The sequence below is a fragment of the Streptomyces durmitorensis genome (assembly GCF_023498005.1).
Classification (GTDB): Bacteria; Actinomycetota; Actinomycetes; order Streptomycetales; family Streptomycetaceae; genus Streptomyces; species Streptomyces durmitorensis.
This window is the reverse complement of the sequence record NZ_CP097290.1, coordinates 57672-147211: the sequence shown is the minus strand read 5'-3', so window position 1 is coordinate 147211 and position 89540 is coordinate 57672. Positions and strand designations below refer to the sequence as shown.

49 protein-coding genes and 1 pseudogene (1 of these 50 only partly in view) are annotated in these 89540 nt (G+C 71.0%); 32 read left to right on the top strand and 18 right to left on the bottom strand.

The genetic code is table 11. The annotated features are described in order from the left end of the window. Nucleotides 1-513 precede the first annotated feature (513 nt). From M4V62_RS43520 to M4V62_RS43685, 3 genes are all read right to left on the bottom strand, one after another. Nucleotides 514-1257, bottom strand: coding sequence for an AAA family ATPase (locus M4V62_RS43520; protein WP_249593305.1), 744 nt, complete (start codon nt 1255-1257; stop codon nt 514-516). Then, nucleotides 1254-2831 (bottom strand): Mu transposase C-terminal domain-containing protein, encoded by a 1578-nt coding sequence (locus M4V62_RS43515; RefSeq protein ID WP_249593314.1) that lies wholly within the window; start codon nt 2829-2831, stop codon nt 1254-1256. The genes M4V62_RS43520 and M4V62_RS43515 overlap by 4 nt, the downstream gene beginning before the upstream one ends. A 161-nt stretch (nt 2832-2992) precedes the next feature. Beyond that, nucleotides 2993-4255, bottom strand: a complete 1263-nt coding sequence (locus tag M4V62_RS43685; RefSeq protein ID WP_283779187.1) for an AAA family ATPase — start codon at nt 4253-4255, stop codon at nt 2993-2995. Between the two features lie 413 nt (nt 4256-4668). Here M4V62_RS43685 and M4V62_RS43500 point away from each other — a divergent pair, with 413 nt between their 5' ends. The 10 genes from M4V62_RS43500 (at nt 4669) to M4V62_RS43455 (ending at nt 14991) form a co-directional block, all read left to right on the top strand. Then, nucleotides 4669-5502 carry an AfsA-related hotdog domain-containing protein gene (locus M4V62_RS43500; protein WP_249593304.1) on the top strand — a complete coding sequence of 278 codons (834 nt, stop codon included), beginning with the start codon at nt 4669-4671 and terminating at the stop codon, nt 5500-5502. Then, complete coding sequence (locus tag M4V62_RS43495; RefSeq protein ID WP_249593303.1) at nt 5499-6128, top strand: methyltransferase family protein; 630 nt, start codon at nt 5499-5501, stop codon at nt 6126-6128. Before M4V62_RS43500 ends, M4V62_RS43495 begins: the two co-directional genes overlap by 4 nt. Nucleotides 6129-6130: 2 nt before the next feature. Next, nucleotides 6131-6736 carry a nitroreductase family protein gene (locus M4V62_RS43490; RefSeq protein WP_249593302.1) on the top strand — a complete coding sequence of 202 codons (606 nt, stop codon included), beginning with the start codon at nt 6131-6133 and terminating at the stop codon, nt 6734-6736. Beyond that, nucleotides 6733-9423: a PEP/pyruvate-binding domain-containing protein gene (locus M4V62_RS43485; protein WP_249593301.1), complete on the top strand. Its 2691-nt coding sequence runs from the start codon at nt 6733-6735 to the stop codon at nt 9421-9423. The genes M4V62_RS43490 and M4V62_RS43485 overlap by 4 nt, the downstream gene beginning before the upstream one ends. Before the next feature lie 11 nt (nt 9424-9434). Beyond that, on the top strand, nt 9435-10616 hold the full coding sequence (locus tag M4V62_RS43480) for a cytochrome P450 (RefSeq protein WP_249593300.1): 1182 nt from the start codon (nt 9435-9437) through the stop codon (nt 10614-10616). After that, entirely contained in the window at nt 10613-11056 is a 444-nt protein-coding gene (locus M4V62_RS43475; protein WP_249593299.1) for a nuclear transport factor 2 family protein, read from the top strand. Before M4V62_RS43480 ends, M4V62_RS43475 begins: the two co-directional genes overlap by 4 nt. Continuing rightward, complete coding sequence (locus M4V62_RS43470; protein WP_249593298.1) at nt 11056-12213, top strand: nucleotidyltransferase domain-containing protein; 1158 nt, start codon at nt 11056-11058, stop codon at nt 12211-12213. The genes M4V62_RS43475 and M4V62_RS43470 overlap by 1 nt, the downstream gene beginning before the upstream one ends. Further along, nucleotides 12210-12842 (top strand): dTMP kinase, encoded by a 633-nt coding sequence (locus M4V62_RS43465; RefSeq protein ID WP_249593297.1) that lies wholly within the window; start codon nt 12210-12212, stop codon nt 12840-12842. Before M4V62_RS43470 ends, M4V62_RS43465 begins: the two co-directional genes overlap by 4 nt. Then, nucleotides 12839-13909, top strand: coding sequence for a ketoacyl-ACP synthase III family protein (locus M4V62_RS43460; RefSeq protein WP_249593296.1), 1071 nt, complete (start codon nt 12839-12841; stop codon nt 13907-13909). Before M4V62_RS43465 ends, M4V62_RS43460 begins: the two co-directional genes overlap by 4 nt. A 110-nt stretch (nt 13910-14019) precedes the next feature. After that, nucleotides 14020-14991, top strand: coding sequence for a 3-oxoacyl-ACP synthase III family protein (locus M4V62_RS43455; protein WP_249593312.1), 972 nt, complete (start codon nt 14020-14022; stop codon nt 14989-14991). 79 nt (nt 14992-15070) lie between these two features. Here the strand turns inward: M4V62_RS43455 and M4V62_RS43450 are convergent, their stop codons facing one another. Further along, a complete protein-coding gene (locus M4V62_RS43450; protein ID WP_344646472.1) occupies nt 15071-16909 on the bottom strand; it encodes a helix-turn-helix domain-containing protein in 1839 nt (612 codons plus the stop codon). 217 nt (nt 16910-17126) lie between these two features. Between M4V62_RS43450 and M4V62_RS43445 the strand changes: the two genes are divergently transcribed. Next, nucleotides 17127-17354 carry a hypothetical protein gene (locus M4V62_RS43445; RefSeq protein WP_249593294.1) on the top strand — a complete coding sequence of 76 codons (228 nt, stop codon included), beginning with the start codon at nt 17127-17129 and terminating at the stop codon, nt 17352-17354. 808 nt (nt 17355-18162) lie between these two features. On the opposite strand, the gene M4V62_RS43440 is transcribed toward M4V62_RS43445, so the two are convergent. The 3 genes from M4V62_RS43440 to M4V62_RS43430 form a co-directional block, all read right to left on the bottom strand. Continuing rightward, complete coding sequence (locus M4V62_RS43440; RefSeq protein ID WP_249593293.1) at nt 18163-18393, bottom strand: hypothetical protein; 231 nt, start codon at nt 18391-18393, stop codon at nt 18163-18165. Between the two features lie 92 nt (nt 18394-18485). Continuing rightward, a complete protein-coding gene (locus M4V62_RS43435) occupies nt 18486-19367 on the bottom strand; it encodes a ParB/RepB/Spo0J family partition protein (protein WP_249593292.1) in 882 nt (293 codons plus the stop codon). Further along, nucleotides 19364-20518, bottom strand: a complete 1155-nt coding sequence (locus M4V62_RS43430; RefSeq protein WP_249593291.1) for a ParA family protein — start codon at nt 20516-20518, stop codon at nt 19364-19366. Before M4V62_RS43430 ends, M4V62_RS43435 begins: the two co-directional genes overlap by 4 nt. Before the next feature lie 655 nt (nt 20519-21173). On the opposite strand from M4V62_RS43430, the gene M4V62_RS43425 reads away from it, so the two are divergent. Next, entirely contained in the window at nt 21174-21563 is a 390-nt protein-coding gene (locus tag M4V62_RS43425) for a DUF6009 family protein (RefSeq protein WP_249593290.1), read from the top strand. A gap of 111 nt (nt 21564-21674) precedes the next feature. On the opposite strand, the gene M4V62_RS43420 is transcribed toward M4V62_RS43425, so the two are convergent. Together M4V62_RS43420 and M4V62_RS43415 are read right to left on the bottom strand one after the other, a co-directional pair. Then, complete coding sequence (locus M4V62_RS43420; RefSeq protein ID WP_249593289.1) at nt 21675-21923, bottom strand: hypothetical protein; 249 nt, start codon at nt 21921-21923, stop codon at nt 21675-21677. A gap of 236 nt (nt 21924-22159) precedes the next feature. Next, the gene (locus M4V62_RS43415) at nt 22160-22774 is read right to left on the bottom strand and encodes a hypothetical protein (protein WP_249593288.1); all 615 of its coding nucleotides are present in this window, start codon (nt 22772-22774) and stop codon (nt 22160-22162) included. 255 nt (nt 22775-23029) lie between these two features. Between M4V62_RS43415 and tap the strand changes: the two genes are divergently transcribed. The 6 genes from tap to M4V62_RS43385 all read left to right on the top strand — a co-directional run bounded on the left by tap (nt 23030) and on the right by M4V62_RS43385 (nt 29956). Beyond that, on the top strand, nt 23030-25237 hold the full coding sequence (tap, locus tag M4V62_RS43410) for a telomere-associated protein Tap (RefSeq protein ID WP_249593287.1): 2208 nt from the start codon (nt 23030-23032) through the stop codon (nt 25235-25237). A 6-nt stretch (nt 25238-25243) separates the two neighbouring features. Continuing rightward, nucleotides 25244-25801, top strand: coding sequence for a telomere-protecting terminal protein Tpg (gene tpg, locus M4V62_RS43405; protein WP_249593286.1), 558 nt, complete (start codon nt 25244-25246; stop codon nt 25799-25801). A gap of 554 nt (nt 25802-26355) precedes the next feature. After that, nucleotides 26356-27408 carry a bifunctional DNA primase/polymerase gene (locus tag M4V62_RS43400; protein WP_425575192.1) on the top strand — a complete coding sequence of 351 codons (1053 nt, stop codon included), beginning with the start codon at nt 26356-26358 and terminating at the stop codon, nt 27406-27408. Beyond that, the gene (locus tag M4V62_RS43395; RefSeq protein ID WP_425575191.1) at nt 27405-28934 is read left to right on the top strand and encodes a DNA primase family protein; all 1530 of its coding nucleotides are present in this window, start codon (nt 27405-27407) and stop codon (nt 28932-28934) included. Before M4V62_RS43400 ends, M4V62_RS43395 begins: the two co-directional genes overlap by 4 nt. Then, the gene (locus M4V62_RS43390; RefSeq protein WP_249593285.1) at nt 28931-29335 is read left to right on the top strand and encodes a DUF6009 family protein; all 405 of its coding nucleotides are present in this window, start codon (nt 28931-28933) and stop codon (nt 29333-29335) included. The genes M4V62_RS43395 and M4V62_RS43390 overlap by 4 nt, the downstream gene beginning before the upstream one ends. A 36-nt stretch (nt 29336-29371) precedes the next feature. After that, nucleotides 29372-29956 (top strand): dihydrofolate reductase family protein, encoded by a 585-nt coding sequence (locus tag M4V62_RS43385; RefSeq protein WP_249593284.1) that lies wholly within the window; start codon nt 29372-29374, stop codon nt 29954-29956. A gap of 73 nt (nt 29957-30029) precedes the next feature. Here M4V62_RS43385 and M4V62_RS43680 read toward each other — a convergent pair whose 3' ends face one another. Next, complete coding sequence (locus M4V62_RS43680; RefSeq protein ID WP_283779186.1) at nt 30030-31922, bottom strand: acyl-CoA dehydrogenase family protein; 1893 nt, start codon at nt 31920-31922, stop codon at nt 30030-30032. A 335-nt stretch (nt 31923-32257) separates the two neighbouring features. Between M4V62_RS43680 and M4V62_RS43375 the strand changes: the two genes are divergently transcribed. From M4V62_RS43375 to M4V62_RS43310, 14 genes are all read left to right on the top strand, one after another. Beyond that, a complete protein-coding gene (locus M4V62_RS43375) occupies nt 32258-32959 on the top strand; it encodes a ScbR family autoregulator-binding transcription factor (protein WP_249593283.1) in 702 nt (233 codons plus the stop codon). A 91-nt stretch (nt 32960-33050) separates the two neighbouring features. After that, nucleotides 33051-34298 (top strand): cytochrome P450 family protein, encoded by a 1248-nt coding sequence (locus M4V62_RS43370; RefSeq protein ID WP_249593282.1) that lies wholly within the window; start codon nt 33051-33053, stop codon nt 34296-34298. Between the two features lie 140 nt (nt 34299-34438). Further along, nucleotides 34439-35212 carry a thioesterase II family protein gene (locus M4V62_RS43365; protein WP_249593281.1) on the top strand — a complete coding sequence of 258 codons (774 nt, stop codon included), beginning with the start codon at nt 34439-34441 and terminating at the stop codon, nt 35210-35212. Nucleotides 35213-35374: 162 nt separating this feature from the next. Next, nucleotides 35375-37192, top strand: coding sequence for an acyl-CoA dehydrogenase (locus tag M4V62_RS43360; protein WP_249593280.1), 1818 nt, complete (start codon nt 35375-35377; stop codon nt 37190-37192). Further along, complete coding sequence (locus M4V62_RS43355) at nt 37189-38136, top strand: 4'-phosphopantetheinyl transferase family protein (protein ID WP_249593279.1); 948 nt, start codon at nt 37189-37191, stop codon at nt 38134-38136. Before M4V62_RS43360 ends, M4V62_RS43355 begins: the two co-directional genes overlap by 4 nt. Next, complete coding sequence (gene metK / locus M4V62_RS43350; protein WP_249593278.1) at nt 38075-39304, top strand: methionine adenosyltransferase; 1230 nt, start codon at nt 38075-38077, stop codon at nt 39302-39304. The genes M4V62_RS43355 and metK overlap by 62 nt, the downstream gene beginning before the upstream one ends. After that, the gene (locus M4V62_RS43345; protein ID WP_249593277.1) at nt 39301-40131 is read left to right on the top strand and encodes a thioesterase II family protein; all 831 of its coding nucleotides are present in this window, start codon (nt 39301-39303) and stop codon (nt 40129-40131) included. Before metK ends, M4V62_RS43345 begins: the two co-directional genes overlap by 4 nt. A gap of 44 nt (nt 40132-40175) precedes the next feature. Beyond that, nucleotides 40176-42671 carry an FkbM family methyltransferase gene (locus M4V62_RS43340; protein ID WP_249593276.1) on the top strand — a complete coding sequence of 832 codons (2496 nt, stop codon included), beginning with the start codon at nt 40176-40178 and terminating at the stop codon, nt 42669-42671. 16 nt (nt 42672-42687) lie between these two features. Next, nucleotides 42688-43539, top strand: a complete 852-nt coding sequence (locus tag M4V62_RS43335) for a 3-hydroxyacyl-CoA dehydrogenase family protein (RefSeq protein ID WP_249593275.1) — start codon at nt 42688-42690, stop codon at nt 43537-43539. 55 nt (nt 43540-43594) lie between these two features. Then, nucleotides 43595-43849, top strand: a complete 255-nt coding sequence (locus tag M4V62_RS43330; protein ID WP_344646370.1) for an acyl carrier protein — start codon at nt 43595-43597, stop codon at nt 43847-43849. Between the two features lie 22 nt (nt 43850-43871). Further along, on the top strand, nt 43872-45056 hold the full coding sequence (locus M4V62_RS43325) for an acyl-CoA dehydrogenase family protein (RefSeq protein ID WP_249593274.1): 1185 nt from the start codon (nt 43872-43874) through the stop codon (nt 45054-45056). Beyond that, a complete protein-coding gene (locus tag M4V62_RS43320) occupies nt 45053-46078 on the top strand; it encodes an HAD-IIIC family phosphatase (RefSeq protein WP_249593273.1) in 1026 nt (341 codons plus the stop codon). Before M4V62_RS43325 ends, M4V62_RS43320 begins: the two co-directional genes overlap by 4 nt. A 112-nt stretch (nt 46079-46190) precedes the next feature. Further along, nucleotides 46191-46817 (top strand): OvmZ protein, encoded by a 627-nt coding sequence (locus M4V62_RS43315; RefSeq protein ID WP_249593272.1) that lies wholly within the window; start codon nt 46191-46193, stop codon nt 46815-46817. Between the two features lie 50 nt (nt 46818-46867). Beyond that, complete coding sequence (locus tag M4V62_RS43310; protein WP_249593271.1) at nt 46868-47056, top strand: MerR family transcriptional regulator; 189 nt, start codon at nt 46868-46870, stop codon at nt 47054-47056. Nucleotides 47057-47115: 59 nt separating this feature from the next. Here M4V62_RS43310 and M4V62_RS43305 read toward each other — a convergent pair whose 3' ends face one another. The 8 genes and pseudogenes from M4V62_RS43305 to M4V62_RS43265 all read right to left on the bottom strand — a co-directional run. Beyond that, entirely contained in the window at nt 47116-48336 is a 1221-nt protein-coding gene (locus tag M4V62_RS43305; protein ID WP_249593270.1) for a cytochrome P450, read from the bottom strand. Between the two features lie 116 nt (nt 48337-48452). Then, nucleotides 48453-48650: a ferredoxin gene (locus tag M4V62_RS43300; RefSeq protein ID WP_249593269.1), complete on the bottom strand. Its 198-nt coding sequence runs from the start codon at nt 48648-48650 to the stop codon at nt 48453-48455. Between the two features lie 95 nt (nt 48651-48745). Then, entirely contained in the window at nt 48746-50128 is a 1383-nt protein-coding gene (locus tag M4V62_RS43295) for an NAD(P)/FAD-dependent oxidoreductase (RefSeq protein ID WP_249593268.1), read from the bottom strand. 33 nt (nt 50129-50161) lie between these two features. After that, on the bottom strand, nt 50162-62047 hold the full coding sequence (locus tag M4V62_RS43285; RefSeq protein WP_283779185.1) for a type I polyketide synthase: 11886 nt from the start codon (nt 62045-62047) through the stop codon (nt 50162-50164). Continuing rightward, nucleotides 62044-72942, bottom strand: coding sequence for a type I polyketide synthase (locus M4V62_RS43280; RefSeq protein WP_249593267.1), 10899 nt, complete (start codon nt 72940-72942; stop codon nt 62044-62046). The genes M4V62_RS43285 and M4V62_RS43280 overlap by 4 nt, the downstream gene beginning before the upstream one ends. Nucleotides 72943-73021: 79 nt before the next feature. Further along, a complete protein-coding gene (locus M4V62_RS43275; RefSeq protein ID WP_430626894.1) occupies nt 73022-78703 on the bottom strand; it encodes a type I polyketide synthase in 5682 nt (1893 codons plus the stop codon). Between the two features lie 19 nt (nt 78704-78722). After that, nucleotides 78723-84857 carry a type I polyketide synthase gene (locus M4V62_RS43270; RefSeq protein WP_249593265.1) on the bottom strand — a complete coding sequence of 2045 codons (6135 nt, stop codon included), beginning with the start codon at nt 84855-84857 and terminating at the stop codon, nt 78723-78725. Nucleotides 84858-85108: 251 nt separating this feature from the next. Then, nucleotides 85109-89540 (bottom strand): annotated as a pseudogene (locus M4V62_RS43265) (amino acid adenylation domain-containing protein); its annotated part runs 10349 nt beyond the window's last position; the annotation flags it as partial.

Sequence of the window (89540 nt, the reverse complement as noted above, 5' to 3'; positions counted from 1 at the left end):
AGTTACGTATTGCTAAGGTTAAAACGAGTCTCTTGGGACCCATAGACAGCACCTCCCGCGGAGCGGGTACCACAGCGCTGCGCGCTGTGCAAGCGAACACCCTCGCTGCGCGAGGGTGTTGCGCTCCGCTCCGCGGGAGCGCTGGCGGGACGCTGCGCGTCCCGCTCAACCAGATTGCTGCGCAATCTAGTTGACGCTCCGTCCGCTGCGCTCCTGGAGCATGCGGGGCTGCGCCTCGCGGTGGCTTCCGCTGCGCTACAGCCACCCCTGACGCTCTGCGTCAGCAGGCGTGCCACGCTTCGCGCGGCCCACCCAACGGGCCTGACGGCCCGGCAGCAAGGTGCACTGTCGTGGCATCCTGCCGGGGGTAGGTCGATTGCTTCAAAATAGATTGCAGATCGAGTCTGGAGAAAATGGATCACCCCGATCCACCTCCCGGAGAAACAGCGCCAACTGTCGAGGATCAGTGAAGCTGCGCAGTCAGCCCCGCCAACTGCCCAATCTGCTGAAGGCCTAGCGGAGCACTTCCTGGTCGGGGTAGTCGCGGCCTGTCCGTTCGAGTGCGGTCAGGGTGTGGGCGGTGAGGCGGGCCCAGTTCCGGAAGTTGCCGTGTGCTGCGTGGCGGTCAGCGAACGCGATGTTCGCGGGATCAGCCCTGGCCCAGACGGGGTGGTAGAGCGGGATGACCTGCTGAACTTCCTTCAGGCTGAGCTTGGTGACGTGCTGCCAGATGAAGATGCGGGAGGAGAGCATCGGTTCCTTCCGCAGCACCGTGTGCGCTCCCTCGCCACCAGCGAAGATGATCGCGACCTGCGAGTACGGGTGATCCCAGACGTACCGCAAATACTCGAACGTCTCTCGATTGAGCCACTGAGCCTCATCCACGACCAGCGTACGAGGCTGGGCTGCCAGCGAGTCCAGAAGCAGCCGATCGAACTCGGAAGGGTGACGCGGAGGATCGCCCGGCAGTCCGAGCGCAGCGAAGAGCTCGTGGCGTACGGCACGGGCCGTGGGGCGGGCTCGGAAGCTGATCCGGCAGATCTCCTCGCCACGGGTTCGCTCAACCTCACGCAGGCAGACGTTCACGGCGAGGGTCTTGCCCACGCCGGCCGGACCGTGAAGGCACATCATCGCGCTGGCGTCGATCGTGTCCGCGATGTTCTCCCGGGCCGTCAGGAGCGCCCGGGTGGTAACAACCGCGGCGTCCGAGAGCTGGGTGTAGTGGTCCGTTTCCCGTGGCGGCAGTTGGCTCGTCATCGTTTCTCTTCCCGGGCGGCGGGGCGCAGGGAGACTGGGGTGTTCCAGTCGTCGGGGGGCGGGGCGGGCGGGATGAGGTCCGGCAGGGCCAAGGCGGCCATGTCGCTGTCGGCGGCCGTCGTGAGTTCCTGGTCAGCTTCGGCCGCGGTGACGGCGCCTAGGCGCTGCGCGGGCGTGGGAGCGGCGGCCGCGGCGAAGCGCTGTCGGCGCAAGGCCTCGGCCTTCTTGGCGTCCTCGCGTAGGCGGCGGGCCCGCACCGTGCGGGTGCGGCGCAGCTCGTCGAGCTGTTCGGGGGTCGCGGCGTCGGCGAGGTGTGCGGTGCCCAGGTGGCGGCCGGTGTGGTCGCAGATCTCGATCTCGTGGTCGTGGTGGGGCATGTGCCGGATCCGGACGCTGCGCCCTGCCTGGCCGGCCATCCACGCGCCGAGGTAGTCCCGGCCGCGCCAGCGGACCCCGTGGCTGGTCAGCTTCCGCACCCGGCCGTCGTCCTCCAGCATCAGCCCCCACAACGCGGCCTCGGGGATGTCCGAAAGCGGCGTGGGATCGGCCTGCCAGGCCTCGAGGGGAGTTCGGCCTGCCAGGTCTGCGGGGCGGTGCTCGGAGTTCCACCACCGTGCCCACTCCAGGACCTCTGCGGTGAACTCGGTGAAGGTGAGCGGCACCGGCTCGTCAGGGTCGGGCTTCTTCTTGGCGCGCCGGGGCTTGGGGGTGAGGGTGTAGCCGGGCAGAACAGCGAAGAGCATGAGGTCCGCACACCGGTTGAGGTTCTCCACCGTGCCCTTCAAATGAGGGCTGTAGGCAGGCAGATCCTCGAACTTGGTATCCAGGTCGGTGAACGCGCCCAGGACCGTCTTGGACAGGAAGTCCCGGCCTCGGTCGACCCGCACGTGCTCGGGGACACCACCCGCAGGCCCATACGGACCGGTGCGCAGCACGGCAGCGCGCAGAGCCGCCAGAATCGAGGCCCGGGACGGATGACCGGGCGTGACCGCGGTACCCGTGATGGCCTTCGTCGCGACGTCGATGAACCACGTCACCCACGGGCGCACCAACTCTCCGTCCGCATCGACCACAAGCGGCGCCTGGACGTGGTCGGCCTCCCAGGTGCGATTCCGCCACAGCCGCGGCCGACGCCCGAACACATCATGAGCCCGAGCCGCCTCCGGACCCCGGGCCAGACCCGCGCGTTCACCCGCGGTCAGGTCACGGCGCACCGCACGCAGGAACGTCGACAACGACGGCACAGGATCGAACAAGGGCACCGCATCCATCGGCGCCCCGCCCGGCACCCCGGTCACTCGCTCACCGGCTGCGGCACGGGCGCGGGCCCCCAGCTGCCGGTGGACCGCGGACGCGTTCCCCCGCCAGTACGCCAGCAGCACCCGAACCTCCGACGTCACCTCGAACCGGTCCACCGTTCTCGCCCCCGGACGAGCCGCCATACGGGGCTCGGCGTCGGCCTGCGCAAGCCACCGCCACACCGTCCGCTCCGACACCCCCAGGCACTCCCCCGCAAGGCGCACATGCCCCCGCGACAGCCGCCCCTGGCCCCGCAGCCGCAGCAGCTTCTGCACAGCAGGCCCGCGCAGCGCGGCGAGCGCCGGGCCCTGCAGCTCGGGCGCCTCTAACTGCACGTCCGGCAATGCCGTGTCTCCCACCCCAGAACTGATCATGGAACCGGCTCCCTGCCGACTGGTCTTGGTATCTCTCTTTTCCGATCCCTTGCCGCCAGCCGTTACGGGTAGGGGCCCAGCCGGGCGCAGGCCTGCTCGATCAACGCACGGTCCACCCGTAGGTCCCGGCTCCGCCTGGCCAGGGCGTATACGTGAGAGGTGATCTTCGCCCAGGTCCGGAAGTTGCCCCGCGCCACCGTCGCGTCCGCCCATCCCACGTCCGCCGGATCGAGGCCCTCCCACACGTCATGGAACATCGCCAGCATCTCCGCGAGCCGCTCCTGGTCCAGGCCGGGGACCTGGTGCCAGGTCAGCACCCGAGACCGCAGTGCCGGCGCCCTGGCGATCACCCGCTCCGCACCCGCCCCGCACAGAAGCAGCGCCGCCGCTGTACCCGGCTCGTCCCACAGCAGGCGCAAATAGTCCAACAGTGGCGGAGAAAAGCGCTGCGCATCATCGAGGAACATCACCCCCGGCCGGCGCAGTGCCTCCCCCAGCGCGCGGTCCGCCGGCTGCGCACGGTGAGCCAGAGAACCCGCTGACAACCCCAGCGCCTCCAGCAGCGAGGAGCGCATCTGAGGCAGACCCGGCTTCACTCCCACCACTGCCCGCCACACCGGCACCCGATCAGGCAGCAGATACAGCGCCTGCTGCACCGCCACCGTCTTCCCCACCCCCGGCTCCCCGAACACACACCCAATCCCCCGCGCCGCCACCGTGTGCCCCACAGCCTCCACCACCGCAGCCACCCCGGCCGTCGACACCACACGCGCACCCGGCACGAACAGCCGCACCCCGCCCCGCGACGGCACGACGCCTTCCTCATCCGGCTCAACTGCGGCAAGTGCCCCCGGCTCAGCGTCGACCACCGCCAGGCCCTCACCCGGCCTCTGCAACTTCAGGTCGGCCAAGACCCTGTCATAACGACCGGCCTCGACCCGGCCTCGCCCTACCGAAGCGACCTCAAGGACCCGACCCTCCCGCACGTCCCGCTTCACCGAACGCTGCACCGTCGCCAGCGACGGCACAGGAAAATCCGTCTCCTCGCCGCCCTCGGTCATCTGCCGGTACACCGCCGAAACGTTCCCACCCTCCGCAGCCAGCAATGTCCACCACACATCCGGCAACGAGAACGACGACTTCGGTATCCGCTCCAGCCGGCCCGCACGCGCCGCGGCAAGCCAATGCCACACCGTCCGCGGCGACACCCCCGCCGCCTCAGCCGCCACCCGCACATGCAGCGACGACACCGATCCCGACACCTCAGCAACCCCCAACAGACGGCGCACCACCACACCCCGCGCCAGCCGCAACTCCTCACCCATACACGCCAGCACACCCCCACCCCGGCCGACCACACACAGGAATGGGCAACCCCATGACAGCCAACCACCACCCTGCTATGCAGCCCATGACAGCAGCCTGGTCACCCCATGACAGCCAAAATCAGAACTGCCATTACATGAGAGCAGGGACGAACCCCCAGACCCAGATGACACCCAACCAGCGCCACCAACACAGCCATTCACACTGACCTTCGCTGCCTTCCCCGGCAGCACCGCGGCCCTCACGCAGCTCCGGCGAACTCGCCCGCCCCGCACGATCGAGGCACCACCACGACTGCACTGTTGCCGGAGGCCGGGCGGCCATGATCTTCGCACCCGTCAACGGCAGCCACCCATCAATCACATGCGGTCCTCCCCTACTGCTACTGCCCTACTTTTGGAGGGACTCCACCATGACTGCACTGTTGAGCGAGACGGCGAGGCGGCGCACTGAACTCGTAGTCGACTCGTCAGACACCTTCTTCTTCGACCACACACTTGACCACATTCCGGGGATGCTGCTCTTCAGCGCCCTGCTTGATGCGGCGTGGCAGTCCGAGCACGACAGCGCCGAGGCTGCCGGAGTCTCGCCGCCCGGCCTCTCAGGACGACTTCGCGCAGACGTCCGGTTCACCAAGCTTTGTGAGCTCAACCAGCCCACGGCCCTCACGGTCTCGTCCGAGGGGGACGTCTGGCAGGCCAGCGCTGTGCAGAGCGAGCACACGGTCTGCACAGCCGACTTCGGCTTCGTCCACGCCAACCCCCAGGTCTACCCGCTCGGCCAGGTCGTCGGTACCGAACCGGCGGTCGCTGATCTCGTCCACCGGCACCGTGACGCGAACATCCTGGTGGGCCGCACCTACCGGGGTGCGGATGGTCTGTGTCAGGCCCTCCTGCTGGCCGCACCGCCTGGCCACCCGCTGCGCTCGATCGACCCCGATTACCGCACGCCTGTCGAGATCGTAGAGGCCGTACGGCAGTTCGTGATCGCGATCGAGCACACGGAATACGGCATCGCGATCGACACGCAGATGCTGTGGCTGTCGGTGGACATGGACATCCCGCTGCGCATCCCGCGCAGCATCCCGGTCACCCTCCGCTACACCCACCGGGATGGCGAGCGACGGCGAGCGACGAGCGGGATCACGCTGATCGAAGCGGTCACCGGGGCCGAACTCGGCACCCTGACCTTCAGTTGGTGCAACCTTTCCCCCTCCCACTACGCCCGGATGCGAGGAAAGTCATGAGCACCAGGGTTCTGCTGCTGGCCGCCCCGCGTGCGCTGTTCGCGGTTGCCTTGATCCTTCTGCTGACCGGGATCATCCGGTTCGCGGGCCGCGACCCCGTCGCGGTCACGCTGTTCGTGGCGTACCTCGCCTGGCTGGTTTTCGAAACGCGCGTGACGTTCCGGCACGACGGAGGTGTGCCGGCCGAATCGAGCACTCTGTTGCCGTATGCGCTCGCGCGGCTGGGTGTGCTCGGTGGCGCCGCCTTCGGTCCGATGCCCTGGCTCAGCCGGTCCGCGCTGCTCGTTGTCCCCGTCGCAGTGTTTGTCCTCGGCGTCGTCGGCCGGCAGGTCGCGATCAACACCCTGGGGCGGTTCTACTCGCACCACGTTGTGCGGCGGGACGGACACAGCGTGGTCAGCCACGGCCTCTACCGATTCGTGCGGCATCCCGCGTACACCGGGATGCTGTTGGCGAACCTGGGTTTCACCGCGTACTTCCTCAATCCGTTCACCGCCGCGGTCCTGGTCCTGCTGTTCGGCGCAGTCGTCCGGCGCATCCTCGTGGAGGAGCGAGTGCTGTGGACGATCCCGGAGTACCCGACCTACGCGGTGGGTCGGGCCCGGCTGCTGCCAAGAGTGTGGTGACGATGGATGCCGCAGAGGTACTGACCACCACCCGGACCGTGCGGCGACGCCTCGACCTGAACCGGCCGGTGGACATCGACGTCGTGCGCGACTGTGTTCGGGTGGCGCAGCAGGCTCCGAACGGAGGCGACCGGGAGGCGAGCGCATGGATCGTCATCACCGATCCGGTGCTGCGGGAGAAGGTCGGCGTTGTGTACCGGGCTGCCTTCACGGCCCGTCACCGCGACGCCGGCGACGGCCGGCTCGTCCGCAGCGCCCGGCATCTGGCGGAGAACATGGGGCGTGTACCGGTGCTCGTACTGCCCTGCGTGCGAGTGCCCGGCGGCCGTTTCCCCGCGGGTAGCCAGGCGAGCCTGTGGGGTTCGGTCCTGCCTGCGGCCTGGAGCTACATGCTCGCGGCGCGGGCGGCGGGACTGGCCGCCGCGTGGACGACCGTGCATCTGGATGCCGAGGACGAGGTCGCGGCAATCCTGGGCCTGCCTGCGGACGTTCGCCAAGGTGCGTTGATTCCCACCGCGCACCCGATCGGCGACGGGTTCCGACCGGCCCGCCGGCGCCCCCTCGGCGACGTGCTCCACCTCAACCAATGGACGGAGGCCCAGCCGTGACGATCAGTGCGCCACCTCCGGCGGCAGCCGAGCTCGACCTCGACCCGCTTCGGGTCGGACACAAATTCGCCCGCCTCGAAGAGCTGCGGCGTGCGGAGTTCCCCGTTCCAGGGCTCTTCTGCCTGCCTGTCACCGAGTTCGACCAGTCGCTGGAGGCGGTGGGCAGGGGCCTGTCCGCCGACCGCTCGGACCCGGCCGAGTGGTGCGCCGCCGCGGCGCGGTCGCTCGAATCGGCGGAGCCGACCGGTGCTCTGGCCGCACATGTGCTGGCCGAGTTCGACGAGCAGATCGGCGCTGGGAATCTTGCGGCTGTCCGGGCCTGCGTGGTCCCGAACGCCGACGGCGTGGGCGAGGACACGGCGGACGACCCGTTCGCGGGGATGAGCGAGAGCTTCCTGTACGTGCCGCGCGCCGAGGTGCTCTCCGCCGTGGCGCGCTGTTGGGCCTCGGCGTTCAAACCAGAGGCCGTTCAGTACCGGCTGCTCAAGGGCATCGACCCGACCAGGGCCCGGGTCGCCGTCGGGATCCAGCGGATGGCCCCGGGAACACGCTCCTTCGTCGCTTTCACCCGGGATCCGCGCGATGGCGATGAACGATGCGTCATTGCGGCGGCGTACGGCATTGGCGAGGGCGTCGTCCAGGAGAAGGCCGACATCGATCACTTCTTCGTCGACCGCGCGACCGGGCAGGTCCGCACCCGGGCGGTGAAGAAGCGGTGGATGATCGGCCCTCCGCCACAGCCGCTCCAGCCCGTGCCGGACCATCTGGCTGATGAGCCAGTGCTGACCGAACAACAGGCGCGCGAGGTCGCGGACCTGGCCCAGCAGGTCGAAAACCACTTCGGCACGCCGCAGGACATCGAGGGCACGTTCACCCCGGACGGCGCCCTGCACCTGGTACAGGCCCGGCCGATGGTGGTTGCGCCACCCGAGAGCGCGCGGCCTGTCTACTGGGGCAACCACAACATCACGGAGAGCTATCCGGGGATTTCGAGCGCTCTGACGTACTCCCAGGCTCGGGTCTTCTATCAGAAGGCTTTCACGGACCTCTACCGGCGTATGGGCGTGCCGGAGCGGAAGATACGGGCCGACGGCCACCGGCTGGCCAGGATGATCGGCTTCCTGGACGGGCGCGTGTACTACCGGCTGAACGACTGGCAGGTCCTGCACGGCCGGCTCCCCGCGTTCGATCTCGTGCGCACCGAGTGGGAACAGGCCATGGGGATCACCGGCGCCGCACGTGCTCACCGTCGCAGGCCGAAGTCGCGGATCGTGGCGAGCTTCCCGGTCTTCTTGTGGCACGCGGCCGGGCATCGGCGTGCGACAAGGCGGTTCTTCCGCTGGTGGGACCAGCTGATGGCCGAGGTCTACGCGACCGATCAGGCCACTGTGGAGGACCTGATCAACCGCTACCACCGCGTGTGGGAGGAGGCCGGCCGACACTGGGGCGTCACGCTTTCGAACGGCCTGTACATGGGCCTGGCCATCCGGGCGGGCAAGGCGTTGCTGCAGCGGTGGGCCGGTGCCGGCCCCGATCTGTTCGTCGGACTGCTGTGCGGCGGGCGGGAGAACCGGTCTCTGGCCTCGGCGCGTGCCGCCATCGCCCTCGCCGAGCAGGTGTCGGCGCTCCCGGAGTTGCGCGAACGCGTGCTGGCCCCGCACACAGAGGACGGTGATCGGCGGATCTGGGCCGACATCGCAGCGGGACGGCACGGCACGGAGCTGGCCGGAGCCGTCCAGGCGTACCTGGAGCGCTACGGCGACCGTGCGCTGCACGACCTCAAGCTTGATGAGACGACGCCCCGTCAGCAGCCGTCGATGCTCGTCGGAGTGCTGCGGCCGTTCGTCCGGCAGGGCACCACGGTCGCCGGCAACCGCGCGGCCGAGCACGAGCAGGCCGAGCAGGCCCGGCAGCAGCTTCGCCAGGCGTGCCGCAACCCGCTGCGACGAGCTGTTCTGCATGCTCTGCTGGGTGTCGCACGGTGGGGAATCCGGGTTCGTGAGGACGCCCGATTCTGCCGTACGCAGCTGTTCGGGATCACCCGGGACGTGATGTGGCGGCTGGGCGCGGAGCTGACTGCGGCTGGTGTGCTGGCCCATCCGCACGACGTCGTCGACCTCACGGTCGAGGAGGTCGTCGGTGCGTTCGACGGTACCGTGCCCGGGCCTCCGTTGGCGTCGCTGGCCGCGTTGCGCCGGACCGAGCGGGAGCGTCAGACGACGGTGTCCCCTCACCCGACGCTGATGTCCGTGCCGGGTGACGGGCCGCTGGCGACCGCGCTGCGCTCGGCCGTGCCGGTGGGCGACAGCGCTACCGAGGACGGCTCGGGGCCCCTGTGCGGACTCGGGTCCAGCGGCGGCCGTGTGCGCGGCCGCGCGCTGGTGGTGCGCGACCCGTCCGTAGCCCCCGACGACTGCCGGGACCGGATCCTGATCGCCCGTGAGACCGACCCGGGCTGGCTCCCTCTGATGATCGCGGCCTCGGGGCTGGTCGTCGAACGCGGCACCTTGCTGTCCCACACGGCCATCACCGGCCGACTGCTCGGCGTGCCCACCGTGGTTGCTGTGCCGAAGGCGACCACCCGCATCCCGGACGGGGCGTGGATCGAACTGGACGGCGGCGAGGGAACCGTCCGCCTCCTGACCGAACCGCCCGGCGCCGACACCCACGAATCCACCGTGATCTGAAGAGGACGACCATGAAACTCCCGTTCGATGCGCGACCAGGAGTCGCGCTCGACCCCGGCTATCTCACGTTGCTGCGTGAGACGCCGCTGATCCCGGTAGACCTGCCGGGCGACCGCAAGGCTCTGCTCGTGACCAGCCACGACGACGTACGCACCGTGCTGGCGGACGACCGGTTCAGCCGTGAGGCGTGGCACAACGGAACCCTGTTCGCCCGACGCAGCGAGGCGTTGGCGCTGGTGACCAGCGACGCCCCGACGCACACCCGCCGACGCAGGGCGGTGCAGAGCTGGTTCACCCACCGGCAGGCCGCTGCCGCGCGCCCCGGGATCGAGCGGTTGGCAGAGGACCTGATCGACGGCATGGAGAAGGACGGATCGACCGCCGACCTGGTGGCCCGGTTCAGTGTGCCGCTCGCCTACGGCGTGATCTGCGACATGCTCGCGGTCCCGGTGAGCGATGTGGAGCTCTTCCTGCCCTGGGTCAACGCGATGATGTCCGCCGGGCGGTGCACGAAGGAGGAGGTGGACGCCGCCCACACCCATATGTACGCGTACTTCGAGACGCAGCTTGCCGAGCGGCGCGAGGCCATGGCCGCCGGCACTCCCGGGGAGGACCTTCTCACGGCACTGCTTCAGTCCGGTGAGCTGTCCGACGTGGAGATCTCCACCTTCGGGCTGGGCCTGATGGTGGCCGGAGGGGAGACTACGACCAACTTCCTCTCCTGCTGCGTCCTGGAGATCCTCGCCAGGCCGGACCTGGTTGCCGCGCTGCGTGAGGACCCCTCCGGGATACCCGGCGCGGTGGACGAGTGCCTGCGCTGGGTGTGGTTCAACGGTACCGGCGGACAGCCGCACGTGGTCGTCGAAGAGGCTGACCTCGCAGGCACCCGGATGTGTCCCGGTCAGGTGGTGATCCCGCTGACCGACGCCGCCAACCGGGACCCCTCCGTCTTCGAGGACGCCGACGAGTTCCGGACGGATCGTGCGGCCAACCCGCACATGGGGTTCGGATATGGCCGGCACATGTGCTTGGGTGCCGCGCACGCCCGCGTCGAGGCGGAGGTCGCCGTCGCCGCGCTGCTGCGTCGGCTCCCGCACCTGTCGGTCGCCGTCGAGCCGGACCAGCTCGAATGGCGCGACAGGATGTTCATCCGCGGGGTCTGGTCGCTGCCCGTTGCCTGGTGCCCGCGGTGAGCGCGCCGAACACGGTGTCGGCCGTGGATGTGGAGGCCTGGGTCGCGGCGCTCGAGTCGGGCTGGCGTGGCCGCGACGTGGAGAGGATCGTCGCGCTGTTCACCGAGGACGCCTGGTACCGGCAGGGCCCTTTCGGCGAGGCGCACTTGGGGCAAGAGGCGATACGCAAGCACTGGACCGGGACGCTCAGCCGTCAGCGCGACCCGGAGATCTGGTTCGCCGAACCGGTGGTCGCCGGTGATCGCACTGCGCTGGAGTGGTGGTGCGTGCTGCACGACCCGGACACCGGCGCGCCTCGTACGGCCGCTGGGTGCCTGTTTCTCTCCTTCGCCCCGGACGGCCGGTGCCGGGGACTGCACGAGTACTGGCATGCCCGGACGGACGCGGGATGCGAGCCGCACGCCACATGGCCGCGCCGGTCCACACGAAAGGAATCCTGATGACCGCCACTGACTCCGTGCTGTCCTGGTCTGTGCCGGACGTGCGGTTCTCGCCTGAGCAGACCGCTGCCGCCGAAGGCGTCATCTCCACCTGTCTCGGCGGCCCGGAACGGGTCCGGCTGGCAGTGCTCGGCGGCAGCTTCGCTGTCGGCCTCGGACACGGCACCTCCGACGTCGACCTCTATGTCGTAGGGGAAGAGCTGCCCGTCAGCGAGGTCGTGATCGAGCACGGCGGGGTGCCCGTGCACATCAACCCGGTGCCCGCCGGACGTGTGCGCACCCTGCTCGGGCTGACGTGTGAGTACCGGGTCACCGGCGCTGACCGCGCGCAGATCGGGATGGAGCTGAAGGCGCTGAATGCGCTGATCCGGATCGTCACCGGCGTGCCGCTGCACATCGGGCCGGAGTGGCGTGAACCGTTCGACGCCTTCAGCTTCGATGTCGTCCGCCAGATCAACCTGGTGCGCAACGGCAACATCTCCTCGGCCATGGCCGAGGACGCGTACGGGGCACTGGCGATCGGCGACCTGCTGACGGCCGCGACCGCTTCGGCCCTGGCGCTGGAGTCCGCCTGCGAGGCGGTGCTGGCCGCTGCGGGCGATGTGTACTTCGGCCCGAAGTTCCACTATCGGCGGCTGGCCCGCACGGCGACGACCGCGCCGTGGCTGGACCACGTCTGGCGGCTCAACCACCGCGAACTGCATCCGGGCTCCGGCACGGACGAGCAGGAGATGACCACCGTGGTCGAGCAGCGGCTGTGGGCCGCTGGAACGCTGATGGCCCACGGTGTCGTCGAGGGCTGGGACAAACCGCTGACGAAGCTGCCGGAGCCGGCTGTGCCGCACGGCGGCGGGGCGCGGCGCTCCGCCTATTTCACACCGCTGCGGTTCACGGACGGCTGGGCATTGGTCGGTCCCGACGAGGGCTACCGGGTCTCGGAAGCCGTGGTCCGGCTCTGGCGGGCCCTCGACGGGCGCCCGTTGTCTCAGCTCGCACCGGAGGACGTACCTGCGGACATCACGGACATCGAGGCGGCGGTGGCGAGCCTGGCGGCGTACGGGGCGGTGTCGGGCTTCGCGAGTGCGGGCACACCCGATCCGGGGATCATCAGGCCGGAGCCGGAGTTCGCCTGTCACCCGAAGGTGGCCGCCCCGTGATCGTCGCGATAGTCGGCGCGGACGGCGCCGGGAAGACGACGGTGACACGCGCCGTCGGGGAGGCGTTGGGCGGGCTCGCCAGCGTCGTCGACCGCTGGGACATCATCGACAACTCCGCATATCCGTTTGCCGACTTCATCAAGCCCGACGAGCGCCGTGTCCGCACCTGTGCGGTCCGCATGGCGCCGCAGTCTCGTGTGATGTTCCTCCTGTGGGCGGCCGTCGCATCCGTCACGGACCGTCAGGCAGCCGCGGACCCTGCCGAGGTGCTGCTGCTCGACGGCTACTGGATGAAGCACGCCGCAAGTGAGATCGCCTACGGAACGGATCCGGCGTGGGTGGAGGCGGTAGGAGAAGGGCTGCCCGCCGCCGACGTTGTCGTGTACCTGCGCTCGGATCCCGCGACGGCCTGGGACCGCATGGGTGAGCGCGCGGTGCCCTACGAGTGCGGTCTGGATCTGAGCTGCTCGAAGCAGAGCTTCCTGCGCCACCAGCAAAAGATCCACAAGGTTCTCGACAGCTGGGCTGACCGGTTCGGTTGGACCGTGGTCGACGTCCACAAGCCGCTCCCCCAGGTCGTTGACACAGTCCTGGAGCACGTGCGCGCGCACGAGGGGGCGGCAGCATGAGAGTTGAAGGAATACACATCGCCGGCACCGGGGCATATCTGCCCCCCTCGATGCCTGCCGAGCGCGCCGTGGAACTCGGCCTGTACGACCGGGAAGCGTGGCGAAGCAGCGGCTGGACCGGTGCCGCGGTGGCCGGTGACCTGCCGGCGCCGGAGATGGCGGTGCTGGCCGCGCGCCGGGCGTTGGAGTGCTCCGGCCATCGCACGGACGAGATCGATGCGTTGTTCCACGCGTACGGATTCCACCAGGGGCCGGTCGTGTGGCCGTCTCAGCACTATGTACAGCGGCACACCATCGGTGGTGAGGCCCCGGCGTTCGCGGTCTATCAGGCCTGCAACGGGATGCTCGGGGCCATGGAGCTCGCCGTGGGGTACCTCCGGAGCGAGGGGCGCACCGCAGCCTTGATCACCGGCGCGGACAACTTCAGCGTGCCGAATATCGACCGCTGGAGCTATGCCTCGGGCCCGTTCAAGACCAACCGCGGGACGATCCTCGGCGACGGTGCGGCCGCGCTGGTGCTCTCCCGCCGGCCCGGTGTTGCGGAGCTCCTGGCCCTCAACTCGGCCTCGTTGCCCGACCTGGAGGAGATGTACCGCGGAGATCTGCCGCTGTTCCCGCCCGAGGCTTCGCTGGGCCGGCAGATCCAACTGGGCGCCCGCATAGCCGAGTACGCCGCACGCGAGCCGCAGAAGCTGACCGAGGCGAAGGAACAGCTGGCCAAGACGCGGACCATGCTCGGTGAGCGCACCCTGGCCGACGCCGGCGTCGAGCCCGGGCAGATCACGCGGGTCACGCACGTGTTCTCCGGAGGGCCCGAGTACGTGCGCAGCGTGCTGGGCCCACTCGGTGTCGACCCGGACAAGGGGATGCTGGAGCTCGGCCGTGACCTCGGCCACCTGGGCACTGCCGACCACGTGCTCTCGCTCGACCATCTGCTGCGCACCGGGCAGGTCGGCCCGGGCGACCACGTTCTGATGGCGAGCAACGGGGCCTCGTTCGTGACGTGTGCGCTGTTCAGGATCACCGGTGTTCTCGGGGAGCACGACACAGACGAAGGAGGGAAGTGACCATGTACGTCATCCCGTCCGACACCGCACACGCCTCACGCAGTGGTACGGCGGTGCTTGAGGCGCCCCGAACCGAGGAGGGCACAGGACTGACCCACCCGGTGGGCATCATGGGCACGGGGTTGTACCTGCCCGAGCGAGTGGTGAGCAACGCCGAGCTCGTTCGTACGCTCGACACCACCGACGAGTGGATCACCACGCGCACCGGGATCCGGGAACGCCGGTACCTGGCCGAAGGGCAGGTGACCTCCGACATGGCGATCGCGGCGGCGCACCAAGCCCTGGAACGCAGCGGAGTGTCGGCCTCCGCGATCGATGCCGTGATCGTCGCCACCTTCACGCCCGACCAGCCGCTCCCCGGAACGGCCCTGACCGTGATGCACGCCATCGGCGCCCGGTCGGCCATCCCGCTGGACCTTACGCAGGTCGGCTGCGCCGGCGCGATCTACGGGATCTACACCGCAGCACACCTGCTCCAGAACGAGCGCTTCCGGAACGTTCTGGTCATCGGCGCGGACACCGGATCCCGCGCGGTCGACCCGGCCGACCGGACTCTGCGACCGTTCCTGGGCGATGCTGCGGGCGCGGTGGTACTCGGGCGGACCGAGCCCGGGTACGGAATCGTGGCCTGGCACACCGATACCGAGCCCGCGTTCGACGTGCAGATCCGTGCTGGTGGGGCCCGTATGCCGACCACTGATGCCACGGTGGCGGCTGGTGAGCACTACCTCAAGATGGATGGGAAGGCAGTGTGGCGGATGGCCACCGACAAGCTTCCTGCCACGATCAGGGAGACTGCGCGTCGGGCCGGGCTCGAAGTGACTGACATCGAGCACTTTCTCATCCACCAGGCCAACCTCAATATTCTCCGAGAGGCGGTGCGCGTGCTCGGCGTCGAGCCCGAGCGCGTACCGCTCACGGTTCCCGTCCTCGGCAACACGGCAGCGGCGAGCCCGTTCACCGTGCTGCATGAGGTCATGGAGAGCCGTGTCTCGCACGGCGACCGGATGATCTTGGCCTCGATCGGACCCGGCTACCTCTGGGGGTCCATCTGCTTCCGGCATTACGGATCGAATCCATAGCGGCCCAGGGGTGAGCCAGCACGATCCCTTCCCCCGGCGAGCTGCTGGGGAGGTGACGGCAGCCAGGTGGCCTCACCCGTCACGCTTCGGGGGTTGCGCGGTCCTGCCGTAGTGCTGGAGCCGAGCGGGTGATGCTGCGGAGCATGGGGGTGAGTTTCCTCCGTTGCAGGACGGGGAGTTGGTCGACGGCATGCTGCCACGGCTCGAACCGGTCGGGCCGCCAGAAAAAATGGGTGCTTCCTGGGGGAAGCGCGACATTGTGCGTCACCAGCTGGCGGACCGCGTCGGAGGTATGCCGTTTCAAGATCATCGATAGCGCCAGAAGCCGATCGCCAACTGTCACGCCCTCGCTCTTCTGCTCGGCCTCCGACTCCCACAAGCTGAGGAGGTTCGCCACGGCCACGGGGTCGTTCGTCTGGGCGAGCATGTTCCCCAGCAGGTGGCTGGCCAGGTCTCTGTCGCCCACACCTTGCTCGGCCTGAAGACGGCGCAGCTGCACTGCGACTGCGGCGAGCTGCTTCAGCGACTCAGGGTCCGAACCCTTCGTGGCTCGTTCCATCGCCATGTCCTGCAACCGGGGGTTGAGCCACAGGATCCTTGCTGCGGTCGAGGCTGGTGAGCCCGCTGTCAGTACTTGCAGCATCGTCTCAAGGCTTTGCCTCGCAGAAGAGAGAGAGTGCCGATCGGCCTCACGCAGCCGTTGTTCCCGTGCATGCACTTCTCTGAAGAGCGTTGCATCGGAAATCGACCGCGCCACTACGGGGAACATCGACGAGGGAGTGAACTGCAGGCTGCGACCGATGCCATTGCCCACGTTGAAAGCCGCTTCGGCAACCGCGGCGAGAGCGGCTTCTGCACCACGGGTTCGTGCGAGCGACTCCATGACCTTGGCAAGGATGAACGGCGACAGGCCGAGCGCAACCCGGCGAGTCAAACGGTCGGCAGCCGTCAGCGGTACGTGACGGTAGAACCAGGTGATCGCGTCTCGGACTTCCACCGGCTCTGATCTGCCGCCCATGGCGGCTGCTGCAAAGGCACGGGAATCCAGATGCGGGTACCGGCGGTCCAACAGCGCCAACGCTGCTGCGCCCGCATACCAGGGAAGCCTTTTGAGCTGCTGGTACACCTCGGCGCGAGCTTCTTCCGTCAGCGCTTGCGCATACGTATCGGCCAACGTCTCCAGCAACGTCACCTGGTCAGGTCCGAACTCGCGATCGTCCTGCTCACTCGCAGGTACGAGAGCTTCAGCGGACTCTGTCCGCTCGGCGGTGGCCGCCCGCTCCTGCGCCTGGCCCAGTTGCTCCTCCAGGATGGTGCACTGCCGCTGCATCTGCTCGATGCGTGCTCCCGTGTCCTCAAGTTCCCGGCGCAGCTTGGCCTGCTCCGCCTCATGCTGCTCCCGCTCCCGGCCCTGATCCGCTCTCAGGGCGTCCAGTCGCTCCTGGAGCCGCTGCACCTCCTGCTCCAGTTCGGCCTCGCGCAACTTCATTTCGGCGATCTGCAGCTCCGATGTGTCCAGTGCCATCGCGATGCGCTGCACGTCATGACGCTGCGGATGGCGCAGGAACAAGGCCCGCTCGTGCAGTTCACGCAGTTCCTCATACGAGGCCGCGTCGAGAGCCTGCTTGGTGATCTTGTGTACTGCCTGAAGCAGGGCTTCCACGAACTCCCAGTCCGGCACCCGCTCCCCCGACACGTACTTCGACATAGAACTGGATGTGGCGTGGAGGCGGCGCCCCAACTGGTTCTGGGAAATGCCCAACTGCTGCACGCGCATGACGAGCACCCTCAGCGCTCGCCCGAACTGTTCCGCTACCTGATTGGTTTCCTCGCGGAGAACGCGCGGTAAGTCATCGCCCCCCTCACGGGTCGCCGGAACGGTCCCGCCGGAAATCTCTACCTCTGCCGAGTCGCTCAAGGTGCCACTCCCCTGCTGCCCACAATCGGCAGTGCTTCCGTGTGTTGCTGCACTTCAGCAGCGCTGAGCCCCTGGATGACTCTGCTGGAAGAACGGCACACCCCGTCGCCGTCCCCAACTTCCGGGAGCCAGGGATGAGTCATCCTTCCATCACCGTCCGCAGATCGTTGCCCATCGGGAACCTGCCTCACGCGGCCCAGACCTGCGGGGGTGCTCTGTGACGGCCGCAGAAGCCATCCACGCAGCCGAGCTCCTGCTCGTGCTGGTCCTGATCGGGCTCCTCAGAGCCATCGAGCTTGTCAACATGCTGATCGAGAAGCTGCAGAAGACCGGAGCCGCCTGGAAGGAGCTGCTCACGTCCTGGCGCCAGGACCCGACACAGCAGCCGGAGGACGAGGCGAACAACGCCGAACCCGACGAGCCACATCAGCTGCCGCCGCGCTAGCACCAAACATCTCGACCACCGCGGGGCTGGGACGAAAGTCCCAGCCCCGCTTCGCCGTGCTGCGACCGGATCAAAGCCCTGCGCCTCACACACGAGGTGTACGGCAGAGGACCCGTGTACGGCAGAGGACTCTGCGCACACGGCCGGCCATCCGGGAATCCCCGTAACCCAGATTCAGGCTGAAGGCCGCGTACGTCCCAGCCTTCCCTTGCCCCTCCCCTGCCGTGCCCTGCCCTCGAGATCAATTGGCCTGGTGGGCACGGAGCGGCCTCCGCCGTCCGGACCTCACTCCGGGAGCCGGACATCCGCCCACCGGCTGCGCGATGCTCGGTTTGTTGACCGCGGTCAACACCGGTCGAGGACGCTGAGCGTGCTCCGGGCGCGACGATTTTGTTGACCGCGGTCAACACAGGCTGTGCGACTTCTCATCGACTTTCGCGATCGAGCACACAGTTCGGCGCCAGCGGCCACTGGTACTGATGCCAGACGTGAGATCGCCGTTCACGGCGGAGCGTCTCCACGTCAACTAGTCCCCCGGTCCGGCGGACTCGGAGCAGGCCTCCATCAAAGGCAGATTCCCCCATGGCTTCGCCGCGAGTGCCGGCGCAGGAGGCTGAGCGATGCGCGCGCCGTCGCCCCGCACGTCATCCGTAGGACGGCACGGATCTCGCTGGGGGAACGGGGCTGGGGGGGATGGATCGTCTTCTGCTGGAGGGGAGCAGAGATTCCTGCACTACGGCAAGAGGCTCCCCACCAGGGCGATCTGGTGGGGAGCCTCTTGTGGTTCTTGCCGCTGTCAGTGCCTGGCCTACTCGTCCTCTTCGGCTTCGAGGAGCCACACCAGCTTCTTGCGTTCTTCGCGGTTCATGCGGCGGCGCACCTGCCGGTCGACCCAGGCCGGGTCAGTCCAGGGAAGTGTGTCCACCAGCTCGGAGGGCTCGGGGTTGGCCTGGTGGGGCACGGAAACGTCGGACTTGCCGGACGACTGGGGCGCCGTGGTCTGACTGCCGGCGGAATCGGATTCGTTGACCGCGGTCAACGGCGCTGGGGTCTGAGAGGGCTGCGCTTTGCCCTTAGCTCCTGCCCGCGTGTCGGTGTCGGTCTTTTCGGGGGCGGATTTGTTGACCGCGGTCAACGCCGCCGGGGAGTGGGGTTGGGTTCGGAGCTGGGTTCGGAGCTGGGTTCGTCTGGTGCCGGCTCTTTGTTGACCGCGGTCAACGTCTGCTGCTTGGCCGCTTCCAGCAAGGAGCGTTCCTGCTGTTTGGTCAGGGCTTCCTCGTCCCGGACCGACTTCAGGTGCTGCAGCAGCAGGGAAGCATCCAGGTCGGGATGTGTCTTGTAGTGGCGGGCGAGCAGGCGCCCGTCGCGCTCAGGCAGGGACCCGGCGCTGAGCATCGTCTGGATCTCCTCGGGCAGCGTCAGGAGGGCGAGCTGGTTGGTCACCCAAGCCTTCGACTTCCCCAGCCGGTCGGCTGCACGGGACTGAGCGCCGGTCGCGGTCTCCTCTCCGCACACGCCTACCAGGACCTGCACGCCCCGGGCCCGTTCGACGAGGTCGAAGTCCTCACGGTCGAGGTTCTCCTGCAGAAGATTCTCTATGAAGTCCTCGCGGGTAGCCGCCAGGTCGTCGCGCACCACGAAGTCCAGGGCGTCCAGCCCTACGTGAACACCACTGCGGTAGCGGCGTTCGCCGTTGACCAGAACGTGGGTGGCCGAACCGATGCGATCAGCGTGGTCCTCCCACAGCGCCAGGTAGGCGTCACGGGTCACGACCACACAGGCGGCGAGCTGTACGCGGCGCAGTTCCTCGCCGAACCGGGTCAGCTGCTCCTCGCTGCCGAAGTTCCGGCGCGGATTCAGGGGAGTGGGGGAGACCTCGTCCAGGTGGAGCCGGACGAGCTCGTAGGCCGGTACGTCGCCCTGAGCGATGGCCTTGGCGCGGCCGCGGTCGCTGCGCCCGCGCGGCACCTTCCCGAAGGAGGAGCCGGAGCCCAGCCGGTCGGCGGCCTTCATCCGTTCACCGCCGTGGCAACGGTGCGCATGGCCTCGGCCTGCTCACAGTCCGGTGCCCAGAACAGCAGTGGCTGCTTGAGGCGGGCTGCTTCGCGCTGCTCCTTGCGCTCGGGGACAACAGCGAGCACCGGAGGTTCGCCGATGCTCTTCCAGCTGTCGAGGGAGGAGGTGGCGATGTAGCCCTTGCGGGCGTCGTACATGTTCACGATGAAGCCCAGCTTGGCGATCTGGATCTCGAGGTCGTCGGACAGGTCCTCGATCTGGTCGAAGAGCATGTCGTAGGCGTCGGCGGAGGAGTCCTCGGCCAGCACGGGGATCAGGACCCCAGAAGTACCCGGCGCCTCGTCGTCGCGGGCGCGCCCGTAGTACAGGGCGGTGTCCATGGAATAGCCCAGGCTGGGAGGGCAGTCGACGACGATGTAGTCGAACTCGGCCTCCAACGGCTCCAGCGCCTTCTCCAGCGCTGTCTCCTTGATCCGTACGTGCCGGGTGGTGGCCAGCTTGGCGTCCAGCAGGAAGGCGTCCTTGCATCCGGGCAGGAGGAACAGCCGTCCGCCGAAGCAGCCTTCCTCTATCGGGACGAGCAGTTCACGCAGCTTTCCCTTGCCTTCGCCCAGCATGTGCTTGGCCAGGCTGGGGTCGTCGATGCCGAGCATCGGGTAGCCGAGCTGCTTGGTGAGGTGACACTGGGGGTCGAAGTCGATCAGCAGGACGCGCTTGCCTGCTTCTGCGAGGGCTTCGGCGACACCGGCGGAGGTGGCGGTCTTGCCGACGCCGCCCTTCTGGTTGCCGAAGATCAGGCGCCGGGCTTCCTTGGTCGAGGGAGGCGTGCGGCGGGGGGAGGGGGAACTGTCGAGCCAGAGGCGAATTGCCTGCGCGAGGCCTTGGTTGAACGCGATCCCACGGGACTTGCAGTCGCCTTTGAGCTCGGCGTACAGGCCGGTCGGCACGTAGGTGGAGAAGGAGCTGCCACCCGAAGTGTCGACCGGAGGGCGAGGGGGAGCGGCACGCCAGGCGTGGATGCCCTCGGTGACGGCATCCTTGATGTCCACGCCCAACTCCGCTGCGCGGACCTTGAGTTCTTGACGTAGCGCAGCCGGCAGCTTGGCGACTACCTTTTCCCGATCATCGGGATCGTATGGGACGGTCATAGAGCTACCTTACTAACCCTTGCGGGTGAGGGGAAAGAACATCCCAGGTGTGTCGTGCGCCTGACGGGGCGCCAGAATCAGGCTATTTGCACCAGAACGGGCGGACGCTGACATGGAGTTGTCCAGAGGTCTCCAGTCCCGGGCACTCCGCTCAGCGCGGCATCGCACGCTCGGCGTGGCTGCGGGATGGTGGCTGGTTTCGCGTCATGCCGCCGGGAACGGCGGTGGGTACGGCTCGGGCAGCGACGGGTGAAGGGGAGTGGAAGGAACGGCGAGCGCATCAACGACGTCCACGACGACTTCGCAGCCCGCTACATGTTCGCCTTCGCCCACTACATGTACGCCTTCTGGCGCCTTGCCGCGCAGGGCGCCACCCCCCCTGACATCCGGCGCCCGCACCGTCCCCCAAGGGCTAGCCGTGCGTGGCGATCCCATCGACCCGGACGTACGGATCATCCGCACCTGAGTCCTGGTTGAGGAGGCGCGTACGACGGGCGGTTGTGATGGATCGTTGCGGGTCCTTTGAGGTTGTGTGTCGACCGTACGATGGACGATGCCTGTTTGTCCGGCTGGCTGTTCGCAGAGCTGGGATGCAGGCCCGTGTGAATGTCGCATCCGTTGGCCGGTGTCCGGCCGCCACGAGCCAGGAGGCCTGATGAGCGCGATTCCGCAGGAAGGCGATCTCGTCCAGGAAGCCGAGGTCGTGTGGCTGGAGGACACCGAGGACCTCGACTATGTCCGCCAGGCCCTGGACAAGGTCAGTACCCGTAAGGGCAAACCGCGCTACGAGCGGGACGGCCGGATGATCGGTTACTCGAACCTGGCACCGAACGCGCCCCGCAGCGCCGACAGCGGCCTCTTCGCCCGCCGCACCTTCTACCTGCTGCCGCACGACCGCCCCAACCGGCCCGACGACCCCGAATGCCCCTACCGGGTCGGCTCACCACTGGAAGCCATCGACCCCCGCACAGTCCAGGCAGGCAAGACCGGAACAAAAACCCCCCGGTCCCAGGCCACCGGCGAGATAGCCCCCGCCCGCTCATAACCATGACCCGGCCCGCCGGATGAAGGCGGTCCCACGGAGCCGCACTGACGAGGGCACGGGAACAAAGGGCTACGAGAACGAGCGACCGCGACCCGTTCCCCGGTCGGCTTCCTACGGGGAGTCGAGCGGCTCGGCGGCGAAGGTGCCGTCGCCGAGCGGGGCATCGGTCAGCTCGAAACGCTGCGGGAAGCCGTCCACCCGGTGGGTGATGACGGTGCCGGGCGGCCGGGTCGTCTCGTAGCGGTCCGGGGCGCCGTCGGATCCGGTCGTACGCAGCAGGGTGTAGGGCGGAGCCTGCGCGGCCCCTCCGGCAGGGTGTCGGGCTCTGGGGTGCTGGGAGCGCGGCGGGCGCGCAGCCACCGCCAGGTGGCGGCGATGCCCGCCAGTACGACGGTGCCGAGCAGGGTGGTGACCAGGCCGGGAAGGTCGATGAGCGACGACATGGGGCGGGCCTCACTCCGAGGGACGGACGGAGCGCATGGCGCCACGGGCGGGGAACACAGGGGGCCTCCAAAGAGCCGGGACGGCCCGCCGGTTGGACGGGCCGCGCCGACTATCGGGGAGCGCGGGGTTAGCCGCGCAACCGCCCGGATTGCTCACCTGCCGTCCTCGTCCAGGAGTGCACGCGGGACGTCTTCGGTGTCTCCCCAGCCAGGCGGCGGGGAGTCGAGCCCGGAGGGCACATCCCCTGCCTCCCAGTTCCCCGTCACGGCCAGGTCGTCCTCCGGGGCCGCCGCCGTGCCCGGCGTGAGCGGGCCCAGGTGGTCCCGCTTACGCCGGGCGTCGTCCAGGCGGGCCAGGGCCTCCCGGAAGACGGGCAGGTTCCCCTCGGTCAGCTCGTAGGAGTCCGCCTGGCGCCAGGCCGGCGAGTGCGGTCCTCCGTAGACGACGGCGACCGGTGCCTCGGTGCCCTCGGGCCACCAGCCGTGCCGGACCCCGCGCTTGAGGGCGTTGGAGAGGGCAACGGTGGGGCCGCGCAGTCCGCGATCGAGCTTCTCGCGCAGCACGGCCGCGTCGATCTGTCCCCCCGCATCGATGACGAGCCGGACGAAGAGGCGGGCGCCCGGGTTGAGCGTGCTCAGGAAAGTCGTTGCCCGTTGCACGTTCCAGGCGGTGTCGACGGTGACGGCCAGTTCGTCACGGTGCTCGGCGAGCAGGGCGAGCAGTTTGTGCTCGAAGGCCTCGCTCGCGCCCTCGATGGTGATCCTCACGATGCCTCCGACACACTCTTACGTTGTGCTGTCTGCGTGCTACAGGAGTGTGACACGGGCGGGACGACCTGTTGTCCAGCGCGAGCCACGGCGGGCACAGCGCGCTATAGCGGTTCGCCAGCCGGAGCGTCAGAGCTGGTCGGCCCGGCCCGCACCGCCAAAAGCCTGACCTTACGCCATTCGTACGCGATGCGTACGGTCAATGAGCGCCATCAGTACGGTTGATGCGATACGGTTCCGGTCAGGAGGTGCTCTGTGTCCGAGTTGTTCGACCGTATCGATGCGCTGGTCGCGTCCCGCTCCCCGCTGCCGCCGCCGGAGGAGCGCAAGCGGCTGCGGCAGGCTCACGGCCTGACGCTGGACGAGGTGGCCGGCGCCCTGGGCGTGCGGCGGGCGACCGTCAGCGGCTGGGAGTCCAGCAAGAAGCCCACCGAACCGCGCGGCCCGGAACGCGAGGCGTACGCACGGCTGCTGGACCAGCTCGCAGAGATCTACCCCGCCCCCTCCAACGCGGCCGAGCCCGACCCGGACACGGCGGCGCCCGAGACCTCTGGCGGCGCCCCGCTAACGGACGTTGCCACCACACCCGTAGACACGAGCACCCACACCGGCGACGCCACCGCCCCTTCCGCCCCGGCGGCCGTGCCGCGTCCCACGGGCCCGGCCAAGTCGACGTCGACGTCGCACCGGCCGGGCGCCGGGAAGGCCGCTCCGGCGAGAACCCCGGCGGGCGTCGATCCGCGCTTCGAGAACGGTCCGCTCGCGGTCATCGACGTCACCGACGGACACGTGTCGGCGTACTGCTTCGGCGGCCTGGTCCTGGATGTGCCCGCGAAGTCGCTCCCGGCCCTGGTCGACTGGACACTGCAGGAAGCCGGGCTCGGGGCGCCGAAGCTGGCCGGGCCGGGCAAGGATGCCGATCCCTTGCTCGTGCTCACCGAGGCCGCACTGGAGCGCTACGGCCTGCCCCTCACGCTCACGGACGAGGAGCGGATCGCCGGGCGGATCCCGGAGGGCCACAAGGTCATCAAGCAACTGGCCCGTGCCAAATGGCAGTTGACCAAGCGCGGGTTCGGTCCGTGGGCTCGGATCTACCGCCCCGCGCAGGGCTCCGAACGCTCCTGCGTCCAGCTGTGCATCCCGTCGTGGAACGCGCTGGACACCCGCCACTGGGGCCACGCCGGGCAACTGCCGCCGGCGGAACTGGCCCAGCTCCTGGGCACGTACGCGACCCGGGTCATGACGCCGCGCGGGTCGGCCGCCGTCACCGGCCTGGAGCTGATGACCGCCCTGCACCCGCCCACCCGCGCCTCCGCCCCCGACGCGAACGGAAAGCGGCACTCCGAGCACAACCCGGGCTCGCTGGGGAAGGACCCGGTGGACTGCGCGCCGTGCGAGGCCCCCGACGGGCACCCGCTGCTCGCCGACCTTCCCCGCTTCCACGTCCGCGGCCCCGACCAGAAGCTGTTCGAGGAGGCCTACGACTGGGCGCGCCCGCTCACCGACGACGAGTGCATGCACGCGAACCTGGTGGGCCTCGACGTGAACCTGGCCTTCGCCGCCGGAGCAAACGGCCTGATCGTCGGCCTCGGCGCGCCGACACACGTGAAGGCGCCGGTGTTCGACCCGAAGCTGCCCGGCTCCTGGCTGGTCGACCTGAGTCATGTCGACCTGTCCAAGGTGAAGTTGGGCAAGGAGTGGGTGGAGCTGGACGGAAGCCTGCTGCCCAGCCCGTTCACGCCGAAGGGCGAGCACCCCCAGGGGCCGGCCTGGTACGCGACGCCCACGGTGGCGTACGCGGTCGAGCTCGGCTACGAGGTGACACCGATCGAGGCCTGGGTGCGGCACGACAACGGCCGCTACCTGGACAGCTGGTACAACCGGCTGCGCGACGCCTACCTGGCCACCATGGCCGACCTCGGGGTGCCCGCCGACGCCTCGCCCAAGGAGTTCCTGGCGGCGATGGACGGCTACCGGCAGCGCGATCCCGAGCTGGCGATCGTCGTGTCCGCGGTCAAGGCAACGGTGAAGGGCGGCCTGGGCAAACTGCGCGAACGACCGCGCGGCGAGGGCTGGAAGCCCGGCCAGCCGTGGCGCGCGCTGTCCCGGCCCACCTGGCGGCCCGACATCCGCGCGGCCGTCATCTCCCGTACGCGGATCAACCTCCACCGCAAGGTGCTCAAGCACGCGGCGTTCACCGGGCAGTACCCGGTCGCGATCCTCTCCGACTGCGTCGTGTACGCGGTCGACGGCGATTCCCCACTGGACTTCCTGCCCTACCGCGAGGGCAAGCCCCTGCCCGGCGGCTTCAAGCTCGGCGTGAACCCCGGCCTGGTCAAGTGGGAGGGCACCCAGAGCGTCCTGTGGGGCGAGGGGGTGCGGGAGCAGTTCACGGCCCCGGAGCTCAACCTCGCCCGGTACATCAAGGACGGCACTGTCACCGACCAGGACAACGGGGAGTAGGCAGGCATGAGCATGTTCGGCGACGGCCTGGACCAAGCGGTACAGAAGGCATTCACCCGCCCGATCCCGAAGTCTGCGGGCGCGCAGATGCGGTACCTGGTCAAGCAGCTCAAGGGCACCAAGGCGGTCGCCCAGATGCTGCGGATCTCCCAGCGCACCGTGGAGCGGTACGTGAAGGACCAGATCAAGAAGCCCCGCGCGGACCTCGCGGCCCGGCTGCAGGGCGAGGTCAAGAAGCGGTGGCAGCCGCAGATCAGGGCCAAGGCCCGCGAGAAGGCGGCGACGACGGACGGCATCGTCATCGACACCCGGGCCCGGCTCGGGTACGTCGCGCCGATCGGGTCGACGGATGAGGACCGGATGCGGGACCTGACCGTCGCGCTGCCCCCTCGGTTTGCCGCCCGCCTCTTTGCCGCCCAGGAACAGGGCGCCGGCGACGACCAGTTGCGGCAGATCGCCGCCGAAGGTCTCAAGGAGACCTACTTCCAGGACGGCGGCCGCCGCGCCGGCTCCCTGGAGGAGGTCCGCTTCACGGATGTCGAGCGCCTGGAGTTCGATCTGTAGAGGCCCTGCCGGGCCTCGCCGTCCTTCCGCCGTCCGCCGTCCGCCGTCCGCCCCTATCGTCACCGACTGGATGCGGGACAGCCTGCGGGTCGAGAGTCGCTCGTGAGTCGCTTGAGTCTCTTCAGTCGCTGTTCCCGGGGTGGCTGGTAAGTGCCTGACGGGGGATCGGCGGGGCAGCGACTGAACAAGAGCTACTGGGCTCTTGTTCAGTCGCTCTTCTCTTTGAAGAAACCGCAGGTCACAGGGGGTTCTTCGGGGAGTGAGCGACTGAAGCGACTCAGGGGAGGGGTATATGAAGACCTTCGTGCGTGTGTGTATGCGTCATATATAGGAGTCTTCAGTCGCTTCAGTCGCTACTTAGGTCTCCGTGAGGCTGTGACCTGCGCTTTTGTTTAACTCTCGGGCCAGCTACCGACGGTGTGACAGTCGCTGGGGGCGTGCCGTGCCGCAGAGGGGGCCGGAGGTTCGCGGCCGCCTCATGTGTCACAAGAAGTGGCTAGCCTGTGTCCGTCGTTGGGTCGCTTCGGTCGCTTCGGTCGCTGATGGGGGTGGGTATGGCTGCTGGACTGCGCACAGCCCGCTGGTGCGTCGAGCAGGGGTGGCCGGTGCACCCTCTGGCGCGGGGCCGAAAGACACCGGTGGCGAACTGCGAGGCGTGCCGCGTGCCGGGCCACTCCCGCCGGAGGTGTCCCTGCCTGACGGGTGGCCGCTGGTGCCACGGCTTCCATGCCGCCACCCTCGATCGCGCACGGGTCGACCAGTGGTGGGGGAGGCGCCCCGGCATGGGGGTGGGGGTGGGGGTGGCCTGCGGACATGCCGGACTGGTCGTCATCGACATCGACGCGCACGCGCGGCCGCTGCCACCCAGGGACCAGCTCCTGCCCGGCATCCCCATCCCCGAGCAGGTCGACCTGACCGGGCTGGCCAACGGCTTCCACACGCTGGGTCTGCTGGCCGCTCTGAGTGGGGCGGCCAGCCCGGCGGACGACGACACCACTCTGCGGGTGCGCACTCCCTCCGGGGGACTGCACGTCTGGTACCGGGCGCACCGAAGTCAGCGCTGGCAGTGTTCCACCGGCTCGGGCGGCGGCCGTTCCCTCGCCTGGCAGGTCGACGTACGTGCGCACGGCGGATACATCGTCGCGCCGGGCACTGCCACCGCTGCGGGGGCTTACACGCCCGTCGGGCCCGTGCGTGAGCCCGCGCCACTGCCCGCCTGGCTGGCCGGGGAGCTGGAACGCACCAGCCATCTGCCGGCCGTGCCCGCGCCGCGATGGGTGCCGCCACGTGCCCGACAGGCCGTTCTCGCGGCCGGTCGTGCGTCGCACGGCACGCACCAGAGCCTCAGCACTGTCCTGGCTCCGGTCGCGAGGTGTGGCCACGTCCCCGAGGGCGCCGGGTTCTCCGACGCCCTCAACCGCGCCGCGTACACCATCGGCGGGCTCGTCGCCGCAGGTCGTGTCTCCCGGGACGAGGCCGAACCGGCCCTGCGGGACGTCGCGTTCGCAGCCCGTCCGGGCCAGGAGCGCCGGACCGAGCAGATCATCCGCAGCGGCATGGCCGCCGGCCTCGAACGGCCCCTGCACGCCCGGAGAAGGTGCCCGTGAAGACGTACGACGACGAGGCCCTCTTCGCGTTCGATCCTGAAGCCGTCGCTGCCCAGATCCGCGGCCAGATCCCCGGCCAGGGCCAAGTGCCCGGCCCGGCGCGGGCCGTGGCGGGGCACGATGCCGGTGGGGCGGTCGCCGACGGGCTGCTGCCCGACACCCTCTCCGACCGTGGCAACGCCAAGCTGTTCGTCAAGCTGTACGCCAACGACTACCGGCATGTGCCGGGCATCGGCTGGTACCGGTGGGACACGACCCGGTGGCAGATCGACGAGGACGACACCGTGCTGTGGGCGGCCGGTGACCTGGCCGAGCACATCGCCGCCCATGACCCCCGCGGCGTCTTCAACGACCGTGCCCTGCAGCAGCACCGCCGCCGGGCGTTGTCGACCACCGGCATCAACGCCATGCTCTCGCAGGCCAGATCGGCCCCCGGCATGGTGCTCAACGCCGCGCTCCTGGACGCCGACCCGTACGCCCTGTGCACTCCTGACGGTGTGGTGGACCTGTGCACCGGCCGGATCAAGAGCCCGGACCCGAACAAGGACTTCCATTCCCGTTCCACCGCCGTGGGCCCCCAGCACGTGCCCGTTCCGCGCTGGGACCGCTTCTTGACGGACACCTTCGGCGACGACGCCGAAGGCCGCGAGATGATCGACTACCTCCAGCTGCTGCTGGGGTACTCCGTCACCGGCGACGTCGGGGGACAGGTCCTGCCCTTCCTGTTCGGCTCCGGCCGCAACGGCAAGTCCGTCCTCCTTGACGTGCTGATGAAGCTGCTGGGCGACTACGCCGACGCCGCCCCGCCCGGTTTCCTCATGGCGCGCCCCTACGAAGGCCACCCCACCGACCTCGCCGAACTCCACGGCCGCCGCGTCATCGTGTGCAGCGAGGTCAAGCCGGGGGACAGGTTCGACGAGGCCCGCGTCAAACTCCTCACCGGCGGCGACCGGATCAAGGCCCGCCGCATGCGGCAGGACTTCTTCAGCTTCCAGCCCACCCACAAGCTCTGGCTGCTCGGCAACCACCGGCCCGAAGTCGGCACCGGGGGCTTCGCCTTCTGGCGCCGTATGCGACTGCTGCCCTTCGAACGCGTCGTCCCCGACGACCGCAAGATCGAGAATCTCGCCGACATCCTGGTCACCGAGGAGGGCCCCGGCATCCTCGGATGGCTCGTCGAGGGGGCCCGGCGCTACCTCGCCGGAGACCGGGACCTGGCCGGGCCCGAGCGCGTCCGCATCGCCACCACGGCCTACGCCGAGACCGAGGATCACACCGGCCGTTTCTACGACGAGTGCTGTGTCCTCAAGCCCGATCTGCGCGCCGAGCAGACGGCTCTCTACGCCGTGTACCGCACGTGGTGCCAGAGCGAGGGCGCGCCCGTGGCGTCCTCACGCGCGTTCGCCGCCCGGACGCGCGAACTGGTGGGCCTTGCCTCGCCCAAGGAAATGATCCTGTCCAACCAGCGCAAGCACTACCCGGGCATCGGACTGCTCACCGACGAGGAGAGGGACGCCGCCGCATGAGCTCCCTGATCACCGAGGACGAGATCAGCCACGAGACGGACATCGTCTGGCTGGAGGACGTCGACCGTCTCGACTACGTACGGCAGAGCCTGGACCGGCTGCCGACCCGCCGCGGGAAGCCCGCTTACCACCGCGACGGCCGCTTGGTCGGCTACGCCCTGCTCGGCCCGACGGCCAAACCCTCCCGGTCCTCGGGTACGTTCCGGCGCCGCGTCTTCTGGCTCCTGCCCCACGACCGCGACTCCGTGCCCGAGGGCCTGTACGCCAAGGGAGCTCCCGCCGAGGCGATCGACCCCGGCACGCTCGCCGCACGGGTGAAGGGCCGCAAGACCCGGCGCTCCGAAGACGGCCCGGCTGCGGCGGGGACCCGGCGGGGCACCGGTGTCACGCTGCCGTTGTGAAAGGCGGATGTTACGCGTGCGATACGGTTGGTTACTATGCGCAAGCTCACCTACTTCGTCGCCGCGACCCTGGACGGCTTCATCGCCTCTCCCGACTCGGACTACAGCATGTTCCTCGAGGGGCAGGATCACGGAGCGTGGATGCTCGACCAGCTGCCGGAGACCATTCCGACCGCGATGCGGCAGCAGGTTCCCGGCCTCGCCGAGAGAGGCAACCAGCGGTTCGACACCGTGGTGATGGGCCGGGGCACCTACGAGCACGGTGTGCGTGACGGCTTCACCAGCCCTTTCCAGCACCTGCGGCAGTACGTCGTCTCCGACAGCATGGACAGCGCCCCGGGCGCCGGGGTCGAGGTGCTGTCGGGGGATCCGCTTGATTCCGTCCGGACGCTGAAGAAAGAGGACGACGGGCTCGGCATCTGGCTGTGCGGCGGCGGGAAGGCCGCCGCGTCGCTGCGGGACGAGATCGACGAGATCATCGTCAAGATCAACCCGATCGTGATCGGTTCGGGCATCCCGCTGTTCGACTCCGGCTACTCACCTCAGCGTTACGACGTCGTCTCGGGCCAGGTCTTCGACAGCGGCGTCACGGTCATGACGTACGCCAAGGCCCAGCCCTGAGCAACGGCCGCAGCTGACCGGGCGGTCCGTGGACGGGCGGTGTGCCCGGCCACGGACCGCGTGGACGGCTTTCTCACCCCAGGTCTGCTCCTGCGTCGGGCTGTTCGCAGTGCTCGTGGCCGATCCGCCCCCCGTCGGCGATCGGAACAGTGGCAAGGAACTCCGCGGGCAGGTCGAACCCATCGGCAAGTGCCATGGTGTGCGGGGCCAGCCGGGCGACGAGATCGTTGACCGTGGACCACAGCGAGCGGACGTGCTCGGCCGTCATGTGGTTGTCGGCCAGCAGGAGTCCGCTGTGCGTGCTGAGCTGCTGGAGCAGGAACAGGCGGCACAACTCCTCGAGTGTCCGGCGGGCTTCGGGGTCCTGTGCCCGGGCCGCGGCGGCTGTGAAGGCGTCGGTCGCCTGCAGGCAGGCGTACGCCGAGACCATCTCCAGCGCGGGTGCCGACGCCTCGTTCCAGCGGGCGAGCGGGTCGCCCTTGGGCCCCTGACGCAGGGCGTTGCGTGCCCGGCTCTGCCAGCCGGCCACGACCTTCGCCAGCAGCTCGCGCAGGAACGACAGGTCGGTCAGCGACCTCTCGCTCAGCTCGCCGTCGGCTGCGGGCCGGTCCTCACTCTGGCGTTCGAAGAGCATCTCGGAGGCCGCCTTCAGCCAGATCACCAGGTTGTCGCCCTCGGCCGTGATGCCCCCTTCCACGTTCAGCGGCAGGTCGGACATGCCGTTGACGGGGAAGAAGCCCTGGGCGCCGCACCGTTCGCGGGACTCGGTGGTGATGGCGCGGGCCTGCCAGGTGATCCAGCCCTTGGCGACGGCCACCAGGCGCGCGGCGTCCTCGCGGTCCTTGGGGTCGTGCTCGACCCAGCGGGTCAGCACGGACCGGTGCAGGAAGGTCATGGCGTAGGCCAGTGCCAGGGAGTGCAGCAGACGGCCGTGGTGGCTGCGGTGCGCCATCAGCGGCACGCGCAGGCCCTTTCGGTGTCCGCTGATCTGGCGTGAGTGGGCGTGGCGGACCGCGATGACCACGGAGGCGCGCGCCATGCCGAGGGTCCCGGCGCTCATGCAGAGCTTGCCGGTGGTGACACGGTCGATGGACTGCAGGAACCGCTTGCGCGGGTTGCCCAGGGTGCTGGTGAACGTGCCGTCCGCGTCGAGGCGGCCGTGGTCGGCCTGGAGCAGGGCCTCGCGGGGGAGGCGGACCTGGTCGAACTCCGTGAGGCAGTGGTCGACCGGGGTGCCGGTCCGGTCGGGCAGCCGTCGCACGCGTATGCCCGGCAGGTGGCCCTTGTCGTCGCTCAGCGGGGTGAGGAAGAGGTAGACGCCCTGGTCCTCGCCGTCGATCAGCAGCCGCGCGGCCACGACGGCGGTCTTGGGGCCGCCGGTGAGGCTGGTGTTCGGCATGAACTTCTGGGCTCCGGCGACAGGCGTGTTCAGGACGAACTCACCTGTCTCAGGGTCGAGTTCGGCCGTGGTCTGCAGGGCCGGAGCGTCGTTGCCGTGGTCGAGTTCGGTGCACAGGAACGTGCCCGTGCGGCGCATGGAGCTGAAGTCGGACAGATCCCGGCCTGCGCTGTCGTGGTCGAGCAGACTGCCGAGGAACAGGTTGTAGTGGATGCTCGCCAGCGTGCACAGGCCCCCGTCGACGACGCCGGTCCACTCGTGCAGCGCGGCGAGCCGCTCGGGGTCGCGGGCCAGTTGCTCGGGCGAGTCGATCGCTTCGTTGACCTGGCGGAGACGCTCGTACGAGAGCGCGATGCGCTGCTCGGGCGTCAGGCCCGGCCGGTGGTGAAACCCTTCGTCGGTGAGCAGGCCGCGCCAGGTGGCGTGCACGGCCGTCCGGCTCTCCCCGTCGAAGAGGAGCCGGGTGAGTTCCCCGCTGAGGACGTGGGGCGGCTGCTGCGGATGCTGCAGTTGCGGCCGGGAACTCCGCTCGCTCCGGGAGGTGTCCTCAGCGAGTGGGAACACCACGGTCCCGGAGGGAAGATGGGTAGGAAGGAGTGCATTGGTCATGAAATCCCCCGTAAAGACATGTCATGCCATGGGCAGAAGCGGGGGAGAACCCCCCGGCTCCCGTACCGATCAGTCCATCGGTGCGGCCCATCTTCCCGTTCCCATCACATTTGGGGAAGTCTTGAAAAACCGATTGATCGGTTTTAAAGTGAGGGTCGCTTGCGCCACCGCCCGTGCAGAAGCTGGACTCTTCGCGGGTCACCAGGCTTTTCCCGTCTACGGGGGCGAGAGTGGTGGGGTTAACCTGCAGGCAGAACAATACCGACTGGTATTTTCTGACAGGAGGTAGAACGGTGGCACTGCAGGAACGGGCGATCCGGACACGCAGGGCGATCCTCGAAGCCGCGGCCGAAGTATTCGACGAGGTCGGATACGAGGCGGCGACGATCGCCGAGATCCTCAAGCGGTCGGGGCTGACGAGGGGTGCTCTGTACTTCCACTTCGGTTCCAAGGAGGAACTGGCCCACGGGGTGCTGGCCGTGCAGGTCGATGCGCTCCCACCGGTGCCGAAGCAGGAGCTCAAGCTGCAGGAGTCGCTGGACGAGGCTCTGCTGCTTGCCTATCTGCTCAGGCGGGAGAGCGGCGACCCCATCGTCCGCGGCAGCGTGCGGCTGACCATCGACCAGGGGGCGGCCCAGGGAGGGCTCGATGCGCGGCTTCCGATGCAGGCGTGGGTCGAGCACACCCATGCCCTGCTGGACGAGGCGAAGACGAACGGCGAGCTGTTGCCGCACGTCGACACGCTGGGCCTCGCGAAGCTCGCGGTCGGAGCTTTCACCGGAATTCAGGTGCTGTCCAACATCATGACCGACCGTCAGGACATGCCGGAGAGGGTCATCGACCTCTACCGGAACCTGATGGCGGCCGCCGCGGCGCCCGGGGTGCTCTCCCACCTGGACTTCGGGTCGGACCGGGGCCCGCGGGTCTACCAGGAGGCCATGAAACTCCGTCAGGCCGGCGCGGAACCGGAGGTCGCCCAGGGCGCCATGCGGTGATGCGCCCGGGGGGCCTGGGGTACGACGCGTTCCTGCTGTTCGACCGGTGCCCGACGGGCACGAAACAGTCAGTTACGAGGGGGAAACACGAATGGAAGCGACTACCTGCCCATACGCGCTCGACGTTCTCGGGCGTGACTTGACCGGCGAGGCCGCGATGCTGCAGCGCACCGGCCCCGCCGTCGAGGTCGAGCTGCCCGGGGGGGTGCGGGCCTGGGCGGTCACCCGGCAGCGGTACGTCAAGCAACTGCTCACGGATCCGCGGGTGTCCAAGGACGCCCGGCAGCACTGGCCGGCGTTCATCGAGGGGCAGATATCCGACGCATGGCCGCTGTATCCCTGGGTGGCCAACGAGAACATGCTCTTCGCCTACGGAGAGAAGCACACCCGGCTGCGCCGCCTGATCGCCAGCGCGTTCACGGTGCGGCGCGCCGAGGCCCTGCGGCCCCGCGTGGAGGCGATCGCGGCCGAGCTCCTCGACGATCTGGCGCTGCTGCCGGCCGGCCAACGGACCGACCTGCGCGCCCAGTACGCCAAGCTGCTGCCCCTGCGCGTCATCTGTGAGCTCTTCGGTGTCGCGCAGGACCTCAGGCAGCCGCTGTGCACGGCCCTTGAGATGGTGTTCAGCACGTCGGCGGCAGCGGAGGAGATGGCCGCCGCGCAGCTGAAGGTCTTCGGGATGCTGGGCGTCCTGGTCCGGCAGAAGCAGGACGAGCGCGGCGACGACCTGACGTCAGCCCTGATCGCGGCCCGGGACGAGGACGGGGCGCTGAGCGAGGAGGAACTGCTCGGCACCCTCTACCTGATGATCGCGGCCGGTCAGGAGACGACCTGCACGCTGATCGCCAACGCCGTGGGCGCGCTGCTCGCCGACCCCGAGCAGCTGGACCATGTGCGGTCCGGGCGCGCCGACTGGGGCGACGTCATCGGCGAGACGCTGCGCAGCCGCAACCCCGCTGCCTACTCGCCCATGCGGTTCGCGGTGGACGACATCGACCTGGACGGAGTGCTGATCCGCAAGGGGGACCCGATCATCGTCTCCTTCGCCGCGGCGGGCATCGATCCCGGACAGCACGGACCGGACGCCACCCGCTTCGACCTGGCGCGGCCCGGGCGCCGCGACCACATCGGCTTCGGGCACGGCGTTCACTTCTGCATGGGCGCCTCGCTGGCCAGGCTGGAGGCCACCAGCGCTCTGGCCGGGCTCTTCGAGCGGTTCCCGCAGATGGAGCTCGCCGTCCCGGCCGACGAGATCGATCCCGTGCCGTCCTTCATCGTCAACGGATACGGCTCCCTGCCCGTGCTCCTTGGCCGGCCTGCGGAGCACCCGGAGAAGTAGACCAGCCGTCCGGTCGGGACGAGGGCGGCGCAGCGCGGCCGACGGCCGTTCGAGCCGCCCTCCACGGACGCTCCGGCGCCACGAGACCGCCGCGTGACTGGATACGGGCTGACCCGAACCAGTAAGTGGGGGAGAAAGACATGACGGCACGTCCCGGTACACGCAGCCCGTACCTCACCGTCTATCGCCCGTCCCCGGACGCCTCCGTCCGTCTGGTCTGCCTGCCGCACGCCGGCGGGGCAGCCAGCTTCTACGTCCCGGTGGCCCAGGCTCTCGCACCCCGCGTCGAGGTCCTGTCCGTGCAGTACCCGGGCCGCCACGAGCGGCACGGCGACCCGCTGGTGGCGGACATCGCCACCCTCGCCGACAAGATCGCCGACGCCCTGATGCCGTACACCGACCGGCCCTACGCGTTGTTCGGGCACAGCATGGGCGCCATCGTCGGTTTCGAGGTGGCACGCCGGATGGAGGACGCGGGCCGCGGCCCCGTCGAACTGTTCGCCTCCGCCAGCCGTGCCCCCTCCGTGGAGCGGCGCGGCGAGATGTGGCACCGGGCCCCCGACGCCGAGTTCGTCGCCCGGGTGCAGTCCATGGGCGGCGCCGGATCCGAGCTGCTCGACGACCCCGACATCCGGAACATGCTCCTGCCCGCGCTGCGCAACGACTACCGCGCCATCGAGCAGTACGAGTACCGCGCGCAGCCTCCGCTCGCCTGCCCGCTCACGGCGTTCGCCGGCGCCGACGACCCGCGGGTCGACGTCGACCAGGTGCGCTCCTGGGCACACCACACCACGGGACCGTTCACCGCCGAGGTCCACCCCGGAGGGCACTTCTACCTCGCCGACCGCCGGGAGGCCGTCCTGGACACGGTCACCGGCCACCTTCAGGACCGGGTGCTGCGCCCCTGCTCCTGAACTGCGCGCAGAGTCCGTCGAGTCCAGGCCGACCGGCGTTCGAGCGGTCGTCGAGTCACCGTCGGCACAGTCGTCACGGGCCGATGCGCGCTCGCGGCAGACCGGCGCGCGGCTCGTCGCCGCAGGCCCGCAGGAGCCGAAGGGGGGCTGATCCGCGTCACCATGGCCGTAGCAGCCGCCACCACAAGGGACTTGGCCGTCGCCGGTGATCTTGCCCGTCCGTCAGGTCCGTCAGGTCCGTCGGGCCCGGTCGCCCCGTCCGCCGCCGACGCCGACCGGCGTGCCGCGCGGCTCGAAATGCTCCTCGGCGATCCCTACGCCCCCGACAACCCGCACGGGCTGACCGCCTTGTTCGACGCCGACACCCGGGGACGGCCGCCCGAGCAGACACACCTGCTCCTTGAGCGGTTCGGGCTGAGCGCCGAATGCGTACCCGTCGCGGACGGCGGGCGGTTGACCAGGGCCGACCTGCTCGCCAGGGTGCTCAGGCCCCTCTTCCGCCGCGATGTGGCCCTGGGAACCGCACGAGGCACCGCCCCGGTGCTGGCCGCCGGACCGGTGTGGGCCGCAGGCAGCCCCGACCGGCGCGCGGACACCGCCGCGCTGCTGCTGGGCGGCGGCCGGGTCGGGCTGGTGCCGCACGGGCACGGCCGGACCGACAGCGCCGGGCCGCACGGCAGCACGCCGTACGGCATCACCGCACGCCCCGCCCCGGACGGCGGCCTGCTGCTGGAGGGCCGGGCCGAAGCCGCCCCGGACGCGACCGGTGCCCGCCTGTACGTCGTGCAGGCCCGCACCGGCCCGGCCCACTCCCCGCACAGCCACACCGCCGTGCTCCTGGACGGCGAACGTCTTGCCCCACGCGCGGTCCGGGAGACGGGCAGGGCCACCTCCCCCGGACGGCTCCGCCTGCCCCGGACCGAGCTCGAACTGCACGATCACGCCGTACCTCACGACGCGTTCCTGGGACCCGTGGGCGAGGGGGTGCCGCTGGCCCTGCGGACGCAGCAGGTCGGCCACGCCCTGGTGCCCGCGCTGCTGGTCGCCGCCGCGGACACCGCACTGCGCTCCGCCGTGCGCGCGGCCGCCATCACGGTGCCGCCCGGCCGCCCGCACCGCCGCCTGGCCGGGGTCTTCGCCGACATCCTGGCCTGCGACAGCTTCTCCGGTGTCGCCCTGCGTGCGCTGAGTCTGCTGCCCGCCCAGGCCCAGGTGCCGGCCGCCGCCGTGCACTACCTGGTCCCCGCGCTGCTGCGGGAGGACCTCGAAGCGCTCGCCTGCGTGCTCGGCGCACGTCGCCACGACCGGGCAAGCGCCCACCACGGAGCCCTCGGCAGGCTGATGCAGGCCCTGCCGCTCGCCGCCTGTGGCCCCGCACGCACCGGCGCGGCCGACGGCCAGGCGGTGATCGCCCCCCATCTGCGGCCCCTGGCCGAGCACTCCTGGTTCACCGAGCCGGAACCGGAGCCGACGCTGTTCCGGGGCGGTGCCGACCTGCCCGCCCTCGACTTCGCTTCCCTCGCCGCAGCGGGCCGCGGGGATTTCCTGGCCGCCTCCCTGTCCGGATCGGCGGCGCGGTTCGCCGAGTTCCGCGGCGTCGGTGGCCACACGGCCGCCCTCGCGGAACTCGCCCAGAGCCTGGTCACCGAACTGCACGCGCTGCGCGCCAGGTGCCGTGCGCTGCCCGGCCCGGGGGCGGGGCCGCTGCCCGTGGCCGCCGTGTGCGCGCTCGTCGACCGCTACGCCCTCGTGCTGGCCGCCGCCGCGGTCCTCGGCGTGTGGGAGAGCCAGGACGGCGCCGACCCCTTCCTCGCCGCACCCGCCTGGCCGGTGCTCGCCCTGTCCCGGATCGCCCGGCGCCTCGGCGCACCCGTTCCGCCCCTGCCGCAGGGGGTGGAGGAACTGGTGCACCACGAACTCGTACGCCGCTGCCACGAGCACCTCAGCTACGACCTGGACGCCACGGAGCTGGCACCGTGACGGCGCACGCGGTGCACATCGCACCGCCCTTCAAGGCCAGCGGCAGCCGCGGTCCCTGGCACGAAGTGCGCGAGAGCATACGGCTGACCGGCAACGCCACGGTCCTCACCACCTGGGGGGAGTGGCTCAACGCCGCGCTGGCCGGGGGCGGCCTGCGCGAGATGCTCGGCCCGGACTGGCAGCGCTACCGGCGAACCCCCGACCCGGTCGTCCGCTACCGGTTCGCCGCCTCCCGGCTCGCCGTCAAGTACACGGCGGCCGCCGCTCTGGGTACCGAACCCGCCGAGCTCGATCTCGCCTATACGCCCAGCGGCCGCCCGTACCTGCGCGGATTCGGGCAACTCGACATGAGCCTGACCCACTCCGAGGATCTGATCGCCGTGGGCATCAGCCGCACCGGCAGGATCGGCGTCGACGCCGAACCGGCGCACACGCAGCCCCCCGCCGAGGGGTTCCTCGGCCATGTGTGCACCGCCGCCGAGCAGGCCGAGCTCGGCCTGCTGCCCCCCTCGCAGCAGCACCCGGCGCGCCTGCGCCTGTGGACGCTGAAGGAGGCGTACTCCAAGGCGCTGGGCCAGGGACTGCCCCTCGGCTTCACCGAGTTCGGCTTCACCGCGTGCGAGACGTGCCGCGACAGCGCCGGCAACGGCCGGTGCGCGCTGCTGTGCGCGCCCGACGGCCGGCCGGTGGAGAGCGACACATGGACCTTCGCCACCTACCGCGTCCTGGGCGGCCGCTACCTGGTCAGCGTGGCCTGCCAGGACACCGGCGTGGTCACCGTGCCGGGCCAGGCCCTCACCGCACCGCTCGACGAGACCGTCCTGAGCACGCTCGCCGACCGTCTTTCCCGTCAACACGCCTTTTCCGAACCTCTGGAGAGCCATGTCCCGTCGTCTGTTCACCTCGGAGTCCGTGACCGAGGGGCACCCCGACAAGATCGCTGACCAGATCAGCGACACCATTCTCGACGCGCTCCTGCGCGAGGACCCCTCCTCCCGCGTCGCCGTCGAGACCCTGATCACGACCGGCCTGGTGCACGTGGCCGGCGAAGTGTCCAGCACCGCGTACGCGCCGATCGCGCAGCTGGTCCGCGAGAAGATCCTCGAGATCGGCTACGACTCCTCCAAGAAGGGCTTCGACGGCGCCTCCTGCGGTGTGTCGGTGTCGATCGGCGCGCAGTCCCCGGACATCGCCCAGGGCGTCGACACGGCGTACGAGAAGCGTGTCGAGGGTGCCTCCCGCGGAGAAGCAGGTGACGAGCTCGACAAGCAGGGCGCGGGCGACCAGGGCCTGATGTTCGGCTACGCGACGGACGAGACGCCGACGCTGATGCCGCTGCCGCTCTTCCTGGCGCACCGCCTGTCGAAGCGACTGTCCGACGTGCGCAAGAACGGCACGATTCCCTACCTGCGCCCGGACGGCAAGACGCAGGTCACCATCGAGTACGACGGTGACAAGGCGGTCCGTCTGGACACCGTCGTCGTCTCCTCGCAGCACGCCGCCGACATCGACCTGGACTCGCTCCTGGTGCCGGACATCAAGGAGTTCGTCGTCGAGCCGGAGCTGCAGGCGCTCCTGGACGAGGGCATCAAGCTGGACGTCGGGAACTACCGCCTCCTGGTCAACCCGACGGGCCGCTTCGAGATCGGCGGCCCGATGGGTGACGCAGGCCTGACCGGCCGCAAGATCATCATCGACACCTACGGCGGCATGGCCCGCCACGGCGGCGGCGCCTTCTCCGGCAAGGACCCCTCCAAGGTCGACCGCAGCGCGGCGTACGCGATGCGCTGGGTCGCCAAGAACGTCGTCGCCGCACGCCTCGCCGCACGCTGCGAGGTCCAGGTCGCGTACGCGATCGGCAAGGCCGAGCCGGTGGGTCTGTTCATCGAGACCTTCGGCACCGAACGGGTCCCCCTGGACCGCCTGCAGCAGGCGGTCACCGAAGTCTTCGACCTCCGCCCGGCCGCGATCATCCGCGACCTCGACCTGCTCCGCCCGATCTACGCGCAGACCGCCGCGTACGGCCACTTCGGCCGCGAGCTGCCCGACTTCACCTGGGAGCGCACCGACCGGGCCGAGTCGCTCGCGGCGGCCGCGGGCCTGGGCACGTGACCGACGGGCAGGGCGGCATCCGGCCGGTGCGCCTGTACTGCTTCGCCCACGCCGGCGCGGGCACCTCCTCGTTCGAGGGCTGGGCGGGCCGGACCGGTCCGGGCGTCGAGGTCGTACCGCTGCCGCTGCCCGGCCGGGGCAGCCGCGCCGGCGAGCCGACCATCACCACGCGCGAGGCCCTCCTGGCCGACCTGATGGGCCACTTCGCCGCGGCACCGCCTTCACAGCCGTTCGCGCTGTACGGGCACAGCCTGGGCGCGATGGTCGCCTACACGGTGACGCGCGCGCTGCACGACGTCGGCCTGCCCGGGCCCGCACTGCTCGCCGTCGGGGCCTGCCCCCCGCCCACGGTGATCTCACCGCTGTCCGACTCCTGGGCGGCGCCGGCGGCCGAACTCGTCGGCCTGCTGGCCGAGATGGGCGCCGTACCGGACAGGGCGGCACCCGGCGGGTTCTGGTACCGCACCGTGCTGCCGGTGCTGCGCGACGATCTGGCGCTGGGGCACCGGCTGCGCGTCGCCGCCCGGGGGCCGGCCTCGGGCGGGCCGCCCGACGTGCCGCTGCTTGCGGTCTGCGGGGACCGCGATCCCCTGGGGCGTCCGGGTGACATGGCGGGCTGGCGGGAGTGGACCACCGGCCCCCTCACGGTGCACACCGTGCCCGGTGACCACTACTTCGCGGGCGGCCCGGAGCTTCCCGCTCTGCTCGGCCGCGCCTGCCGGACCACGGTGAACCGCGCGCCCGACTACTGCTCCGGTCTCGCTCAAGTCGGTGCCGCCAAGGTCGGCATGACAGCGGACACCTCGGAGGGAACGGGGCGGCAGTGAGCGCGCTCACACCTTCCGGCCGGCCGTCATCTCCAAGGAGAGGCATGAGCCCCTACACGATCACAGCCGAAGAAGAACGCGCGGCGGCCACACCGGCCGCCGCGCAGCACCGGTGGCAGCTGGCACTTGCCGAAGCCGCCGACGGTGCATTGTTGGACGCCGGCCTCGCCGCGCTGCGCACCAGGGCCGGCGGCGCCGACGCCGAACAGGTCGGCGTGCTGCGCGTCGGCGGACGGACGGGCGGACACCGCGCGGCCGTTCTCACGGGCCCCGACGGCGCGGTGGAACTGGGGTCGGCGCAGACCGCGGGCAGTGGCGCCCCGGTCGCCTTCATGTTCCCCGGCCTCGGCGACCACTACCTCGACATGGGGCGCGACCTGTACCGCGACTTCCCCGTGTTCAAGACCTCCGTGGACCGCTGCGCCGAGGCGCTCACCGCGGAGCTCGGCCTGGACATCCGCGAGGTGATCTTCTCCGCCGCCGGACGTCCCGAGCCGGTCTCGCCGGGCAACGCCCTGGCCATGGACCTGCGCCGCATGCTGGGCGTCGGCACGCGTGAGCAGAGCCCCGAGGAGCGGCGCCTCAACGCCACACGCATGGCCCAGCCCGCGCTCTTCGTGATCGAGTACTCCCTGGCGGCCCTGTGGGAGTCGTGGGGCGTCAGGCCGGCCGCGATGATCGGCTACAGCCTCGGCGAGTACGTCGCGGCCACGCTCGCCGGCGTTCTGTCGCTGGAGGACGCGCTGGTCCTGGTGGCCCGCCGGGCCGCACTCATCGACGAGCTGCCCGAGGGCACGATGCTCGCCGTGATGCTGCCGGAGGAGCAGGTGCGTCCGCTGACGGGCGGGAACATCTCGCTGTCCGCCGTCAACGGCCCCGAGTTCTGCGTGGTGGGCGGCCCGGTGGCCGACATCCTCGAGCTGGAGCGCACGCTCGCGGGACGCGGCGTGATCACCCGCAAGGTGACGACCACGCACGCGTTCCACTCCTCGATGATGGAGCCGATCGCCGACCGGGTCACCGAGATCGCCCGCGGTCTGACGCTCAACGTGCCCCGCATTCCCTACATCTCGAACGTCACCGGCCGGCCCATCACCGACGAGCAGGCCACCGACCCGGCGTACTGGGCCCGCCACCTGCTCAGCCCGGTCCGCTTCGCCGACGGCCTGAGCCACCTGGGCCAGGAGCGCCTGCTGCTGGAGTCCGGCCCCGGCCAGACGCTGAGCAGCCTGGCGACCGTGGTCCGCGGCGGCGACACGGGCACCATCGTCGCTTCCATGCGCCACTCGCTGGAGCCGCACGCCGACACCACGGTCGCTCTCAAGGCTCTGGGCCGCCTGTGGCTCGCGGACGCCGACGCGGCCTGGCACGGCCTGCCCTGCAGTGATCTGGCCGCCACCGAGGAGGTTCCCGTGCCGGACACGGACACCAGGAATACGGACGCAACGGATGCGGACGGCGCAGCGGAGCTCACCGAGACGGAGACCGCGCTGCGGGCCGTGTGGGCCAGGATCCTGAAGAACGAGGACTTCGCCCGCGACGTCAGCTTCTTCGAGCTGGGCGGCAACTCGCTGCTCGCCACGCGTCTGATGCTGCGCATCAGCCGGGCCTTCGCCGTCGAACTGACGCTGCGTCAGGTCTATGAGTTCGCCACCCTCGCGCGCATGGCCGCGGCCATCGACGCACTGCGTGGCGGCGGCGACCCGCAGACGGCGGGGGAGAAGGCCGGTTCCTCGCACACCGGCAGCAGCCAGGCCCGCTTCCGGCTGCCCAACGGCCTGACGGTCCACCACCAGAACGAGGCCGAGACCCGGCACTTCTACGAGGACATCTTCGACCACCGTGTCTACGCCAAGAACGGCATCTCGCTGCGCAGCGGCGACACCGTCGTCGACGTCGGCGGCAACATCGGCCTGTTCACGCTGTTCGCGCACTACGAGGCGCAGAACGTGCGGGTCTTCACCTTCGAGCCGGCCCCGCCGCTGTTCGAGCTCCTGAGCAGGAACGTCGCCGAGCACGGTGTGGACGCGAAGCTGTTCAACATCGGCATCTCCGACGCCGAGGCCCAGGCGAGCTTCACCTTCTACCCCCGCAGTTCCGGGATGTCCTCGTTCCACCCGGACGAGGAGGAGGAGAAGCACAACCTGCGCACGATCATCGCCAATCAGCAGAACACGGACGCGGAGGCCCGCCGGCTGACCGCGTACGCCGAGGAGCTGATGGACGTCCGCTTCGAGGCCATCCAGTACACGGCCCGGCTGCGTCCGCTGAGCGCCGTCATCCGCGAGCAGGGCATCGAGCAGATCGACCTCATCAAGATCGACGTACAGAAGAGCGAACGACAGGTCATCGACGGAATCGCCGACGAGGACTGGCCGAAGATCCGGCAGATGGTCCTCGAGGCGCACGACGCCGACGGCGAGGTCGAACGCCTCGCGAAGCTGCTCGAGGACCGGGGCTTCACCGTCAAGGCCGAGCAGGACGAGCTGTACGTCGGCACGGACATCTACAACATCTTCGCCGTACGCGGCGCACGGTAACGGAGCCGGACGAGTCATGGAATTCACCACGGTAGGAGTCGTCGGCGCCGGCGTCATGGGCGTCGGTGTGGCACAGAACCTCGCGCAGACCGGGCACCAGGTGATCCTGGTCGATGTCTCCGAGGAGGTGCTCGACAACGCCAAGCGCGAACTGCGCACCAGCCTGCGCGCCTTCGCCCTCTTCAACCGCGCCGCCGCCGTAGACCCGGCGGCGGTGATCGAGAAGATCGAGTTCACCACCGACTACGAGCTGCTGGCCAAGGCCGACTTCGTCGTCGAGAACGTCACCGAGGACTGGAGCATCAAGGAGAAGGTCTACGAGCAGCTGGACCGCATCTGCCGCCCCGAGGTGCGGATCGCCGTCAACACGTCGGCCATCTCCATCACCCGCGTCGGCTCGGTCACCGACCGCCCGCAGAACATCGTCGGCATGCACTTCATGAACCCGGTGCCGATGAAGCCGATGGTGGAGGTCATCCGCGGCCACCACACCACCCCGGAGACCATCGACACCGCCCGCAGGTTCCTCGCCGAGATGGGCAAGGAGTGCATCGTCGTCGAGGACGTGCCGGGCTTCGTCTCCAACCGGGTCCTGATGCTCACCATCAACGAGGCCGTCTTCCTGGTGCAGGACGGGGTGGCCTCGCCCACCGACGTCGACCGCATCTTCAAGACCTGCTTCGACCACAAGATGGGGCCGCTGGAGACGGCGGACCTGATCGGTCTCGACACCATCTTGAAGTCGGTCGAGGTGCTCTACGAGAGCTTCAACGACAGCAAGTACCGGCCGGCCCCGCTCCTGAAGAAGATGGTCGCCGCCCGCCTGCTGGGCCGCAAGAGCGGCGAAGGCTTCTTCAACTACCGCTGACCCGGCCCGGGCGCACCCACCGCCAGGCCGCACACGAACAGGACGGAATCACGACATGAGCATGGACAACAAGGCGAAGATCGGGGAGTACCTGTCCCGCTTCTTCCCCGTGCAGGACCTCAAGGACGACGACGACATCTTCCAGCTCGGCTTCGTCAGCTCGATGTTCGCCATCCAGCTCGTCTCCTTCGTGGAGCACGAGTTCGGCCTCACCATCGACAACGACGACCTGGAACTGGACAACTTCCGTTCCGTCGGAGCTCTCGACGCGTTCGTCACCCGTAAGCAATCCGCCGCTGTGGCGTCCTGACCCACGAGGGGACGCCACACCGATGACCAGCACGCTCACGGCGGCGCAGGCCCAGGCCCAGAAGGAGTTCCGGGCCTTCGCCGACCGCCACATCGTTCCGCATGCCGACGCCTACCATCGCGCTCAGCGCACTCCGCCACAGATCGTCGAACTGCTGGCGGCCGAGGGCCTGCTCGGTCTGCCGGTCGCGCCCCAGTACGGCGGGGGCGGATGTGACGCGGTGACGCTCGGACTGCTCGCCGGTGAACTGGGGCGTGCCTGCTCGTCGCTGCGCAGCCTGCTCACCGTCCACACCATGGTGGCGCACGCCGTCGCCCGGTGGGGAAGCCGCGAACTCAAGGAGACCTGGCTGCCCCGGCTCGCCCGCGGCGAGAGCATCGGCGCGCTCGCCGTGTCCGAGCCGGGCGCAGGCAGCGACGCGGCGGGGGTCGTCACCCGGCTCACGCCGGACGGGGACTCCTGGCTGCTCGACGGCCACAAGACGTGGACGACGTACGGCGAGAGTGCCGACGTCTTCCTCGTCCTGGGGCGCTCCCCCGAAGGGCCCACGGCGGTGCTGGTGGAGCGCGCCACCGCCGGGGTGCGCACGGAGCTGATCGAGGACCTGATCGGCATCCGCGCCTCCATGACGGCGGACGTCCACTTCGAGGGCTGCCGCATCCCGGCCGGCCAGGTGCTCGCCCGGCCCGGCCTCGGCCTGTCCCACGTCGTCGGTACGGCGCTCGACCTGGGCCGCTACACCGTCGGCTGGGGCTGCACGGGCATCGTCGACGCCTGTCTGGAGGCCAGCGTCGACTACGCGGGCAGCCGGGAGACCTTCGGCACACCCATCAAGGACCACCAGCTCGTACGGCAGATGATCAGCGGCATGTACACCGACGCCCGTGCGGCGCGGCTGCTGTGCCTGGAGGCCGGCCGGCTGCGCGACGAGGGCGATCCCGGCGCGCTGGCCCAGACGTCCATGGCGAAGTACTTCGCCTCGACCGCCGCGACCCGGGCCGCGGCCGACGCCGTGCAGATCCACGGCGCCAACGGCTGCAGCTCCGCCTATCCGGTGCAGCGCTATCTCGGCGACTCCAGGGTCATGGAGATCATCGAGGGAAGCTCCCAGATCCATCAGATCGGCCTTGCCGAGTACGCGTTCCAGGAGCGTTCACTCGTCCGCCGGAGGCAGGCCGCAGCAACCCCCAGGAGTGAGGGACGATGACAACGGTCAAATGTGTGGTGTGGGACCTCGACAACACCGTCTGGGACGGGATCCTCCTCGAGGACGGGGACGTGCAGCTGCGGCCCGGTGTCGTGGACGTCCTCAAGACCCTCGACGAGCGGGGCATCCTCCACTCCGTCGCGAGCCGCAACGACCACGACGCGGCCGCGGCCAAGCTGGAGGAACTGGGCATCGCCGAGTACTTCCTGTACCCGCAGATCAACTGGGGCAACAAGTCGGACTCCGTGAAGGCGGTCGCCGAGGCGATCAACATCGGCATCGACACGCTGGCCTTCGTCGACGACCAGCCCTTCGAGCGCGACGAGGTCCACTTCACGCACCCGCAGGTGCTGTGCATCGACGCCCTCGACGCCGAGCGCATCCCGGACCTGCCCGAGATGCACCCGCGGTTCGTCACCACGGACTCCCGGGAGCGCCGTCACCTGTACCGGGCCGACGCCGAGCGCAACCAGGCCGAGGCCGTCCACGAGGGCACGGCCGAGGACTTCCTCGGCTCCCTGAACATGCGCTTCACCATCACCCCGGCCCAGGAACGCGACCTGCAGCGCGCCGAGGAACTGACCGTCCGCACCAACCAGCTCAACGCGACCGGCTACACCTACTCGTACGAGGAACTGGACGCGTTCCGCCAGTCGCCCGACCACCATCTGCTGGTCGCCGGCCTGGAGGACAGGTACGGAACGTACGGGAAGATCGGCCTTGCGCTCGTCGAGCGCGGCGAGGACGCCTGGACCGTCAAGCTCCTCCTGATGTCCTGCCGGGTGATGTCCCGGGGCGTCGGATCGGTGCTGCTCGCCCATCTCATCCGCGAGGCGGCCGCGGCCGGGGTACGGCTGCGCGCGGAGTTCGTGCCGACGAACCGCAACCGCAGCATGTACGTCACCTACAAGTTCGCCGGGTTCCGGGAGACCACCACGAACGGCGAGATCTCCGTGCTCGAGCACGACCTCGCGCGTGTTCCCGAGTTCCCGCCGTACATGGAGGTCCTGGTGGAGAGCTGACCTGGGGCTGGATACGGGTTCGAGCCGGGTTTTAGGACGCTTCGCGATACTGGCCGAGTCTGTTAGCCCCTGCCGGTCTCCGGCAGGAACGGGGGAGGGAAGCAGAGAACGGATGGCCATTCAGTCACTGTGCGAAGCAGTCCATTGCCGTCACGACCGGCAGTCCGGGAAGCCCCAGCCGCGGACGGCCGCCTCGGGCCAGCGGCTGTGCCTGGTGTGCCGTGCCCGGCTGAAGGAGGACCTCGTCCGTCTTCCGGGCCTGTACGAAGGCTGCGAGGAAGTGCTCTCGCCCGCCCGGAGTGGAATCACCGAGCGGGTCAGCTCGGGCCGTGCCCGGCAGGGCATCCGGCTCAACGAAGCGCCGCTGCAGGCCCGCAGCGACATGGTCGCCGTGCTCGCCTCGTGGGCGGGCGCCATCGTCGCGGAGCGGGGGGTGACCGGTCTGCCCCGACGCGAGGTGGGGACGCTCGCGGCGTTCCTGGCCCGCCATCTCGACTGGCTGGCCGCCCACCCGGCCGCGGGGGAGTGCGCGGCCGAGGTCCGCAGGGTCACCAACGTGGCGCGCTCCGCGCTCGCTCCCAGGCCTGCCGTCCCGCAGGAGCTCGGCCCCTGCCCGTTCACCGACTGTGAGGAAAGCGTCCGCACGTCGCCGGGCCCCGATCTGACGCACGTGGTGCGCTGCGGGGCCGGTCACGTGCTGCCGCCGGACCGCTGGCTGCTGCTGAGCGGCCGGGCGTGAGCCCCGCCGGCCCACCGGCCCCGACACCACCAACTCACGGAAGGCGCACCATGACCGCCGTCAAGAAGGCCGGCTCGCGCACGGTCCCCACCCAGCTCGCCGCCCTGGCCGCGGGAGTCTCCGAGGCCACGATCCGGCAGTGGGCCACGCGCGGCAAACTCACCCGCTACGGCCGTCCCGGCCGTCGTGAGTACTCCCTCCAGGAACTCACCGCGCTGATCGCGAAGAACGCCGGATAGGGCACGGCATCCCCGCTCCACCGGCCGCAAGGCCCGTGGAGCGGGGGCTCATCGGCAGGTCACCAGGTGACCGGAAGCCGGTGCACGCCGAAGACGCCCATGTCGCTGCGGACCGGCACCTCGCAGACCGGGACGTCCAGTCGCAGCCCGGGGAACTCGCGCAGCAGGCCGTTGATGCCGATCCGCATCTCGATGCGGGCCAGCTGCTGTCCCAGGCACTGGTGGATGCCGTGCCCGAAGGCCACGTGCCCGGTGGCCGAGCGGGTGATGTCCAGGCCGTCCGCGGGGCCGAACTTCCGCGGGTCGTGGTTGGCCGCCGCCACGGACACCGTGACGGTGTCGCCCTGCGCGATCACACGGTCGGCCAGCTCGACGTCCTCCAGCGCGGCGCGCGGCAGACCCACGTGCATGATGCTCAGGTAGCGCAGCAACTCCTCCACCGCGCCCCCGATCAGCGAGGGGTCCTCGCGCAGCAGCGTCAGCTGGCCGGGGTGGCTCAGCAGCGCGAAGGTCGCCATGGCGAGCATGTTCGCGGTGGTCTCGTGGCCGGCCAGGAGCAGCAGCAGGGCCATGCCGATCAGCTCGTCGTCCGTGAGGTCGCTGCCCGTCACCAGGTCGCTGAGGATGTCGTCGGCGGGCTCCCCGCGGCGCCGCCGCACCAGGTCGAGCAGATACGTGCGCAACGCCGCGTACGCCGCCCCGGACTCCTCGGGATCCTGCACGAGCCGGAAGATCGCCACGGCCCTCGACTGGAAGAACTCGTGGTCCTCGTACGGCACTCCGAGCAGCTCACAGATCATCAGCGAGGGGACCGGCAGCGCGAAGTGCTCGACCAGATCCGCGCCTTTCCCCTGGGCACGCAGAAGGGACAGCTGCCGCTCGGTGACCTCCTCGACCCGTGCCTCGAGCCGTCTCATGCGGCGCACGGTGAACTGACCGGTGAGCAGTTTGCGGTAGCGGGTGTGCTGCGGCGGATCCATGAACAGGAAGCCGCCCGGCATCGCCGGTTCGGCCCTGCGGGCGGTCAGCGGTGAACTCATCAGCTCCTGGCGGGCGCTGAAGCGGGGATCGCCGAGCACCTTCCGCGCCAGCGCGTGGTCGGTGACGAGCCAGCCGGTCGTGCCGTCCGGGTTCGCGATGCGGCTGAGGGGTTCGCGCTCACGCAGGGCGGTCAGTTCGGCGGGAGGTGCGAAGGGACAGGACCGGGTCAGCGGGATGGGCCGCGGCTCGTCCGCCGTGTCCCTGGCGGGGTGGGACTCCCGAGTGGTCTCGGTCGTCATACGTTCTCCGATCGTGGGGGAGGTGTTCGATCGTGGGCTCCGCGGCTGATCGCCGCGGGCCGGCGCACGTGGGGGTGGCCGGCCTCGGAGCCGTGCGAGGAGACGTCGCGACGCGCTCAGTCCTCCGCCGTGGACAGAGCGCCGGTGGGGCAGGTCGACACCGCCTCGAGGACGGCGTCCACCTCGTCGGCCGGAACCCTCGCCGCCAGCAGCATGACTTCGCCGGTGGCCGGGGACTGGTCGAAGACGGAGTCGGCAGCCATGACGCACTGGCCGGCTCCGATGCAGCGACCGGCATCGGCAATGATCTTCATCCAGGATCCTTCGTTCCTTCGTGTGTGGTGTCGCGTTCGTGTGTGGTCCTGCGTTCGTGTGTGGTCCTGCCTTCGCCTCGCCCTTGCCGACGCGTTCAGCGGGAGGACGCGGACAGCACCTCGACGAGGTCGGCCCGGCTCGGCCCGGAGGGAGCCTGCGGACGCCGGCCCGACGCCCACACCTCCTGCAGACGCCGCCGGTTCTCCGGGGTGTCCAGGCTGTCCACCGGGGCCAGGAGACCGGCCACGCGCTGCGCCGCCTGCCACAGGTGCAGATCGTGCTCCCCGGCGTCCATGAGGCTGAACAGGCTCACCGGCGGCACAGCCATCCCCGCGCCCTGCGGCAGCTGGTGCCCGTCGGCCACGGCCTGCCAGAGCCGGGTGCGGGCGACGTCGGCCTGGACCGAGTCGTCGAACCAGGGCCGCACCCAGGCCTGGGCCCGGGCGGTCACGTCCCGCACGAGCCCGGGCAGAGCGCCCGGGTCCGCGGCGAACGCCTCGGCGAGCAGCACGGCCTGATGCAGCGCCACCGAGGCACCGCGCCCGAAGGCAGGATCGGTCGTGCACAGCGCGTCGCCCAGGACGCCGTAGCCCACGGGGGCTCCGGGCGCCAGGCCGCGCAGGGTGTTGCGCAGCCCGGCCATGGGCACGACCTCGGTCAGAACCTCGCTGACGTCGGGGCGCAGCCATGGCTCGAACTCCGGGAACAGCGCGGTGACCTGGTCGAAGGCCTCCGCTTCACGCAGTGCCTTGAGGTCGTTGTCGTCGGGGAGGCGGCCGATGCCGATCGCGAACGTCCGGTTGTCGTGGTAGAACAGCCCGCCGCCGAATCCGTCGCCCGCGACCATCGTCGTCACACCGCGTTTGAGCGGCGGCCGCGGCACCCCGTCAAGCAGCCGGTAGAACCGCGTGTTGTACACGACCCCGCAGTCCTCGTCCCCCTCCAGGACCGTGAAGTCGTCACGCAGCGGCGAGCGGCGGCCGGCCGCGTCGAGGAGCACGTCCGCGTCGACGACACCACCGCGCACCCGTACGCCGGTGATCCGGCCGTCCTTCACCTCGGCCCTGCGGACCGACGTCCCGTACTGGATCTCGACGCCCGCTTCCCGGCGCAGGGCGCGTTCCAGTGCCCACTCCACGGTCGGGCGCCGCGACGCGAGGACCGCGAGGTCCTCGGCACCGGCCGGGGTGGTGCCGTCGGGTGTGGCGATACTGACCTCCTCGGCGCCGTTGGCCAGCAGGTCCTCGTACACATCGGGCAGGTGCGTGCGCAGGTGCTGCCGGAACAGCCCCAGGAAGGTGTGCAGTTGGCGGGTCTGCGGGGCACCGGGGCGGTGCCAGTCGCCGATGGCGGCCAGATCCCCGGGCGGGGCCTGGTCGCGCTCCAGCACGGTCACCTCGAAGCCCCGCCGCGCCAGCAGCAGCGCCACGGACAGACCTGAGATCCCTCCACCCATCACCACGGTCCGGGCACTCATCGTCGTCTTCCTTTCGTGATCATTGGGTACGGGTCAGGCGGCGAAGTCGCCGAGCACCATGTCCAGGGCCCGGTCGATGTCCGAGTCGCTGAGCGATTCGGCCGCCCTCAGGGCGTCGTCCGCCCCGTTCTGCTTCGGCAGGTCCGTGCCCTGCGCCAGGTCGAGCAGCTGCGCGAGCAGTCCGCTCTCCCGCAGCAGCGCGGGACCGGCCTTGCCGATGGCCCACTGGGCCGCGGCCATGGGGTCCTGCGGCGGGACGTCCTGTGCCGCGCCGCCGAGCCGCAGCTTGCCGAGGAGGAACTCCGCGATCGCCCTCGGCGTCGGGTAGTCGAACGCCAGCGTGCTGGGCAGTTCGGCGCCGGTCCGGGCGGCGATGCGGTTCTTCAGGTCGACGGACATCAGCGAGTCCAGGCCCAGGCCCTGCAGCGGCTTCTCCGCGGCCACCGCGTGTGCGCCCGGCAGGCCGACGGCGGCCGCCACCTCACCGCGGACGAACTCGGTGAGCGTCTCGAAGCGCTCCGCCTCGCCCAGCGCCGCGAGCCGGTCGAGGAAGTCCGAGCCCTGCTGCGCGGTGGCCGCGGCCTGCCGCAGCCGCGGCCGCACCAGGGCCCGCAGCAGCGGTGCCACGTCCTCCTGCTGCGCCAGCGCCGCCAGGTCGAGCCTGACCGGGGCCAGTTGCGCCTCGGGGCGGAGCAGTGCGGCGTCGAACAGCGCGAGCCCTTCGTCGACGCCGAGGGCGCGGGCGCCTCCGCGGCGCATCCGGGCCAGTTCGGCCTCGCCCAGGTGGGCGGTCATGCCCGTTCCGCCCTGGTCCCACAGCCCCCAGGCGAGGCTGAGCCCCGGCAGCCCGAGGGTGTGGCGGTAGGCGGCGAAGGCGTCCAGGAAGGCATTGGCGGCCGCGTAGTTGGTCTGCCCCGGGGAGCCGAACGTGCCCGCCACCGAGGAGAACAGGGCGAAGACGGCCAGATCCTGATCGGCGGTCAGCTCGTGCAGGAGGAGCGCGCCGTCGGCCTTCGGTGCGAGGACCGCGGCCATCCGATCCGCGTCCTGGTTGCGTGCGATGCCGTCGTCGAGGACTGCGGCCAGGTGCACCACCGCGGTCAGCGGGTGGCCTGTGGCCACGGCGGAGACGGCGGCGGCGACGTCGTCGCGACGGCTGACGTCGCAGGCGACGATGCGCACGGTGGTGGCGCCTGCCGCCTGGAGGTGGGTGATCAGGGTGTCGGCGCCGGGCGCGTCGGGGCCGCGGCGGGAGGTGAGGACGAGGTGGCGTATGCCGTGGGTGTGGATGAGGTGTTCGGCGACGGCCCGGCCAAGCGCCCCGGTACCGCCGGTGATCAGCGCGGTGCCCTCGGGGTCGAGAGCCCGGGGGAGGGTGAGGACCAGCTTGCCGGTGTGCTTGCCCTGCGCCATGAACCGGAAGGCGCTGGGTGCCTCGCGGACGTCGTAGGCGTGCAGTGGCAGCGGGCGGATCGTGCCGTCGGCCAGGAGTGCGGTGATCTCCAGGAGCATTTCCTGGATACGGTCGGCGCCGCTGTCCATGAGGTCGAAGGCCTGGTAGCGCACACCGGGATGATCGGAGGCGACCTGACCCGCCTCACGGATGTCGGTCTTGCCCATCTCCAGGAAACGCCCGCCGTCGGACAGCATCCCCAGCGTGCTGTCGACGAACTCACGCGCCAGAGAGTTCAGGACCACATCGAAGGACACCTCCCGCCAGCCCTCCGCGAAACCGGTGTCCCGGGAGGAGGCAATGTGGTCATCGGCCAGACCCATGGCACGCAGAGCAGACCACTTGCCGGAACTGGCCGTGCCGTACACCTCGGCGCCAAGATGCCGGGCCAGCTGAACCGCGGCCATGCCCACACCACCGGCGGCCGCATGCACCAGCACCTTCTCGCCCGCCCGCAGCCCACCCAGATCAACCAGACCGTGATACGCCGTCAGGAACGTCAACGGCACCGTCGCAGCCTGCGCATACGACAAACCCTCCGGGATGGGAGTCATGACCCGCGCATCAGCCCGGACCTCCGTACCGAACGAACCCACCGCCAGACCCATCACCCGGTCACCGACCCGCAGATGCTCCACCTGCGCACCGGCCTCCAGCACGACTCCGGCACATTCGAGGCCGAACTTCGGGGCGTGGACCATGTCCAGTGCGTTGAGGACGTCACGGAAGTTCAGGCCGGCCGCGCGCACCTGCACCCGGACCTCGCCGGGGCCGAGCGGCTCGCCGGTGTCCAGCGGCACCGCCTCGAACGTGTCGAGCCTGCCCTTCTCCCGCACGTCCAGGGCCCATGCCCCGGCGTCCGGCACCCGTACCGTGCTGCCGGAACCGGCCCGTGCCAGACGCGGGACGAACACCATCTCGCCGCGCAGTGCCACCTCCGGCTCACCGGTGACGGCCAGCGCCGCCGCGAGCAGTTCCGGTGCCGCGGCGTCCGCGCCCACGTCGACCAGACGCCATGTCCGCTCCGGGCTCTCGGCCCGCACCGAGCGGACCAGACCCCACACAGGGGCGGTGCCCAGCGCGGCGACCGTGTCGTCCGGGCGGGTGCTGACCGCGTCGCCGGTCACCCACACGACCTCGGTGTCGACCAGCGCCGGAGATGCCAACAGCCGCTGGACCAGGGCGAGTTCGCCGATCGCGGTGGCATGCGCCTGCTCGGCCACGGACGGCTCCGCGGCGGGGGCTGCGGAGGACGGCCGCGGTGTGCGGTCGACCACGATGCGGCGCGGCGCCGGGTCTGCGGCGAGGAGCGCATCGAGGTCCGCGAAGGCCAGGGCGTTCAAGGACCGGGCGACGAGGCCCTCCCCGTCGCCGAGGACCAGCGTGCCGGCAGCATCGTCGGCGCCGGACGCGGTCAGCGCCTCCGCCTCCACCGGCTGGAACTCCACGCGGTACAGATGGTCGGTGTCGCGCCCGCCGGCACGCAGCTGCTCGGCGCTCGCCCGCTGCAGGCGCAGGCCGCGTGCCGATGCCACCGGCCGGCCCGCTCCGTCGGCGAGGAGCACCGAAGCGCGGGTCTCGCCGCCCTCGCCGGACGGCTCGAGCTCGACGCGGACCCGCAGCTCCGTGGCGCCCGTCGCGTACAGCGTGACGTCCGTCCAGGCGAACGGCAGCAACACCGTGTCGCCGTCCGTGTCCTGCTCGTCCGGGGTGGTGCCTGCGAGGGTGTGCAGGGCCGCGTCGAACAGCGCCGGGTGCACCCCGAATCCGCTCGTGCCGACGCCGTCGCCTTCCGGCAGCACGATGCGCCCGTAGGCGACACCGTCCCGGCGCGACAGCTCCGTCAGGCCGCGGAAGGCAGGCCCGTACCGGACGCCCTTCTCCGCCATCCCGTCGTAGAAGCCGCCCAGTTGCACGCCGTCCGCACCGGGCACGGGCCAGGCGCTCAGCTCGGCGAACGCCTCGTCGCCCGGAACCTGGACGTCGTCCAGCTCTCCCTCGGCGTGCAGGGTCCACTCCTGCTGGTCGGCGACGTCCTCGGGCTGGCTGTAGACGGCGATCGCGCGCTGTCCCTCCGGCGAAGGCCCGCCGACGCGCACCTGGAGCCGGGTCCGTGCGGAGCCGTCGAGAACCAGCGGCCGGGCGAGGGTGAGGTGCGCGACGCGTGCGGCGCCCACGGTGTGCGCGGCCGCCCAGGCCAGGTCGAGCAGACCGGTGCCGGGCAGCAGCACGGAGTCGAACACGGCGTGGTCGGCCAGCCAGGGGTACTCGGCCGCGGAGACGGCACCGGACAGCAGATGCCCGTCGCCGCCCGCGAGCACCGCCGTCGCGGGCAGCCAGGGATGGCTGCCCTGCCCCAGACCCGATCCGCGCACGTCCGTGCGGGACGCCTGCTCCTTCCAGTAACGCGTGCGCTGGAAGGCGTACGTCGGCAGCTCGACGGGGCGGCCCGAGCCGGGCAGCGGGGTGCGCGACCAGTCCACGCGGTGGCCCGCCGTGTGCAGCCGGGCCAGCGCGGTCAGCAGCGTGCGGGGTTCGTCCGCCGTGCCCTCGCTCGTCTTGGCGGCGTTGCGCATGCTCGGTGTGAAGTGACCGGTGCTCAGCGTCTGCGTGCCCATGTGGGTGAGCGCGGGAGCCGGGCCGCACTCCAGGAAGCGCCGGACACCGTGCTCCGCGAGCGTGCCGAGGGCGTCGGTGAACCGGACCGCGTCGCGGACCTGGCGCACCCAGTGCTCCGGCGAGCGGATCCCCTCGCCTTCGGCGGTGCCGGACGAGTGCCAGGCGCCGGTGCGCGTGTCCACCAGCGGGATCGCGGGTGCCCGGTAGCCGCAGGTGGCGGCCACGGCGGCGTACTCGTCGAGCATCGCGTCCATGTGCGTGCTGTGGAAGGCGTGCGAGACGGTCAGCCGGTGGGTGCGCAGCCCCTGGGCGGCGAAGTGCTCGGCGAGGGCGGCGACGGCGTCGGCGTCACCGCTGACGACGGTCTGCGCCGGGGTGTTGAGGGCGGCGATGCCGATGCCCGCACGGTCGCCGATCGCGTCGAGCACCACGGCCTCGCCGGCTTCGACGGAGACCATCGCGCCGTCGGCGCGGCAGGACTGCATCAGACGGCCGCGGGCGACGACGAGCCGAGCCGCGTCCTGAAGGCTCAGCACCCCCGCGACATGGGCCGCGGCGAACTCGCCGACGGAGTGGCCCGCCACGGTCGTCGCGACGACGCCCCATGACTCCCACAGCCGGTAGAGAGCGACCTCCAGCGCGAACAGCGCGGGCTGGGTGTACTGGGTCTCGTGGATCAGGGCGCCCCTGCCGTCACGATCGTCACCGTCGTCACCGCCGGAGAACACCACATCGGCCAGAGACCTCTCCAGGTGCGGATCGACGGCCTCACACACGGCGTCGAACGCGGCCCGGTAAGCGGGGAAGGCGTCGTACAACTGCCGCCCCATACCGCCGTACTGGCTGCCCTGCCCGGTGAACAGGACGCCGAGCCCGGCGTCGCCGGTCACCTCGCCGGTCACCTCGCCTTGTACGAGACCGGCGTGCGAGGCGCCGTCGCCCAGTACCCGCAGTGCGGCCACCGCCTCGTCGGCCGACGAGGCGAGGACGGCGGCGCGGGTGTCGAAGTGGGTGCGGTGCAGGGCGGCTGTGGTGGCCACATCCGTCAGTGACACGGTGGGCTGGCTCTCCAGCCAGTCGGCCCAGCGCTGTGCCTGGGCGCGCAGGGCTGTCTCGTCCCGGCCCGACAGGAGGATGGGCACCGGCAGGTGTGGTGCGTCCGTTTCCTCAACCGTCTGCGTGGTCTCGACGGCGGGGGCTTCCTCCAGGATGAGGTGGGCGTTGGTGCCGCTGAGACCGAAGGAGGAGATGCCCGCCCGGCGGGTTCGCTCGCCGCGCTCCCAGGGGCGGGCGTCCTGGAGAAGTTCCAGGCCGGAGTCCTCCCACTCGATGTGAGAGCTGGGCTCGTCCGCGTGGAGAGTCTTGGGCAGGGTGCCGTGCTGGAGGGCGAGGATCATCTTGATGACGCCCGCGACTCCGGCCGCCGCCTGGGCGTGACCGATGTTCGACTTCGACGAACCCAGGAACAGGGGCCGTTCGGCCGTACGCGTGGGGCCGAAGACCTCGGCGAGTGCTCCGGCCTCGATGGGGTCGCCCAGGCTGGTGCCCGTGCCGTGCGCCTCGATCGCGTCGATGTCGTCGGGGGTGAGGCGGGCCGCGGTGAGTGCGTCCTGCACCACCCGCTGCTGCGAGGGGCCGTTGGGGGCGGTCAGGCCCTGGCTCCGGCCGTCCTGGTTGACCGCGCTGCCCCGGATCACGGCCAGCACGCGGTCACCATCACGCTCGGCATCCGAGAGCCGCTTGAGGAGGAGGACGCCCGCGCCTTCGGCCCAGCCTGCGCCATCGGCATCCGCGGAGAAGCTCCTGCAACGGCCGTCGGCCGAGAGTCCCTTCAGGCGGCTGAACTCCACGAAGGTCGCCGGTGTCGACATGACGGTGACACCGCCGACCAGCGCCGTCTCGCACTCTCCGTTGCGCAGGGCGGTCACGCCGAGGTGAGTGGCGACCAGCGACGACGAGCACGCCGTGTCCACGGTCAGGGCGGGGCCCTGCAGACCGAGGGTGTACGACACCCGGCCGGACAGGACACTGCTCGCGTTGCCGGTGCTCAGATAGCCGTCGAGCCCGTCCAGATCGTGGTTGTGCAGATTCCCGTAGTCGGAGCCCATGGTGCCCAGGTAGACGCCGGTGCGGGATTCCGAGAGCGTCTCGGGGCGGACGCCCGCGCGCTCCAGGGCCTCCCACACGGTCTCCAGGACGATCCGCTGCTGGGGGTCCATCGACTGCGCCTCACGCGGCGTGATCCCGAAGAACTCGGCGTCGAAGCCCTCGATGTCATCGATGAACCCGCCCTCGCGGGCGTAGGACTTGCCGACCGCCTCCGGGTCCGCGTCGTACAGATCGAGTCCGGCCCAGCGGCCCGGGAATGCGCCGACGGCGTCGCCGCCGCTGACCAGCAGCTGCCAGTAGTCCTCGGGGGTACTGATGCCGCCGGGCAGGCGGCAGGACATCGACACCACCGCGATGGGTTCGTCCGCTCCTGCGCGGCGAGTGCGGCGCGGGGTGGCCTGCTTCGGGGTGCCGCCGAGTGCGAGCTTGTCGAGCAGGAGTCCGGCGATGGCGGTGGGGGTGGGGTAGTCGAAGGCGAGGGTCGCGGGCAGCGACACCCCGGTCGCGGCCGACAGACGGCGGCGCAGTTCGACCGCCATCAGCGAGTCGATGCCCAGATCCTTCAGGACCTGGTCCGCCCCGAGGCCCGAACCGTCCGCGATGCCGAGCACCACGGCGGCCTCACCGCGTACGAGAGCGGTCAGCTCCTTGCCCCGCTCCTCGTCGGAGAGCGGTGCGAGCCGATCGCGCAGCGTGCCGCCCTCGACGGTGCCGGACGCCCGCCTGCGCGGGGCACGCAACAGCGACCGCAGCAACGGCTGCGTCTCACCGTCACGGTCGAAGTCCCGCTGCAATGAGGGGAGTTCGAGCTTCACGGGCACGGTGTGGGGGTGGCCGGTGGTGAGGGTGGTGTCGAGGAGGTGCAGGGCCTGTTCGGTGGTGAGGGCGGTGACGCCCTGCCGGCGCATGCGGGCCAGCTCGGCGTCGCCGAGGTGCGCGGTCATGCCGATGCCCGCCTGCTGCCACAGACCCCAGGAGAGACTGGTGGCAACCTTCCCCTGCGCGTGACGGTGTTCGGCCAACGCGTCAAGGAAGGTGTTGGCCGCCGCATACGTGCTCTGCCCCGCACCGCCAAGAACACCCGCGGCGGAGGAGAACAGCACGAAGGCAGCCAGGTCGTGATCGGCCGTCAGCGTGTGGAGATGCAGGGCACCATCGACCTTGGGAGCAAGAACCTTCTCCAGACGCTGAGGGGTCTGGGCGGTGATAAGACCGTCATCGAGAGTGCCCGCCAGGTGGAAGACACCGGTGAGGGGACGTTCCAGCGCGCCGATGAGGGTGGCTGTCTGCTGGTGGTCGCTGATGTCGCAGGCCCGGAGGTCGACGGTGTCGGCCCCGGCCTCGGTCAGAGCCGCGATCAACTCCTCGACACCGGGAGCCTCGGCTCCCCGGCGCGAGGTCAGCGTCAGGTGACGGATGCCGTGCTCACGGACCAGATGGGTGGCCAGCTGCCGGCCCAACTCACCGGTGCCACCAGTGATCAGGACCGTGCCATCGAGATCGAAGCGCGCAGCGCCCGCCTCACCACCGTCCCCATGCCCGACTCGCGCCAGGCGCGCGACGAGGACGTGGCCGTCGCGCAGCACGATCTCGGGCTCCCCCTCGACCGCGACCGCCTGCTCCAGCAGTTCCGCGTCCGCCACCCCGGCATCCAGATCCACCAGACGCAGGGAACGCTCCGTGTACTCCGCGCGGGCCGCGCGAACCACGCCCCACACCGGTGCGTGCGTCAGGTCGTACGCGGCCTCACCCACGGCGCCACGAGTTGCCCAGACCACCTCGGTCCCGGAAAGCCGCGGCTCGGCGACGACGTCCTGAACCTGCGTCAGGACAGTCGCTGCGGCCTGCCGCACAGACTCCGCGTCCGCCACGGCTCCGCCCGACGCGGCGCCCGTGGCGTCCACCACGATCCGCGCGGGCGGCAGCTCGTCCTCGCCGAGCCCGGCGAGCGCGGCCGCCAGGTCCGGGAAGGCCTCGGCGCCCAGCGCGCGGGCGAGGTCGCCCGTCCCGCCCAGCACCCACAGATCGTCGTGCGGCACTTCGCGCAGAGCGCGGGCAGGCGTGAACGTGACCCGGTACAGATGCCGGGCGGACCGGCTGCTGCGAATCTGCTCGCGGGTCGCCTCGCGCAGCGCCAGCGTTCCCGACACCACGACGTTTCCGGCCGGATCTGCTGCGAGCACCCGCGCCGACGTCTGAGCATCGTCAAGCTCGACCCGGACCCGCAGCTCGCGGGGCCCGGTCGAACGGAGTTCGGCACCGCTCCACTCGAAGGGCAGGATCACCGCCTCTTCGGTGCTGCGCAGCGCCGTGAGGGTGTGCAGGGCGGCGTCGAGCAGCGCCGGGTGCACGCCGAACTCACCCGTCCCGACCTCCTCGGGAAGACGTACGAGGCCGTATCCGGCGCCGTCCTTGCGCCACAGCTCCCGCAGCCCCTGGAAGGCGGGCCCGTACCCGAGACCCTGCCCCGCCAACCGGTCGTACAGACCGTCCAGATCCATCCGCTCGGCTCCGGGCACTGGCCACTGCGCGAGCGCGGACGTCGCCCCGGAAGCGGCGGCATCAGAGCCGTCCTCGTCCGAACCGCCCCCGAGGACACCGGTGGCGTGGCACGTCCAGGTCTCCTGACCGTCCTCCTGCTGGCTGTAGACGGCCACCTCGCACCGGCCCGAATCGTCCGGCGCGCCGACGGTGACCTGGAGGCGTATGTGGCCGTTGTTGTCGCCGGGTTCGGGGAGTACGAGGGGTTCGGCGAGGGTGAGTTCCTCGACTCGTGCGGCGCCGGTTTCGGTGGCTGCGGTCCAGGCCAGCTCCAGTAGTCCGGTGCCGGGGAGGAGGGGGGTGTTGTAGACGGTGTGGTCGGTGAGCCAGGGGTGCTGGGCAGGGGAGAGACGTCCGGTGAGGAGATGGCCTTCACCGTTGGCCAGCGCGGTCGCAGCACCGAGCCAGGGATGCGCGGAAGCGTTCAGGCCCAGGGAAGTGGTGTCCTGAGGAGTGTGGGTGGGGTCCGTCCAGAAGTGTTCGTGCTGGAAGGCGTAGGTGGGCAGGAGGACCTGGCTGGTGGGGCTGGTGGTGGGGAGGATCTGCTCCCAGGGGGTGGGGTGGCCCTGGACGTGCAGGAGGCTGAGGTTGCGCAGGAGCTGGGCCAGGGACCCGTGGTTGCGGGTGAGGGTGCCGATGACGATGCCGTCATGCTCGGCAGCGGCATTGGTCAGCGGCATCGACAGCACCGGGTGGGCGCTGATCTCGATGTACGTGGTGTGGTGGTCGTCCAGGAGACGGGTCAGGGCCTGGTCGAAGCGGACGGTCTTGCGCAGGTTGCGGCACCAGTAGCCGCCATCAAGGTCCGTGCCCTCGGTGAGATCCCCGGTGACCGTGGAGTAGAACGCCGTGTCCGTGCGGGTGGGGGTGATGTTGGTGAAGCCCGCCTCAAGGCCGGGAAGCAGGGGGTCCATGTGGGCGTGGTGGGAGGCGTAGTCGACATTGACCTTGCGGGCATAGACGTCGCGCCCTTGCAGCTCGGCCACCAGCTGGTCCAGTGCTGCGGCCTCGCCGGAGACCACCGTGGACGTCGCGGTGTTGACCGCGGCGATGGAGAGGGCTTCGCCGTAGGGGGCGATGAACTCCTCAACTTCGGCCTGGGGGCGCTCGATGAGGGCCATGCCGCCCTGGCCGGAGCAGGTGCGCACCGCCTGGGAACGCTGGGCGACGATCTGCGCGCCCTGCTCCAGGGTGAGCGCACCAGCCACCACAGCCGCAACCACTTCGCCCTGCGAGTGGCCGATGACCGCATCGGGCTCGATGCCGCGTGAGCGCCACAGCGCGGACAGGGCAACACCCATGGCGAACAGGGCGGGCTGGATGACATCGACCCGGTCCAGCGGCGGATGATCTCCTCCCTCGCCGGTGAGGACCTCCCGCACCGACCAGCCAGTGAACGGCCTCAACGCTGCGTCGCAGGCGTCAACGGTGTCGGCAAAGACCTGCGACTGGGCCAGCAGGTCACGGCCCATACCGGTCCACTGACTGCCCTGACCGGGATAGACGAACACCGTCTTACCGCCCGGCACAGCCGTGCCGGTCACGGCCCGCTCGTCCGCCTGACCCGCAGCAACCAACCGCAGTGTCTCTGCGGCCTGCTCCACCGACTCCGCCAGCACCGCCGCACGCGCATCGAAGTGGGTGCGGTGCAGGGCGGCTGTGGTGGCCACATCCGTCAGTGACACGGTGGGCTGGCTCTCCAGCCAGTCGGCCCAGCGCTGTGCCTGGGCGCGCAGGGCTGTCTCGTCCCGGCCCGACAGGAGGATGGGCACCGGGAGATGCGGTGCGTCCGTGCCCTCCGTCTGCGTGGTCTCGACGGCGGGGGCTTCCTCCAGGATCAGATGCGCATTCGTACCGCTGAGACCGAACGACGAGATACCCGCCCGGCGAGTCCGCTCGCCGCGCTCCCAGGGACGGGCGTCCTGGAGAAGTTCCAGGCCCGAGTCCTCCCACTCGATGTGAGAGCTGGGCTCATCGGCGTGCAGCGTCTTGGGCAGGGTGCCGTGCTGAAGAGCGAGGATCATCTTGATGACGCCCGCGACTCCGGCCGCCGCCTGGGCGTGGCCGATGTTCGACTTCGACGAACCCAGGAACAGGGGCCGTTCGGCCGTACGCGTGGGGCCGAAGACCTCGGCGAGTGCTCCGGCCTCGATGGGGTCGCCCAGGCTGGTGCCGGTGCCATGCGCCTCGATGGCGTCGATGTCGTCGGGGGTGAGGCGGGCGGCGGTGAGTGCGTCCTGGACCACCCGCTGCTGCGAGGGGCCGTTGGGGGCGGTCAGGCCCTGGCTGCGGCCGTCCTGATTGACCGCGCTGCCCCGGATCACGGCCAGCACGCGGTCACCATCACGCTCGGCATCCGAGAGCCGCTTCAGGACCAGTACGCCCGCGCCCTCGGCCCAGCCGGCACCATCGGCGTCGGCGGAGAAGCTCTTGCAACGGCCGTCCGCGGCCATGCCCTTCAGGCGGCTGAACTCCACAAAGAGAGCGGGCGTCGACATGACCGTCACGCCACCGGCGAGGGCGGTGTCGCACTCACCGTTGCGCAGCGCGGTCACGCCGAGGTGGGTGGCGACCAGCGACGACGAGCACGCCGTGTCCACCGTGACGGCCGGACCCTGAAGGCCCAGCGCGTAGGAGACACGGCCCGACACCACACTGCTCGCATTGCCCGTACTGACGTACCCGTCCAGGTCGCCGAGGCCCGTCTGCTTGCCGTAGTCGGAGCTCATCGTGCCCAGGTAGACGCCGGTGCGGGACTCCGAGAGCGTCTCGGGGCGGATGCCCGCGCGCTCCAGTGCCTCCCATGCCGTCTCCAGGACGATCCGCTGCTGCGGGTCCATCGACTGCGCCTCACGCGGGGAGATGCCGAAGAACTCGGCGTCGAAGCCCTCGATGTCGTCGATGAAACCGCCCTCGCGGGCATAGGACTTGCCGACCGCCTCCGGGTCCGCGTCGTACAGGCCAAGGCTCTCCCACCGCTTGGGCAGGCCCCCCACCGCATCCCCGCCACTGACCAACAACTGCCAGTAGTCCTCAGGGGTGTTGATGCCACCGGGCAGGCGGCACGACATCGACACCACCGCGATCGGCTCCGTCTTCGCGGCGCGCTCCGAGGCGAGGTCGTTCTCGGCCTGCAGCAGCGCGTTCGTCGTACGTCGCAGATAGGTCTCGAGCTTCTGCACGTCGGTAGCGCTCACTTGCCCACTCCAAACTTGCGGTCCAGGAATTCGAGAAGGTCTTCTTGACTGCCGTCCGCGACGTCCGCGGCGTCCATGTCGGGTTCGCCGGGCTCGGCGGCAGCCGTCTTCGACAGCGCCGTGTGCAGGTCGCCGAAGCTGGCGACGAGGCCTTGCGTTGCGAGCTGTTCCGGCGTCGCGGAACGCAGCAGTTCCACGAGTGCGTCGATCTGGTTCTTCGTGAGGCGAGGTGCCGAGGCCCCCGAACCGGCGCCGCCCAGTTCGAGCTTGCCGAGGAGGAGTCCGGCGATGGCGGTGGGGGTGGGGTAGTCGAAGGCGAGGGTCGCGGGCAGCGACACCCCGGTCTCGGCCGACAGACGGCGGCGCAGTTCGACCGCCATCACCGAGTCGATGCCGAGATCCTTGAGTACTTGCTGGGCGCCGACGCTCGCGCCATCCGCGATGCCCAGGACGACGGCGACCTCGCGCCGCACCACCTCCATCACCGATGCGTGCCGCTCCTCCTCGGGCAGCGCGGCCAGCCGGTCGCGCAGTGCGCCCGGAGCCGCTGCCGCACCGGCCCGGCGCTGCCTCGCCCGCACCAAGCCGCGGAGGAGGGCGGGCATGTCACCGCTCCGCTCGGCCTCACGGCGCACCGCGCCCAGGTCGAGCTTCACGGGCACGGTGTGGGGGTGGCCGGTGGTGAGGGTGGTGTCGAGGAGGCGGAGGGCCTGTTCGGTGGTGAGGGCAGTGACGCCCTGACGGCGCATGCGGGCCAGCTCGGCGTCGCCGAGGTGCGCGGTCATGCCGATGCCCGCCTGCTGCCACAGCCCCCAGGAGAGACTGGTGGCGACCTTCCCCTGCGCGTGACGGTGCTCGGCCAACGCGTCAAGGAAGGTGTTGGCCGCCGCATACGTGCTCTGCCCCGCACCGCCAAGGACACCGGCGGCGGAGGAGAACAGTACGAAGGCAGCCAGGTCGTGATCGGCCGTCAGCGTGTGGAGATGCAGGGCACCATCGACCTTGGGAGCAAGTACCTTCTCCAGACGCTGAGGGGTCTGGGCAGTGATAAGACCGTCATCGAGAGTCCCCGCCAGGTGGAAGACACCGGTGAGAGGGCGTTCCAGCGCGCCGATGAGAGCGGCTGTCTGCTGGTGGTCGCTGATGTCGCAGGCCCGGAGGTCAACGGTGTCGGCCCCGGCCTCGGTCAGAGCCGCGACCAACTCCTCGGCACCAGGCGCATCGGCTCCCCGGCGCGAGGTCAGCGTCAGATGGCGGATGCCGTGCTCACGAACCAGGTGGGTGGCCAGCTGCCTGCCCAACTCACCGGTGCCACCGGTGATCAGGACCGTGCCATCGAGATCGAAGCGCGCAGCGCCCGTCTCACCGCCGTCCCCATGCCCGACTCGGGCCAGGCGAGGCACGTACGGAACACCTTGCCGGACCACGAGCTCCGGCTCGCCCTCGATACCGAGCACACGGGCCAGTACGTCCGTGTCGGATTCATCGGCGCTCAGATCGACCAGGCGGATCGGCCGCTCGGGGTGCTCGTTGCGGGCGACGCGGAGGATGCCCCACAGAGGTGCCTGCGCCAGGTCGGGCACGCCGTCGGACGGCACGGCCACGACCGACTCTCGGGTGACCCAGACCAGTTCGGTGGTCTCCAGACGCGCATCGTCCAGGGCCAGCCGCAAGGCCTCAAACGTGTCCGCCGCCAGCTGCCGTGCCGCCTGCGCGCTGTCTCCCGGTACCTTGCCGGTCACATCCAGAACGAGGCGGGAAGGATGTCCGTCCGCGTTCTCCAGCTCGGCGGCCAGTGCGGCCAGATCGACCACCCGGTGCGCGCCGAGCGCCTGTGCGAGACGGTCTCCGCTGCCGACGACCCAGGTGGCCGGTGCCTCCGCCCCGGTGGGCAGGGGCGCGGCCTGGAACTCCACCCGGTAGAGGTGCTCCACCGGGCGGCTCGCGCGGATCTGGTCCGGCGTCGCCGCCCTGGCCCGCAGCCGGGCCGAGGCCAGCGGGCTCCCGGTGGCGTCCACCACCCAGACGCTGCCCTCGGCAGTGTCCTGGTCCCAGTCGGCGCGCACGCGCAGTTCGGAGGCGCCGGCACGATGCAGCTCGGCGTCGCTCCACTCGAACGGCAGCAGTACCTGATCCGGCTCCGTACCGGCCGCGGCGTTCGCGTCACGCGCCGCCGCGAGCGTCTGGACCGCCGCGTCGAGCAGCGCCGGATGCACGCCGTACGCGGACCCGTCGAGCCCGTCCGGCAGCCGGACCAGAGCGAAGGCGCTGCCCTGCCGGTGCCACAGCTCGGTCACGCCCCGGAACGCCGGACCGTACCCCACTCCCTGCGCCGCGTACCGCTCGTAGAAGGCGGCCACGTCCAGCGGTTCCGCACCGGCTACAGGCCAGCGCGCCAGCTCGGCGAACTCCCGACCCGACCCGCCGGCATCGCCGCCTCCCTGGAGACCGGCGTCGACCGCGTCGGCACCGAGCAGACCGGTGGCGTGGCAGGTCCACTCCTCCTGGGTGTCCTCCCGCCGACTGTGCACCGAGAGCGGACGCCGTCCGTCCACCTCGGCCGCACCGACGGTGACCTGGAGGCGTATGTGGCTGTTGTTGTCGCCGGGTTCGGGGAGTACGAGGGGTTCGGCGAGGGTGAGTTCCTCGACTCGTGCGGCGCCGGTTTCGGTGGCTGCGGTCCAGGCCAGCTCCAGTAGTCCGGTGCCGGGGAGGAGGGGAGTGTTGTAGACGGTGTGGTCGGTGAGCCAGGGGTGCTGGGCAGGGGAGAGACGTCCGGTGAGGAGATGACCCTCACCGTTGGCCAGCGCGGTGGCAGCACCCAGCCAGGGATGCGCGGAAGCGTCCAGGCCGAGTGAGCCGGGGTTGGTGCCACGGCTCGTGGACTCCAGCCAGAAGTGTTCGTGCTGGAAGGGGTAGGTGGGCAGGAGGACCTGGCTGGTGGGGCTGGTGGTGGGGAGGATCTGCTCCCAGGGGGTGGGGTGGCCCTGGACGTGCAGGAGGCTGAGGTTGCGCAGGAGCTGGGCCAGGGACCCGTGGTTACGGGTCAGGGTGCCGATCACGATGCCGTCATGCTCGGCGGCCGCATTGGTCAGCGGCATCGACAGCACGGGGTGGGCGCTGATCTCGATGTACGTGGTGTGGTGATCGTCCAGGAGACGGGTCAGGGCCTGGTCGAAGCGGACGGTCTTGCGCAGGTTGCGGCACCAGTAACCGCCATCGAGATCCGTGCCCTCGGTCAGCTCCCCGGTGACCGTGGAGTAGAACGCCGTGTCCGTGCGGGTGGGGGTGATGTTGGTGAAGCCCACCTCAAGGCCGGGCAGGAGGGGGTCCATGTGGGCGTGATGGGAGGCGTAGTCGACATTGACCTTGCGGGCATAGACACCGTCCTCGGTCAGGCGGGCGACGATCTCATCCAGTGCTTCGGCTTCGCCGGAGATCACCGTGGAGGTGGCGGTGTTGACCGCGGCGATGGAGAGGGCTTCGCCGTAGGGGGCGATGAACTCCTCAACCTCCGCCTGCGGACGCTCGATCAGGGCCATCCCGCCCTGGCCGGAGCAGGTACGCACCGCCTGCGAACGCTGGGCGACGATCTGCGCACCCTGCTCCAGGGTGAGCGCACCAGCCACGACGGCGGCGACGACTTCGCCCTGGGAGTGGCCGATGACAGCATCGGGCTCCACACCACGTGAGCGCCACAGCGCAGACAGAGCAACACCCATCGCGAACAGGGCGGGCTGGATGACATCCACCCGGTCCAGCGGCGGATGCTCTCCTCCCTCACCGACGAGGACCTCACGCACCGACCAGCCGGTGAACGGCTGCAACGCGGCATCGCAGGCGTCAACGGTGTCGGCGAAGACCTGTGACTGGGCCAGCAGGTCACGGCCCATGCCGGTCCACTGGCTGCCCTGGCCGGGATAGACGAACACCGTCTTACCACCCGGCACAGCCGTCCCCGTAACGGCCCGCTCATCCGCCTGACCCGCAGCAACCGCCCGAAGTCCGGCCACCGCCTCATCGGCTGACGAGGCCAGGACGGCGGCGCGGGTGTCGAAGTGGGTGCGGTGCAGAGCGGCCGTCGCGGCCACATCGGCAAGCGGGACCTCGCCGTGACTCTCCAGCCAATCCGCCCACCGCCCCGCCTGCTCCCGCAGCGCAGCCTCACTCCGCCCCGACACCACAACCGGCAACGCAAGCCCAGGACCCTCAACCGTCTGCGTGGTCTCGACGGCGGGTGCTTCCTCCAGGATCAGATGCGCATTCGTACCGCTGAGACCGAACGAGGAGATACCTGCCCGGCGAGTCCGCTCGCCGCGCTCCCAGGGACGGGCGTCCTGGAGAAGTTCCAGCCCGGAGTCCTCCCACTCGATGTGAGAGCTGGGCTCATCGGCGTGCAGGGTCTTGGGCAGGGTGCCGTGCTGGAGGGCCAGGATCATCTTGATGACGCCCGCGACTCCGGCCGCCGCCTGGGCGTGACCGATGTTCGACTTCGACGAACCCAGCAGCAACGGCCGTTCAGCCGTACGCGTAGGACCGAAGACCTCCGCCAACGCTCCGGCCTCGATCGGGTCACCCAGGCTGGTGCCCGTGCCGTGCGCCTCAATCGCGTCAATGTCATCCGGCGACAGACGGGCCGCGGCCAGCGCATCCTGCACCACACGCTGTTGCGAGGGACCGTTGGGGGCCGTCAGGCCCTGGCTGCGGCCGTCCTGGTTGACCGCACTGCCCCGGATCACGGCCAGCACACGGTCACCATCACGCTCGGCATCCGAGAGCCGCTTCAGGACCAGTACGCCCGCGCCCTCGGCCCAGCCGGCACCATCGGCGTCGGCGGAGAAGCTCTTGCAACGGCCGTCCGCGGCCATGCCCTTCAGGCGGCTGAACTCCACAAAGAGAGCGGGCGTCGACATGACCGTCACGCCACCGGCCAAGGCGGTGTCGCACTCGCCGTTGCGCAGCGCGGTCACACCGAGGTGAGTGGCGACCAGCGACGACGAGCACGCCGTGTCCACGGTCAGGGCGGGGCCCTGCAGACCGAGGGTGTACGACACGCGGCCGGACAGGACACTGCTCGTGTTGCCCGTGCCGAGGTAGCCGTCGAGAGCCTCGTAGTCGTGGTTGTGGGGGTTGTCGTAGTCGGAGCCCATCGTGCCCAGGTAGACACCCGTGCGGGATTCCGCGAGCGTCTCGGGGCGGATGCCCGACCTCTCCAGGGCCTCCCACACGGTCTCCAGGACGATCCGCTGCTGCGGATCCATCGACTGCGCCTCACGCGGCGTGATCCCGAAGAACTCCGCGTCGAAGCCCTCGACGTCGTCGATGAACCCGCCCTCGCGGGCGTAGGACTTGCCGAGCGCCTCCGGGTCCGCGTCGTACAGACCGAGGCTCTCCCACCGCTTGGGCAGACCCCCCACCGCATCCCCGCCACTGACCAACAACTGCCAGTAGTCCTCAGGGGTGTTGATGCCACCGGGCAGGCGGCAGGACATCGACACCACCGCGATGGGTTCGTCCGCTCCTGCGCGGCGAGTGCGGCGCGGGGTGGCCGTCCGCTGGGGAGCGTTCGTCAGGTCGAGCTTGTCGAGGAGGAGTCCGGCGATGGCGGTGGGAGTGGGGTAGTCGAAGGCGAGCGTCGCGGGCAGGGCGGTGTCCGTCGCTGCCGACAGGCGACGGCGCAGTTCGACCGCCATCACCGAGTCGATGCCCAGATCCTTCAGGACCTGGTCCGGACCGAGGCCTGCGGCGTCGGACACGCCGAGGACGATCGCCGCCTCGTCGCACACCAGACGCGTCAGATCCTGGTGCCGCTGGGCGGCGGACAGGGCGGCCAGGCGGTCCCGGAGCGCTGACGGCCGTGCCGCCGCCCGGCCCGCCTGCCGCAGCCGCGGCCGCACGAGCCCGCGGAACCTCGGCGTGACCTCGCCACCCCGGTCCGCGGATCGCTGCAACTCGGCCAGCTCCAACTTCACCGGGGCGAGGTGCGCATGCGGCTGGGCGAGCGCGGCGTGGAGCAGCCGCAGACCCTCCGCCTCCGACAGCGAACCGATGCCCTGGCGACGGATCTCGGCGAGTTCGGTGTCACCGAGGTGGGCGGTCATGCCGATGCCCGCCTGCTGCCACAGCCCCCAGGAGAGGCTGGTGGCGACCTTCCCCTGCGCGTGACGGCGTTCGGCCAACGCGTCGAGGAAGGTGTTGGCCGCCGCGTAGGTGCTCTGCCCCGCCGTACCGAAGATTCCGGCGGCGGAGGAGAACAGTACGAAGGCGGCCAGGTCGTGATCGGCGGTCAGCGTGTGGAGATGCAGGGCACCATCGACCTTGGGGGCAAGTACCTTCTCCAGACGCTGAGGGGTCTGGGCGGTGATGAGACCGTCGTCGAGAGTGCCCGCCAGGTGGAAGACACCGGTGAGAGGGCGTTCCAGCGCGCCGATGAGAGCGGCTGTCTGCTGGTGGTCGCTGATGTCGCAGGCCCGGAGGTCAACGGTGTCAGCCCCGGCCTCGGTCAGAGCCGCGACCAACTCCTCAGCACCGGGAGCCTCGGCACCCCGACGCGAGGTCAGCGTCAGATGGCGGATGCCGTGCTCACGAACCAGGTGGGTGGCCAGCTGCCTGCCCAACTCACCAGTACCACCAGTGATCAGGACCGTGCCATCGAGATCGAAGCGCGGGGCCTGGGGCTGGTCGAGCTGCCCAGGTTGCCCAGGTTGCTCGGGCTGCTCGGGCTGCTCGGTGCGGGTCAGGCGGGCGACGAGGATGTGGCCGTCGCGCAGCACGATCTCGGGCTCACCCTCGACCGCGACCGCCTGCTCCAGCAGTTCCGCGTCCACCACCCCGGCATCCAGATCCACCAGACGCAGGGAGCGCTCGCTGTACTCGTTCGCGGCGGCCCGGACCAGCCCCCACAGCGGGGAGTGCGCCAGGTCGGCCACACCGTCACCCACGGCCCGGCGCGTCACCCAAACCAGCGCCGTCGACGCGAGGCGAGGCTCACCGAGAAGGCTCTGAAGCGTGGTCAGGGCAGCGGTGGCCACCTGCGTGGCACCGCTCTCGCCCGCCACGGAACGCGTCGCGTCGACCAGGACGAGACCCGGTACGGACTCCCCGGCCAGCAGCTCGTCCACGTCGGCGGCCGTGTCGAGGCCGAGCGCGGCACCGAGCTCGGACCGGTCACCGAGAACGACCGCACCGTCGAGCACGTCCGCGCCGTCGTCACCGGCAGTGGCCACGTCCGCGCCCGCCTGGCGCAGCGGCTCGAACGCCACCCGGTACAGGTGCTCCACCCGCTCGGCGACCCGTATCTGATCGGAGGTCACCTCGCGCAGCCGCAGCTCCCGCACCGACAGGACCGGGTGCCCCGCGGTGTCCACCGCCCTGATGCGGGCGACGGACGCCGCCCGGTCGAGCTCGACCTCGACCCGCAGTTCCGTACCACCCCCGGCCAGCAGCTCCGCGCCGCTCCACTCGAAGGGCAGTACCACGGAGTCGTCCCCGTCGCGCAGCGCCGCGATGACATGCAGGGCGGCGTCGAGCAGTGCCGGGTGCACGCCGAACTCACCCGGGCCGGCCTCCTCGGGAAGGCGTACGAGGCCGAAGGCTCGGTCCCCGTCACGCCACAGCTCCCGCAGTCCCCGGAACGCCGGTCCGTACCCGAGGCCCTGCGTCTCGAACCGGTCGTAGTACCCGTCGAGTTCCACGCGTTCGGCACCCGCGACCGGCCACTGTGTGAGCGCGTCCGAGCCGGAACCGTCGTCCGGCGAGACCGCCACGAGGTCGCCCGTCGCGTGCCGACGCCACACGCCGCCCAGCGAGTCCTCCGACTGGCTGTAGACGGCCAGCGACCGACGACCGTCCAACTCCGGGCCGACCACAACCTGTATCCGCACGGCATCCCGCACCACCAGCGGTTCGGTCAGCGTCAGCTCTCCGACGCCGGCCGCCCCGACCTCACGGGCAGCGGCGAACGCGAGGTCCAGTAGTCCGGTGCCGGGGAGGAGGGGGGTGTTGTAGACGGTGTGGTCGGTGAGCCAGGGGTGCTGGGCAGGGGAGAGGCGTCCGGTGAGGAGATGACCCTCACCGTTGGCCAGCGCGGTCGCAGCACCCAGCCAGGGATGCGCCGAAGCATGCAGGCCCAGGGAAGTGGTGTCCTGAGGAGTGTGGGTGGGGTCCAGCCAGAAGTGTTCGTGCTGGAAGGCGTAGGTGGGCAGAAGAACCTGCCCGGTGGGAGTGGGGAGGATCTGGTCCCAGGGAGTGGGGTGGCCCTGGACGTGCAGGAGGCTGAGGTTGCGCAGGAGCTGGGCCAGGGACCCGTGGTTGCGGGTGAGGGTGCCGATCACGATGCCGTCATGCTCGGCAGCAGCATTGGTCAGCGGCATCGACAGCACGGGGTGGGCGCTGATCTCGATGTAGGTGGTGTGGTGATCGTCCAGGAGACGGGTCAGGGCCTGGTCGAAGCGGACCGTCTTGCGCAGGTTGCGGCACCAGTAACCGCCATCAAGATCCGTACCCTCGGTCAGCTCCCCGGTGACCGTGGAGTAGAACGCCGTGTCCGTGCGGGTGGGGGTGATGTTGGTGAAACCCGCCGCCAGATCCGGCAGGAGGGGATCCATCTGGGCGTGGTGGGAGGCGTAGTCGACATTGACCTTGCGGGCATAGACGTCGCGCCCTTGCAGCTCGGCCACCAGCTGGTCCAGCGCTGCGGCTTCACCGGAGACCACCGTCGAGGTGGCGGTGTTGACCGCGGCGATGGAGAGGGCTTCGCCGTAGGGGGCGATGAACTCCTCAACCTCCGCCTGCGGACGCTCGATCAAAGCCATCCCGCCCTGGCCGGAGCAGGTACGCACCGCCTGCGAACGCTGCGCGACGATCTGCGCACCCTGCTCCAAGGTGAGCGCACCAGCCACGACGGCGGCGACGACTTCGCCCTGGGAATGGCCGATGACCGCATCGGGCTCCACACCGCGTGAGCGCCACAGCGCGGAGAGGGCGATCCCCATGGCGAACAGGGCGGGCTGGATGACATCCACCCGGTCCAGCGGCGGGTGATCTCCTCCCTCACCGGTGAGGACCTCCCGCACCGACCAGCCTGTGAACGGCCTCAACGCGGCATCACACGCATCAACAGTGTCGGCAAAGACCTGCGACTGGGCCAGCAGGTCACGGCCCATACCCGTCCACTGACTGCCCTGACCGGGATAGACGAACACCGTCTTACCGCCCAGCCCAGCCGTCCCCGTAACGGCCCGCTCATCCGCCTGACCCGCAGCAACCAACCGCAGCGTCTCTGCGGCCTGCTCCACCGACTCCGCCAACACCGCCGCACGCGCATCGAAATGAGTGCGATGCAGAGCAGCCGTCGCGGCCACATCGGCAAGCGGGACCTCGCCGTGACTCTCCAGCCAGTCCGCCCACCGCCCCGCCTGCTCCCGCAGCGCAGCCTCACTCCGCCCCGACACCACAACCGGCAACGCAAGCCCAGGACCCTCAACAACCTCAGGCACCTCGACCGCCTCAGCCACCTCGACAGCAGGCGCCTCCTCGATCACCACATGCGCATTCGTACCGCTGAGACCGAAGGAGGAGATGCCTGCCCGGCGGGCTCGCTCGCCGCGCTCCCAGGGGCGGGCGTCCTGGAGAAGTTCCAGGCCCGAGTCCTCCCACTCGATGTGGGGGCTGGGGCGGTCGGCGTGCAGGGTCTTGGGCAGGGTGTCGTGCTGGAGGGCCAGCACTGTCTTGATCACGCCGATGACGCCCGCTGCCGCCTGGGCGTGGCCGATGTTCGACTTCGACGAACCCAGCAGCAGCGGCCGTTCGGCCGTACGCGTGGGGCCGAAGACCTCCGCCAACGCTCCGGCCTCGATCGGGTCACCCAGGCTGGTGCCCGTGCCATGCGCCTCGATCACGTCGATGTCGTCCGGCGACAGACGGGCCGCGGCCAGCGCGTCCTGCACCACCCGCTGCTGCGAGGGGCCGTTGGGGGCGGTCAGACCCTGGCTGCGGCCGTCCTGGTTGACCGCGCTTCCCCGGATCACGGCCAGCACACGGTCACCGTCACGCTCGGCATCCGACAACCGCTTGAGAACCACGATGCCTGCGCCCTCGGCCCAGCCAACCCCGTTGGCATCGGCGGAGAAGCTCCTGCAACGGCCGTCGGCCGAAAGGCCCTTGAGGCGGCTGAACTCCACGAACGTCGCCGGCGTCGACATGACGGTGACACCACCCGCGAGGGCGAGCCCGCACTCCCGGGTACGCAGCGCGGAGACCGCGAGGTGCAGGGCGACCAGCGACGACGAGCACGCCGTGTCCACCGTGACGGCCGGACCCTGAAGGCCCAGCGCGTAGGAGACACGGCCCGACAGCACACTGCTCGCGTTGCCCGAGCTCATATAGCCGTCGAGGGCGTCCAGATCGTAGTGGGTCAGGGCGTCGTAGTCGGAGCCCATGGTGCCCAGGTAGACGCCCGTGCGGGACTCGTTGAGGGTGCTGGGGCGGGTGCCCGACCTCTCCAGTGCCTCCCATGCCGTCTCCAGGACGATCCGCTGCTGCGGGTCCATCGACTGCGCCTCACGCGGGGAGATGCCGAAGAACTCGGCGTCGAAGCCCTCGATGTCCTCGATGAACCCGCCCTCGCGGGCATAGGACTTGCCGGGGGACTGCGGGTCCGGGTCGTACAGACCCAGGCTCTCCCACCGCTTGGGCAGACCCCCCACCGCATCCCCGCCGCGCGACAGCAGGTCCCAGAACGCCTCCGGCGTCCCGATGCCCCCCGGCAGGCGGCAGGCCATCGACACCACAGCGATCGGCTCCGTGCGCTGGGCCTCCAGATCGGCCGCACGCTTCTGGAGCAGACGGATCGCGGGCAGGGCGGCTTCCATCCGGTCGGAGGGCGGAGTACTCATCGGTCGGCCTTTCTAGGCGAGCAGGACGGAGAACGGTTCGAATACGTGGGTGGGCCGCAGGGGGCCCATCGGGCGCATGTCAGAAGGCCTCGTCGCCGACCGAGGCCAGCAGGCTGTCGAGCTCCGCGTTGATGTCGTCGACGGACCGCTCCACGGGACGGGGTGTGCCGGACGGGGATGCGGACCGGGCGGCCGGGCCGACCTGCGCGCCGTCCGGGTCCGGGGAGTTCGTGCGGTCGGCGAGGTCCACGAGGAGTTCCAACAGGCCGCTGCGGTGCAGGTCGTCCGCCGACACACGGCCGAGGACCCGGGCCAGGACGGTGTCGGGGTCCTCGGCCGTTGCCGTGCTCTGCGGGTCGGCCGCGAGGTCGAGCCGGGTCAGGATGAGTCCGGCGATGGCGGCCGGAGTCGGGTAGTCGAACGCCAGTGTCGACGGCAGCCGCACACCGGCCCGTGCGGCGATCCGGCGGCGCAGCTCCACCGCCATCAGCGAGTCGAGGCCGAGGTCTTTCAGGACCTGGTCCGCCGAGACGGACGTCGGGTTGCTCAGCCCGAGCACCGCGGCGGCCTCCTCCAGCACGGCCTCGGTGGCCAGTCGGGTCCTGCGCTCCACGGTCAGCGGTTCGAGCCGCTGGCGCAGTGACGCCGGGTCCGCGGCGGACGGCCCCGCCGCCGCTCGGGGCAGTTCCGGCTGCCGCACCAGCGCGCGCAGCACCGGGGCGACCTGGCCACCCTCGCCGAGGTGGCGGGCGGCCGCGGCGGTGTCGAGCCGCAGCGGCACCAGGTTCGGCTGCTGCGGTCGGCACAGTGCCTCGTCGAGGAGCCGCAGACCGTCCTCCACCGGGATCGGAGCGATGCCCTGCCGCCGCATCCGGGACAGTTCGGCCGTGCCGAGGTGGGCGGTCATGCCGGTTCCGCTCTGCTGCCACAGGCCCCAGGCGAGGCTGTGCGCCGTCTCGGAGCGCTGCCGGCGCCGGGCGGCCAAGGCGTCCAGGACGGTGTTGGCGGCGGCATAGGTGCTCTGGCCCGCCGTGCCGAGCACACCGGCGGCCGAGGAGAAGAGCACGAACGCCGCCAGGTTCTGCCCCCGTGTCAGTTCGTCGAGGTGCAGTGCGCCGTGCACCTTCGGCGCGAAGACGCGTGCCAGGCGCTCGCCGTTCTGCGCCGTCACCAGGCCGTCGTCGAGAACACCGGCCAGGTGCACCACGCCGGTGAGCGGGTGTGCCGGGTCGATGCCGGACAGGAGCTGTGCCACCGCGTCCCGGTCCGCCACGTCGCAGGCGGCGAGCCGCACGCTCAGCGCGCCCGCCGCGGTCAGTTCGTGCACCAGGGCGTCGGCGCCCGGGGCGTCGGGACCCTGCCGGGACGTCAGGACGAGACGGCGTGCGCCGTGCTCCCGCAGCAGATGCCGGGCCACGGCCCGTCCCAGCTCGCCGGTGCCGCCGGTGAGCAGGACCGTGCCGTCCGGGTCCAGGGGCGGAGCCGGCACGTCGGGCGCCGATGCTTCGGCGCGCACCAGGCGCGGTGCGAACACGTCCGTGCCACGGACCACGAGCTCCGGTTCGTCGGGCACGTCCAAGGCGTGCGGCAGCGACTCGGATGCCGAACCGCTGTGCGCGCCGCTGATCTCGACGGTGCGCAGCGACCGGTCCGGGTACTCGCTGCGGGCGGTGCGCAGCAGGCCGCGCAGCGACGCCGGAGCGAGGCCCCGGCCGTCGGCGCCTGCGTCCGCGCCTGCGTCCGCGGCCAGGTCGTCGTACGGGCTCGGTGCCGTCCGCGTCACCCACACCAGTTCCGCCTCTTCCAGGCGGGGTTCGCCGAGCAGCCGGTTGAGCAGTGCCAAGGCGTCGGCCGCCGCCTGCGTCACCTCCTCGTCGGAGCGGTCGATGAGGCCCGTCGCGTCGACGAGGACGCGCCGCGGCGGCGTACCACCGTCCAAGGTGGCCGACAGCGCGTCGAAGGAGGGCACGGCGGGGGAGTCGAGCGCTTCGGCGATGCGTCCCTCGCCGCCCAGGACGACGGTGGCGGGCCGCTGCGCCGATGCGTGGGGGCGGGGCACCGGCCGCAGCCGAAGCTCATGCAGGTCCCGTGCGGCGGTGTCCGCCACGGCCGCCGTGATCTGCGCGGCGGTGGCCCGGCGCAGTTCCAGGCCCTGCACGCGGGCGACCGGGGTGCCGGTGGCGTCGGCGGCCTCGACCGTCAGATGCCGGCCGGCGGCGGTGTCACGGACGTCGACCCGTACGCGCAGTTCGCGGGCGCCGGTGGCGTACAACTCGACGCCCGACCAGGCGAACGGCAGCAGCACGCCGTCCTGCCCGTCCGTGTTGTCGTCCACCGACACGGCCCTCATCACGTTCAACGCCGCGTCCAGCAGCGCCGGATGCAGCCCGAACCCGTCCGTGGCGCTGCCCTGGCCGGGCAGCCGCACCACGCCGTACGCCGTGTCGCCCTGCCGCCACAGTGCCGCGGTGCCCCTGAACGCCGGGCCGTAGTCGATTCCCTTGTCCTGGAACCACTCGTAGAAGCCGTCCATGGCGACCGGTTGCGCACCCGGCACCGGCCACTGGCCGGCCCAGGCGAAGCCACCGGACGCGTCCACGGGAGCCGGGTTCAGCTCGCCCGTGGCGTGCAGCGTCCAGTCGTCAAGGCCATCGGCGCCGGCCGCGCTGCGGCTGTGCACCGTCACCGTCCGCGGTCCGCTCTCGGCGGCGGAACCGCCGCCGACGACGACCTGGACGTGCACCGCCTCGTCGGCGGGCAGCACGAGCGGCGCCACCAGGGTGAGGTCGGCCACGCCGGCGGCGCCCGACCGGTGCGCGGCGGCCAGGGCCAGTTCCAGAAGTCCGGTGCCCGGCACCACCGCCCGGCCGAAGACCGTGTGGTCGGCGATCCAGGGATGCTCGGCGAGCGAGAGCCGGCCGGTGAAGATGTGGCAGGAGCCGTCGGCGGACGCCGTGAGCGCGCCCAGCCACGGGTGGGCGGGATCGCCGAGGCCCAGGGCCGCGGTGTCGGTCGCGGCGGCCGAGGGCTCGGGCCAGTACCGCGCCCGCTGGAAGGCGTACGTCGGCAGCTCCACCTGGTCCGCGCCCATGCCCGCGAAGAACCGTTCCCAGTCGACGGCGACGCCGTGGACGTGCGCGCGGGCGACCGCGCTGATCAGCGTCCGCGTCTCCGGGCGCTCGCGGTGCAGGAGCGCCACCACTGCCGTCGTGTCCTCGACGCCCTGGTCGGCCAGGCAGTCCTGCACCATCGCGGCGGCGGTGGCGTCCGGGCCGAGTTCCACGAAGCGGGTCACCCCCGCAGAGGTCAGCGCACGGGTGCCGGCGGCGAACCGGACGGACTCACGCACGTGCCGCACCCAGTAGTCCGGGTCACGCACCTCGTCGACGACGAGCTCGCCCGTGAGGTTGCCGATCAGACCGAGCGTCGGCGCGTGGTACGTCATGCGCCGTGCCACCGCGGCGAAGTCGGCGAGCATCGGGTCCATCAACGGCGAGTGGAAGGCGTGCGAGACGGTCAGCCGCCGTGACTTGGTGCCGCGGGCGGCCAGTTCGGCGGCCACCGCGTCGATGGCTTCGGCGGGCCCGGAGATCACCACTGAGTCGGGACCGTTCACCGCGGCCACGCCCGCCGCGTGCGCGTGGCCCGCGAGCAGCGGCGCCACCTCCGCTTCGGGTGCCTTGACGGCGAGCATCGCTCCCCCGGCGGGCAGGGCCTGCATCAGCCGGCCGCGGGCGGCGACCAGGGCGCAGGCGTCGGCGAGGGAGAGCACGCCCGCCACGTGCGCGGCCGCCAGCTCGCCCACCGAGTGACCCATCACGTAGTCGGCGGTGACTCCCCACGACTCCATGAGCCGGAACAGCGCCACCTCTACGGCGAACAGCGCGGGCTGCGTGCATCCGGTCTGGTCCAGGAGCTCCGCCCCGGGGGTGCCGCGCTCGGCGAACACGACGTCCCGCAGCGGTCGTTCGAGCAGCGGGTCGAGTTCGGCGCAGACCGCGTCGAAGGCCGCGGCGAACGCCGGGAAGTCCCGGTACAGCTCCCGGCCCATGCCGGGCCGCTGGGCCCCCTGCCCGGGGAAGACGAACGCGGTCCGGCCCGGCAGCGCGTCGGTGCCAGGGGCCGCGGTGCCGTCGGCGATCGCCCGTACGGCGCTCAGGAGTTCCTCGGGGTCGCCGCCCACGGCCACCGCCCGGTGCCCGAACGCGGTGCGCGCGGTCGCCAGCGAGTACGCCACGTCCACCACGTCCGTGGCGGGCCGGGCCGTCACGGAGTCGGCGAGCCGCTGCGCCTGTGCGCGCAGCGCGCTCTCGTCCCGGCCGGAGAGCAGCCACGGCACGACCGGGCGGCGGACGGTGTCCTGCGCGGGCTCCGCGTCCGGTGCCGGCTCGGGCGTACTGCCCTCGGGGCCCTCCAGGACGATGTGCGCGTTGGTGCCGCTGATGCCGAACGAGGACACACCGGCGCGGCGCACGCGCTCTCCAGGCGTCCATGGCACCGGTTCCGACAGCAGCCGCACCCCGCCGCCGGACCAGTCGACGTGGGTGCTCGGCTCCTGGGCGTGCAAGGTGCGCGGCAGCCGGTCGTGGCGCAGCGCCTGGACCATCTTGATGATGCCCGCCACTCCGGCGGCGGCCTGCGTGTGACCGATGTTGGACTTCACTCCGCCCAGCCACAGCGGGTCGCCCGGCCCGCGGGCCGCCCCGTACGTGGCGATCAGTGCGCGGGCCTCGATCGGGTCGCCGAGCCGGGTGCCGGTGCCGTGTGCCTCCACCGCGTCGACGTCGGCGGCGCCGAGCCCGGCGTCGGCCAGGGCGGCCCGGATCACGTCCTGCTGTGCCTGCCCGTTGGGCGCGGTGAGTCCGTTGGACGCACCGTCCTGATTGACGGCGGTGCCCCGGACCACGGCGAGCACACGGTGGCCGTTGCGGCGGGCGTCGCTGAGCCGCTCCAGGAGCAGCATGCCGCTGCCCTCGGAGAAACCGGTGCCGTCGGCGTGGTCGGAGAAGGCCCGGCAGCGCCCGTCCGGCGCCAGGCCGCGCTGCCGGCTGAACTCGACGAGAAGGTGCGGCGTGGCCATCACCGTGGACCCGCCTGCCAGCGCCAGCGAGCATTCGCCCCGCCGCAGCGCCTGCACCGCGAGGTGCACCGCCACCAGCGAGGAGGAGCAGGCCGTGTCGATGGTCAGGGCCGGGCCCCGCAGGCCCAGCGCGTAGGCGATGCGTCCGGACAGGACACTGGCGGCGGCGCCCGTCAGAGCGTGCCCCTCACTGCTGCCGCCACCGATCAGATCCGCGTAGTCCTGACCGTTGGTGCCGATGTAGACACCCGTCGCCCGGCCCCGCACCGACTCCACGGTGATGCCCGCGCCCTCGAACGCCTCCCAGGCGTTCTCCAGGAGGAGCCGCTGCTGCGGATCCATCGCGACGGCCTCGCGGGGCGAGATCCCGAAGAAGTCCGCGTCGAACGCGGCCGCCTCGTCGAGGAATCCGCCGCCGGTGGCGTACACGGTTCCCGCGTTGTCCGGGTCCGGGTCGTAGAGCCCCTTCGTGTCCCAGCCCCGGTCCTCGGGGAACGGGCCGATGGCCTCGGTGCCCTCGTCGAGCAGCCGCCAGAAGTCCTCGGGCGATGCGACGCCGCCCGGCAGCCGGCAGCTCATCGCCACCACGGCGATCGGCTCCCGGTGCTTGGCCTCCGCCTGCCGCAGTCGCTCCCGCGCCGTGTCCAGTTCGCCGGTGACGCGCTTGAGGTAGTCGCGCAGCTTGTCTTCGTTCGCCATGTCAGAGTCCGAACTTCTCATCGATGAACTGGAACAACTCGTCGTCCGACGCGTCGTCGAGCGCCTGCGGCGCCTCGTGCGGTTCCTCCGGGGGCGCCTGCCGGGCACCGGCGTGGACGAGGATCTTCTGAAGAGAACGGGAGACGGCCCACAGGCGCTCCGCGTCCACCGCGGCCAGAGCCGTCGCGTCCAGGGCTGTGACGGCAGCCTCCAGCGCGTCGACGTCCATCGGCCGCTGCGTCCCGGCAGCGGCGCCGACGTCGAGTTCGGCCAGCACGTGGCCGGCCAGCGCGGTCGGCGTCGGATACTCGAAGACGAGCGTGGCCGGCAGCCGCAGACCGGTCTCCGCGTTCAGCCGGTTCCGCAGTTCGACAGCGGTCACCGAGTCGAACCCGAGCTCCTTGAAGGACCGGTCCTGCACCCGCTCCTCGGGGCGGTAGCCAAGGACGGCCGAGGTGTGCGTGCGCACCACCTCCAGGACGGCGTCCGTGCGCTGTCCGTGCGGCAGCCTCTCCAGACGCCCGCGCAGATCCGGCTTGCCCTGGTCCTGGCCCGCCACTGCGGCGGGCGCGGAGCCCACCCGGGCCAGCTCCACGGCATCGGGCAGATCGGCGAGCAGCGGGCTCGGCCGGGCGGCCGTGAACGCCGTGCGGAACCGGGGCCAGCGCACATCGGCCACGGTCTGGCAGGGCCGTCCGCTGTCGATGGCCTGCTGGAGGGCCAGCAGGGCGAGATCCGGGTCCATCTCGGGCACCCCGTGCCGCTCCAGGATGCCCCGGACGGCGCCGCCGGCCAGCCCGCCGCCGCCCCAGGCACCCCATGACACACAGGTGGCGGGCAGTCCCCGCAGGTGGCGCAGTTCGGCGAGTCCGTCGAGGTAGGCGTTGGCGGGGGCGTAGTTGCCCTGCCCGGGGATGCCGACGGTCGCCCCGTACGACGAGAACAGCACGAACGCCGACAGGTCGTGCGCCTGCGTCATCTCGTGCAGGTTCCAGGCGCCCTGCGCCTTGACGCGCAGGACCCGCTCCACCTGGCCGGGGTCGAGCGCGTCGATCGTCGCGTCGTCCAGGACGGCCGCCGTGTGCAGCACCGCGGTGAGCGGTCCGTGCGCCGCGGCACGGTCCAGGACCGCGCCCAGTTGTTCGCGGTCCGCCACGTCACAGGACTCCACGACCACGTCGGCGCCCAGTGCCCTCAGCTCTTCGACGAGCTGCTCGGCGCCCGGCGCGTCCGGGCCGCGACGACTGGTCAGCACCAGGCGCTGGGCCCCCTGTTCGGCCAGCCAGCGCGCCACACGGCCGCCGAGCGCGCCCGTGCCGCCGGTGATCAGGACGGTCCCGGAGGGGCTCCAGGTACGGCGGGGCGGCTTTCCCGCACGGACCAGGCGGCGCGCCAGTACCCCGTTGGCGCGCACGGCGACTTGGTCCTCGGCGCCGTCGCCACCGAGCAGTGCGGCCAGCTGCCGCCACATGCCGCTGTGCGGCGTCCCCGGCAGGTCGATCAGACCGCCCCACCGGTCGGAGTGCTCAAGGGCGGCCACTCGTCCCAGCCCCCAGATCATGCGCTGGGCGGGGTCGACGGTGTGGTCGCCGGATCCGGTTCCTGTCGCTTCGCGCGTCACGCACCACAGCGGGGCGGTGAGCTCCACGTCGCCGAGCGCCTGGACGGCCCGCAGCGTCGCTGTGTATCCGGCGGGCACCGACGAGTGCCGCGGGTCGCTTCCTGTGGCGAGAGCCAGCAGCGACAGGACACCGGCGAACTCCTGCCCGGCGCGGGCCGCGTGATCCTCGCGCGCCTTGCGCAGCGCCTTCGCGGTCAGTTCCCGCTCCTCGTCGCCGAGGACGACCGGAATCAGGGCGACACCGGCGTCCGTCAGGCCCCGCAGCACCTCGGCGGCCCGCGCCTCACCCGCCGGCAGCAGGGCGAGCCACGGCGCGGCAGGCGGCGGTCCCGCGGTGTCGGCGACCTGCTTCCACGTGATCTCGTACCGCCAGTCGCGCACCCCGGCCGTCGCGCGGGTGCGCCGCCGCCACGCGGACAGCGCGGGAATCAGGTCGCCCAGGCCCGCAGCCGGGTCGACGTCCAGGGACGAGGTGAGGGCACCCAGGTCGCCGCGTTCCACCGCGGACCAGAACTCCGTGTCCTCGGCGTCCCCTGCCGCTGCCGCTGCCGACGCGGGCGAGCTCTCGTCCGGGTCCAGCCAGTGGCGCCTGCGCTGGAACGCGTACGGCGGCAGGTCGACCGTGCGCGGACCGCGAGGACCGGCCGCGGTGAAGGACGCCTGCCACGTCACGTCGGCGCCGCCCACCCATGCCTCGGCCGCCGAGGAGAGGAACCGGGCCGTGCTGTCGGTGCGGCGGCGCAGGGTGCTGAGCGCGGTGACGCCCGCCTCGCCCGCCGACTCCTCGACCGCCAGGGTCAGCACCGGGTGCGGGCTGGCCTCCACGAACAGGCTGTGCCCGCGCTCGGCGAGGGCGGCGACGGCTGATGCGAACTCCACGGTGTTGCGCATGTTGCAGAACCAGTACTCGGCATCCAGCTCCGCCGTGTCCATGAGGCCGCCGGTCACCGTCGAGTAGAAGAGTGTCCCGGCGGAGCGCGGCCGGATGGGCGCGAGCGCCGCGAGCAACTCCTCGCGCAGGGTGTCGATCTGGGGCGAGTGGGAGGCGAAGTCGACGGCGAGACGCCGCGCACGTACGTCCTCGGCAGCGCACTGCTCCAGCAGTTCGTCCAGGGCGTCGGACGCACCGGCCACCGCGGTCAGTCCTGGGCCGTTGACCACGGCCACGGACAGGCGTCCGTCCCAGCGTGCGATGCGCCGCTCCACCTCGGTGCGCGGCAGGGCCACCGACACCATGCCGCCGCGGCCGGCCAGGGACCGCGCGATGGCCTGGCTCCGCAGCGCCACGACACGGGCGCCGTCCTCCAGGGAGAGACCGCCGGCCACGCAGGCCGCGGCGATCTCACCCTGGGAATGCCCCAGCACGACCTCGGGCCGCACTCCGTGGGCGCGCCACAGCTCGGCCAGCGAAACCATCACCGCCCACAGCACGGGCTGCACCACGTCCACCCGCAGCAGGGCTTCCTCGTCATCGAGCGCCTCGGTCGGCGACCAGTCGACGAACTCGTCCAGGGCCCGCGCGCACGCGGCGTAGGCGTCGGCGAACACCGGTGAGTGGTCGAGCAGTTCACGGGCCATGCCGACCCACTGCGCGCCCTGCCCGGGAAAGACCATGACGGCACCGCGGCCCGCGTCGGCCGCCTCGGCGCCGTCGCCGGTGACCAGGCCGGGCGCGGTGCGGTCCGCGGCCAGCGCGGCGAGTTCCCGCAGGAAGCCGTCCCGGTCCTTGGCGACCACGACCGCGCGGTGTGAGAACGCCGTGCGCGTGGTGGCCAGGGAGTGGCCGACATCGGCGAGGGAAAGACCGGGACGGTCGCGGACGTGGTCGTGCAGAGCCGCGGCCTGGGCGCGCAGCGCCGCCGGGGTCTTCGCGGACAGGACCCACGGCCAGGCCCGGCCGGTCTGCGGCGCGGTGCCGGTGGCCTCGGCCCAGTCCACGTCGACGCCGTCGCACCACAGGGCGTGCAGCAGCTCCTGCAGCGTCTCGGCGGCGGGCCGGTCCCGGTGGCACGCGGCCAGCACCCTCGTCTCGTCGCCCAGGTCGTCCGCGGCGTCGGACAGCGTCTGCCGCACGGGCCTGGACACCACCGGGTGCGGGGCGATCTCCACGACGCGCAGCGGGCGCCCGGGGGTCCGGGGCAGCCTGCGCACAGCTTCGTCGAGCAGCATCGGGCGGCACATGTTGCGGGCCCAGTACCGTGCGTCGAGCGCGGTCCCCTCCACGTAGTCGCCGGTCACCGTGGACAGGAAGGGGATCGAGGCCGCCGCCGGGCTCAACGTGCCCAGGCGCGCGACGAGTTCGTCGGCGAGCGGAGCCAGCTCCGTGCTGTGCGAGGGGTAGTCGATGTGCACGCGGTACGTCCGGATGCCGGCGTCGCCCAGTTCGCGCTCCACCTCGGCGAGCGCGGCCGTGGCTCCCGACAGGCAGACCTGGTCCGGCGCGAGGTGCCCCGCGACGGTGACGCGGCCCTGCGCGAGGGCGGCGGCCCGTTGCGCGGTCAGCTCGCACACCAGCATCGACCCGGTGCCGACGGCGCGTTCGGCCACGAGCCGCGACCACACGCCGATCACATGGGCGCCCTGTTCCAGGGTGAGCGCGCCGGCGACGACGGCGGCGGCGACCTCACCGACGCTCTGGCCGAACACCACGTCGGGGGCGACGCCCCAGCGCCGCAGGGTGCGGGCCAGCGACACCTGCAGGGCGAACAGCACGGGCTGAAGCACCTCGGTGCGTTCCAGCCGGCTGTCCGCGGCGACGAGTTCCTCCAGGACGGACCAGCCCGTCACGGCGGCCACGGCCCGGTCGGCCTCGGTGAGCTCCGCCCGGAAGACCGGCTCGGCCAGCAGATCGCGGCCCATGCCGGTCCACTGGGAGCCGTGCCCGGAGAAGCAGAACGCGACGTCCGGTGCCCCGCCCGGCGCTTCCCCCGCCTCGGGGGGCGCGGTCAGGGCCCGCCGGTGCGGGGCCTCCGTCAGGGCCAGGTGGACGTTCGTGCCGCCGAAGCCGAAACCGCTCACGCCCGCATGGCGGGGACCCTTTGGCCAGTCGCGTGCGGCCGTGACCACCTCCAGGCGCAGGGCGGTGAAGTCGATGAGCGGGTTGGGCTGTTCGAAGTGCAGGCTGGCCGGGAGACGGCCGTGGTGCAGGGCGAGAGCGGACTTGAGGACCCCAAGGACACCGGCGGCCGGTTCCAGGTGGCCGAAGTTGGTCTTGGCCGAGCCGAGCAGCAGCGGCGTCTCGCGGCCCGGCGCGAACACCTCGCCGAGTGCCGCCGCTTCGATCGGGTCGCCCAGCGGGGTACCCGTGCCGTGTGCCTCCACGTACCCCACCTGGTGCGGTGCGACGCCCGCTGCCTGCCAGGCCTGACGCACCACGTCGGCCTGGGCGCGCGGGTTGGGCGCGGTCAGGCCGTTGGAGGCTCCGTCGTTGTTGACGGCGCTGCCGCGCAGCACCGCGTAGATGCGGTCGCCGTCGCGCAGCGCGTCCGACAGGCGGCGCAGCACGACCACGCCGCAGCCCTCGCCGCGTACGTATCCGGCGGCGTCCGCGTCGAAGGCGCGGCACTGTCCCGCCGGGTTCATGCCGCCGAACTTCGTCATCGCGACGGTGGTGTGCGGGTGCAGCATCAGGCTGACCCCACCCGCCAGGGCGATGTCGGACTCGCCGCGGCGCAGACTGTGCGCCGCCATGTGCACCGCGGCGAGCGACGAACTGCACGCCGAGCCCACCGAGAACGCCGGCCCTTCCAGACCGAGCGCGTACGCGATGCGGGCCGGCACGATCGAGGTGTCCCAGCCGACCGCCGAGTGCGAGCCGATCGTCTCGGGCCCCGCGCCGGTCGCCAGGTGGTACTCCTGCCACATCGTGCCGAAGAACACCCCGGCACGGCTGCCGGCCAGCGTGCCGGGCACGATCCTGGCGTCCTCCAGTGCCGACCAGGCGACTTCCAGGGCGATGCGCTGCTGAGGATCCATCCGGGCCGCCTCGGCGGGCGAGATGCCGAAGAACGCGGCGTCGAAGCCGGCCACGTCGTCGAGGAAGCCGCCCCGGCGTGTGGACATCCGGCCCGGCGCCCGGGGGTCGTCGTCGAACCACTCGTCGGCGTTCCAGCGATCCCGGGGCACCTCGCCGACGGCGTCCCTGCCCGCGAGCAGGGCGTCCCACAGGGCCTGCGGTGTGTCGACGCCGCCCGGCAGGCGGCAGCCCAGGCCCACGAGCGCGATGGGCTCGTCGGCGCCACCTGCCGCAGTGCGCCGTTCGACCGTGGCGGAGCCGTCCGGCGCCCGCTCACCGGCGAGCGCCGCAGCCAGCTCCGCCACGGTCGGGTGCTGCCACAGCAACCAGCCGGGCACAGGCCGGCCGAGCCGCCTGGACAGCGCACCGGCCAGCTGGGTCACACCTGCCGAATCGACACCGAGGTCGCGCAGCGCGACGGACGCGGGAACCGCGTCCGCCGGTGTGCCGAGCAGGTCCGCGACCGCGTCGCGCAGGAACTCCGCGATGTCCACGGCCACTGCCTCCGTTGTATGAAAACCCATGTGACACCTCTTGGTCGCTTCGGCCAGGGTTCTGTGCTGGTCGCTGCCGGGAACCGTCGACAAAGGGGCCGTGGAACCACCTGCCCAAGGGCACCACGGCACACTTGACGCGGAGTCGACTCCACTCCGCGCGGCACTCGACTTCGACCTGGGTCTGAGGGCAGGTCAGTCGCGGATCAGACGCCGTGCCCCGGGACCGCGGCGAGCAGTTCGGCCACCATCGCCTCGGCGTTCTCCAGCGGAGCGGCGTGCGAGCCGGCGATGGTGCGCAGCGTGAACGCCCCGAGGGACAGCTCGCGCCAGGCCTCCATCGCACCCACGGCCGCCACCGGGTCGTCGGTGGCCGCGATCGCGAACACCGGGACCTTCAGCGTCTCCCGCCGCAGGTCCGTCAGCGCGCGCTGGTGACTGATGCCCAGCTCGGTGTCGGCCTGGAGCCGCTCGGCGTACTCGACGAGCAGTTCCTCGTTGTCGAGGATCTGCCGGGGCAGCAACCCGTCGAGTGCCTCGGCGATCTCGGCCGCCGACGCGCCGTCGCGGCCGGCGGTGACGCCGGCCCGGCGCACGAAGTCCGACACCTCGGCGTAGGGCGTCTGGGCGCACGCCACCACGAGGGACAGCTGCGGCTCGTCGGGCCGCAGCCCGAGCCGGTGGGCCACCTCCCAGGCCAGCCAGGCGCCCTGGCTGTGCCCGAACAGGACCAGCGGCACGTCGCAGCGGTCGGCGAGCGCCACGGCCACCTCGTCGGCCATCTTCATCATGTCCGTCAGCGGCGGCTCGTCGTCGCGTCCTTCACGGCCCGGCAACTGCACCCCGACGAGCTCGACGCCCTCGGGCAGCGCGCGGATCAGCGGAATGTAGCCGCCGGCCGTACCGCCCATGCCGGGCATGCACACGATGCGTGCGCGCGGCCGCGCCGCAGGCTTCAGCACCCGCAGCCACGGACTGTCCGCGACGGCCTGCGGCCCCTGCCCCCCGCCCAGCAGTTCGCCGAGCAGATGACGGCCCAGTGCCGCGCAGGTGGAGTGCCGTACGAAGACGTTCGTGGTGATGGCCAGGCCGGTGAGGCGGGCGAGCGCACCGCGCACCGTGACCGCCATGAGCGAGTCGAACCCGAGCTGCAGCAGCGGCTGTTCGACGTCGAGCGCGTGCACCTCCATGCTGAGGGCCTGCGCCACTTCGGCCCTGACCAGCTGGGTCAGGGTCCGCAGCCGCTCGCCGTGGCCCATACCGGCCAGATCGGTGCGAAGACCGTCACCGGCCTGCGGGTCGAGCGGCACGTCGGTCGCGGCGAGCGCCGTCCGCACCTCGTCGATGTCGCCGATCAGCGGCCGGGGCCGGGCCGCACTGTAGGCCGGTGCGAACCGGGCCCAGTCGATGTCGGCCACGCCCAGCACCGGCAGGCCGGCGTCCAGGGCGAGTCCCAGCGCGTGCAGCGCGCGGCCCGGCTCCATGGCCATCAGGCCACGCGCCTGTACGCGCTGCTCCTCCTCCGCGCTGAGGATGCCGTCACCCGCCCAGCGGCCCCAGTGCAGGACCGTCGCGGGCAGCCCGGCAAGACGCCGCTCCCTGGCGAGCGCGTCGAGCGCGATGTTGGCCGCCGCGTACACCGCCTGGTGACCGCTGCCCCACAGGGCGGCGCCGCTGCCGTACAGGACGAACGCGTCCAGCTGACGGTCCCCGAGCGCCTCGTGCAGCTGCCGGGCGCCGTGCGCCTTCGCCGCCAGTTCCGCACCGATCTCCGCGTCGGAGATCGAGTCGAGCGGTGTGGCGCGCGAGACACCGGCCAGATGCGCGACCGTGCGCAGCGGCGCCCCGGCCGTGTCCGCGGACGCGACCAGCTCGTCGACCTGGGCGCGGTCCGCGACGTCGCACGGGACGAGCACCACCTCGGTGCCCTTCGCCGCGAGGTCCGAGCGCAGTGCGGCGATCTCGTCGCTCTCCCGCGCCTGCCGCGACGCCAGGACGATCCGCGTGGCACCCCGGCCTGCCAGCCAGCGGGCCAGGTGCCGGCCGAGCCCGCCGGTGCCACCGGTGATCAGTGCCGTGCCGGAGGTCGACCAGGCCGTCTCCCCGGGCTGCGGGACGGTGCGCACCATGCGGCGCGCGAAGCGTCCGCCGGGGCGCAGCGCCACCTCGTCCTCGTGGTCGCCGCCGACCAGGGTGCGCACGAACTGCGCCGCCCATTCCTCGTGCGGCAGCGGCGGTACGTCGATGACGCCGCCCCAGCGCTGCGGCTGCTCCAGGGCCACGACCCGGCCGAGGCCGCGCACCAGGGAGCCCAGCGGGTTCGGCAGCGGCTCGACACCGTCGACGCTCACCGAGCCCGAGGTCAACGCCCACACCGGAGCGGGGCGTTCGGTGTCCCCGACGGCCTGCACCAGGGCGAGCACCCGCCGCAGGCCCTCGGTCACACCCTGCGCGTCCGGCGTGTCGTCCAGGCCCGCCAGCGTCACCACTGCCCGCAGTCCGCTCGGCAGCGCCCGCAGCGCGCGGGCCAGGCCCGCACGGTCCGCGGCGCCGTCGATCCGGTGCACGGTGGCACCGGCGAGCCGCAGTTCCCGCTCGATCTGCTCGCCGTACCCGGTGTCCGCGGCCTTTCGGGGGCACGTCACCAGGGCCCAGTCGCCGTCCACCGGACCCGCCCCGGCCGGCTCGGCGGGCCGCCACACCTCGTCGTACAGCCACGAGGCGATGGCGGTGCGGCCCTTCTGCTCGTCCTGCCACGCCGACAGCAGCGGCAGCAACTGCGCGATGCCCGCCTGCAGTTCCTCGGGGGCACCCAGCATCCGGGCGACCTTGTCGGCGCCGCCGTCGTCGACGGCCTGCCAGAAGGCGTCGGTCGCGGCGGGCACGGTCCGTTCCGGCGTCGTCTCCGACTCCGCCCAGTAGCGGCTGCGCTGGAACGCGTACGTGGGCAGGGGCACGGCCGGGGCGTCGCCCAGCGCTCGTGCCCAGTCGACCTTGCCGCCGTGCACGTGCAGCCGCCCGACGCCGCGCAGCACCTGCGCCAGGTCCCCCTGGTCGCGCTGCAGCGTCGGCACGGTGACGGTCTGGTCGTACCCGGCGTGCAGGGCGCCGTCGGTGAGCGGCATCAGGAGCACCGGGTGCGGGCTGACCTCCACGAACACGTCGAAGCCCGCCGACAGCAGGTGCTGCTGTGCCAGGTCCAGCCGTGCGGTCTCGCGCAGGTTGCGGCACCAGTACGCCGCGTCGAGCTCCTCGCCGCGCACCCGGTCACCGGTGACGGTCGAGTAGATCGGGATCTCTCCGGCGCGCGGGCGCAGTTCGGCCAGCTCCGCCGCGAGGACGGGCAGGACCGGGTCGACGTGGTGGCTGTGCGCGGCCATCCGGGCTTCCAGGGGGCCGCACGCGATGTCCTCGTCGTCGAGGCGGAACAGCAGGTCGTCCACGGCGTCCGCGTCACCGGAGACCGTCACCGACTGCGGCGTGTTCACCGCGGCGATCGACACCGTGCCGTCGTACTGCGCGACCCACGTCTGCGCCTGCTCCGGCGGCAGCTCCACCACGGCCATCCGGCCGGAGCCCGACTGCCGTTGCATGGCGGCGGACCGCGCCGCGATGACGCGCGCCCCCTCCTCCAGGGTCAGGACTCCCGCGACCACCGCGGCCGCGGCCTCACCCTGCGAGTGTCCGACCACGGCGGCCGGTTCCACGCCCAGCGAGCGCCACACGGCGGCCAGGGCCACGTACATCGTGAAGCGCAGCGGCTGGATGATGCCGAGGTCCGACCACTGTGTGCTGTCTCCCTCGCGCAGCAGTTGCGCCATGGAGCGGCCGGTGAAGGGGGCGAACGCGGCGTCGCACTCGGCCACGGTCCGCGCGAACACCTCGGACTGTTCGAGCAGTTCACGGCCCATTCCGGCCCATTCGGTGTCCTGGCCGGGGAAGACGAAGACGACGCGGCGGTCGGCGGCCGTTCCTTCGTCCAGGGCGGGGTGCGAGCGGCGCCCGGCCAGTGCGGCCAGCGCCTCGCCCGCCTCGGCGGCCGTGGCCGCCGTGACGGACGCCCGCGCGGTGAAGTGCTCGCGGCGGGTCGCCGCCGACACCGCGACCTGCCGCAGCGGCACCTCGGGGTGGGCGCCGAGCCACTCGGCCCAGCGGGCGGCCTGCGCGCGCAGCGCGGTCGTGTCCCGCGCCGACAGCACGACGGGCAGCGCGCCGCCGGTCCCGTCCGTCCCGGCTTCGTCCGCGACCGGCGCGGGGGCCTCCTCCAGGACGACATGGGCGTTGGTGCCGCCGATGCCGAACGAGGAGACGCCCGCCCGCCGCGGTCCGTCCGCGGCCCACTCCTTGGTCTCGGTGTTGACGTAGAACAGATCCGGGTCGAGGTCCATGTCCGGGTTGGGACGCTTGAAGTGCAGGGTCGGCACGAGCTCCCGGTGGTGCAGGGTCAGGACCGTCTTGATCAGTCCGGCGACTCCGGCGGTGGTGTCGGTGTGGCCGATGTTGGTCTTCACCGAGCCGAGCGCGCACGGCTCGTCGCGTTCGGTGCTCTGGAACACCTCCTGAAGCGCCTGGACCTCGATGGGGTCGCCGAGCGCGGTGCCGGTGCCGTGCGCCTCGATGAAGCCGACGGTGTCCGCGGTGATGCCCGCGGTGGACTGCGCGGTGGCGATGACCCGGGCCTGCCCGGCC

What these genes read in the sequence shown, in the direction of transcription:
- M4V62_RS43365 (WP_249593281.1), top strand. Translation starts at nt 34,439, where the DNA reads ATGACGGCACGTCCCGGTACACGCAGCCCGTACCTCACCGTCTATCGC.
- metK (WP_249593278.1), top strand. Translation starts at nt 38,075, where the DNA reads ATGTCCCGTCGTCTGTTCACCTCGGAGTCCGTGACCGAGGGGCACCCC.
- M4V62_RS43435 (WP_249593292.1), bottom strand. Translation starts at nt 19,367, where the DNA reads ATGAAGGCCGCCGACCGGCTGGGCTCCGGCTCCTCCTTCGGGAAGGTG.
- M4V62_RS43370 (WP_249593282.1), top strand. Translation starts at nt 33,051, where the DNA reads ATGGAAGCGACTACCTGCCCATACGCGCTCGACGTTCTCGGGCGTGAC.
- M4V62_RS43430 (WP_249593291.1), bottom strand. Translation starts at nt 20,518, where the DNA reads ATGACCGTCCCATACGATCCCGATGATCGGGAAAAGGTAGTCGCCAAG.
- M4V62_RS43340 (WP_249593276.1), top strand. Translation starts at nt 40,176, where the DNA reads ATGAGCCCCTACACGATCACAGCCGAAGAAGAACGCGCGGCGGCCACA.
- M4V62_RS43305 (WP_249593270.1), bottom strand. Translation starts at nt 48,336, where the DNA reads ATGACGACCGAGACCACTCGGGAGTCCCACCCCGCCAGGGACACGGCG.
- M4V62_RS43295 (WP_249593268.1), bottom strand. Translation starts at nt 50,128, where the DNA reads ATGAGTGCCCGGACCGTGGTGATGGGTGGAGGGATCTCAGGTCTGTCC.
- M4V62_RS43520 (WP_249593305.1), bottom strand. Translation starts at nt 1,257, where the DNA reads ATGACGAGCCAACTGCCGCCACGGGAAACGGACCACTACACCCAGCTC.
- M4V62_RS43280 (WP_249593267.1), bottom strand. Translation starts at nt 72,942, where the DNA reads ATGAGTACTCCGCCCTCCGACCGGATGGAAGCCGCCCTGCCCGCGATC.
- M4V62_RS43310 (WP_249593271.1), top strand. Translation starts at nt 46,868, where the DNA reads ATGACCGCCGTCAAGAAGGCCGGCTCGCGCACGGTCCCCACCCAGCTC.
- M4V62_RS43455 (WP_249593312.1), top strand. Translation starts at nt 14,020, where the DNA reads ATGGGCACGGGGTTGTACCTGCCCGAGCGAGTGGTGAGCAACGCCGAG.
- M4V62_RS43385 (WP_249593284.1), top strand. Translation starts at nt 29,372, where the DNA reads ATGCGCAAGCTCACCTACTTCGTCGCCGCGACCCTGGACGGCTTCATC.
- M4V62_RS43470 (WP_249593298.1), top strand. Translation starts at nt 11,056, where the DNA reads ATGACCGCCACTGACTCCGTGCTGTCCTGGTCTGTGCCGGACGTGCGG.
- M4V62_RS43360 (WP_249593280.1), top strand. Translation starts at nt 35,375, where the DNA reads ATGGCCGTAGCAGCCGCCACCACAAGGGACTTGGCCGTCGCCGGTGAT.
- M4V62_RS43460 (WP_249593296.1), top strand. Translation starts at nt 12,839, where the DNA reads ATGAGAGTTGAAGGAATACACATCGCCGGCACCGGGGCATATCTGCCC.
- tpg (WP_249593286.1), top strand. Translation starts at nt 25,244, where the DNA reads ATGAGCATGTTCGGCGACGGCCTGGACCAAGCGGTACAGAAGGCATTC.
- M4V62_RS43490 (WP_249593302.1), top strand. Translation starts at nt 6,131, where the DNA reads ATGGATGCCGCAGAGGTACTGACCACCACCCGGACCGTGCGGCGACGC.
- M4V62_RS43495 (WP_249593303.1), top strand. Translation starts at nt 5,499, where the DNA reads ATGAGCACCAGGGTTCTGCTGCTGGCCGCCCCGCGTGCGCTGTTCGCG.
- M4V62_RS43400 (WP_425575192.1), top strand. Translation starts at nt 26,356, where the DNA reads ATGGCTGCTGGACTGCGCACAGCCCGCTGGTGCGTCGAGCAGGGGTGG.
- M4V62_RS43390 (WP_249593285.1), top strand. Translation starts at nt 28,931, where the DNA reads ATGAGCTCCCTGATCACCGAGGACGAGATCAGCCACGAGACGGACATC.
- M4V62_RS43500 (WP_249593304.1), top strand. Translation starts at nt 4,669, where the DNA reads ATGACTGCACTGTTGAGCGAGACGGCGAGGCGGCGCACTGAACTCGTA.
- M4V62_RS43300 (WP_249593269.1), bottom strand. Translation starts at nt 48,650, where the DNA reads ATGAAGATCATTGCCGATGCCGGTCGCTGCATCGGAGCCGGCCAGTGC.
- M4V62_RS43685 (WP_283779187.1), bottom strand. Translation starts at nt 4,255, where the DNA reads ATGGGTGAGGAGTTGCGGCTGGCGCGGGGTGTGGTGGTGCGCCGTCTG.
- M4V62_RS43325 (WP_249593274.1), top strand. Translation starts at nt 43,872, where the DNA reads ATGACCAGCACGCTCACGGCGGCGCAGGCCCAGGCCCAGAAGGAGTTC.
- M4V62_RS43320 (WP_249593273.1), top strand. Translation starts at nt 45,053, where the DNA reads ATGACAACGGTCAAATGTGTGGTGTGGGACCTCGACAACACCGTCTGG.
- M4V62_RS43425 (WP_249593290.1), top strand. Translation starts at nt 21,174, where the DNA reads ATGAGCGCGATTCCGCAGGAAGGCGATCTCGTCCAGGAAGCCGAGGTC.
- M4V62_RS43335 (WP_249593275.1), top strand. Translation starts at nt 42,688, where the DNA reads ATGGAATTCACCACGGTAGGAGTCGTCGGCGCCGGCGTCATGGGCGTC.
- M4V62_RS43480 (WP_249593300.1), top strand. Translation starts at nt 9,435, where the DNA reads ATGAAACTCCCGTTCGATGCGCGACCAGGAGTCGCGCTCGACCCCGGC.
- M4V62_RS43315 (WP_249593272.1), top strand. Translation starts at nt 46,191, where the DNA reads ATGGCCATTCAGTCACTGTGCGAAGCAGTCCATTGCCGTCACGACCGG.
- M4V62_RS43330 (WP_344646370.1), top strand. Translation starts at nt 43,595, where the DNA reads ATGAGCATGGACAACAAGGCGAAGATCGGGGAGTACCTGTCCCGCTTC.